The 114,843-nt window shown below is 72.2% G+C and carries 99 protein-coding genes and 1 tRNA gene (2 of these 100 only partly in view); 49 read left to right on the forward strand and 51 right to left on the reverse strand.

Annotation, left to right across the window (positions count from 1 at the left end; translation table 11 throughout):
- The 7 genes from EMA17_RS04640 to EMA17_RS04670 all read right to left on the reverse strand — a co-directional run.
- Positions 1-839: the 5' portion of an AMP-binding protein gene (locus EMA17_RS04640; protein ID WP_126635620.1), read on the reverse strand. The gene continues 709 nt to the left of window position 1, outside the view; only the first 839 of its 1,548 coding nucleotides appear in the window; it begins with the start codon at positions 837-839; its stop codon lies off the left edge, out of view.
- Between the two features lie 212 nt (positions 840-1,051).
- On the reverse strand, positions 1,052-2,311 hold the full coding sequence (locus EMA17_RS04645; protein WP_246126508.1) for an alpha/beta hydrolase: 1,260 nt from the start codon (positions 2,309-2,311) through the stop codon (positions 1,052-1,054).
- Positions 2,312-2,518: 207 nt separating this feature from the next.
- Positions 2,519-3,721: an acyl-CoA dehydrogenase family protein gene (locus EMA17_RS04650; protein WP_126635622.1), complete on the reverse strand. Its 1,203-nt coding sequence runs from the start codon at positions 3,719-3,721 to the stop codon at positions 2,519-2,521.
- 3 nt (positions 3,722-3,724) lie between these two features.
- A complete protein-coding gene (locus tag EMA17_RS04655; protein WP_126635623.1) occupies positions 3,725-5,503 on the reverse strand; it encodes an acyclic terpene utilization AtuA family protein in 1,779 nt (592 codons plus the stop codon).
- Positions 5,500-7,548 carry an acetyl/propionyl/methylcrotonyl-CoA carboxylase subunit alpha gene (locus tag EMA17_RS04660; protein ID WP_126635624.1) on the reverse strand — a complete coding sequence of 683 codons (2,049 nt, stop codon included), beginning with the start codon at positions 7,546-7,548 and terminating at the stop codon, positions 5,500-5,502. Before EMA17_RS04660 ends, EMA17_RS04655 begins: the two co-directional genes overlap by 4 nt.
- A gap of 82 nt (positions 7,549-7,630) precedes the next feature.
- Positions 7,631-9,229, reverse strand: a complete 1,599-nt coding sequence (locus EMA17_RS04665) for an acyl-CoA carboxylase subunit beta (protein ID WP_126635625.1) — start codon at positions 9,227-9,229, stop codon at positions 7,631-7,633.
- 176 nt (positions 9,230-9,405) lie between these two features.
- Positions 9,406-10,212 carry a DUF8832 domain-containing protein gene (locus EMA17_RS04670; protein ID WP_126635626.1) on the reverse strand — a complete coding sequence of 269 codons (807 nt, stop codon included), beginning with the start codon at positions 10,210-10,212 and terminating at the stop codon, positions 9,406-9,408.
- Positions 10,213-10,466: 254 nt separating this feature from the next.
- Between EMA17_RS04670 and EMA17_RS04675 the strand changes: the two genes are divergently transcribed.
- Both EMA17_RS04675 and EMA17_RS04680 read left to right on the forward strand, forming a co-directional pair.
- The gene (locus EMA17_RS04675) at positions 10,467-11,159 is read left to right on the forward strand and encodes a nucleotidyltransferase domain-containing protein (protein WP_160161319.1); all 693 of its coding nucleotides are present in this window, start codon (positions 10,467-10,469) and stop codon (positions 11,157-11,159) included.
- A 374-nt stretch (positions 11,160-11,533) separates the two neighbouring features.
- Positions 11,534-12,493: a DUF1152 domain-containing protein gene (locus EMA17_RS04680; protein WP_126635628.1), complete on the forward strand. Its 960-nt coding sequence runs from the start codon at positions 11,534-11,536 to the stop codon at positions 12,491-12,493.
- A 13-nt stretch (positions 12,494-12,506) separates the two neighbouring features.
- Here the strand turns inward: EMA17_RS04680 and EMA17_RS04685 are convergent, their stop codons facing one another.
- The 4 genes from EMA17_RS04685 to EMA17_RS04700 all read right to left on the reverse strand — a co-directional run bounded on the left by EMA17_RS04685 (position 12,507) and on the right by EMA17_RS04700 (position 18,423).
- Complete coding sequence (locus tag EMA17_RS04685) at positions 12,507-13,550, reverse strand: DUF6745 domain-containing protein (RefSeq protein ID WP_443093108.1); 1,044 nt, start codon at positions 13,548-13,550, stop codon at positions 12,507-12,509.
- A 541-nt stretch (positions 13,551-14,091) separates the two neighbouring features.
- Positions 14,092-14,760 (reverse strand): response regulator, encoded by a 669-nt coding sequence (locus EMA17_RS04690; RefSeq protein ID WP_126635629.1) that lies wholly within the window; start codon positions 14,758-14,760, stop codon positions 14,092-14,094.
- A 40-nt stretch (positions 14,761-14,800) separates the two neighbouring features.
- Positions 14,801-16,042 carry a sensor histidine kinase gene (locus EMA17_RS04695; protein WP_246126510.1) on the reverse strand — a complete coding sequence of 414 codons (1,242 nt, stop codon included), beginning with the start codon at positions 16,040-16,042 and terminating at the stop codon, positions 14,801-14,803.
- A 212-nt stretch (positions 16,043-16,254) separates the two neighbouring features.
- Entirely contained in the window at positions 16,255-18,423 is a 2,169-nt protein-coding gene (locus EMA17_RS04700; protein WP_174861305.1) for a putative bifunctional diguanylate cyclase/phosphodiesterase, read from the reverse strand.
- A 437-nt stretch (positions 18,424-18,860) separates the two neighbouring features.
- Between EMA17_RS04700 and EMA17_RS04705 the strand changes: the two genes are divergently transcribed.
- Entirely contained in the window at positions 18,861-19,817 is a 957-nt protein-coding gene (locus EMA17_RS04705) for an ADP-ribosylglycohydrolase family protein (protein ID WP_503826232.1), read from the forward strand.
- A 110-nt stretch (positions 19,818-19,927) separates the two neighbouring features.
- Here the strand turns inward: EMA17_RS04705 and EMA17_RS04710 are convergent.
- Together EMA17_RS04710 and EMA17_RS04715 are read right to left on the reverse strand one after the other, a co-directional pair.
- Positions 19,928-20,003: transfer RNA gene (locus EMA17_RS04710), tRNA-Thr, on the reverse strand.
- Between the two features lie 119 nt (positions 20,004-20,122).
- Positions 20,123-20,920, reverse strand: coding sequence for an STM4013/SEN3800 family hydrolase (locus EMA17_RS04715; protein WP_170222118.1), 798 nt, complete (start codon positions 20,918-20,920; stop codon positions 20,123-20,125).
- Positions 20,921-21,209: 289 nt separating this feature from the next.
- Between EMA17_RS04715 and EMA17_RS04720 the strand changes: the two genes are divergently transcribed.
- The 6 genes from EMA17_RS04720 (at position 21,210) to EMA17_RS04745 (ending at position 27,799) form a co-directional block, all read left to right on the forward strand.
- Positions 21,210-22,136: an NUDIX hydrolase gene (locus EMA17_RS04720; RefSeq protein ID WP_126635631.1), complete on the forward strand. Its 927-nt coding sequence runs from the start codon at positions 21,210-21,212 to the stop codon at positions 22,134-22,136.
- A complete protein-coding gene (locus EMA17_RS04725; protein WP_126635632.1) occupies positions 22,133-23,287 on the forward strand; it encodes a lipopolysaccharide kinase InaA family protein in 1,155 nt (384 codons plus the stop codon). Before EMA17_RS04720 ends, EMA17_RS04725 begins: the two co-directional genes overlap by 4 nt.
- 121 nt (positions 23,288-23,408) lie before the next feature.
- Positions 23,409-24,404 (forward strand): hypothetical protein, encoded by a 996-nt coding sequence (locus EMA17_RS04730; protein WP_126635633.1) that lies wholly within the window; start codon positions 23,409-23,411, stop codon positions 24,402-24,404.
- Positions 24,401-25,687: an adenylosuccinate synthetase gene (locus tag EMA17_RS04735; protein ID WP_126635634.1), complete on the forward strand. Its 1,287-nt coding sequence runs from the start codon at positions 24,401-24,403 to the stop codon at positions 25,685-25,687. The genes EMA17_RS04730 and EMA17_RS04735 overlap by 4 nt, the downstream gene beginning before the upstream one ends.
- A 241-nt stretch (positions 25,688-25,928) precedes the next feature.
- Positions 25,929-26,723, forward strand: a complete 795-nt coding sequence (locus tag EMA17_RS04740; protein ID WP_170222110.1) for an electron transfer flavoprotein subunit beta/FixA family protein — start codon at positions 25,929-25,931, stop codon at positions 26,721-26,723.
- A gap of 116 nt (positions 26,724-26,839) precedes the next feature.
- The gene (locus tag EMA17_RS04745; RefSeq protein WP_126635636.1) at positions 26,840-27,799 is read left to right on the forward strand and encodes an electron transfer flavoprotein subunit alpha/FixB family protein; all 960 of its coding nucleotides are present in this window, start codon (positions 26,840-26,842) and stop codon (positions 27,797-27,799) included.
- An 83-nt stretch (positions 27,800-27,882) separates the two neighbouring features.
- On the opposite strand, the gene EMA17_RS04750 is transcribed toward EMA17_RS04745, so the two are convergent.
- From EMA17_RS04750 to EMA17_RS04760, 3 genes are all read right to left on the reverse strand, one after another.
- On the reverse strand, positions 27,883-28,128 hold the full coding sequence (locus EMA17_RS04750; protein WP_126635637.1) for a type II toxin-antitoxin system VapB family antitoxin: 246 nt from the start codon (positions 28,126-28,128) through the stop codon (positions 27,883-27,885).
- Between the two features lie 301 nt (positions 28,129-28,429).
- Entirely contained in the window at positions 28,430-29,602 is a 1,173-nt protein-coding gene (locus tag EMA17_RS04755; protein WP_126635638.1) for a helix-turn-helix transcriptional regulator, read from the reverse strand.
- A gap of 78 nt (positions 29,603-29,680) precedes the next feature.
- Positions 29,681-30,604, reverse strand: a complete 924-nt coding sequence (locus EMA17_RS04760) for an EamA family transporter (RefSeq protein ID WP_126635639.1) — start codon at positions 30,602-30,604, stop codon at positions 29,681-29,683.
- A 74-nt stretch (positions 30,605-30,678) separates the two neighbouring features.
- On the opposite strand from EMA17_RS04760, the gene EMA17_RS04765 reads away from it, so the two are divergent.
- Positions 30,679-31,590, forward strand: a complete 912-nt coding sequence (locus tag EMA17_RS04765) for a LysR family transcriptional regulator (protein ID WP_126635640.1) — start codon at positions 30,679-30,681, stop codon at positions 31,588-31,590.
- A 13-nt stretch (positions 31,591-31,603) separates the two neighbouring features.
- Here the strand turns inward: EMA17_RS04765 and EMA17_RS04770 are convergent, their stop codons facing one another.
- Positions 31,604-32,557: a hypothetical protein gene (locus EMA17_RS04770; protein ID WP_126635641.1), complete on the reverse strand. Its 954-nt coding sequence runs from the start codon at positions 32,555-32,557 to the stop codon at positions 31,604-31,606.
- Between the two features lie 322 nt (positions 32,558-32,879).
- On the opposite strand from EMA17_RS04770, the gene EMA17_RS04775 reads away from it, so the two are divergent.
- The 3 genes from EMA17_RS04775 (at position 32,880) to EMA17_RS04790 (ending at position 35,913) form a co-directional block, all read left to right on the forward strand.
- A complete protein-coding gene (locus EMA17_RS04775; RefSeq protein ID WP_126635642.1) occupies positions 32,880-34,682 on the forward strand; it encodes a choice-of-anchor A family protein in 1,803 nt (600 codons plus the stop codon).
- 416 nt (positions 34,683-35,098) lie between these two features.
- Complete coding sequence (locus EMA17_RS04785; protein ID WP_126635644.1) at positions 35,099-35,560, forward strand: prevent-host-death family protein; 462 nt, start codon at positions 35,099-35,101, stop codon at positions 35,558-35,560.
- Entirely contained in the window at positions 35,557-35,913 is a 357-nt protein-coding gene (locus tag EMA17_RS04790) for a hypothetical protein (protein ID WP_126635645.1), read from the forward strand. The genes EMA17_RS04785 and EMA17_RS04790 overlap by 4 nt, the downstream gene beginning before the upstream one ends.
- Before the next feature lie 63 nt (positions 35,914-35,976).
- On the opposite strand, the gene EMA17_RS04795 is transcribed toward EMA17_RS04790, so the two are convergent.
- Complete coding sequence (locus tag EMA17_RS04795; RefSeq protein WP_126635646.1) at positions 35,977-37,191, reverse strand: amidohydrolase family protein; 1,215 nt, start codon at positions 37,189-37,191, stop codon at positions 35,977-35,979.
- A 169-nt stretch (positions 37,192-37,360) separates the two neighbouring features.
- On the opposite strand from EMA17_RS04795, the gene EMA17_RS04800 reads away from it, so the two are divergent.
- Positions 37,361-38,269 carry a LysR family transcriptional regulator gene (locus EMA17_RS04800; protein WP_160161320.1) on the forward strand — a complete coding sequence of 303 codons (909 nt, stop codon included), beginning with the start codon at positions 37,361-37,363 and terminating at the stop codon, positions 38,267-38,269.
- 103 nt (positions 38,270-38,372) lie between these two features.
- Here the strand turns inward: EMA17_RS04800 and EMA17_RS04805 are convergent, their stop codons facing one another.
- Genes EMA17_RS04805 through EMA17_RS04820 form a run of 4 tightly spaced genes read right to left on the reverse strand, consistent with a single transcriptional unit; the run spans position 38,373 to position 41,493 of the window.
- Positions 38,373-39,134 carry an AIM24 family protein gene (locus EMA17_RS04805; protein ID WP_126635648.1) on the reverse strand — a complete coding sequence of 254 codons (762 nt, stop codon included), beginning with the start codon at positions 39,132-39,134 and terminating at the stop codon, positions 38,373-38,375.
- Positions 39,131-39,778, reverse strand: a complete 648-nt coding sequence (locus EMA17_RS04810) for an AIM24 family protein (RefSeq protein WP_126635649.1) — start codon at positions 39,776-39,778, stop codon at positions 39,131-39,133. The genes EMA17_RS04805 and EMA17_RS04810 overlap by 4 nt, the downstream gene beginning before the upstream one ends.
- Positions 39,775-40,398, reverse strand: a complete 624-nt coding sequence (locus EMA17_RS04815; RefSeq protein WP_126636092.1) for an AIM24 family protein — start codon at positions 40,396-40,398, stop codon at positions 39,775-39,777. The genes EMA17_RS04810 and EMA17_RS04815 overlap by 4 nt, the downstream gene beginning before the upstream one ends.
- Positions 40,399-40,434: 36 nt before the next feature.
- The gene (locus tag EMA17_RS04820; RefSeq protein WP_126635650.1) at positions 40,435-41,493 is read right to left on the reverse strand and encodes a slipin family protein; all 1,059 of its coding nucleotides are present in this window, start codon (positions 41,491-41,493) and stop codon (positions 40,435-40,437) included.
- Between the two features lie 288 nt (positions 41,494-41,781).
- On the opposite strand from EMA17_RS04820, the gene EMA17_RS04825 reads away from it, so the two are divergent.
- Genes EMA17_RS04825 through EMA17_RS04835 form a run of 3 tightly spaced genes read left to right on the forward strand, consistent with a single transcriptional unit; the run spans position 41,782 to position 44,698 of the window.
- Positions 41,782-42,642 (forward strand): AAA family ATPase, encoded by an 861-nt coding sequence (locus EMA17_RS04825; protein WP_218042695.1) that lies wholly within the window; start codon positions 41,782-41,784, stop codon positions 42,640-42,642.
- 6 nt (positions 42,643-42,648) lie between these two features.
- The gene (locus EMA17_RS04830; RefSeq protein WP_126635652.1) at positions 42,649-44,031 is read left to right on the forward strand and encodes a vWA domain-containing protein; all 1,383 of its coding nucleotides are present in this window, start codon (positions 42,649-42,651) and stop codon (positions 44,029-44,031) included.
- A gap of 4 nt (positions 44,032-44,035) precedes the next feature.
- Positions 44,036-44,698, forward strand: a complete 663-nt coding sequence (locus EMA17_RS04835) for a class I SAM-dependent methyltransferase (RefSeq protein ID WP_126635653.1) — start codon at positions 44,036-44,038, stop codon at positions 44,696-44,698.
- Here EMA17_RS04835 and EMA17_RS04840 read toward each other — a convergent pair whose 3' ends face one another.
- Complete coding sequence (locus EMA17_RS04840) at positions 44,699-45,166, reverse strand: YbaK/EbsC family protein (protein WP_126635654.1); 468 nt, start codon at positions 45,164-45,166, stop codon at positions 44,699-44,701.
- 98 nt (positions 45,167-45,264) lie between these two features.
- On the opposite strand from EMA17_RS04840, the gene EMA17_RS04845 reads away from it, so the two are divergent.
- The 4 genes from EMA17_RS04845 (at position 45,265) to EMA17_RS04860 (ending at position 50,412) form a co-directional block, all read left to right on the forward strand.
- Positions 45,265-45,819, forward strand: coding sequence for an NADPH-dependent FMN reductase (locus EMA17_RS04845; protein ID WP_126635655.1), 555 nt, complete (start codon positions 45,265-45,267; stop codon positions 45,817-45,819).
- A gap of 136 nt (positions 45,820-45,955) precedes the next feature.
- On the forward strand, positions 45,956-48,118 hold the full coding sequence (locus EMA17_RS04850) for an endonuclease/exonuclease/phosphatase family protein (RefSeq protein WP_126635656.1): 2,163 nt from the start codon (positions 45,956-45,958) through the stop codon (positions 48,116-48,118).
- Between the two features lie 122 nt (positions 48,119-48,240).
- Entirely contained in the window at positions 48,241-49,668 is a 1,428-nt protein-coding gene (locus tag EMA17_RS04855; protein ID WP_126635657.1) for an MFS transporter, read from the forward strand.
- A gap of 9 nt (positions 49,669-49,677) precedes the next feature.
- Positions 49,678-50,412 (forward strand): SMI1/KNR4 family protein, encoded by a 735-nt coding sequence (locus EMA17_RS04860; RefSeq protein ID WP_174861306.1) that lies wholly within the window; start codon positions 49,678-49,680, stop codon positions 50,410-50,412.
- Between the two features lie 57 nt (positions 50,413-50,469).
- Here the strand turns inward: EMA17_RS04860 and EMA17_RS04865 are convergent, their stop codons facing one another.
- Positions 50,470-52,332: an LVIVD repeat-containing protein gene (locus tag EMA17_RS04865; protein ID WP_246126455.1), complete on the reverse strand. Its 1,863-nt coding sequence runs from the start codon at positions 52,330-52,332 to the stop codon at positions 50,470-50,472.
- A 410-nt stretch (positions 52,333-52,742) separates the two neighbouring features.
- Between EMA17_RS04865 and EMA17_RS04870 the strand changes: the two genes are divergently transcribed.
- The 4 genes from EMA17_RS04870 (at position 52,743) to EMA17_RS04885 (ending at position 57,503) form a co-directional block, all read left to right on the forward strand.
- Positions 52,743-53,690 (forward strand): LysR substrate-binding domain-containing protein, encoded by a 948-nt coding sequence (locus EMA17_RS04870; protein ID WP_126635658.1) that lies wholly within the window; start codon positions 52,743-52,745, stop codon positions 53,688-53,690.
- A 100-nt stretch (positions 53,691-53,790) separates the two neighbouring features.
- The gene (locus EMA17_RS04875; protein ID WP_126635659.1) at positions 53,791-54,681 is read left to right on the forward strand and encodes a hypothetical protein; all 891 of its coding nucleotides are present in this window, start codon (positions 53,791-53,793) and stop codon (positions 54,679-54,681) included.
- Positions 54,682-54,885: 204 nt separating this feature from the next.
- Entirely contained in the window at positions 54,886-55,953 is a 1,068-nt protein-coding gene (locus tag EMA17_RS04880) for a fatty acid desaturase family protein (protein WP_126635660.1), read from the forward strand.
- The gene (locus EMA17_RS04885) at positions 55,953-57,503 is read left to right on the forward strand and encodes an MFS transporter (protein WP_126635661.1); all 1,551 of its coding nucleotides are present in this window, start codon (positions 55,953-55,955) and stop codon (positions 57,501-57,503) included. Before EMA17_RS04880 ends, EMA17_RS04885 begins: the two co-directional genes overlap by 1 nt.
- Here the strand turns inward: EMA17_RS04885 and EMA17_RS04890 are convergent.
- A complete protein-coding gene (locus EMA17_RS04890; protein ID WP_126635662.1) occupies positions 57,475-59,028 on the reverse strand; it encodes an ABC transporter substrate-binding protein in 1,554 nt (517 codons plus the stop codon). The two genes, EMA17_RS04885 and EMA17_RS04890, sit on opposite strands and share 29 nt — an antisense overlap.
- Positions 59,029-59,276: 248 nt before the next feature.
- Here EMA17_RS04890 and EMA17_RS04895 point away from each other — a divergent pair, with 248 nt between their 5' ends.
- Complete coding sequence (locus tag EMA17_RS04895) at positions 59,277-60,416, forward strand: baeRF3 domain-containing protein (protein WP_126635663.1); 1,140 nt, start codon at positions 59,277-59,279, stop codon at positions 60,414-60,416.
- A 79-nt stretch (positions 60,417-60,495) separates the two neighbouring features.
- Here the strand turns inward: EMA17_RS04895 and EMA17_RS04900 are convergent, their stop codons facing one another.
- Positions 60,496-61,137 (reverse strand): hypothetical protein, encoded by a 642-nt coding sequence (locus EMA17_RS04900; protein ID WP_078978026.1) that lies wholly within the window; start codon positions 61,135-61,137, stop codon positions 60,496-60,498.
- A 118-nt stretch (positions 61,138-61,255) separates the two neighbouring features.
- On the opposite strand from EMA17_RS04900, the gene EMA17_RS04905 reads away from it, so the two are divergent.
- On the forward strand, positions 61,256-61,441 hold the full coding sequence (locus EMA17_RS04905) for a DUF5703 family protein (RefSeq protein ID WP_126635664.1): 186 nt from the start codon (positions 61,256-61,258) through the stop codon (positions 61,439-61,441).
- 152 nt (positions 61,442-61,593) lie between these two features.
- Here EMA17_RS04905 and EMA17_RS04910 read toward each other — a convergent pair whose 3' ends face one another.
- The 3 genes from EMA17_RS04910 to EMA17_RS04920 all read right to left on the reverse strand — a co-directional run bounded on the left by EMA17_RS04910 (position 61,594) and on the right by EMA17_RS04920 (position 64,274).
- Positions 61,594-62,232: a chaplin gene (locus EMA17_RS04910; RefSeq protein ID WP_126635665.1), complete on the reverse strand. Its 639-nt coding sequence runs from the start codon at positions 62,230-62,232 to the stop codon at positions 61,594-61,596.
- Positions 62,233-62,494: 262 nt separating this feature from the next.
- Complete coding sequence (locus EMA17_RS04915) at positions 62,495-62,734, reverse strand: chaplin (protein ID WP_126635666.1); 240 nt, start codon at positions 62,732-62,734, stop codon at positions 62,495-62,497.
- Positions 62,735-62,945: 211 nt separating this feature from the next.
- Complete coding sequence (locus tag EMA17_RS04920) at positions 62,946-64,274, reverse strand: M20/M25/M40 family metallo-hydrolase (protein WP_126635667.1); 1,329 nt, start codon at positions 64,272-64,274, stop codon at positions 62,946-62,948.
- A gap of 295 nt (positions 64,275-64,569) precedes the next feature.
- Between EMA17_RS04920 and EMA17_RS04925 the strand changes: the two genes are divergently transcribed.
- Positions 64,570-65,451: a TIGR04222 domain-containing membrane protein gene (locus tag EMA17_RS04925; protein WP_126635668.1), complete on the forward strand. Its 882-nt coding sequence runs from the start codon at positions 64,570-64,572 to the stop codon at positions 65,449-65,451.
- 417 nt (positions 65,452-65,868) lie between these two features.
- Positions 65,869-67,125 carry an SAM-dependent methyltransferase gene (locus EMA17_RS04930; protein WP_246126457.1) on the forward strand — a complete coding sequence of 419 codons (1,257 nt, stop codon included), beginning with the start codon at positions 65,869-65,871 and terminating at the stop codon, positions 67,123-67,125.
- Between the two features lie 349 nt (positions 67,126-67,474).
- Here the strand turns inward: EMA17_RS04930 and mshC are convergent, their stop codons facing one another.
- From mshC to EMA17_RS04950, 4 genes are all read right to left on the reverse strand, one after another.
- Complete coding sequence (mshC, locus tag EMA17_RS04935) at positions 67,475-68,701, reverse strand: cysteine--1-D-myo-inosityl 2-amino-2-deoxy-alpha-D-glucopyranoside ligase (protein WP_126635670.1); 1,227 nt, start codon at positions 68,699-68,701, stop codon at positions 67,475-67,477.
- A gap of 148 nt (positions 68,702-68,849) precedes the next feature.
- On the reverse strand, positions 68,850-69,674 hold the full coding sequence (locus EMA17_RS04940) for an SCO1664 family protein (RefSeq protein WP_126635671.1): 825 nt from the start codon (positions 69,672-69,674) through the stop codon (positions 68,850-68,852).
- Positions 69,671-70,240 carry a DUF3090 domain-containing protein gene (locus EMA17_RS04945; RefSeq protein WP_078978035.1) on the reverse strand — a complete coding sequence of 190 codons (570 nt, stop codon included), beginning with the start codon at positions 70,238-70,240 and terminating at the stop codon, positions 69,671-69,673. Before EMA17_RS04945 ends, EMA17_RS04940 begins: the two co-directional genes overlap by 4 nt.
- A gap of 93 nt (positions 70,241-70,333) precedes the next feature.
- Complete coding sequence (locus EMA17_RS04950; protein ID WP_126635672.1) at positions 70,334-71,059, reverse strand: histidine phosphatase family protein; 726 nt, start codon at positions 71,057-71,059, stop codon at positions 70,334-70,336.
- A gap of 148 nt (positions 71,060-71,207) precedes the next feature.
- On the opposite strand from EMA17_RS04950, the gene corA reads away from it, so the two are divergent.
- Together corA and EMA17_RS04960 are read left to right on the forward strand one after the other, a co-directional pair.
- Positions 71,208-72,182 carry a magnesium/cobalt transporter CorA gene (gene corA / locus EMA17_RS04955; protein ID WP_126635673.1) on the forward strand — a complete coding sequence of 325 codons (975 nt, stop codon included), beginning with the start codon at positions 71,208-71,210 and terminating at the stop codon, positions 72,180-72,182.
- A gap of 221 nt (positions 72,183-72,403) precedes the next feature.
- Complete coding sequence (locus EMA17_RS04960; protein WP_246126458.1) at positions 72,404-73,027, forward strand: hypothetical protein; 624 nt, start codon at positions 72,404-72,406, stop codon at positions 73,025-73,027.
- 114 nt (positions 73,028-73,141) lie between these two features.
- On the opposite strand, the gene EMA17_RS04965 is transcribed toward EMA17_RS04960, so the two are convergent.
- A complete protein-coding gene (locus EMA17_RS04965; RefSeq protein WP_126635675.1) occupies positions 73,142-74,191 on the reverse strand; it encodes an LLM class F420-dependent oxidoreductase in 1,050 nt (349 codons plus the stop codon).
- A gap of 209 nt (positions 74,192-74,400) precedes the next feature.
- Between EMA17_RS04965 and EMA17_RS04970 the strand changes: the two genes are divergently transcribed.
- From EMA17_RS04970 to EMA17_RS04980, 3 genes are all read left to right on the forward strand, one after another.
- A complete protein-coding gene (locus EMA17_RS04970; RefSeq protein WP_126635676.1) occupies positions 74,401-75,381 on the forward strand; it encodes an aldo/keto reductase in 981 nt (326 codons plus the stop codon).
- Between the two features lie 1,456 nt (positions 75,382-76,837).
- On the forward strand, positions 76,838-77,653 hold the full coding sequence (locus tag EMA17_RS04975) for a hypothetical protein (protein WP_126635677.1): 816 nt from the start codon (positions 76,838-76,840) through the stop codon (positions 77,651-77,653).
- Between the two features lie 473 nt (positions 77,654-78,126).
- Entirely contained in the window at positions 78,127-79,845 is a 1,719-nt protein-coding gene (locus EMA17_RS04980) for a helix-hairpin-helix domain-containing protein (protein WP_218042665.1), read from the forward strand.
- 42 nt (positions 79,846-79,887) lie between these two features.
- Here the strand turns inward: EMA17_RS04980 and EMA17_RS04985 are convergent, their stop codons facing one another.
- From EMA17_RS04985 to EMA17_RS04995, 3 genes are all read right to left on the reverse strand, one after another.
- Positions 79,888-80,985, reverse strand: a complete 1,098-nt coding sequence (locus EMA17_RS04985; RefSeq protein ID WP_126635679.1) for an ABC transporter ATP-binding protein — start codon at positions 80,983-80,985, stop codon at positions 79,888-79,890.
- Positions 80,986-81,175: 190 nt separating this feature from the next.
- Positions 81,176-81,994, reverse strand: coding sequence for an MOSC domain-containing protein (locus EMA17_RS04990; protein WP_126635680.1), 819 nt, complete (start codon positions 81,992-81,994; stop codon positions 81,176-81,178).
- A gap of 142 nt (positions 81,995-82,136) precedes the next feature.
- Entirely contained in the window at positions 82,137-82,658 is a 522-nt protein-coding gene (locus EMA17_RS04995) for a DUF6643 family protein (RefSeq protein WP_174861307.1), read from the reverse strand.
- A 2,464-nt stretch (positions 82,659-85,122) separates the two neighbouring features.
- Between EMA17_RS04995 and EMA17_RS05000 the strand changes: the two genes are divergently transcribed.
- The 3 genes from EMA17_RS05000 (at position 85,123) to EMA17_RS05010 (ending at position 87,482) form a co-directional block, all read left to right on the forward strand.
- On the forward strand, positions 85,123-85,305 hold the full coding sequence (locus EMA17_RS05000; RefSeq protein ID WP_126635681.1) for a hypothetical protein: 183 nt from the start codon (positions 85,123-85,125) through the stop codon (positions 85,303-85,305).
- A gap of 170 nt (positions 85,306-85,475) precedes the next feature.
- Positions 85,476-86,510 carry an ADP-ribosylglycohydrolase family protein gene (locus tag EMA17_RS05005; RefSeq protein ID WP_126635682.1) on the forward strand — a complete coding sequence of 345 codons (1,035 nt, stop codon included), beginning with the start codon at positions 85,476-85,478 and terminating at the stop codon, positions 86,508-86,510.
- A gap of 129 nt (positions 86,511-86,639) precedes the next feature.
- Positions 86,640-87,482 carry a MerR family transcriptional regulator gene (locus EMA17_RS05010; RefSeq protein WP_126635683.1) on the forward strand — a complete coding sequence of 281 codons (843 nt, stop codon included), beginning with the start codon at positions 86,640-86,642 and terminating at the stop codon, positions 87,480-87,482.
- A 588-nt stretch (positions 87,483-88,070) separates the two neighbouring features.
- Here EMA17_RS05010 and EMA17_RS05015 read toward each other — a convergent pair.
- Positions 88,071-88,463 carry a cupin domain-containing protein gene (locus EMA17_RS05015; protein WP_126635684.1) on the reverse strand — a complete coding sequence of 131 codons (393 nt, stop codon included), beginning with the start codon at positions 88,461-88,463 and terminating at the stop codon, positions 88,071-88,073.
- 209 nt (positions 88,464-88,672) lie between these two features.
- Here EMA17_RS05015 and EMA17_RS05020 point away from each other — a divergent pair, with 209 nt between their 5' ends.
- The 5 genes from EMA17_RS05020 (at position 88,673) to EMA17_RS05040 (ending at position 94,632) form a co-directional block, all read left to right on the forward strand.
- Positions 88,673-89,086, forward strand: coding sequence for a MarR family winged helix-turn-helix transcriptional regulator (locus tag EMA17_RS05020; RefSeq protein ID WP_371862959.1), 414 nt, complete (start codon positions 88,673-88,675; stop codon positions 89,084-89,086).
- Positions 89,087-89,862: 776 nt separating this feature from the next.
- On the forward strand, positions 89,863-90,111 hold the full coding sequence (locus EMA17_RS53230) for an ATP-binding protein (RefSeq protein ID WP_218042666.1): 249 nt from the start codon (positions 89,863-89,865) through the stop codon (positions 90,109-90,111).
- Positions 90,112-90,462: 351 nt separating this feature from the next.
- Positions 90,463-92,628 carry an MMPL family transporter gene (locus EMA17_RS05030; RefSeq protein WP_126635686.1) on the forward strand — a complete coding sequence of 722 codons (2,166 nt, stop codon included), beginning with the start codon at positions 90,463-90,465 and terminating at the stop codon, positions 92,626-92,628.
- A complete protein-coding gene (locus tag EMA17_RS05035; RefSeq protein ID WP_246126459.1) occupies positions 92,625-93,800 on the forward strand; it encodes a sensor histidine kinase in 1,176 nt (391 codons plus the stop codon). Before EMA17_RS05030 ends, EMA17_RS05035 begins: the two co-directional genes overlap by 4 nt.
- A 136-nt stretch (positions 93,801-93,936) precedes the next feature.
- Positions 93,937-94,632, forward strand: coding sequence for a response regulator transcription factor (locus tag EMA17_RS05040; protein WP_126635688.1), 696 nt, complete (start codon positions 93,937-93,939; stop codon positions 94,630-94,632).
- A gap of 103 nt (positions 94,633-94,735) precedes the next feature.
- On the opposite strand, the gene EMA17_RS05045 is transcribed toward EMA17_RS05040, so the two are convergent.
- Positions 94,736-95,734 carry a transporter substrate-binding domain-containing protein gene (locus tag EMA17_RS05045; protein WP_126635689.1) on the reverse strand — a complete coding sequence of 333 codons (999 nt, stop codon included), beginning with the start codon at positions 95,732-95,734 and terminating at the stop codon, positions 94,736-94,738.
- 523 nt (positions 95,735-96,257) lie between these two features.
- Complete coding sequence (locus EMA17_RS05050; protein ID WP_126635690.1) at positions 96,258-97,484, reverse strand: trans-sulfuration enzyme family protein; 1,227 nt, start codon at positions 97,482-97,484, stop codon at positions 96,258-96,260.
- 60 nt (positions 97,485-97,544) lie between these two features.
- Between EMA17_RS05050 and EMA17_RS05055 the strand changes: the two genes are divergently transcribed.
- Entirely contained in the window at positions 97,545-98,051 is a 507-nt protein-coding gene (locus EMA17_RS05055; RefSeq protein ID WP_126635691.1) for an Lrp/AsnC family transcriptional regulator, read from the forward strand.
- Between the two features lie 15 nt (positions 98,052-98,066).
- Here the strand turns inward: EMA17_RS05055 and EMA17_RS05060 are convergent, their stop codons facing one another.
- Together EMA17_RS05060 and EMA17_RS05065 are read right to left on the reverse strand one after the other, a co-directional pair.
- Positions 98,067-99,251, reverse strand: coding sequence for a low temperature requirement protein A (locus EMA17_RS05060; protein ID WP_126636094.1), 1,185 nt, complete (start codon positions 99,249-99,251; stop codon positions 98,067-98,069).
- A gap of 202 nt (positions 99,252-99,453) precedes the next feature.
- Positions 99,454-100,662, reverse strand: a complete 1,209-nt coding sequence (locus EMA17_RS05065; RefSeq protein WP_246126460.1) for a lactate 2-monooxygenase — start codon at positions 100,660-100,662, stop codon at positions 99,454-99,456.
- A 213-nt stretch (positions 100,663-100,875) separates the two neighbouring features.
- Between EMA17_RS05065 and EMA17_RS05070 the strand changes: the two genes are divergently transcribed.
- Entirely contained in the window at positions 100,876-102,156 is a 1,281-nt protein-coding gene (locus EMA17_RS05070) for an alpha/beta fold hydrolase (protein ID WP_174861308.1), read from the forward strand.
- A 93-nt stretch (positions 102,157-102,249) separates the two neighbouring features.
- Here the strand turns inward: EMA17_RS05070 and EMA17_RS05075 are convergent, their stop codons facing one another.
- The 7 genes from EMA17_RS05075 to EMA17_RS05105 all read right to left on the reverse strand — a co-directional run bounded on the left by EMA17_RS05075 (position 102,250) and on the right by EMA17_RS05105 (position 108,980).
- Positions 102,250-102,933 (reverse strand): GntR family transcriptional regulator, encoded by a 684-nt coding sequence (locus tag EMA17_RS05075; protein ID WP_126635693.1) that lies wholly within the window; start codon positions 102,931-102,933, stop codon positions 102,250-102,252.
- Positions 102,934-103,083: 150 nt separating this feature from the next.
- Positions 103,084-104,085: a proline racemase family protein gene (locus tag EMA17_RS05080; protein ID WP_126635694.1), complete on the reverse strand. Its 1,002-nt coding sequence runs from the start codon at positions 104,083-104,085 to the stop codon at positions 103,084-103,086.
- Positions 104,085-105,026: a dihydrodipicolinate synthase family protein gene (locus tag EMA17_RS05085; RefSeq protein WP_126635695.1), complete on the reverse strand. Its 942-nt coding sequence runs from the start codon at positions 105,024-105,026 to the stop codon at positions 104,085-104,087. The genes EMA17_RS05080 and EMA17_RS05085 overlap by 1 nt, the downstream gene beginning before the upstream one ends.
- The gene (locus EMA17_RS05090; RefSeq protein WP_126635696.1) at positions 105,023-106,384 is read right to left on the reverse strand and encodes an FAD/NAD(P)-dependent oxidoreductase; all 1,362 of its coding nucleotides are present in this window, start codon (positions 106,382-106,384) and stop codon (positions 105,023-105,025) included. The genes EMA17_RS05085 and EMA17_RS05090 overlap by 4 nt, the downstream gene beginning before the upstream one ends.
- Entirely contained in the window at positions 106,381-106,668 is a 288-nt protein-coding gene (locus tag EMA17_RS05095; protein ID WP_126635697.1) for a (2Fe-2S)-binding protein, read from the reverse strand. Before EMA17_RS05095 ends, EMA17_RS05090 begins: the two co-directional genes overlap by 4 nt.
- Positions 106,665-107,813: an NAD(P)/FAD-dependent oxidoreductase gene (locus EMA17_RS05100; RefSeq protein WP_126635698.1), complete on the reverse strand. Its 1,149-nt coding sequence runs from the start codon at positions 107,811-107,813 to the stop codon at positions 106,665-106,667. Before EMA17_RS05100 ends, EMA17_RS05095 begins: the two co-directional genes overlap by 4 nt.
- Positions 107,814-107,951: 138 nt before the next feature.
- The gene (locus EMA17_RS05105; protein WP_126635699.1) at positions 107,952-108,980 is read right to left on the reverse strand and encodes a glycerophosphodiester phosphodiesterase; all 1,029 of its coding nucleotides are present in this window, start codon (positions 108,978-108,980) and stop codon (positions 107,952-107,954) included.
- A 139-nt stretch (positions 108,981-109,119) separates the two neighbouring features.
- Here EMA17_RS05105 and EMA17_RS51625 point away from each other — a divergent pair, with 139 nt between their 5' ends.
- Positions 109,120-109,290, forward strand: a complete 171-nt coding sequence (locus EMA17_RS51625) for a hypothetical protein (RefSeq protein WP_160161322.1) — start codon at positions 109,120-109,122, stop codon at positions 109,288-109,290.
- A gap of 182 nt (positions 109,291-109,472) precedes the next feature.
- Here the strand turns inward: EMA17_RS51625 and EMA17_RS05110 are convergent, their stop codons facing one another.
- Positions 109,473-110,252 carry an SDR family NAD(P)-dependent oxidoreductase gene (locus tag EMA17_RS05110; RefSeq protein ID WP_126635700.1) on the reverse strand — a complete coding sequence of 260 codons (780 nt, stop codon included), beginning with the start codon at positions 110,250-110,252 and terminating at the stop codon, positions 109,473-109,475.
- A gap of 137 nt (positions 110,253-110,389) precedes the next feature.
- On the opposite strand from EMA17_RS05110, the gene EMA17_RS05115 reads away from it, so the two are divergent.
- On the forward strand, positions 110,390-111,595 hold the full coding sequence (locus tag EMA17_RS05115; RefSeq protein ID WP_126635701.1) for a TetR/AcrR family transcriptional regulator: 1,206 nt from the start codon (positions 110,390-110,392) through the stop codon (positions 111,593-111,595).
- A gap of 16 nt (positions 111,596-111,611) precedes the next feature.
- On the opposite strand, the gene EMA17_RS05120 is transcribed toward EMA17_RS05115, so the two are convergent.
- Positions 111,612-112,415 carry an IclR family transcriptional regulator gene (locus EMA17_RS05120; protein WP_126635702.1) on the reverse strand — a complete coding sequence of 268 codons (804 nt, stop codon included), beginning with the start codon at positions 112,413-112,415 and terminating at the stop codon, positions 111,612-111,614.
- Between the two features lie 145 nt (positions 112,416-112,560).
- Here EMA17_RS05120 and aceB point away from each other — a divergent pair, with 145 nt between their 5' ends.
- The 3 genes from aceB to EMA17_RS05135 all read left to right on the forward strand — a co-directional run.
- Complete coding sequence (aceB, locus tag EMA17_RS05125; protein ID WP_126635703.1) at positions 112,561-114,180, forward strand: malate synthase A; 1,620 nt, start codon at positions 112,561-112,563, stop codon at positions 114,178-114,180.
- 139 nt (positions 114,181-114,319) lie between these two features.
- Entirely contained in the window at positions 114,320-114,709 is a 390-nt protein-coding gene (locus EMA17_RS05130) for an allophanate hydrolase-related protein (protein WP_126635704.1), read from the forward strand.
- 97 nt (positions 114,710-114,806) lie between these two features.
- Positions 114,807-114,843: the start of an SseB family protein gene (locus tag EMA17_RS05135; RefSeq protein ID WP_126635705.1), read on the forward strand. It continues 317 nt past the right edge of the window; the window shows 37 of its 354 coding nt (coding positions 1-37); its start codon is at positions 114,807-114,809; the stop codon falls past the right edge of the window.

Raw genomic sequence — 114,843 nt, forward strand, 5'->3', positions numbered from 1 at the left:
GACGACAGATCGTGGCGATCGCGCACCTCGGCGGGCAGTTTGAGCATGCGCACGAACATGGTCGGCACCCACTGACTGTGCGTCACCCGGTATCGCTCGATCGCCGCGAGCGCGGCCTCGGCGTCGAAGCGCTCCAGCACCACCACGGTGTGACCGCCCCGCAGGAACTGCATGCAGTAGCGCAGCGGGGCCGCGTGGTACAGCGGAGCCGGGCACAGGTAGACGTCGCCGCCGGCGCCCGAGGTGTTCATCCCGTACAGCGCGCCGAGCAACCGATAGAGCGTCACGGCCGGTCCGCTGCCCAGCGGATGGTCCTCGCGGCGGGGCAGCACGCCCTTGGGTCGGCCGGTGGTGCCGGAGGAGTAGAGCATGTCGGCGCCCTCGAGTTCGACGGCGATCGGCGTGCTCGGGTACGGCCGCACCGCCTCCTCGTACGCCTCGAACCCGGCTCTCGCGCCGTCGAGCATCAGTCGGCGCTCGACCCGGGGCGCCCGTTCCCCGACGGCGCCCGCGAGTTCGCCGACGGCGGCCGAGGAGACGAAGACGCGGGCGCCGCAATTGTTGACCACGTAGGCGAGTTCGTCCGGGTGCAGGCGCACGCTCACCGGCGTGTAGATCAGTCCGGAGCGCTGTGCGGCCCAGGTGATCGCGAGGTAGAGGGGATGGTTCTCCAGGGCGATGGCCAGGTGGTCCCCGGGGCGCAGCCCGGCGTCGTACATCAGGTGGGCGAAACGATTGGATTCGGCGTCCAACTCGGCGTAGGTGACGACCCGGCCGGAGCCGGCCAGGATCACGGCGGGACGGTCGGGGTGCGCGGCGGCGATGACACCGGGATGCATGGGCGATCCTCGTCTCGGTGCGGCGGTCCACCGCCCGGGCGGGCGACGGGCTGCTGAGCTTCCGTTCGGATGGCGCCGCAGAAGTCTCGCACCGTACGCAGCCGCGTTGAAGGACCGGCGGCGACCGCGTGTTCACTCGGCGCGTTCGCCGCCGAGCCGTGCGCCCGGTCGCCGGCGTCGCCCGCTCTGGCGCGGCGGTCGCCCGCCCGCGCTCAGTGCAGCGGGCGTCCGCCCGTGAAGGCCGGCCCGCGTGCCTCGCCCTGCTGCGCGCCCGCCGCGAGTTCGCGCCCCAGCCACTCGAAGGCCGCCGGCAGCCCCCTGGCCCAGGTGCCGAAGTTGTGCCCGCCGGACGACTCGATCTGTACCTTCACCGTGTCCGTGGGCCGGAACTTGCGGGCGAACTCCCGCGCCTCGCGCACCGTCTTGCCCTCGCCCTTGGCCGCGAACAGATACATCCGCACCGGCGCGCGTCGAGCGTTCTCGATCGTGTACTGCGGGCTGTTCGCCCGGCGCAGCGCGTCGTCGCCCCGGTACAGATCGCCCGTGGTGATGTCGGTGATCGCCTTGAAGTAGCCGGACAGGCTGGCCGCCGCGGCGTAGCGGTCCGGGTGGCGCAGGGCCAGGTTCGCCGAGCAGAAGCCGCCGGTGGAGTAGCCGAGCAGCCCCCAGCCCGCCGGCGCGGGCGCGGTGCGGAAGTTGGCCGCTATCGCGTCGGGCACGTCCTGGCCGAGGTAGGTGTCGGCGCGGGCGCCGCCGGGGGCGTCCACACACTCGCTGTCCCGGCCCTCGATCGGGTTCTGCGCCGCGATCACCACGATCGCCGGCGGCATCCGCCCCGACTCCATCAGGCCGGCGAGCATCTGGTGCACCTTCATCCGCCGCAGCCAGGTGTCCGGGGTGCCGGGGAAGCCCGAGGTCAGTTGGATCACCGGGAAGCGGGTCCGGGCGTTCTCCGGGGTGAAGTAGGCGGCCGGCAGGTAGACGAAGGTGTTCAGTTTGTAGCCGGTGCGCGGGCCCTGGATGCTGGTGTTGACCAGCACGCCGTGCTTGGGGTCGGCGCCGCGCCGCGGGGGGTGCGGGGCGCGCGGCTGGTCGGTCAGCGGGGGTTTCGTGACCATGAACGGCAGGCCCTTGCCGTCGTCGTCGGAGAAGGGCACGGCCGGCTTGGGATCCAGGTGCTTGACCTTCACCGTGGACACCGATACGTCCGGTACGGACGGCCCGTCGGCGATGTGCATCAGGTCCGACAGGGTCGAGTAGAAGTACATCTGCGCGTTGACCGCGGCCAGGATGGTGAAGGTCACCATGAGCTGGGTGAACAGCAGCGTGCAGATCCGGCGGGTGCGCTGCAGCGTCCGGCGGTTCCAGAACCAGACGGTGGCGAAGGCGGTGCCGGCGGTGGCCACCGCCATTCCTATGACGAACCACACGCTCGTGATGTCCACGTCCCAGAAGGGCCGTCCCGCCAGCACTTGATCCAACGCTCCCACTGCCTTCGTCGCCGAGCCCGACCGATGGCGCCGGTCCCGGACGACGCCCCGCACGGTCGCGCCGGGAGCGGTGCAGCCTCTGTCTATTTTGTGCCCGACGGGTTGCCGGCGCGTCGATCCCGAGTCCCGTGCCGAGTCATTCACAAGTCGCACGCAAGTGCGCCGACTCCTCCGGCGGCCGATCGGGGATCAGTACGAACGAGGCAATCCCAGTGTGTGCCGCGCCACATGGTTGAGGATCATCTCCCGACTCACCGGCGCGATCCGCAACGTCCTGGCCATCGCCCACAGCGGGATCAGCCCGTAGTCGCGGCTCATCCCGTTGCCGCCGTGGGTCTGGATCGCCGCGTCGACGGCGTGTATGGCCGCTTCGGCGGCGGCGTACTTGGCCATGTTGGCGGCCTCCCCGGCGGCCTTGACCCGCGCCTCGCCCGCGTCGTGCAGCCGGGCCGCGCGGTAGGTCATCAACGCGGCCAGTTCGACCTCGATGGCGGCCTGGGCGAGCGGGTGGGCGATCGCCTGGTGGGTGCCGATCGGGCGATCCCACACCTCGCGGGTCCGGGCGTAGTCGGCCGCGCGGGCCAGGGCGTACCTCGCGATGCCCACGCCCAGTGCCGCCCCGGTCACCCGCTCGGGGTTGAGGCCGTGGAAGACCTGGCGCAGCCCGTCGCCCTCGGTGCCGATCAACCGGTCGGCGGACAGCGGTACGTCGTCGAGGAAGAGGGTGAACTGGCGCTCCGGGGCCGCCCCTTCGATCGCCAGCGGGGTCGCGGTCAGCCTCGGGTCCGCGGTGTCGACCAGGAACAGCGAGAGCCGGCCGTGTCCGGAGCCGGGATCGGTGCCGGTCCGGGCCACCACGAGCACCGCGTCGGCCTCGTCGACTCCGGAGATGAACTGCTTGGTGCCGCGCAGCGACCAGCCGTCGCCGTCCCGGCGGGCCGTGGTGGCCAGCCGATGGGTGTTGGAACCGGCCTCCGGCTCGGTGATCGCGAACACGATCTTGCGGGTGCCGGCGGCCAGGCCCGGCAACCACGCGGCCTTTTGCCCGGCGGTGCCGAAGCGGGTCAGCACCTCGCCGGCGATCGCCCCGGACACCAGGAGCAGCAGCAGCGGGCAGCCGTGCGCGGCGACCTCCTCGCAGACGATGGTCAGCTCGACCAGGCCGCCACCGCCGCCGCCGTACTCCTCGGGCAGGTTGACGCCGATATAGCCGTGCCGGCCCAGTTCCCGCCACAGCTCGGTGGTGGGGCGGCGCTCGCGGCTGTGCTCGGCGAAGTAGCCGGGGCCGAATCCGTCGGTGATGGCGCCCACGGCGGCGCGCAGGGCCCGGTGTTCGTCGCTTTCGTCGATGCTCGGGTCGGAGCCTCGGTCGCGGGTTTCGTGGAAGCGCATGGATCACCCGTCCAGCAGCGTCGTGGGGATGTCGGTGTGGCGGGACCGCACGTACTCGCCCAGGCCCTTGGCCTGCGGATCGGGGCGGGTCGAGGAGCCGACGCCCTCGCCGAGCAGGCCGGTGATCACGAAGTTCACCGCGCGCAGGTTGTCGAACACGTGGCGTTCGATCGGCAGGTCGGCCGCCTCCGGCAGCAGTTCGCGCAGCCGATCGACGGTCAGGTGTACGCGAAGCCAGCGATACGAGGCGTCGTCGCGGGTCCACAGGCCGAGGTTGGCGTCGCCGCCCTTGTCGCCGGAGCGGGCGCCGCAGACCAGGCCGAGGGGGGCTCGGCGGGTGGGGGCCGGCGGGCGGGCGGGCCGGCCGGGCGGGTCGGGGCGTGGGGGAGGGCCGGGGTCGCGGACGTCCTTCGGCGGCGCGGCGGTGGGTTCCGGTGGCGGGATGGGGCGGGCGGTGCCGTCGGGAAGCACCACGGTGTGCGCGACCTCGCCCGCCGGGATCCACGCGGCGCGGAAGACGGCGTAGGCGGTCTCGGCCGTGGGCGGGGTGGTGGTGTGGAAGCCGGGGTAGCCGGCCAGGGCGAGTTCGACGACCGCGCCGGAGAAGGCCCGGCCGACCCTGGTCGGGTCCGGGTCCTTGACGGTGATCCGCAGGTGCGCGCCGGCCTGCTCGTTGGTCGGCGCGTCGGGGCGGTCGTAGCGGAGCAGCCGCACGTCCACCTCGGCGAAGCGGTCCCGGCCGCCGAGCGCGTCGAACACCATGCGCTCGGCGTGCGCGGCCTTGGCCTCGATGTCCAGGCCGGTGAGGACCATCGTCATGGTGTTGCGGTAGCCGCCGAGTTCGTTGACCCCGACCTTGAGAGTGGGCGGCGGGGGCAGGCCCCGGACGCCCTGGATCCGGACCCGGTCGGGGCCGGCGGGACCGATCCGGATGGTGTCGAAGCGGGCCACCGCGTCGGGGTTGGCGTAGGCGGGGCCGCCGATCTCGTACAGGAGTTGGGCGGTGACCGTGCCGATCGAGACGGTGCCGCCGGTGCCGCGATGTTTGGTGATCACCGACGAGCCGTCGGCGGCCACCTCGGCGATCGGGAAGCCGGGGCGACGGGTGTCCAGGGCGAAGTCGGCGGTGCGGCCGGGGCGTTGCCGTCGCGGGGGCTCGTCGAGGAAGGGGTAGTTGCCGCCGGTGGCCTGCGGGCCGCACTCGATCACGTGGCCCGCGACGATCGCGCCGGCGATGCGGTCGTGGTCGGTGCGCCGCCAACCGTGCCACCACGCGGCGGGGCCGACCACCAGGGACGCGTCGGTCACGCGCGGGCAGACCACGATGTCGGCGCCCTCGGCCAGCGCCTCGGCGATGCCCCAGCCGCCGAGGTAGGCGTTGGCCGTCACGGCGCGCGGGCCGGCGTCGATCCGGTCCAGTACGTCGTCGCCGGTGATGTACGCGATTCTCGGGGCCAGGCCCAGGCGTTGCGCGCTCACGCGCAGCCGCTCGGCCAGGCCGGCGGGGTTGAGGCCGCCCGCGTTGGAGACCACCCGGATGCCCCGGTCCAGACAGGTGCCCATGACCTGTTCCAGCTGGGTCACGAAGGTGCGCGCGTAGCCGGCGCTCGGGTCCTTGGCCCGGGCCTTCCACAGGATGGACATGGTCAGTTCGGCCAGGTAGTCGCCGGTGAGCACGTCGATCGGGCCGCCCTCGACCATCTCGTGCGCGGCGGAGAGGCGATCGCCGTAGAAGCCGGAGCAGTTGGCGATCCGGATCGGGCGGCTGTCGGTCCGGCTCATCCGACCGCCTCCTCCGGCGTCCCGGCGGGCGGAACGGCGGGCGGGTCGGCCGGCTTCGTGGCGAGTCCCGCCTCCTCCTGGGGGTCGGCGGCGCGTACGACGGCCAACACCGCGCCGGCGTCCACCGCTTCGCCCGTGCCGACCGGCAGGTGGGATACCACGCCCGGGTACGGTGCGGTCACCTCGTGCTCCATCTTCATCGCCTCCACGGCCAGGACGAATTGCCCGGCCGCCACCCGTTGGCCCTCGGCGACCGCGATTCGCACCACCGTGCCCGGCATCGGCGCGAGCAGCGACCCCGCCGGTTCGGTCTCGGCCGCCACGGGCTCCGGCAGGCGCGGGAGTTCGGTCAGCACGCTCGCGCCGAGCGGGCTGTCCAGGTAGACCTTCTCGCCGACCCGGTGTACGTGGACGGTTCGGCGGATGCCGTCCGCGGTCAGCTCGACCCGATCGGCGTGCGCGGCGTGGATCACCAGGCCCGGCAGGGGTTTTCCGTCGATCGCGACGTGGTCCGGGAGGCGGTAGGAGACGGTGGTCCGGGTATCCGGATCGGAGGTGTAGGTCACCTGCTGGTCGGCGTCGCGGACATTGCGCCAGCCGCTCGGGATCGTGGCCAACACGCCCGCCCGGGACCGGCGTTCGGCCTGTCCGGCGAGCGCCGCGGCGGCGGCGTGCACGGGCGTCGCCGAGGGGTCGGCGGCGCACAGGTCGGCGGCGGCATGCCGATCCAGGAAGCCGGTGTCTGCGGCGCCCGCGGTGAACTCGGCCGAGCGCAGCACGCCGACGAGCAGGTCGCGGTTGGTGCGTACGCCGTGCACCCGGGCCCGGGCCAGCGCGCGGGCGAGCTTGCGGCACGCCTCCTCGCGGGTCGGCGCGTACGCGATCACCTTGGCCAGGAGCGCGTCGTAGTGCACGCCGATCCGACTGCCCGTCACCACCCCGGCGTCCACCCGGATTCCGTCCCGTTCGGACTCGGCGAGTTCGAAGCGGTGCAGGGTGCCGACCGAGGGGGCGTAGTCCCGGACCGGGTCCTCCGCGTACAGCCGGGCCTCGATCGCGTGCCCGGTGCGGTGTGCCTCCGCGGGCAGCGCATGGCCCTGGGCCACCAGGAGTTGCAGCCGGACCAGATCGAGGCCGGTGGTCAGTTCGGTGACCGGGTGCTCGACCTGGAGCCTGGTGTTCACCTCCAGGAGATGGAAGGCGCCGGCGCGGTCGAGGACGAACTCGACGGTGCCCGCCCCGATATAGCCGATCGCGCGACCGGCGGTGACCGCCGCCGCGCACAACTCGGCGCGCAACCCGGGGTCGATACCCGGCGCGGGACTCTCCTCGATCAGCTTCTGGTGTCGGCGCTGGATCGAGCAGTCCCGCTCGAACAGGGCGATCACCCGGCCGTGCGTGTCGCCGAAGATCTGTACCTCGATGTGCCGCGGATTCTCGACCAGTCGCTCCAGGAACACGGTGTCGTCGCCGAACGCGGCGGCGGCCTCGCGGCGGGCGGCGGCGACGGCGGCGGGCAGTTCGCCGGGGTCGCGAACCACGCGCATGCCCCGACCGCCGCCGCCGAACGCGGCCTTGACGAGGAGCGGGAAGCCGATGCGGGCGGCCGTTTCGACCATGGATCCGGGCGTCACGACGCCGCCCGGGAGGACCGGGACGCCGGCCCGGCCGAGGAGGTCCTTCGCGGCGAGCTTGTCGCCCATCGCGGCGATGGTGTCCGGGGTCGGGCCGACGAAGAGCAGCCCCGCCTCGGCCGTTCGGCGGGCGAAGTCGGCGTTCTCGGAGAGGAATCCGTAGCCGGGGTGGATCGTGTCGGCGCCGGTGGTCCGGGCCGCCTCGATCAGCAGGTCGCCGCGCAGGTAGGTGTCCGCGGCGGCCGAGCCCGGCAGCCGGACCGCCTCGTCCGCCGCCGCGACGTGCGGGGAGTCGACGTCGGGATCGGCGTACACGGCCACGGTGTCGATCCCCATGGCGTGGGCGGTGCGGGCGATCCGGACGGCGATCTCGCCGCGGTTGGCGATCAACAGCCTGCGGATGAGCGGCATACGATCCCCTCGGTGTGCGGGTGGCCGGTGGGGGTGGTCGCGGGGGCGGTCGCGCGGGTGTGGGCCTCGGCCGGGGTCGGGCCTACATGCGGAAGACCCCGTAGCCGGTGGTACCCGCGACCGGGGCCGAATGCGCGGCGGACAGGGCGATTCCGAGCACGGTGCGGGTGTCGCGGGGGTCGATCACCCCGTCGTCGTAGAGCCGCGCGGTGACGAAGAAGGCGTGCGACTCGCGCTCGATCTGCGCCTCGATCGCGGCGCGCCGCAGTTCGTCCACGTCCTCGTCGAAGGCGATCCCGCGAGCGGCGGCGGCCTGGCGGCCGACGATGGACAGCACGCCCGCCAGTTGCGCCGCGCCCATCACCGCGAGTCTCGCGGTCGGCCACGCGAACAGCAGGCGGGGATCGAAGGCCCGCCCGGACATCCCGTAGTTGCCCGCGCCGAAGGACGCGCCGATGTTGAGGGTCAGGTGCGGGACGGTGGAGTTGGTCACCGCGTTGATCATCTTGGCGCCGTCCTTGACGATGCCGCCCTGTTCGTACGCGGTGCCGACCATGTAGCCGGTGGTGTTCTGCAGGAACAGCAGCGGGGTGTGCGAGCGGTTGGCGAGTTGGATGAACTCGGCGGCCTTCCTGGACTCCTCGCCGAACAGCACCCCGCGCGCGTTGGCCAGCACCCCGACCGGGAAGCCGTGCACCGAGGCCCAGCCGGTGACCAGGCCGGCGCCGTGCTCGCACTTGTATTCGTCGAACCGCGACCCGTCCACCACCCGGGCCAGCACCTCGCGCGGATCGAACGGGACCCGCAGGTTCGCGGGGACCAGGCCGAGCACCTCGTCGATGTCGTACAGCGGCTCGTCGGGTGGTCGGCTCGGACCCGGGCCGTGCTTGCGCCAGTTCAGGTCGGCCACGATGCGCCGCCCGATCCGCAGGCAGTCGTACTCGTCGACGGCGTGGTGGTCGGCGAGTCCGGACACCCGCGCGTGCATCGCGGCGCCGCCCAACTCCTCGTCGTCCGCCTCCTCGCCGGTGGCCATGCGGACCAGCGGCGGGCCGCCGAGGAAGACCTTGGCCTGGCCCGCCACCAGCACCGTGTGGTCGCACAGGCCCGGGATGTACGCGCCGCCGGCGGTCGAGTTGCCGAACACGAGGGCGATGGTGGGGATCCCGAGCGCGGACAGCTCCGTCAGGTCGTGGAAGACCCGGCCGCCGGGCACGAACAGCTCCGCCTGGGTGGGCAGATCGGCACCCCCGGATTCGACCAGGTTGATCACCGGGAGTCGGTTGCGGCGGGCGATCCCCAGGGCGCGGAGGTTCTTGCGCAACGAGTATGGATTGACCGAACCGCCGCGTACCGTCGGGTCGTTGGCGATCAGGACACACTCCACGCCGGAGACCGGACCGATGCCGGTGACCATGCCGGCGCCCACGGTGAAGTCGGTGCCCCACGCGGCCAGGGAGGACAGTTCCAGGAAGGGCGCGTCCCGGTCGAGCAGCAGCTCGACGCGTTGACGGGCGGTCAGGCGCCCGCGGGCCCGATGGCGTTCCAGGTAGCGTTCGCCGCCGCCCGCCCGGGCGAGGTCCAACTGCTCGTGCAGCGCCGCGAGGGCGCTCAGTTGTGCGGTGCGGTTGGCCCGATAGGTGTCGGACCGGGGATCGAGACGGGAACGCAGAACGGGCACGACCTCGACTCCTCGCCTGTCGACGCGAAGGCAGCTTCCGGATGTTAACGGCCGGTCACTTGGCTATGGAAGGCCCGGGCGGAGCGAGGCGGTCACGGCCCCGGTGCGTTCCTCGGTCGGGTCGGCGCACGACGACGCCGACGCGACCCCGGGCGGGGCCGCGTCGGCGGATGGGATCAACCGTGGTGCCCGTGGTGCCCCGCGTGCGGGTCGGCGGCCCGCTCCGGCGCGTGGGCGTGCGGCGCGGGCTTGCCCGCCTCGACGGTGAACTCCGCGGTGCGGACCACGCCGCCGTGTCGGAAGTCGAGGAAGAACCGGTACGTGCCGACGCTGGGCAGTTCGGTGTGGAACGCGATCTCCGGACCGGCCGGGGTGACCCCGTCGCCGGGCGCGCCGCCGGGGTGCACGTGCAGGTAGGCGAGGTCGCCGTCGCGCAGCACGACCAGGTGGCCGAACGCGGCCAGGTACGGCTCCAGGTCGGTGACGGGCACGCCGTCCCGGGCCACCGAGAGGGTGATGTGCGCGCCCTGTCCGGCCGCGGGTTCGCCGGCGAGGGTGACCGTGTAGCCGTCGACCTCGGCGGTCGCGGCGGGGGCGGGCAACGGCACGGGCCGGAAGTCGCCCGCGACGTGGATGTCGACGCCGAGGGTGAGCGGGCTGCCGGTGGCGGCCGGGGCGAAGTCGGTGAAGACCCGGTAGGTGCCGGCCTCGTCGAGGGCCAGGTCCTGGGTCCAGACGCCGTCCTCGCCGAGGACGGGGTGTACGTGCCGGAAGCCGCTCAGGTCGCGGCGCACCACGATCAGGTGCAGGTCCTTGTCGTGCTGCGGGACGTACTCGCGCACCGGGGCGCCGTCGGGGCCGTCGATCCGGAACGCGAGGGTGCCGGCGGGCGCGGCGACGGGGACCAGGGTGTAGCCGTCGCGGGAGACCTGAAGACCCTCGGGGGTGGCGGGGGCGGCTGCGTGGTGGGCGTGGACGGTCATGACGGGCTCCCTGGGCGATGTGCGTGACGCGGTCGAGGTATTTCGAGCTGTTCCGAGGTTTTCGGGGTGTCTGCCGGTGGTCGGTGACGCCGGCCACGAAGATGAAGTTATACCCCTGGGGGGTATCTGGCAAGTGCATGACGGTGGATGCCGACGAGTCGTCGGGGCGGAAAACGGGATTCGCATCGGGTGCGCGGTGTCGGATACTGCGGGCTCGGGCTCGGGGACGGTCACGGGGAAACGAGGGCGGCGGGATGCGTACGTTGTTGATGGGGGTGGTCGGGTCGACCGCCTACGGGTTGGCCACCGAGACCTCCGACGAGGACCTGCTCGGCGTCTTCCTCGCGGATTCGCGGGAGGTGCTGGGCCTGGACGGCGCGGCGGCGGCCGGCCGCTCGCGGGTGACCACGAAGCCCGATGTGACGATGCACGAACTGGGCAAGTACTGCTCGCTCGCGCTCAAGTGCAACCCGACGGTGACCGAGTTGTTGTGGCTTCCGGAGTATCGGGTCGAGACCGAGGCGGGTCGCCGACTCCGGGCCCTGCGTGCGAAGTTCCTGTCCACGGAGTACGTCCGGTCGGCCTACGGCGGTTATGCGATCCAGCAGGCCAAACGCCTGCTCGGTCGGCACGAGGCGGGCAAGGAGGGCTTCTCCGCCGACACCGCCCGACGTACCGCCAAACACGGCCGACACTGTCTGCGCCTGCTGATCCAGGCCCAACGCCTGCTCGCCACCGGTGAATTGATCCTGGATGTGAGCGCGCGGCGCGAGGAACTGTTCGCCGCAGGCCGCCTGGCCGTCGAGGACCCGGCCGCGTTCGCCGCGCGCTTCGAACACGAGAAGGCCGTTCTCGACGCCGTGACCTCGGTGCTCCCCGACCACCCGGACCGGGCGGCGGTCGACACGCTGGTCGTGGAGCTGCGGATGGCCGCCCTCACTCCCTGACCGAGGTCGAATACGCTCCGTGTGGGTAGGTATCGGCACGGACCGGAACCTTCGAAGGGAGGCGCGATCATGGCGCAGGAAAACGATCCTCCGCGAAAGAGCAGGCCGCCCCGGAAGGATTGGAAGAACTCCTTCGAACACTGGGACGCCACGCCGCACGACTGGCACGCGGAGGGTCCGGACCTGTTCCAGTGCGGGGAGTGCGGCTTTCGCTCCTCCGTCGTCCCGGTGCGACCGACGCGATAGCGGCCGGCGCGGCGGCGGCGAGCGTCTACCCCGGGCGCGTCCGCGTGCGCTCGGGTGCGCCTCGGGACCCTTGCGCCACGGCTCAAATGTGTTGACCTTCGCGGTGATCACCTTGGTACGGTCCGGCCGTGTTCACACTCGCCGAACCTCCGCTCTTCGCCCGTCTTCGGGATGCCCGCTCCGTGCTGATCGCCGGGGCGGGTGGTGGATTCGACGTGTTCGCCGGGCTGCCGCTCGGCGTCGCGTTGACGGACCTGGGCAAGCGGGTGCACTTCGCCAATCTGTCGTTCGTGACGGTGGATCACCTGCCGTCCTCGGTACGCGTGTCGCCGGGCCTGGCGGCGGTGCGGTCGGACACCCCGGGAAACGACGACTACTTCCCGGAGCGGGCGCTGGCGATGTGGCTGTCGCGCAACGGCTTCCCGGACACGGTGTACGCGTTCGCGAAGACCGGGGCGAAGCCGCTGCGGGCGCTGTACCGGCGCCTGGTGCGCGACCTGGACATCGACGCGATCGTGCTGGTCGACGGCGGGACCGACATCCTGATGCGCGGCGACGAGGCGTCCCTCGGTACGCCGGAGGAGGACATGGCCAGTCTGGCCGCGGTGGCCGGGGTGGACGTACCGGTCCGGCTGGTGGCCTCGCTCGGCTTCGGGATCGACGCCTATCACGGGATCTGTCACGCGCAGGTGTTGGAGAACCTGGCCGCGCTCAGCCGGTCGGGCCACTATCTCGGCGCGCTGTCCATCCCCCGCGAATCGCGGGAGGGCACGCTGTTCCTGGACGCGGTGGCCTACGCGAATCGGGTCACCCCGCGCCGTCCGAGCATCGTGCAGGGTTCGGTGGGCGCGGCGCTGACCGGTCGGTTCGGCGACGCGCACTTCACCGAACGCACGGGGAACAGCGAACTGTTCATCAATCCGCTGATGAGCGTGTACTTCACCGTCGACCTGGTCGGTCTGGCCGAACGGTCGCTCTACCTCGACCGGCTGGAGAGCACCCGCAACATCTGGGAGGTCTCGTCGCGAATAGCGGAGTTCCGCGACGAGTTGCCGTCGACCCGGCCCAGGCAGGCCATCCCGCACTGAGGCCGATCGGCCGTCAGGTCTCGCGCAGCGGGCGGTAGTCGTCCGGGCCCAGGCCGAACGTCCAGGCCACGCCCTCGCGGGCGGTCTCGGTGTCCGGCGGCACCCGCAACCAGTAGGTGCGGACGCTGCCGTCGGGCTCGGGAGTGGAGTTGAGCACCTCGACCATCACGATCGGCTCGTCGCCGTCGAGGTCGATCTCCCACAACACGCCGGTCTCGTCCCGGTCGAGCGGCTGGGCGCCCACCTCGCGCAGGTAGCGGTCGTAGCCGTGGATCTCCAGCATCACCCGGCGCAGTTCGGCGTTGGGCTCGTTGCGGATGGCCCGTGCGGTCAGCCAGCTGCCGCCGGGACCGAGGCCGCCGACGAAGTCGGCCGGTACGGGCATCCCGCGCCACGCGTGCAGCGCGAAGCCGTCGGCGTAGGCGAGCGCGGGGCCGGCGCCGTCGTGCAGGCGGGAGTGGTCGTCGCGGCGCATGACGGTGGGCCGTTCGCTGACGAGGGCGACCCGCTCGTAGGGCCACCACCAGCCGACGTGGCGGGCCACCTCGCCCAGTTCGGCCACGACGGGGAAGTCGAACTCGGGGAAGCATCGGCGCAGTCCGTCGAACACCGCCAGCCAGGCCCCGTCGAACTGGCCGCCGAGCGCGCTGTACGTGGTCGCGCGGACCTTGTCGGCGACGTCCCATCGGCCCGGGACGGAGGCGGCGCGCACGGTGGGGGTGCGTACGGAGGGGTCCGTCGCGCCGACGCCGGCGTGCACGGCCTCGCGGATCCGCTCGGTCAGCTCGCGGGTGGGCTCCCACAACCGCGACGTGCCCTCGTTCCAGGCGAGTTGCCAACCGGCCGCGCCGAGCGCCGCGCCGGCCTCGGCCTTGGCGGCCTGCCACGGCCCGCTCCACAGCCGCTCCTGTACGGGCCGACCGGGACGGCCGGGCACCTTCACCGACAACCGCGTGGCGGCCAGGTCGGCCGGCCTGCAGGTACCGGCGGCCACCGCCGCCGCGACCGCCGCCGCCAGTGGCGAGTCGTACCAGACCACCCGCTCGGGCTCCGCCATCCCGGCAGCCCGATACACCGCCCGGATCGCCCGCTCGGCCGCCCCCCGATCCGCCGGGCCGGTGGCGGAGACCACCTCGCCCCAGTGGTCGGCGGCCTCCCGCAACACCACCCGATCCGCGTCCCGGAGCACTCGGGCCGGCCCGCCGACGCCGCCCGGACGCGAGCGCACCACGACCGTCGCGCGACCGGGCTCGGGGCGCATCCCGGGAGCGGGCCTCGGGAGCTCGGCGAGTCGGGCGGGGCCGGCCGTGTCGTCGTGCGGGGCCTTCGTGTCGCGGGCCGTGCGCGCCTCGTGGGCCCGGAGCGCGGACCAGGCCGCGGCGGCCGGATTGGCGGGCGGCGCGGGGCGCGGCACCGGCGGTGCGGCGGGCGGCTTGCGGGGCAGCGCGATGCCGGGCAGTCGGCGGGGCGGCGGGGCCATCGTGTCTCCCGTGGCTTGCGGTTCGCGTCGAGACGCTAACCGACCCGACCGACACCGCCCCGTGCCCGACCGGCGCGAGTCGTGCCCGACGGACACCCCGGCGCGCCCGCGTCGCGGCTCAGTACCCCGTCGGGCGGATCAGGCCGCACTCGTAGGCGTACACCGCCGCCTGGGTGCGATCGCGCAGGGACAGCTTGACGAGGATCCGGCCCACATGGGTCTTCACCGTTTGTTCCGCCACCACCAGGCCGGCGGCGATCTCGGCGTTGGACAGGCCCTGGGCGATCAGGGACAGCACTTCGGTCTCACGTTCGGTCAGGTCGCCGATCCGGCCCTTGGCGGGCATCCTCGGGGTGCCGGCCAGGCGGGCGTACTCGGCGATCAGGCGCTTGGTGAGGTTGGGCGCCAGCAGGGCGTCGCCGGCGGCCACCACCCTTACCGCGTGGGCCAGTTCCTCGGCCGAGGCGTCCTTGAGGAGAAAGCCCGACGCGCCGGCGCGCAGCGCCTCGTACACGTACTCGTCCAGGTCGAAGGTGGTCAGTACGAGCACCTTCGCCGCGGCGTCGGCGTGCCCGGTGATGCGGCGGGTGGCCTCGATGCCGCCCAGGCGCGGCATCCGGATGTCCATCAGCACCACGTCGGGGACCAGTTCGTCGACCATCGCGACCGCGTCGAGGCCGTCCACCGCCTGGCCGACCACCTCGATGTCGGGCTCGGCGTTCAACAGCACGGTGAACCCCTGCCGGACCATCACCTGGTCGTCGGCGATCAACACCCGGACGGTCACGAACCATTCCCCCTCACGAACCGTGCCTTCGCACACGCCTTCACGAACCGCTCCCCAGCGGCAGCCGCGCCACCACCTCGTAACCGCCGCCGGGAATCGGCCCGTCGGCGAACTCGCCCCCCAGCATGGCCACCCGCTCCCGCATGCCGAGCAACCCGTGCCCGCCACCCGCCGCACCCGCCGCGGCCGCGACGTCGGTGGCCGGCGGCGCGGTATTGGCCACCCGCAGCGCCAACCCGGTGGCCTGATACCCCACCTCGACCCGGATCGCCGCGCCCGGCGCGTGCCGCAGCACGTTGCTGAGTGCCTCCTGCACGATCCGGAACGCGGACAACTCGACCCCCGGCGACAACGGCCGGCGCTCGCCGGTGATCCGGGTGTCCACGTCGACTCCGGCGCCGCGTACGTTCTCGACCAACTCGGGCAATCGCTCCAGGGTCGGCTGCGGCGTGTGCCGCATGCCGATCGACAGGTCGTCCTCGGAGCGCAACACCCCCAGCACTCGACGCAGTTCGGCGAGCGCGTCCACCGCGTTCGTGCGGATGCCGGCCAGATTCTCCCGCAGCGCGTCGGACGGGTCGTCCACCAGGTGCGGCGCGACCTGCGCCTGGATCGAGATCACCGACATGTGATGAGCCACCACGTCGTGCAACTCGCGGGCGATCCGGGTGCGTTCCTCCAGCAGGGTGCGCCTGGACCGTTCCTCGGCGGTGAGTTCGGCCTGCGCCACCAACTGGTTCCGGGCCACCCCGCGCCCGCGCAGCGCCGCGCCGACCAGCACCGTGACGGAGAAGATCAGCGTGGCCTGGTAAAGATCGGGGTTGTGCACCGGCGCCGCGGCGACCGTGCACACCGCGCCCACCAGGACGCTGATCGCCAGCGCCTCGGCGGCGATCCTCGGGCGCATCCGCAGGGCCAGCACGAACAACGCGGCGGCGTGCAGCGCGAGGCCGGTCCCGGTCCACGGGTACATCTGCGGCGAGCGCGGCTTCGCGAGCACCGCGATCAGGACCATCGTCACGGTCACCGCCCACCAGGCCGGCAGCGGCCGCCGCACCGCGTACACCACGGCCAGCGGCGGGATCGACCCCAGCACCACCCCGGGCCCCTGACCCAGGCCGTATTGCCAGATGGCCTGGTTGATGCCGAGGATGCCGGTCGGGAACACCGCGAAGGCGACCAGCAGCACCATCGCCGGTTGCCAGTCGCGCCACCCGGGAGGCAGCGGGTCGGGCCGCGCCCTCCACAGGTCGTCACGGAGGGTGCGGGGCACCGCGCGCAGTGCCGGTCCGATTCGGCCCCCGCGCCCCTTTCGCACCTGATCGACTCCAGACACACCGTACCTCCGCCGTCCGGGCGAGCCGATGTGCGACCGCGCCCCGGCGTCGAAACTACGCACCACCCGTGCCCGCCGGCGTCCCGCCGTGGAGCCGTCCCGTCGAGTGGCTCCGAGGTACTACGGGTATGACGGCCGGGACCCGGCCGTCATACCCCTCAACCGGGCTCCTTGACGCCCGCCAGCATCCCCTCGATGCGGTCCGGCGGCCCGGGGCGGGAGAAGTACCACCCCTGCCCCGCGTCGCACCCGATCGCCCGCAACCGCTCCGCCTGGACCGCCGTCTCGATGCCCTCGGCCGTCACGGTGAGTCCGATCGCGTGCGCCAACTCGACCAGCGAGGCCACGATCCGCCCGTCCACCGGGTCCGAGTCGCCGGGCTGGCGCAGGCCCTCGACGAACGAGCCCGCGATCTTGAGTTCGCACACCGGCAGTCGGCGCAGATAGGCCAGGTTCGAGTAGCCGGTGCCGAAGTCGTCGATCGCGATCCGGATGCCCATCGCGGCGAGTTCGCGCAGCCGTTCCAGCGGACCACCGTCGGTGGACATGATCTGACTCTCGGTCAGCTCGAATTGCAGCCGGCCCGGATCCAGGCCGGTCTCGGCCAGCACCCGCTCCACCTGCCGTACCAGGCCCGGTTCGCGGCACTGGCGTTCGGCCAGGTTGACGCTGATGAACGGCGCGCTGTCCGGCTCCAGGTCCTGCCAGCGGCGCGCCTCGCGGCAGGCCTGTTCCAGCACGTGCATGCCCAGCGGCACGATCAGGCCGGTCTCCTCGGCCAGGCCGATGAAGCGGTCCGGTCCGACCAGGCCGTTGCGCGGATGGCGCCAGCGCACCAGCGCCTCGACGCCGAGCACGCCGCCGTCGGCGAGGGACACCAGCGGCTGGTAGTCGACGTAGAACTCGCCGTGATGCAACGCGGCGGGCATCTCCGCGGACAGCGTGTAGCGGGCCACCTCGCGGTCGTTGCGGTCGGTGTCGAACACCGTCCACCGGCCGCGGCCGTCGGACTTGGCCCAGTACAGCGTTATGTCGGCCGCCCGCAGCGTGTCCGCCGGGCTGGTGCCGGCCACCGGCCGCTCGACGATGCCGATGCTCGCGGTGACCGTCAGATCGTGGCCCCGGATCCGGAACGGCTCGCGCAGCGCGGCGAATACGCCGTCGGCGAGCGCCACCACCTGGCCGGTCCCGGTGGAGTGCTCGACCAGGATGACGAACTCGTCGCCGCCCATCCGCGCCATCAGATGCCCGGCCTGGCCCGCGTATCGACTCAGCCGCCGGGCGACCGCGACCAGCAACTGGTCGCCGACGTCGTGCCCGAGGCTGTCGTTGACCACCTTGAACCCGTCCAGGTCCAGATAGCACAGGCCGACCCGATCGCCCGGGCCCGGATGCTCGAAGGCCGCGGTCAGTCGTTCGACGAACAGCGCGCGGTTGGGCAGCCCCGTGAGTTGGTCGTGCATCGCCTGGTGGCGCAGCCGGGTGTGCAGGCGGTGGCGGTCGGTGACGTCCTCCAGCATGCAGACCTGGTACTCGGGGTTGCCCTTGGAGTCACGGACCAGGGAGAGCGACAGGTGCGTCCACAACGTCTCGCCGTCGGCGTTCTCGAACTGCTTCTCCAGCGCGAAGTGATCGCGCTCACCGGTGACCAACTCGTCGTAGAGCTTCCACATGTGGTCGGTGTCGCCGGCGTGCATGAACTCGCGGACCTGCCGCTTGCACATCTCCTCGACGCTGGCCGCGAACATGGTCGTCATCGCCTGGTTGACGTCGATCACGTTGCCGTCGACGTCGCCGATCCCGATGCCGATCGCGGCCTGGTCGAAGACCGCCCGAAAGCGCGCCTCGCTCGTGTGCAGCGCGTGTTCGGCGTTGTCCCGCGCGACCAGGACGGCGGCGTGGATGGCCTCCTGCTCGTCCAGCGTGCGCCGCCGCAGCGCCTCCGCGTAGCCCGCCGCGAGCGCCCCGGTGAGCGCGGAGACCCGCTCCAGCCAGACGTCGGGATCGTGGCCCTGGGCGGCGGCCTTGGCGCGCAGCACGGGCCACCAGGGGCCGACCAGGCCCAGTGTGCGCTCCAGCGTCCCGCTGCCGGTGAAGTGTTGCCCGACCAGCGACGCGCCGACCTCGCGCGCGATCGCGGGGTCGAACGGATCGGAACGCAGCGCGTGGGCGAGGCGCTCGGCCTGCCCGCGCAGGTACTCCTCGATCTCGGCTCCGCTCAACGGGACGAAGCTGGTGCCCTCGATGGTGCGGGCCCAGTCGCGGGCGAAGCGGCTCAGCGACCCCTCGGCCTCGTCGAAGCGCGCGTCGTCCGTTCCGCCGCTCACCCTGTGCTCCCCATGGTGGTCCAGCGCCGGTCGGCTCCCCGGCACGCCTGGAGCCACACGCCCGGCGCCCACGATGGTCGATCCACCGCCCCACCTTTCCTCCTCGGGGGCGATCCGCCACCGCGCAATGTCGGTGCGGTCGCCTCTCGGACGAGCCGGCCACAATCCCCAGCGGCCGTGTGAACGAGCCACATCACCCGTTATCACCCGTTCGGACGAGCCGGATGATACGTCCGGCACGTCCCGACGATCGCGTGATCATCGTTGACGGTATCCGCCGCGGCGCGGAAACGTCTTGCAGTTGGACACGGCGCGAGGAGCATCACTCCGGAGAGGGACAGGTGGTGCGCGCGGGTCCGTACCGAATTGTGGCGTACGCCCTCGTACTCCGGCGCACGCAGGGCGCCCGACGCGATGACTGACGGACCATCAGGTTGTTGCCCCCGGGTAACGGTACGCTCTACCGGCTCGCGTCGGCGAGTCGGGGCGCGGCCGCGACCGGCGTTCGGCGACCCGTCCGGAGAGAGGATGTGGTCCCGATGATGGTCGAGTTGGCGGTGGGCGACGCGTATGGCGCCGGGTTCGAGTACGCGGAGCGTTCGTTCGTCACGCGAGGCAACACACTCGCCGGTTATGTGCAGCATCCCCGTCATCGTGACGTGCTGCCGGGTCGATATACGGACGACACGCAGATGAGTATCGCGGTCGCCGAGTGGTTGCTCGGCGACGATCGCGGAATCCCGACCCTGGCGGAGCTGTTCGTGCGGGCGTACAAGCGGGATCCGCGCGCCGGATACGCGCGGGGGTTCCGGGGCGTACTCGAGGAAGTCGCCGACGGCACAGGGCTCCTGGAGGTGCTGCGGCCGGAGAGCGACAAGAGCGGCGCGGCGATGCGGGCGGGCGTGATCGGCCTGCTGCCGGACCGGGACGAGGTGCGGCGCACGGCGGCGCTCCAGGCCCGGATCACCCATCGCACGCCCGGCGGGATGACCTCGGCCGCGGCGGCGGCACTGGCGGTGCACTACTGCCGGTACGGGCTCGGCCCGATCGCCGGGCTGCCGGGTTGGTTGGCGGCGAACCTGCCCGCGTCCACCGGTCCGACGGTGTGGACCGAGCCGTGGCGCGGCAAGGTCGGCTCGGCCGGGATGGACAGCACCCGCGCGGCGGTCACCGCGCTCGCGGCGCACACCGGCACGGCCGCGCTCCTGCGCGCGTGCGTCGCGTACACCGGCGACGTGGACACGGTGGCCACCATCGCGCTCGCGGCGGCGAGTTGCTCGGCGGAGTACGCCCAGGACCTGCCGGGCGAACTGCTGACCGGCCTGGAGGACGGCCCGTACGGCCGGGATTATCTCGCGGGCCTGGACGCGCGGTTGACGGCGCGGTTCGGCTGAGCCGGGCGCGGGGCGAAAGTCCGGCGAAAGAGCGCCTCGGCCGCGTTCCGAGGGGTGGGGCGGCCGAAAACACGAGAGGCCCCCGGCGAACCGGGGGCCTCTCGTCTGCCTGGAGCCCCAATACGGAATCGAACCGTAGACCTTCTCCTTACCATGGAGACGCTCTACCGACTGAGCTATTGGGGCCTGCGCGGCGAAAACTTACCGGATCTGCGTTCGGTCTGCCAACTTGATCCGTTCGGGTCGCCGGCCCGGCCCGGGAGCGGTGCCGCGCCCGGGTTCGCGCCCGGCCCCCGAAGCGGTGCTCACCACTCGCCGGGGCTCATCGTGAAGTGCGCGTAGGGCACCGTCCAGACCACCTCGCCGGCGGCCTGCGCGGCCTCGTCGTAAGCCGTGCCGTGGTCGCTGGTGACGATCGCGAAGCACGGCCGGCGGCAGCTCATCGCGCGAAACAGCCGGCCGATGTGCCGGTCCACGTATTCGAGCGCGGCCGCGTGCGTGTCGCGGGTGTCGCCGTCGGCGGCGGTGGCGCCGGGGGTGTGGAACCAGTTCGGGTGGTGCACGGCGGCGACGTCGACGAGCAGGAACAACCGGCGCTCCGGGTCCAGGCCGCCGACCACCAGCTCGGCCCGGGCGACCTGGGCCTCGAAGGAGATCGGTGAGGTGACGCCGAGTTCGGGGTCCCAGTGGCTCTCGGCGAACATCCCGGGCAGCACCGAGTCGAGCGCGCCCTGCTTGTCGAAGCAGCCGACCCCGCCGATGCACGCGGTGTGGTAGCCGGCCTTGGTCAGCGCGCTGGGCAGGTCCGGGGTGTCGAACAGCCAGGTGTGCGCGCCGGTCGTCTCGGTGTCGCCGAGGCGGGAGGCGAACAGGCGCGGGTGCGGGCCGGGTCCGTCCGGGGTGGGCAGGTAGCCCGCGAGGAACGCGGTGTGCGCGGCGAAGGCGAGGCGCGCGGGGGTCTGCCGGCGCTGCCAGCCGCCCTCGGGCAGGACCCGAGCGAGGTTGGGCAGCCGGCCGGCCGCCGCGAGCTCGACGGCCACGTCGTACCGCAGCGCGTCGAGCGTGACGAGCAGTAGGTCCTGCTCACCCACGACGGCGTTCATGTCGGGATCGGTCATATCGGACATGCCACCTGCTCCGCTTCTGCTCGGGTGTTCGGGAGCCGCCGCCGGTGGCCCGCACGCGGGCGGCGAATGGATCGCCCATGCCTACCAGAGGGAGGGGACTCTTCGAGGGATAACCCCCTCGCCGGTTCGGATCCGGCCGTGTATGTTGTTCTCAGGTTAAGAAGATCTCAATCGGAGAACAACTGTCGAGTCGGTGTCGGGAACGTGAACCGACGGGGCTGCGTCCGACGTGCATCGCAATGAGCGCATGGGAGGGAATCGCGATATGGCCGACACCGCCACCACCGAACGCGACTGGCTCGCGTCCTACGACCCCAGGGCCTTCGAGCCGATCGCGGTGACCGTCGACATCGTCGCGCTGACGATTCGTCAACTCGGCCCGCAGGCCGGGGCGACGGTCGATCCGGAGGGCGACGCGGGGGGCGACGCGCAGGCGGGGGCGGAGCCGGGGGCCGGGCCGGAGGCCGGCGGGGGAGCCGGTGAGGGAGCCGAGAGCGCCGCCAAGGCGCTGCACGTGCTCCTGGTCCGGCGCGGCGAGATGCCGTTCGCGGGCCGCCTCGCGCTGCCCGGCGGCTTCGTCCGCCCGGTGATCGCCCCGGACGGCACCCGGCACGAGGAGGACCTCGCCGAGGCCGCCGAGCGCGAACTCGCCGAGGAGACCGGGCTCGCCGCCGGCACCCGACTCGACCGGCTCCACCTCGAACAGCTGGGCACCTACGGCACGCCCGGGCGCGACCCGAGGATGCGGATCGTCTCGGTCGCCCACCTCGCCTTCGCCCCGGACCTGCCCGACCCGACCGCCGGCGGCGACGCCGCCCACGCGCAGTGGGTGCCCGTCGCCGACGTCGACCCGGCCGAACTGGCCTTCGATCACGCGCGCATCCTCGCCGACGGCCTGGAACGCGCCCGCGCCAAGCTCGAATACTCGCCGCTGGCCACCGCGTTCGCGGGCGAGGAGTTCACCGTCACCGAACTGCGCGAGGTCTACCAGGCGGTGTGGGGCCGGCCGATGCACGCCGGCAACTTCCACCGCAAGGTGCTCTCGGTACCCGGCTTCGTCCGGGACACCGGCGCCACCACCGCCCGCGGCGGCGCGCGCGGCGGGCGCCGCGCCCGGCTGTACCGCGCGGGCCCCGCACGTCTGCTGCACCCGGCGCTGCTGCGCCCGTCCCCGGAGGAGGACTCCCGATGACCAGGACGCCCGGCACCACCTCGACCGGCCCCACCACCTTCGACGACGCGCTCGATCTGCTGACCGGCGCGCCGGACCCGCAGGGCGTCTTCGGGCCCTACGACGGCACACCCGAGGCATGTCTGCGGGCGGGCAACCGCACCTATCGGCTGCTCGCGCGCCTGCTCCACCCGGACACCGCGCCGGCCGACCGCCGTGCCGAGGCCGCCGCCGCGTTCACCCGGCTCGGCGAGTCGTGGAACCGCTATCAACAGGACATCACCGGGGTGACCGGCCGTCAGGTGGTGATCACCACCAAGCGCCGGGTCTACTCGGTCGGCGGCGAGCGGGCGAGCGGCGACATCGCCACGCTGTACAAGGTCAACTACCGGGCCGAGGACGACGGCGAGGCGCGGGCGCTGCTCAAGCTGCCGCGCTCGGTCACCGACAACGACCTGATGGAGCGCGAGGCCACCGCCCTGGAGCGGATCGCGCGCGAGGGCGACCCGGAATACGCGAACTACGTACCCCGGCTGATCGAGACGTTCCGGCATCGTGACGCCGCGTCCGGTACCGAGCGGCGCGCCAACGTGATCGAACGGGTGCGCGGCTTCCGGTCGTTGGCCGAGGTGCGCGAGGCGTACCCGGACGGTCTGGACGCGCGCGACGTGGCCTGGATGTGGCGCCGGCTGCTGGTCGCGATCGGGTACGCGCACCGCGCGGGTGTGGTCCACGGCGCGATCACCCCCGACCACGTGCTGATCCACCCGCGCGAGCACGGCCTGGTCCTGGTCGACTGGTGCTACTCGGTGCTGCTCGACGGTTCGGCCGACCCGGCCCGACCGGAGGCGATCCTGCGGGCGAAGGCGGTCGAGCACGTGCCCGCGATGATCGACCGGCACGCCGACCTGTACCCGCCGGAGATCCCGGCCAAGCAGCTGCCGGAGACGGCGGCCGACGTCTACATGGCGACCCGCTGCGTCACCGGCCTGCTCGCGCCGGACGCGCCCAAGCCGCTGTCGCGCTTCGCCCGGGGCTGCTCCCTGCCCGCCCCGGCACGCCGTCCGCACGACGCGTGGAAGCTGCTCGGCGAGCTGGACGAACTGCTCGGCAAGCTCTACGGCCCGCGCCGCTTCCGGCCGTTCGCGATGCCCACGCGTCGCGAGTCGTAGGCCTGATCCGACGGGAGCCGGCGGCGGTCTCCGCCGGCTCCCGTCGCACCTTCGGCCGGCCCGCTGGGCCGGCCGAACATCCACGCACGGATTCCAGCGTCCCGATCGGGGAGTGAGCACCATGGGTAGTGGCAATTGGTCCACCAACGTCTACGACGCGGCCCAGAGTTACAACCGGGCCAGCGGCCGCAGCGCGTTCCACTACGACCACGTCACCAAGAACAGCACGCCGCACAGCGCCTGGAAGGCGCACGTCGACCTGGATCCGGCGCTCGCGGGCATCCGGGAGAGCCGGGACAGCGACGAACACCCCTTGTCCCTGGCCGTCTCGGTGCTGTTCGACGTGACGGGCTCGATGCTTCGGGTCCCGCAGACCCTGCAGACCAAGCTGCCCGAGTTGTTCGGACTGCTGCTGCGCAAGGGCTATGTGCAGGACCCGCAGATAATGTTCGGCGCGATCGGCGACGCGACCAGCGACCGAGTCCCGTTGCAGGTCGGCCAGTTCGAGTCGGACAACCGGATGGACGACCAGCTCGGCAACATTCTGCTCGAAGGGGGCGGCGGCGGGCAGAAGCGCGAATCCTACGAGCTGGCCCTGTACTTCATGGCCCGGCACACCTCGATCGACTGTCACGAGAAGCGCGGGAAGCGCGGCTACCTGTTCGTGATCGGCGACGAGATGCCCTACCGCAAGGTGCGCCGGTCCGAGGTGCTGGAGTTCATCGGCGACGACATCGGCGAGGACATCCCGATCGAGCGGATCCTGGCCGAACTGCGGCGCAAGTTCGAGGTGTACTACATCCTCCCGGCCGGGTCGTCCTACGTCGGCGACAAGGAGGTCCTGGGCGAGTGGAAGGGCCTGCTCGGGCAGCACGTGATCGAACTCGACGACCCCGACGGGGTCTGCGAGACGATCGCGCTGACCATCGGCCTCGCGGAGGACGCGATCGACCTGGACGAGGGCCTGGAGCACCTGCGCGACGTGGGTGCCGACGCGCAGGTGGCCAACGTGTCCAAGGCGCTGGCCTCGTACGCCCGTTCCGGCGGCGGGGTGGCCGTCTCGGGCTCGCTGCCGGGCCTGGGCGAGGGTGACGGCGCGGGCACCACGCGCCTGTGACACCTCGTCATGTCGCGGTCGTCGACCTGGGGTTCGGCGACGCGGGCAAGGGCACCGCGGTGGACCGGCTGTGCGCGCGGGCGCGCGCGCAGGGGCGGCCGGTCCACGCGGTGATCCGGTTCAACGGGGGTGCGCAGGCCGCGCACAACGTGGTCACCGACGATGGGCGGCACCACACGTTCGCCCAGTTCGGCTCGGGCACGTTCACCCCGGGCACGCGCACCCACCTGTCCCGGTTCGTGCTGGTGGACCCGCTCGCGCTGGCCGCCGAGGCCGAACACCTGCGCGCGCTCGGGGTGGCGGATCCGCTCGGGCTGCTCACGGTGGACCGGGACGCGCTGCTGACCACGCCGTACCACGCGGCGGCCAATCGCGCCCGGGAGTCGGCGCGCGGGGCGGGACGGCACGGGTCGTGCGGGATGGGGGTCGGCGAGACGGCGGCCTTCGCGCTCGCCCATCCGGAGCTGGCGCCGCGGGTGGGGGACTGCGCCGCGCCGCGACGGTTGCGCCGGCGGTTGGGCGCGGTGCGGGAGGTGCTGAGCGCCGAATTCGGGACACCGCTGGGACCCGACGTCGAGGCGTGCGTGGCGGCGTTCACCGGCTTCGGGCGGGCGGTGCGCGCGGTGGACGGGGGGTATACCGGCGAGCTGCTGCGGGCCGGGCCGGTGGTGTTCGAGGGGGCGCAGGGCGTACTGCTGGACGAGTGGCACGGGTTCCACCCGTACACGACGTGGTCGACCACGACGTTCGCGGGCGCGGAGGCGTTGGCCGCCGAGGCGGGGGAGGGGGTGTACCGGCTCGGCGTGCTGCGCACCTACACCACCCGGCACGGGCCCGGGCCGCTGCCGAGCGAGGACGCGGGGCTGACGGCCGCGCTGCCGGATCCGCACAACGGGACCGGGCGGTGGCAGGGGACGTTCCGGGTGGGCCACTTCGACGCGGTCGCGCATCGGTACGCGGTCGCGGTGTGCGGGGGTGTGGACGGGCTCGCGCTCACCCACGCGGACGTGCCCGGGCGGGTGCCGGGCCTGGGTGTGGCGCGCGCGTACGCGGGGCCCGAACCGTGGGCGAGCCCGGTTCCGGACCTGGCCCACGCGGAGCGGCTGACCGCTTTGATGGCGGCCGCGCGGCCGGTGGTGGAGCCGGCGCCGGCGGCCGGCGATTGGCCGGATTTCGCCGCCGCCGAGCTGGGTGCCCCGGTGACCTTGCTCTCGTTCGGTCCGCGCACCGGTGACAAGCGCGAGCGGGCGGTACTAGGCTCGTATTACTCTCCGGTAACATAGTGGTTTCGGGTCGATGGTCGGAGTCTTTTCCAAGACCGCGTACTCTCGGAACCAGAAGTTGACGGACCGTCAGAACTGAATGTGCCCTGTGTCACGCGTGCGCCTGCGCGCGGGCGTGGCATCGTGGCGCGAGATCGATGGATCTTGGGGCCGGAACCGTGGGCCCGTCGTGGACCCCGACGGCGGGCATGACACCCTCGGACCGGCACCTGGGTGACCGGACGACCACAGGAGAACTGTTGTGAAAATCGTTGTCTGCGTGAAGTACGTACCCGACGCGACCGGGGACCGGGGCTTCAACGACGATGGCACCACCGATCGCGAGTCGGTCGACTCCCTGCTGTCGGAGCTGGACGAATACGCGATCGAGCAGGCTCTCAAGATCGTGGAGTCCGGCGTCGAGGCCGAGATCACGTACCTGACGGTCGGTCCGGACGATGCCAAGGACGCGCTGCGCAAGGCGCTGGCGATGGGCGGCGACAACGCCATCCACGTCAACGACGACGACATCGCGGGCACCGACGCGCTGGGCACCTCGCTGATCCTGGCCAAGGCCATCGAGGACGCGGGCTTCGACCTGGTCGTGTGCGGCATGGCCTCCACCGACGCGTCGATGGGCGTCGTGCCGGCCATGCTCGCCGAGCGCCTGGGTGTTCCGCAGGTCACCTACCTGGACGAGATCACCGTCGAGGGTGTGGGCAAGGGCGGCGGTGTGGTCAAGGGCCGCCGCGAGGGTGACGTCGCCACCGAGCTGATCGAGGCCTCGCTGCCCGCCGTCGTGTCGGTCACCGACCGCACCGGCGAGGCGCGTTACCCCTCGTTCAAGGGCATCATGGCGGCCAAGAAGAAGACGGTCGTCTCGAAGGACCTGGACGACCTGGGCATCGAGTCGGACGAGGTCGGCCTGTCCGCCGCCTGGTCGATCGTGGACACCGCGACCAAGCGCCCGCCGCGCGCCAAGGGCGAGGTCGTCGAGGACGAGGGCGAGGGCGGCGTGCAGTTGGCCGCGTTCCTCGCCGCCAAGAAGTTCATCTGAATCGGTCGGCAGAACCGGACTGTTTCGACACCTTTGACCGGCCGCCCCCCGGGGCGACCGAGCATCGCAACCCGGCCGGAGAGATCCGGGCTGTACCGGAGTAGGAGAGAACAACCATGGCCGAGATCCTCGTTCTCGTCGACCACGCCGACGGCGCGGTCCGCAAGCCGACCCTGGAGCTGCTGACCCTGGCCCGCCGCCTCGGCGAGCCGGCCGCGGTCTTCCTGGGCAAGGGCGCCGAGGGCGCCACCGAGACGCTGGGCAGGTACGGCGCGCAGAAGGTCTACGTCGTGGACGCGCCCGAGGTGGACGAGTACCTCGTCGCCCCGGCCGTCGACGCGCTCGCGCAGATCGCCGGGGGCGGTGAGCCGGGCGCGATCCTGGTCGCGTCCTCGAACGACGGCCGCGAGATCGCCGCGCGCGTCGCGGTGCGCCTGGAGTCGGGCCTGATCACCGACGCCGTCGACGTCGAGGCGGGCCCCGAGGGCCCGGTCACCGAGCAGTCGGTGTTCGCCGCGACCTACCAGGTCAAGGCGCACGTCACCAAGGGCACGCCGATCATCACGGTCAAGCCGAACGCGGCCACCCCCGAGGAGGCCCCGGCCACCCCGGCGGTGGAGGCCGTGACGGTGGACTTCACCACCGCGGCGACCGGCACCAAAGTCGTCTCGCGCGCCCCGCGCGAGAAGTCCGACCGCCCCGAACTGACCGAGGCCGACATCGTCGTCTCGGGTGGTCGCGGCGTGAACGGCGCGGAGAACTTCCACGTGATCGAGTCGGTCGCGGACGCGCTCGGCGCGGCCGTGGGCGCCTCCCGCGCGGCGGTCGACGCCGGCTGGTACCCGCACAGCCACCAGGTCGGCCAGACCGGCACCCAGGTCTCGCCGCAGCTCTACGTCGCGGTCGGCATCTCCGGCGCGATCCAGCACCGCGCGGGCATGCAGACCTCCAAGACGATCGTCGCGATCAACAAGGACGAGGACGCCCCGATCTTCGACCTGGTCGACTACGGCGTGGTCGGCGACCTGTTCAAGGTGATGCCGCAACTCGAGGCGGAAATCAACAAGCGCAAGTAGCCGCACCCGCCACCGGCGAGCCGCGCGCGACGACCCCGCACCGGAATACCGGTCGCGGGGTCGTTCCACATCCGGGCGGGCACCTACAAGCCCGACACCCACACCGGCGGGGCCGGTCGGCGGTGGTTTCGTTTGTCCGCGAGCGCGTCGAGATCGAAGGCGCCGTCCTCGGCCGCCGCCCGCAACCGGGTGAGCGCGAGTATCCGGCGGCGACGTTCCGAAACTTCGCCGAGAGCGGTGTCGCCGGGCTCGTTCGTGCCATCGGTGCCCGGGGGCCGGGTCATGGCGGCGAGCGGATCGTCGTCGGGGTCGGTGGCGGTCCGAGCCATCGAATGCACCTCCATCGAGACGGGCACGTGGTTCGGGTATACCGCCGGTGCGTCATCGATGCGGCGTGGTCGGGCCTTTTCGGCAGGACGACGCGGTGGTCCGAAACCGGCGGTTCGTCCGGGACGCGTCGGGCGGCCCGGACGAACTCGGGGGCGTCCGCCGGGAAACGATCCGGGCGAGAGGGCGGCCGCGGCCATCGGTCGCCGTCCTCGTCGGCCCGGGTCGGATTCCCCCGATCCCGGCGGAGCCGGTTGCACGCCGGTCGTCGTCCCCCCTGCGGCGTGCCCTGCGACTACGACGTTAGGCCGACGGGCGCAGGGGTGATACCCCACGGGTGTGGGGTACGTGCGGGTCGGTCAGTCGGCCGTCCAGGGTGAGCGGGCCCAGGCCCAGGCGCGGCAGGTAGTGGCGGGAGAAGAGCGCGGCGGGCAACTCGCGGCGGCTGCGCACCCCGACCTTGTCGAAGATCTTCTCCAGGTGGTCGTTCAGCGTGTTCCGGGTGATGTGCAATTCGGCCAACACCTCCTCGCTGGAGTGGCCGTGCATGACGAGCCGGGCGATGCGCTGCTGCTGTTCGCTGAGTCCGTAGGCGGCCAGCACCAGCGGCACCAGCAGGCCGGGTTCGGCCGGCCCGATCGACACCATGGTCACCGGCTGCGGCTCGGTGAGCGAGTGCCAGGCGTGCAACTCCACCCAGCGCCCGTCCCGGGTGCGGATCCGGGAGCGGGCGGTGGTGCCCGGCCGTCCGGCGCGAGCCGCCGCGGCCACCGCGTGCACCGCGTAGGGGCAGGACGTGGGCCGATCCGCCGGACCGGCACCCTCGATCCGGGCCATCAGGCGCTCGGCGCTGGGACTGCACGCGATCACCCGCCGGGCGCCGTCGAGGACGAGCACGCCCGGCCCGTCCGTGATCGACGCCTCGTCGACGCCGCCGACCACCAGTGCGCGCCGGACCGCGCGGGTGGTGGGCGCCGCGAACGCGCGGGCGGCGGCCAGGTCGCGGGCGTCGAACGGGGCGCTGTCGGCGGCCCGGCACAGCACCAGCATCCCCCAGGTGCGCCCGCGTTCGCGTAGCAGGACGCGCAACTCGTCGGCCAGGTCCAGGGGTCGCAGGATGTCCCGGTAGTAGCTGCTGGTGTCGAGCGCGCCGGCGGTGGACGCCCGGAGCGAACTCACCGGCGTCGCCCGCCGGGTGAGTGCGCGCAGGTTGTCCACGTCGTCCTGTTCCACGTGTTCGATCTCGAACAGGCGGGGCATGACGTGCTCCGGGAACCCGGCCCGGTGCACCCCGCCGGTGTCCAGCAGAGTCGACGGATCCAGCAACACCGCGCACCAGACGTCGGCAGGGACCACCTTCAACAACCGTGCCGCCGCGGCGTCGACGACGTCGACCGCGCCGCTCCCGGTCTCCACGACCTCCTGCAGGGCCCGGTCCAACCCACCGAACCGGTGCCTCGGCCCGCCAAGATTCACGCCTCAACGCTACCGATCGCGGGCCGGGCGCGGGGTGCTCTCGGCCGCCCGGGATCGACGGCTTCGGGACCGGGCGGCTCAGGGCCGGGCGGCCGGGATCGGGTCGGGGTGGACGGCGTCGGCCGCGGGTGTCGGGGCCGGCGTCCCGGCCCCGCGGGGCAGGCTTGCCAGGCCGATGCCGGCCAGGACGATCGCGGCGCCCAGGGCCTCGATCCAGGTCGGGCGTTCGCCGAGGACGGCCCAGGCGGCGAGGATGCCCACGATCGGGACGAGGAGGCCGTACGGGGCGACCGCCGAGGCCGAGCGGCGGCCGAGCAGGGCGAACCACAGGCCGTAGCCGAGCCAGGACGACAACACGACGGTGAAGGCCAGGCCGCCGACGCCGGTCCAGGAGGCCGAGGTCAGCGCGTCCAGGTCCCGGCTCGGACCCTCGACGGTCAGGGACAGCGCCAGCAGCGGCAGCGGGGCGGCCAGCGCCGACCACACGACCAGGCCGAGCCCGCCGGGGATGCCGGCCTTGCGGGTCAGTACGTTGCCGAAGCCCCACGACGCGGCGGCGCCCACCACCAGCAGGAACGGCCACAACGACGCGCCCTGGCCACGACCGAACGCGATCACGCCCATGCCGACCGCGGCCACGCCCAGCGCGAGCAGTCGGGTGCGCCCGGGGATCTCGCGCAACATCACCACCGCGCACAACACGGTGAACATCGCCTGGCACTGGATCACCACCGAGGACAACCCGGCCGGCATGCCCGCGTGCATCGCGCTGAACAGGAACGCGAACTGACCCATGTTGACCGTGAGTCCGACCCCGATGATCAGCTTCCAACTCGTCCGCGGCCGCTTGACGAACAACACCGCGGGAAACGCGACGAGGCCGAAGCGCAGCGCGGCCAGCAGGAACGGGGGGAAGTCGTCGAGACTCGCGTCGATCGCGACGAAGTTCACTCCCCAGATCACCGTGACGAGCACGGCCCACAGGGAATCGGTACGGGTCATGCCGAGAAGTGTGTGCTCGGGCCATCAAAGGAGTCCAGCTACATTTTCCGGATCTCAATCGGTAGTTTTGCTACATGGAGATCAAGCGGCTGAACATCCTGCGCGCGCTCGACCAGCACGGCACGGTGATCGCCGCCGCCCAGGCGCTGCACCTGACCCCGTCCGCGGTGTCGCAACAACTGGCCGTACTGGCCCGGGAGGCCGACGCCGTACTCCTGGAGAAGCACGGGCGCGGCGTCCGGCTCACCCCGGCCGCGCATGTGCTGCTCGGCCACGCCGACGCCATCGCGACCCGGCTGGAACAGGCCCGCGCCGACCTCGCGGCGCAGCGCGACGGCCGCATCGGGCGGGCCCGGATCTCCGGCTTCCCGTCCGGCATCGCGGGCCTGATCGCGCCCGCGCTGGCCCGGCTCAAGCACACCCACCCGGGGTGGCGGTTCGAGGTGGTCCAGTACGAGACCGAGCAGGCGCTGCCGCTGCTGCCCGCCCGCGAGCTGGATCTGGCGGTGGTGATGACACATCCGGACCTGCCCGCGCCGGACCATCCGCGGATCGAGCTGCACCCGCTGCTCGACGAGCCGTTCGAGATCGCGCTGCCGGCCGATCACCCGCTGGCGGGGCGCGCCGAGGTGACGCCGGGCGCCGACCTCGTGGACGCCGATTGGATCATCACCGCGCCCGGGACGGCCTGCCACGACCTGCTCCTGACCGCCTGCCACCAGGCGGGCTTCCAGCCGCGCCTGGTCCACACCTCGACCGACTTCGGCGCGCAGCTCGCCCTGGTGGCGGCCGGCCTGGGCGTGACGATCATCCCGCGCCTGGCCCAACCCGAACTCCCCCGGGGCGTGGTGCTTCGCCCCATCACCGCCCCGGCGCCCCGGCGCCGGCTGATGGCCGCCGTCCGCCGGGGCCAGGGCCCGACCCCGCTCCTGGACGCCCTGCGCACGGTGGGCGCGGAACTCGCGGAGCGGGGCGCCCCGGGCTGACCCGCGAGGGCGGTCAGGTTCGGGACGCGACGTCGGATGGGGTGCCTTCGGGGCTCTTGTCCGGTGTGGCGGAAGGTTCCTGCGCATCGTGCTTGCCGAAGTAGGCGACGGCCACCGCGCCGGACACGGCGAGGACGAAGCCGAGGACCGCGAGCCACGCGAGGCCGGCGCGGGAGGTGTCGCCGAGCCACAACACGCCGACCGCTCCGGGGACCACCGTCTCGCCGACCACCAGGGCCGCCGTGGCGCCGTTCACCGAGCCGATCTGCAGCGCGATCGTGTGCAGGTACATCCCGCCGATACCGCCGATCAGGACCGCGTACAGGGCCGGGTCGGCGGCCAGCTTGCCGAGGTCGAACGGGTCGACGCCGTCCAGGATGCGAACGCCGATGCCCAGGCCGCCGAAGCCGAGACCGGAGAGCAGGCCCGCGACGATCGCGCCGTTGGCGCCGAGGAAGCGGACCAGTACGGTTCCGCCGACGATCACCACGAAGGTGACGATCAGCACCCACCAGTGCGTGGCGCGGGGACTGTGCCCGTCGCCCTCGGGCCCGGCCGCGATGCCGAGCAGGACCAGCGCGCCGCAGACCACCCCGATCGAGGTCCAGTCGGCCCGATGCAGCTTGATGCCGAGCAGCTTGATCCCCAGTACGGCGGTGATCACCAGGTTCGCGCTGATGATCGTCTGGGACAGGAACAGCGGCAGCAGCCGCGCCGCCAGCGCGCCGAGGGCGAAGCCGACGAAGTCGAGCAGGGTGCCGACGATGAACTCCCACGTGACCGCGGCCTTGGCGGTCGAGGACAGGCTCGGGCCGCCGTACCCGGTCACCTGCGCGGTACCGCCGCCCCGGGCGGCCTGCTTGGCCGCCTCCTCGCGCGCGGATCGCCGCGACCCGACCGCTTGCAGCACCGACCCCACTCCGTAACACGCGGAGGCCGCGACAGCGGTGCCCAGTCCGACGATCACAGAAGACTCCCTCTCACCAGAACTCGTGCCTCATCCGAGGACGACCGACGGCGCACGGCCGCGAACACCCTGCCGGTTCACGCGTGCCCGCCCGGGCCCGACCGTACCGGCACGACTTCCCGCCCCGCCTCGCCCCGGCAACGATCACATCGCGCGGGCGGTTTCCGATTCGGCGGCGTGGTTCGTATCCCATACCTGCGACGTACGCGGGCCGTACGCATCTCGGCTGACGGTCGGGCGCGCGAATCCCCGACAGAGGCATTCGGGGGAACCTTCCGCGCGCCTTGTCCGCATTTGTCGTTTTATATCCCATGTTTCAGAAATGCACAGGAAACCGAACGCCCGGATCCGCGCGACGGGCCTCGCGCTATCCGGAGTCGTCACCCTCGGCGGTGTGATCCTCGTCTGCGTCTTCGCCGTGATGGGCTTCGCCAAGCCGCTGCCCGGCGGCCTCGGCCCCTGTATCCCGGGCGACTGTCCGGCTACGGAGGTGGAGCCCAACAACGATCCGATCCGGGGCCGGGACAACGGCATCAACATGTTCGTCGGCGGCAACTGGACCGTGAGCGGGTCCGCGGCCGAGGCCGAGGGCAAGCTGGTCGCCCTCGGCAACTTCGACATGAACAAGACCTCCGGCTCCAGCATCTACAACGTGGGCATCGTCGGGGTCGGCTCCCGCGTTCCCCCCGACAACGGCACGGACTTCCTCACCGTCGGCGGCAACCTGACCGTGGCGGCGGGGCAGACCCTGATCGCCGAGGAGGGTGGGGTCAGCGGTGTCGTCCGCTACGCCGGCACGTTCAGCGGCGGCACCGTGACGCCGACCGCGGTCAAGGACGGATCCGCCGCGGCTCCCTACACCGCGCTGCGACCGCAGCTGACCGACTCGTCGAGTTGTTACGCCTTCCCGGACGGCCGGCTCCGGCAGGCCACCGGCACGGCGGTCAACGTCGGCTTCGAGACGCTGTTCACCGGCGACGGCACGTCCGCGCTCCAGGTGTTCAACGTCGACTTCGACATGGTGAGCGCGACCGGCGGGGACCAGGGCATGACCTTCCTCGGCATCCCGAGCGGCGCCACGGTCCTGGTCAACCTGACCGGGACGAGCCGGACGATCAGCAGCTTCATCGGCAACACGGCCATCCCGGCCGGGCTGCGCGAGCGGCTGCTGTGGAACTTCCCGGAAGCCACGACGGTGACCATCAAGGGCAGCGCCCAGTTCCAGGGCAGCATGCTGATCGGCAACCAGGCGAGCACCACGACGGTGTCCGTGCCGGGGATGAACGGCCGGTTCTTCACGGCCGGGTCGCTGATCCACCAAGCGACGTCCGGGTCGGAGTTCCACCGGTACCCGTTCAACGGTGACCTGCCGGACTGCGGCGGCACGTCGCCGTCGCCGTCGACCTCGCCATCCGCGTCTCCTTCGGCGTCCCCGTCGACGTCGCCGTCGGCTTCGCCGTCCGCGTCGCCCTCGGCGTCCCCGTCGGCTTCGCCGTCCGCGTCTCCTTCGGCCTCCCCCTCGGCCTCCCCGTCGGCTTCGCCGTCCGCGTCGCCCTCGGCGTCCCCGTCGGCTTCGCCGTCCGCGTCGCCCTCGGCCTCCCCGTCGACGTCCCCGTCGGCTTCGCCCTCGGCCTCGCCGTCCGCGTCGCCCTCGATGTCGCCGTCGGCCTCCCCGTCCGCCTCGCCTTCGGTGAGTCCGTCGGCCTCCCCGTCGGCGTCGCCCTCGGCGTCCCCCTCGGTCAGCCCGTCGGTGAGCCCGTCGACGTCGCCGTCCGCGTCGCCTTCGGCCTCGCCGTCGGTGTCCCCGTCGGTCTCGCCCTCGGCGTCTCCGTCCGGTTCGTCCTCGGCCTCGCCCTCCGCGAGCCACTCGGCCGTGCCCTCCGGTGCGCACACCAAGCCGCACGGCGGTGGCCACGGTGGCCACGGCGGCCACGGCGACGGCGGTAACGGAGGCAACGGCGGCGGTCACGGCGGTGGGATCGGTGGATCCAACGGATCCGACCAACTCGCCCACAGCGGTATGCCGGGCAACGTGGCCATCCTCCTCGCCGGCAGCGCGTTCGCCATCGGCCTCGGACTGGCCCTGATGTTCCTCTACCGCGCGCGCGGACGTAACCGCGCGTAGTCCCCATCCGACCCGAATGGCCCACGAACTCCCCGGAGTTCGTGGGCCATTCCTACATCTGCCGAACGGCCCGTCGGCCGGCTCGGCCAGGCGCCCGCGGGGCCACGTGTTGGCCGAGTACCACGTCGGGACGGGGGAACCGGAACAGCGCGACCACCGTGCCGTGCCACGACGCGAGGTCGGTCGCCGACGCCGGGGGTGACCATCCACGTGGCGCCGAGCCGCTTGGCCACCACATCGGCGGTGCGGTGCTTCCGGAAGGCGAGTTCGGGGTGGCGGTGCAGGTCCCGGTACAACTCCACGAGGCCGGGCAGCCGACCGTTCGGGCCGGTCGTCGGGTCCGCCATGGGGCAACTCCCTTCGAGACCCGCGCGCCGAATTGACTTCGGAATATGTTCCGAAGTAACGTTGCCGGTATGTCCACCCCGACTGTGTCGTTCTCCGACTTGTCAAAGAACTCCAAGCGTGTTGCCGACACCGTCGAACAGGTTCAGCGCCTCCACGTCACGCGCCGGGATGGTGAGGACCTGTATCTCACCACCGAGCGGCACGACCGTGAGCGCGAGGAGACCGCCGACGTCACCGCGCGACTGTTCGCCGCCCTGATGGGCAGCGATGAAGGCGCGCGAGCCATTTTTCTGGCGCTGCCCTCGGTGTTCCCCTGGACGCGGCACCTCTCGGCCCAGGAGGTGCGAGAGTTCGCGGTCGACCTCGTGGACGCGACCCGCGACATCGTGGAGTTGGACATACATGCCAACCTTCATCGCGTGATCGTCGAGTGGCGGGCCACCGCCCGGATCCTCGCCGACCCGACCCTGGCCGAAGCCCTCACGCGACCCCTGCCGGGCGAGAACCACGGCGAGGTCATCGCCCCATGAGTCCGAAGCGCGGGGACGACGTCCCCCGCCCCCCCATCGGCACCGAATGGCGACTGCGGTTCGCCACCAGCGAGGCCGCAAAGGGCTGGAGCGACCTGTGTGCGGAAGCGCCGGGGAACACCCGTCGCTGCTTCGAAGCCCTGCGCGCCGCACCGCAGTCCACCGCCGAGCCGGATCGGCAACATCGCCTGCACGGGCGGCTGGGTGTCCGGACTCTGGGCGGCGACGCGTTTCCGCAATGGGAGTACGAGGTGACGGCAGGTGGGCGAGTGCGTTACCTCGTCGACGAGCCCCGGCGGACTGTGCATCTCGTGTATGCGAGTACTCGGCATCCGAAGGACACCGATACCTGAGTGACCGACTTCCGGCCGCCGGCCGCGTCCCGGGGGAGCGGGGGCGGCCGGCGGGGGGTGGGGTTACCTGGTGATGCCGAAGCGTTCGAGGCCGAAGGCCTTGATGGCGTTGGTGCGGAAGAGTTTGTCGCATTCGGCCTGGGTGAGGCCGGCCTTGGTGGCGATGTCGAGGGCGACCTTGTGGGTGTTGGGGAAGGTCGAGTCGGCGTGCGGGTAGTCGACCTCGAAGCAGATCTGGTCGATGCCGATCACGTCGCGGTTTCGCAGGCCGATCTCGTCGTCGAAGATGCAGCCGTAGATCCGGTCCTTGATGTACGAGCTGGGCTTTTGGGTGAGCGAGGAGCCGAACGCGTTGTCGTCGCGCTCCTCCCACAGCTTGTCCGCGCGCTCCATGACGTAGGGCATCCAGCCGACCTGGCCCTCGGCGTAGGCGATCTTCATCTTCGGGAAGCGGTCGAAGACGCCGGAGAAGATGTAGTCGACCATCGAGCCCATGGCGTTTTGGAACGTCAGCACCGAGGAGACGATGAACGGCGCGTCGGGGGAGGTGGAGGGCATCTTCGAGGACGAGCCGATGTGCATGCACACGATCGTGTCCGTCTCCTCGCAGGCGCGGAAGAACGGGTCCCAGAACCGGTCCTTGGAGTGCACCGACGGCAGACCGAGCGGGACCGGGTTCTCCGAGAAGGCGACCGCGAAGGAGCCCTTGGCGGCGCAGCGGCGGACCTCGGCCGCGGCCAGGTTCGCGTCCCACAGCGGGATGATCGTCATCGGCAGCAGGCGGCCCTTGCCGTCGCCCGCGCACCACTCGTCGATCATCCAGTCGTTGTACGCCTGCACGCACAGCAGCGCGAGCTCCTTGTCCTCGCGCTCGTAGAACGCCTGGCCGCAAAAGCGCGGCAGGATGTTCGGGAAGCACAGCGAGGCGTCGACGTGGTTGGCGTCCATGTCCTTGAGGCGCTCGGACTGGATCCACGCGCCCGGCCGGATGTCGTCGAAGGTGACCGGCGTCACGTCGAGCGTGTCGAAGCCGACCGCGGCGGAGAGCTTGGGGAACGGGTAGACCAGGTCGTCGTACAGCCACCAGTCGCACCACTCGCCGTCCTCGACGCCGCGCTCGTACGAGAAGACGCCGCCGATGAAGTTGAACTTCGCCTTGTCGCGCACGACGCGCGGGCCGCGGTCCTTGTACTTGGCGGGCAGGCGCGAGGTCCACAGGTCCGGCGGCTCCACCACGTGGTCGTCCACGGAGATGATGCGCGGGATCTCGAGCGTCATGACCTGCTCCTTAGTGCGACTTCGGTGCGATTGCGATGTGGCTCGGGTGTGACCGTGGCGCGATCGTGGTGCGATGCGGCCCCGTGCTCCCCAGGAAACATGCTGACGGGGCGTCAGCCAAGCCCCTGTTGTTGCTAACGTTATGCCGACACGGCATAGGTGGGATTCCATGGAACTGCGCGACCTGAGATGTTTCCTGGCGGTCGCCGAGGAGCGGCACTTCGGCCGGGCCGCGGCCCGGTTGTACCTGTCCCAACCGATGGTGAGCAAGGCCGTACGCCGGCTGGAGCAGCAACTCGGCACCCGGCTCGTGGACCGCTCGTCGCTGCCGGTGGCGCTCACCCCGCTCGGCGAGGTGTTCCGCGGTCGGCTCGACGAGTCGTTGCGGGTGCTCGACGACGCGTGCGCGGAGGTACGGCGGCGGGCCACCTGGGACGCCGGGCAGGTGCGTGTGGGATATACCTCCGGCCTCGGCCCCTCGCTCGTGTCGGCCGCGATCTCCGCGCTGCACATCCGGCATCCGGCGCTGCGCGTGCAGTGGACCAGCGAGCCGACCGCGCGCCAGGTGGCCGACGTGCGCGAGGGTGTGCTCGACGCGGGCCTGGGCTGGCTGCCGGACCTGGGCTCCGGCTTCGAGTCGGCCCGGGTCGGCACATTCGCCTTCGTCGCGCTGTTCCCGCAGGAGCACCCCTTCGCCGAACGGCGCTCGGTGGACCTGACCGAGTTGGTCGGCTGTGGCGAGCCGATCGTGGTGTGGCCGCGCCAACCGCATCCGCGGCTGTACGCGCGCGTCTCGGAGGCGCTGCGGCGCTCGGGCGCGACCGACATCGTCGAGGCGTACGGCAGTGTGGACGACGTGATCGCGCGCGTCGTGGACCGCCAGGGGATCGGCCTGTCGCCGCGCGGCTGGGCCCGGCAGCGGCCGGTGCGCGGGGTGGTCCAGGTCCCGCTGACGGGGGCGCCGGACGTCGCGGTGACCGCCTTCTGGCGCGCCGACACCGACCACGAGGGCGTCGACGTGCTGGTGGAACTGCTGCGCGAGGTGGCGGCGGACAGCGACCTGGCCGACCAGCTGTAGGGCACCCGCACCGGCCGAGAGGCAAAGGTATTGGCGAGACCCTCCACCGTCCCCAGTGAAGGGCCTCGCCGAGTCAACGGTCCGGACCCGCCGTCGGTTCCCGCTACTGCAACAACCGGCCCAACCGCCCCGGCAGATTCGGCAGCCCCGGGATGTTCTGCGCCCCGGGCGGCTGGTTCTGCTGCGCGGTCTGCGCCGGGATCAGGTTCGGGTCGATGGAGATCTCCGAGGACTGCATCAGCACCGTGCCGGTCCCGACGAAGTCGTACTGGTGCTCCTCGCCCGACGCGCCGCCGAGCCCGGTCAGCCGCCGGGCCATGCCGAGCGCCCCGCGCATGTACTTGGTGTCGAAGTGGTGGCACGGCGTCGGACAGTCGGCCCAGCCCAGCAGCGCCTCCGGGTCCACCCGGATCGGTGGTTCGACGAAGTGCACCGCGCCGTTGGACGCGGCGACGAACTTGCCGGTCCCGATCAGCGTGACGAACCCGGGCACGATCGACTGCTTGAGGTCCAGACCGGGCTGGAACGCGAGCAGGTTGGCCGCCCGGATGGTCAGGTTGCCCACTTCCAGGTCGTACGAGTTGACGTCGAACCCGCGATCGGCGAGCAGCAGTTGTCCCTTGCCCTGCGCGACGATCCAGTCCTGGATGTACAGCGGCGAGTTGAAGTTGGCGGTGACCAGCCGGTCCAGCGCGCCCACGCCCAGCGCCTCGAACTTGATCCGCCCGTAGTAGGCGATCATCTTGCCCTTCTGCACGAACCACTCGCCGTCGAGCGCCACGCAGAAGGAGTAGGGGTTGACGTTGTCGTCCTGCGGCAGCGAGCGCGCGTCGTACACGGTCGCGCCGGAACCAAGGCCGCTCACAACTTCTCCTCGCTCGCCTGGACGTAGACCGTGCCGGTGCCGGACAGTTCCAACTGGAACGCCTCGCCCGAGCCGCGCCCGATCACGTCGCGCCAGCCGACGTTGGCGCCGATCCGGTTGTCGAGTTGCCCCCGGTGCGCGATGTACGCCTGCGGGTCGACGTGGATCGACCGGCCCGGCTGGACCGGCAGCTCGATCACCCCGCCGTGCGCGAGCACCGCGCACCAGCCGCGCCCGGTCAGCGTGGTGGTGAACAGGCCCTGGCCGGTCACCTGGCCGCGGATCATCCCGCGCACGCCGCCCTGCGAGCCCATGAACATCGTGCCCTGTTGGAGGCTGTCCTCGAACACCATCAGCCGGTCGGCCTCGATGTGCAGGGTGTCGCCGGTGATCTCGATCAGGTGCACGTGTCGGCCCGCGTAGCCGAACATCACCCGGCCGTCGCCCTCGGCCTTCATCAGCGGTACCGATTCGCCGGCCAGACGCCGACCGATCATCCCGCCGACGCCCTGCGCTCCGGTGCTGGTCGGGGTGAAGGAGACCTCGCCCCGGTAGGCCAACATCGCGCCGCGCAGGCAGTACAGCGTCTGCCCGGGCCGGACGGTGGCCTCGATCATCTTGGAGTTGAGCTGGTCGAACGTCACGTCTGCCCCCCGATGGTCTGCCGCTCGGTGGGCTGTACGTACACCAACCCGTCGCCCTCGAAGCGCAACTGCACGCTCTCGCCGGATCCCTCGCCGATGAACGTGCGCCAGTTCACGTCCTTGACGAACTCCTTGCGGAGCTGCCCGGTGTGCGCCACGTACGCCCCGGGGTCGACGGACAGCGGCTCACCCTGCGACACCCGCAGTACGATCGCCGGCCCGTCGGAGGTCACCGCGACCGTGCCCTGACCCGAGACGGTCGTGGTGAACAGGCCCTGCCCGCTGGTCGCGCCGTGCAGCCCGGTGAACTCGGTACCGGTACGCAGGCTCTGCTCGACCGCGAGCAGGTTGCTCGACTCCACATGCAACGTCTCGCCGGTCAGGTGCACGAGGTTGATCTCGGTGGCCCGGTCCGCGAACCAGCACGTGCCCTCGCCGCTCACCTCCATGAGGGTCATGCCCTCACCGGTGAGCCGGCGGGTCACCATCCCGCGCAGCCCCTCACCCCCACCGGACAGTCGTTTGAACGTCATTCGTCCGTCGTAGGCGATCATCGTCCCGTTCCGGGCCTTGACCGCCTCTCCGCCCAAGCCCACCGCGAGAACTCGCGTGCCCTGCATCACAAAGTTCGCCACGGTCGGGAAGTTAGCAGTGCTTCAGCCCTGGTCGGGGGGTGGAAACCCCTCATCTTGCCGGGGCTTTACCGGCGGCACGATCGGTGGCGCGGTGGGCGGCGGCGGAACCCGGGGCGCGGGCGGCATCGGCGGCACGGCCGGGATCTCCGACGGCACCGGTCGATCCTCGTCCCCCGGGGCCGAGGCCGAGGCCGCGACCGCCGCGGCCCGCTCGTCGGCGGAACCGTCCTCGACCCCGTCCGCGACCCGCGCCGCGGCCTGAGCGACCGCCTTCACCGCGGCTCGCGCCACCGCCGGATCACCCGACTCCGGCCCACCCCCGCCGTTCGGGAAGTTCTCGAAGAAGCGCAACATCTCGACCGGGAACGGCATCACCAGCGTCGAGTTCTTCTCGGCGGCCACCTCGACCACGGTCTGGAGCAGGCGCAACTGCAACGCGGCGGGCGAATTGGACATCTCGTCGGCCGCCGCCGCGAGCTTCTTGGACGCCTGGAACTCGCCGTCGGCGGTGATGATCCGCGACCGCCGCTCGCGCTCCGCCTCGGCCTGGCGCGACATCGAACGCTTCATCGACTCCGGCAGTTGTACGTCCTTGAGCTCGACCCGGTCGATCTCGATGCCCCAGCCCACCGCCGGGCTGTCGATCATCAACGCCAGGCCGCGGTGCAGTTCCTCGCGGTTGGAGAGCAGGTCGTCCAGATCGCTCTTGCCGATGATCGAGCGCAGCGAGGTCGAGGCCACCTGCTCGATGGCGAACACGTGGTTCTGCACCTCGACGATGGCCCGCGCGGGGTCGTGCACCCGGAAGTAGACGACCGCGTCCACCCGCACCGTCACGTTGTCCCGGGTGATGCCCTCCTGCGCCGGGATGGGCATCGTGACGATCTGGATGTTGACCTTCCGCATCCGGTCGAAGAACGGGACGATCACGTGGAATCCGGGCTGACGGACCCGCTGCCTGACCCGGCCGAGCCGGAACACCACCCCGCGTTCGTACTGCTGCACCACCCGCGCGCCCTTGGCCACCACGATCAGCATGGCGATCGCGAATCCGATGACGACTCCCACCGCTGTGTCCATGTCTCGATGCTAGGAACCCGGCGTCCGAAAGGGACCGGGGAACTCCCTACGTACGCGCGGAAAGGCGTCAAGAATCGGTCATGTGACGATGCGTCGGCCAACCCGCCGAAGGGTCGGCGCGCCGACGTCCGCCGACGCCCGCCCGGGACCCGGCCCGCCGCCGCCCCGGCTCCGCTCGTATCGTGCCGACCCGGCCCTCTTGTAGCTTGAGGGCGCAGCCGACGGCAGACCCGGCCGGCGCGACGACCGGCCGCGATCGCCCCGCGAGGAGAGTGCACCACGATGACGATGTTCGCCTCGCCCGAGGACGCCCGCACCCGGCTCGGCGCGGTCGACTACCTGACCGACCCCGGCATCGCCACCGCCGTCTTCCTGGCCGACGCGCTGGGCAAACCGCTGCTGATCGAGGGACCGGCGGGGGTGGGCAAGACCGAGTTGGCCAAGGCGGTCGCGGCGGCCACGTCCTCGGCGCTGATCCGACTCCAGTGCTACGAGGGCCTGGACGAGTCCCGGGCCCTGTACGAGTGGGACTACCGCAAACAACTCCTGCGCATCCAGGCCGGGGTGGACGGCTGGGACGAGGCGCGCGCCGGCATCTTCGCCGAGGAGTTCCTGCTCGCCCGCCCGCTGCTCACCGCGATCCGCCGGGACGAGCCCACCGTGCTGCTGATCGACGAGACCGACAAGGCCGACGTCGAGGTCGAGGGGCTGCTCCTGGAGGTGCTGTCCGACTTCCAGGTCACCATCCCCGAACTGGGCACCATCACCGCCTCGCGGCGCCCGTTCGTGGTGCTCACCTCCAACGCCACGCGCGAGCTGAGCGAGGCGCTGAAGCGCCGCTGCCTCTACCTCTACATCGACTACCCGACGCCGGAGCGCGAGCGCGACATCGTGCTCACCCGGGTGCCCGGGATCCGCGCGCACCTGGCCGAACAGGTGGTGCGCACCGTCGCGTCGCTGCGCGCACTCGAACTCAAGAAGGCGCCGTCGATCGCGGAGAGCCTGGACTGGGCCCACACGCTGCTCGCCCTCGAGGCCGACGACCTGGACGAGGAGACCATCGCGCGCACCCTCGGGGTCGTGCTCAAGCACGTCGCCGACCACACGCGGGCCGCGAAGGAACTCGGCCTGCCCGGCCTCGGCGGCTGACCGCCGATGTCGCTCCTGGATCGACACACCGGATTCGTCCGGGCACTGCGGCACGGCGGGCTGCCGGTGTCGCTCGCCGAAGGGCTCGACGCCGCACGCGCGTTGACCGTGCTCGACCTCGCCGACCGCGAGACGCTGCGGGCCGCCTACGCCGCCGCGCTGGTCAAACGGCACACCCATCGGCCGGTCTTCGACACCCTCTTCGAGCTGTGGTTCCCGCTCGGGGTGAGCCCGGAGGAGGCACCGGAACCGCCCGAGGAGACGCCGGCCGAAAGCGCCCCCGCTCCGGACGCCGCCGACGCCGAGGCCTTCCGCGACCGGCTGCGCGAACTCCTGCTCACCGACGACGAGATCGCGCTGCGCGCGCTGGCCCGCGAGGCGGTCGGCCGGTTCGCCGGCTTCGAGGGCGCGTCGGGATCCTCGTGGTCCGCACAGCTGGTCGGCCGGGCGCTCGACCCGAAGACGCTGATGGCCGGCCTGCTGCGCGCGGTGCTGGGTGGGCGACTGCCCGGCGGGGTCGCCGAACGCAACGCCCGGCGGATGATCCAGGCCCGGGTGGACCGGCTGAACGCCCACATCCTGGCCGACGTACGCCGCCGACTCGCCGAGGAACGCGGCATCGAACGGGTCGCCGAGACGGCGGTGCGGCCCGCCGTGGAGAACCTGGACATCCTGCGCGCGAGCCGGGCCGACCTGGTGGCGCTGCGCCGCGAGGTGCAGCCCCTCGCGCAGCGCCTGGCCACCCGGCTGACCATCCGGCAACGCGCGGGCCGCAGCGGCCGATTGGACTTCCGTCGGACGGTGCGCGCGTCGTTGTCCACCGGCGGCGTGCCGCTGACCACCCGACACCGGCCGCGCCGACCGCACAAGCCCGAGCTGGTGGTGCTGTGCGATGCCAGCGAATCGGTCGCCTCGTTCGCCCACTTCACCCTGCTGCTCGCCTACGCGCTGCGTGAACAGTTCGCCCGGGTACGGGTGTTCGCGTTCATCGACACGCTGGACGAGGTGACCCGGTTCTTCGAACGGCCCGGCGGCGACGTGGGCGAGGCGATGCGCCGGCTGACCGCCGAGGCGAACCTGGTGCGGCTGAGCGGACACAGCGACTACGGGCACGCCTTCAAGGTCTTCGTCGAGCACTACGGCGACGTGATCGGCCCCAAGACCTCCCTCCTGATCCTGGGCGACGCCCGCAACAACTACCAGGACCCGGCCCTGGCCGCGCTGGAGACGATGGTCGCCCCGGCCCGACACGCCTGGTGGCTCAACCCGGAGCCGGAGCGGGACTGGGACACCGGAGACTCGATCGCCGGCGTGTACGGCCGCCACATCCCACTGATCGAGTGCCGCAACCTGACCCAACTGGGGCGATTCGTAGGGGAGTTGGCCTGATCACATGGACGCGCACCGGATCGCCGTGGAGTTTTGGGACGAGGCCTACGCGAAGGGGATGTACGCCGACGCCGAACCCGACGCGTTCGTGGCGCGGATCCTGGAGGTGGCGGCACCGGGCGTCTCGGGTGTGGAGATCGGGTGTGGCAACGGGCGGAACCTGATTCCGCTGCGGCGCGGTGGGCCGGACCTGCTCGGGGTCGATCCGTCCCGGATCGCGCTGGAGCGACTGGCCCTGCGGGAACCGGGGACGCCGGTGCTGCACGGCACCCAGGACGACCTGCCCCCGGGGCGGCGATACGACATCGTGGTCGGCATCCAGGTGCACCAGCACGGCACCCGCGCCGCCGCCCGGGACATGCTGCGCGGTTCGCTGGAACGGGTGTCCCCCGGCGGCCTGTTCGCGCTGCGCACCGCCTCCGCCGCGACGGAGGCGGTCGAGGCGCACGAGGTCCTGGACGAACACGCCGACGGGGGTCGGACCTTCCGCTACCTGGAGGGTTTCAAGGCGGGGCTCGTCGTGCACTATTACGGCCGGGCCGAACTGGAGGAGCTGTTGGCCGACTTCGAGCCGGTCCTGGCCCTGCGCGCCGAATACGGCCCGCGACTCGACCCGCCGGCGGGCCGCTGGGCCCACTGGGAGACGATCGTGCGCCGGCCCCGCTGATCACGCCTCGACGTCCGCCGCCCGCCCGCCCGTCATCCGCAGCAGTTCCGCGTACGTCGTCGGATACATGTGGTTGTGGTCACCCGCACCGGCCCAGACCACCTCGTGCTTGTCCAGCCACGTGTCGATCAGCGTGCGGATCGGGTTCGGGTGACCCACCGGGGCCACCCCGCCGACCTCCTGGCCGGTCGCGGCGAGCACGAACTCCGGGTCGGCGCGCCGCACCTTGCGAACGCCCAGCAGTCGGGCCACCACGCGGGTGTCGACCCGATGCGCCCCGCTGGTGACCACCAGAAGCGGTTGGTCGTCGGCGGAAAAGATCAGGCTGTTGGCGATCGCGCCCACCTCGCAGCCCAGTACCTCCGCGGCGGCCGCCGCGGTCGGCACCGTCTCGGCGAAGGTGTGGATCCCACCCGTGGCACCGAGCGCGCGCAGCGCCTCGGCGACGTTCTCGACCGGCGTGTTCATGGGGCGAGGTTAACGCCGGCGCGCCGCGACCACGGCACCGATGCCGCCGACCGGCGGCATCGGGCGGCGAAGTCCGCGCGGTGCTACCTTGACCGGCCATGACAGCGAATCGTCGGGTGCTCGTGATCAGTGGGTCGCTTCGTGCGGAGTCCACCAACTCCGCGGTGGTGCGGACCGCTTCCGTCGTCGCGCCGGAGGGGGTCGACGCCGTCGTCTTCGCCGGCCTCGCCGAGTTGCCGCACTTCAACCCCGACGACGACCACGAGCCGTTGCCGCCGGCCGTCCTCGCGCTGCGCGCCGCGATCGAGGGCGCCGACGCGGTGCTGTTCTCCACCCCCGAGTACGCCGGCGCGCTGCCCGGCTCGTTCAAGAACCTGCTCGACTGGACCGTCGGCGGTGTCGAGACCAGCGACAAGCCGGTCGGCTGGATCAACGCCTCGACCAACCCCGGCGGCGCGGCCAACGCGCACGAGTCGCTGCGCACGGTGCTCGGGTACACCGGGGCCGACGTGGTCGACGCGGCCTGCGTACGTCTGGGCGTGGCCCGTACCGGCATCGACCCCGACGGCCTGATCGCCGACCCCGAGGTGCGCGAGGGCATCGCCGCCGTGCTGACCGAACTGGCCGAGGCGGCCCGGCTCACCCGGGCCTGAGCGCGCCCGGGCAACCGACCGTCGCGTCACCGACCCCGCCCGCACGCGCCGTCGATCGATCGTCGAGAGTCCCCTCCCGAGCGTGATTCGCCGCTCTATGCTGACCCCGCCATCGAGACGGGGGTTGCGCGTGCCGATGATCGTGATCGCTCTGGGAATCGTCTTCACGGTCGACATCCTGCGGGTGTGGCTACCGTCGCTGATCACCGTGTACGGAGACGCCGGGTCGACCCCCGCGGCCCAATCGGGCCTGTTCGCCGTCGCCTGGTTCGCGGCCGCCTTCGCGGTGGTGCCGCTGTGTCGCCGGGTCGGCGGTCGGCCGGTCGCGGTCGTGGCCGGCGTCGCCATGGTGATGTCGCGGCTGTGGGTGCAGTTCACCGACGGCGGCGACCGGCAGCTCTACCTCACCTGCCTGGCCCTGGTCGCCGCGCTGTGCTGGCTGGTCGCGGTCGCGCACACCGGATGGGACGCCGGCGTCGGGGTGCCGGCCGGTCTCGCCGCGGCGGTGGCGCTGCACGCCGGGCTCGGCACGCTCGACCCGATGTGGCTGGAGGTCTGGCGCGGCTGGGCCGTACTGGGCGTCCTCGCCGTGTTGTTCGTGGCCGGCCAGGTGTGGATCCAGGCGCCCACCACGCCCGTGCCCGCGCCGGTGTTGTGGGCCGTGTTCGGTCCCGTGTTGTTCCTGACCGGTGTGGTGTTCGGCAACGTCGGCGTCGGGCACGCGGCGGCCGGCGAACCCCGTTGGGGCGTACCGGTCCTGGTCGCCGCCTGGGCGCTCGCGGTGCCCGTGTCGCGGCTGCGCGGCGTCTGGGTGCTGCCCGTCGGCCTGGCGGCGGTCGTGGCGGGCGTGATCGGCGCGGGCTACCTGGAGACGAGCGCGCACGACGGGATCGTCGGCCTGGCCCCGACCGGCGCGGCGGCGTGGCAGGCGGTGGGCGTGCTGGGCCTGGGCCTGGTCCTGGGCGACGCCGCCGGTCGAATACGCGCCGAGGTGCGGTGGGCGCCGGCCTGGGGCATGCTCGGCTTCCTCGCGTCGACCTTCCTCCACTACGCCCGCTACGACATCGAGATCGGCGTCCTGGCCCGCGGCCGGGTGCTGCTCCTGGGCGTGGTGGCGATCGCGGTCGTCGCGGGTACGGCGGCGATCCGCGACCTGCGCGCGCCCGCGCCGGCCGAGCCCGAGACCCCGCCCGCACCGGCCCGCGCCCAAACCCGAGGCCAAGCCCATGCCCCCGCCCGAACCCATGGGCGTACCGTCGCACACACCGCCGGATCGGGCGGCCCCCGATCCGACGTCCCGCTCGGCGCCCGCACCCGCGCCGGCCGCCCGCCGCGGCGCCCCGGCCGCAAACCCGGCACCCGCCCCGGCGGCAGGCCCACCGCCGGCCGCGCCACCGGCCGCCCGGGCGCACCCACCCCGCCCGGCACCACCACCCGCAAACCGGACCGCGCCGCACCCCCGCCCTCCCCGGCCGAGCGGGCCGAACGCCCGCACCTCCCGCTCGCCCTCGCCACCGTGTTTCCGGTGCTGCTCGCGCTGGCCGCCTTCGGCCTGCGCCCGGGCCCGGGGACGGCACCGGTGCCGGACGCGGCGGCCGGGACGCTGCGGGTCGTCACCTACAACATCCGGATGGGCTACGGCCTCGACGGTCGGTTCGACCCGGACCGCACGGCGGCCACGATCCGGGCCCTGCGCCCGGACGTACTGCTGCTCAACGAGGTGGACCGGGCCTGGTTCCTCAACGGCGGCCACGACGTGCTGACCCTGCTCGCCCGGCGGCTCGACCTGCCCTACCGCTTCGCGCCGGCGGCCGACCCGCAGTGGGGCGACGCGGTGCTCACCCGCAAGCCGATCCGACACCTGGAGTCGATCGAGCTCCCCGCCGGCGGCGCGCCCACCGGTGCCCAGGCGCTGGGCGTGGTGGTCGAGGCGGCGCCCGGCAAGCGGCTCGGGTTCGTGGCCACCCACCTCCAGGACGCGGACGACGAGGTGCCGCAGCGGCAGGCGGACCGCGCCGCCGCGTTCGCGACCGGCCTGGCCGAGCGCGAGGCGGTGCCGGTGACCGTGCTCGGCGACCTGAACGCCGGCCCGGACAGCCCGCAGGTGCGGGCATTCACCGCGCGCGGGTTGGTGGACGGCCTGGCCCGCGTACGGCCGGTGCGCACCTATCCCGCGGACCGGCCCCGGCGCGAGATCGACCAGGTGCTCGTCGACCCGAGGCTGCGGGTGCTCGCCGTGGACGCGCCCCCGTCGAAGGCGTCCGATCACCTGCCCGTCGCGGTGACGCTGGGCTACTGACCCTCCCGGCCGGCCGGGGTCACCCGGGCGGCGGCCTTGGCTCCGGGGGATGTGGGCATCGTCCCCCGGATGGTCGCCGACGGGGTGGCCGTGCCGGAGCGGCCGAGAAGGGGCGTGGGAGCGTGACGCACGATGCGCCCGACCCGCATCGGTGGCAGGCGCTCGGGGTCTGTCTGATCGCGGGGTTCATCACCCTCCTCGACGTGTCGATCGTCAACGTCGCGTTGCCGTCGATCCGGGCGGGCCTGGGCGCGTCGGAGAGCGAGGTGCAGTGGGTGCTGTCCGGCTACGCGCTGACCTTCGGCCTCGTCCTGGTGCCGGCCGGCCGGATCGGCGACGCGCGCGGGCGCCGGATGATGTTCATGACCGGCCTGGCCCTGTTCACCGCCGCCAGCGCGCTGTGCGGCGCCGCGCAGACGTCGTTGTGGCTGGTGCTGGCCCGACTGCTCCAGGGCGTCGCGGGCGGCATCCTCACCCCGCAGGTGTCCGCGCTCATCCAGCAGATGTTCGCCGGCCACGAACGCGGGCGCGCGTTCGGCATGTTCGGCACGGTGATCGGCATCTCCACGGCGGTCGGCCCGCTTCTGGGCGGCCTGATCATCAAGGCGGCCGGCGCGGAGGAGGGCTGGCGCTGGGTGTTCTACGTCAACCTCCCGATCGGCGTGCTGGCCCTCGTGCTGGCCCGGCGGCTGCTGCCGGGACCGGACCACGAGAACCGGGCCTGCCTGCGCGACCTGGACCCGGTCGGGGTGCTCCTGCTCGGCTCCGGCGTGTTGCTGTTGCTGCTGCCGCTGGTCGAGGAGCGCCAGTGGCAGGGCTCGACCAAGTGGCTCCTGATCCCGATCGCGGCGGTGTTGCTGGCGGTGTTCGTGCGCTGGGAGATCCACCAGACCCGGGTCGGCCGCAATCCGGTGGTCGACCTGGCCCTGTTCCGGGTCCGGTCGTACACGCTCGGGTTGTTGGTGATGCTGTTCTACTTCGCCGGATTCACCTCGATCTTCTTCGTCTTCACCCTCTTCCTCCAGTCCGGCCTCGGGTACAGCGCGCTGCTCGCGGGACTCGCGATCACCCCGTTCGCGGTCGGTTCCGCGGTCGGCGCCTGGCTCGGCGGGCACCTGGTGAACCGGTACGGGCTCGCGCTGGTGACCGGCGGGCTGCTGATGGTCGCGGTCGGTCTGGGCGGGGCGATCGTGGGGGTGTACGAGGTGCCCGGGCGCGACGTCGGCTGGATCCTGGCGGCGCCGCTGGCGTTCGCGGGGCTGGGCAGCGGGCTGGTGATCTCGCCCAACCAGACGCTGACCCTGGCCCGGGTGCCGCCGGCGCAGGGCGGCAGCGCGGGCGGGGTGTTGCAGACCGGGCAGCGGATCGGTTCGGCGATGGGCATCGCGGCGGTCGGGTCGATCTTCTTCTCCCGGCTGGCCGCCGACCAGGGCCGGGACTGGGCCGGGCCGCTGCGCCACGGCCTGGTGGTGTCGGTGGCGTTCGTGCTCGCCGCGTTCGTCGTCGCGGTGGTGGATCTGCACCGGGGACGGGTGCCCGGGACCCGGTAGCGTCCGGCCGTGACCTTCGACATCCACGCGGCACTGCCCGCCGCGCTCGCCGATCGGGCCGGGGCCTGGGAGTTCGTTCGCGCCTTCGCCGCGGACCGCGCCCGGGCGATCGGGCCCGCCGACGGGTACACCCCGGCGGAACTGGACGCGAGCGCGGCGCGATTGGGCGTCCCGCTGCCGGCCGCGCTCCGCGAGCTGTACGAACTCCTGGGCCGGCGGGCGGACCTGACGAGCAATCACGACGTGCTGCTGCCGCCCGACAAGCTCTACCTGGAGGACGGCCTGCTGGTCTTCCGCGAGGAGAACCAGGGTGTGGCGTGGTGGGGCGTGCGGCCGGACGGCGACGACCCCGAGGTGCTGGTGAGTTTCGGTACGGCCGAGCCGGTCGAGGAGCCGTGGAGCGCGTGGCTGCGCCGGTTCTCGCTCGCGGCCGTCGAGATCGTGCTGTCCGAGACGCTGCTGTTCGACGACGACCTGGTCGAGGCGGTCGAGCTCGACGCGGGCGACCTCGACCTGCTTCCCGAGGCGATGCGGGAGTTGGCCTTTCCCGGCTACCCCGAGGGCGAGTCGGCCGGGAACCGGATCCGCTGGTTCGCCGGTCACGACCTGCTCGGCCGTCACGACGGCGCGATGATCGTCTTCCGCGCCCGGACCGAGGACGACCTGGAGGCCTTCTTCGACACGGTCTGCGGCCCGGACGAGGATGACGACGACGAGGACGAGCCGGACGACCGCACCGGTTGAGCCGGTCCGGCCGCCCGGCGTCCCCGGGCGCGGACGCCGAGCGGCCGAACCCGCGGCTCAGAACCCGCTGTTGCGGAACGGCTCCTTCGGCCGGCCCAGGTTCGGCTTGCCCAGCACGTCCTTCGCGGACAGCGCGTAGATGCCGTGATTGGTCAGCACCCACACCACGTTGCGGTCCCACTCGACGTAGACGCCGTGCGTCTGGTTGCCCATCGCCCACTCCGGGAACGTGCCGTCCTCGGTCGGCCAGTCCCGGGTCCCGGTGCCGAACGCCTTGGGCACGAAGTACGCCTCGATCTCCGGCCGGGCGGGGTTCTTCACGTCGAAGACCTGGGCGCCCGCGTTGTAGAAGCCGTACACGAGCGTGCCGTCGTCGTGCCGGCCGGGGTTGGTGTAGTAGCCGGTGCGCTTGGGCCCGAAGCTGCCCCGGCGCTGGCAATAGTCGGTGATCCCGGCCGACTTCGGCGGGGTCGGCCGCGGCAGTTGCCCGACGATCCGGGGGTTGGCCGGGTCCCGCGCGTCGATCTGGTAGATCGGCTTGTACGGCTCGTAGCAGTCCTCGGTCAGCGGATAGCCGGAGACGTAGATCATCCCGGTGCGCCGGAACTGCGACACGTCGATGTTGTCGCCCTCGGTGCCCGCCACCGACGGCGGCAGGTCCAGGTGCCCCACCTGGCGCATCCGGGCCGGGTCGGAGATGTCCAGGACGGTCATGCCCAGGCCGCCCTGCACGGCGAAGCCGTACCGACCGCCGTGCTCCACCGGTGTGGGCACGAACAGCGACATCCGCGCGCCCAGCCAGCTGGTCCGGTTCCCGCAGCGCGGATTGCGCGCGTACGCCTCGTCCTCGCCGGTGACCTGCCCGGGCAGGTGCCAGGTGTCCAGCAGCCTCGGCGCGCTCGGGTCGGACATGTCGTAGGACTGGTAGCCGGCCGAGTGCAGGTTGGTCGGGTACTCGGTGTTGGCGTACGTGTCGTTCGGCGCGACCGCGATGAACATGTACCGGCCGCCGTCCCAGTACGGCACGTCCAGCGAACCGGAGCCCTGCTGCGGCCGGTTCGGGTCGCTGTGCAGCGGGTCCGGCTGGGTCGAGTCGGTGCTGACGGTCGAGATCAGCTGCCAGTCGGCCTTGCGGGGACCGTTGAGGCGATACACCTTGAAGCCCTTGAGTCCGGGCTTGGCGCGCAACTTCGCGACACCCTCGGGGTTGCCGTACTTGTCCTTGCCCGGCTCGTCGCCGAGTTCGGTGATCTGGCGCTTGTCCTCGAAGGACTGCACCATCACGTAGGCGCGCAGCCGGTCGTTCCACTGGATCGTGGACGCGCCCCAGTAGTCCCCGGCCGCCCAGGTCCCGTTGGCCTTCAGCTCGTCACCGCCGACGTCCTCCCTGGACATCTTCTCCACCACCGTGACGTGCTTGACGTCGGTGATGTCGTAGACGCGGCCCTCGGAGCGGTCGTACTGGAACATGTAGCGGCGGCCGTCGAAGTCGACGATGTTCTGCCAGGTGTGGAAGAAGTCGGGGGTGAAGTCGTAGCCCTCGTAGGCGGCTTCGACGGTCATGTTCTTCACGTACTGCCTGCCGTCGTACTCGGCGCGGCGGCCCGGGAAGGGGTGCGGGTTCTCCTCGTCGAGCGGGGTCGACGCCGGGGCCAGGAACGAACCGTCGAGCTGCATGCCGTACGCGTTCGGATCGGCCGCCCGCGGGCGGCGCTCCTGGCAGACGAGCGGGATGTTCGGATCGGTCCCGGCGGTGCCCGCGGCGGTCGCGGCGCGGGTCGGGGAGTCGGCGGCGGGGGCGGCGGCGCGTGGGGCGCCCGCGGAGGTGCAGGCGATGAGCGCCACCAGGGCGGCCACCGCCGGCACGATCGGTCTGCCGTATCTGCCGGTGCCGTTGCGGAGGAGGGGAGTGCGGCGCATCTGACGAACCTTCCGACCGGGACGATGACGGGGAAGTACACGACCGGCGGCGACGGCGCCGGGCGGGGACGCGGCACACGCCTTCGTGGGGCACGACACGAACGGAATCCCCGATCGCACCGTCGGCCCGTGACCTCCTCGCCGGCGACCGGTCCATCCGGCGAGGGGCACATTCGGCGAGTGGTCCGACCCGGCGGCTCCGGAAGCTCCGATGCCGCCGCGCGTCGATCCGCCCGGGGCCGCTCGCGCGCTCGTGCGGCCACGGCGACCGCTCGTCAAGAAGCCGTCGCCACGTGCATGATGGCTGCGCCGGTGCATGTCCATCCAATGCCGATCCGGCGCCATGGCATCACCAAACAGGTATGCGTCCTGTCGGGGGGACGCAGCACCGGACCGGTACGGGAGCCCGCGTGGACCTGCTCGACGGACGGCTGAAGTTTCGCCACCTGACCCTGATCACGGCGATCGCCGAGCACGGGGGAGTCAGCCGCGCGGCCGAGGCGTTGCACCTGACCCAGCCCGCCGCCACCCGCACGCTGCGCGAGCTGGAGACGATGGTCGGCGTGCCGCTGTTCGAGCGCGGCCCGCACGGGATGAGCGCGACCCTGTACGGCACCGCCCTGGTCGCCCACGCGCGGGCGATCCTGGCCGAGGTGCGGCGGGCCGGCGACCACCTCGCGAGCCTGCGCGAGGGGCAGACCGGCACGGTCACCGTCGGCACCCTCCTCGCCGGGACCAGCGTGCTGCTGCCGCGTGCGGTGTCCGCGCTCAAGCGGGAGCGGCCCGGGATCACCGTGATCGTCCGCGAGGCCACCCACGACGTGCTGCACCCGCAGCTGCTCGCCGGCGAGATCGACGTCGTGGTGGGCCGGTTGGGCCCGGCCGCGGACGCCGGGCGGGTCCGGCGGACCGCGCTGTACCGCGAGCCGATCCGGCTGGTGGTCCGCCGCGGCCACCCGCTCCTGGACAGCGCGCGCGAGCTGGCCGACACGATCGCGCACCCGTGGATCCTGCCGCTCGAACAGACGGCGCTGCGCAGCGAGTTGGCCCAGCTGTTCCTGCGCAACGGGCTGGCGCTGCCGGCCGACCGGGTGGAGTGCACCTCGATCCTGACCGTGCGAGCGCTGCTGCTCGGCACCGACATGATCGCCGCGCTGCCCGAACTCGTGGTCATCGGCGACGACCGCCTCGCGGTGTTGCCGGTGCCGCTGGAGTCGGTGCGCCGCACGGTGGGCACCACCCTCCTCGCGGACCGGCCGCCGACCCCCGCCGTGGGCGCCTTCCTCGCCTGCATCGGCGAGGAGGCGACGGCGTTGCGGGCCGCGCTCGGCGAGCAGGCGGCGCTCGATCCGGACTGACGCGCCCGCCCCGTACCACCGCACGCCCTGTTCAAGCGGTTTCGCGCGGGAGCACCATGCCACCTCGACGACCGCGCGGGACCGCGCCCAGGGGGCCATCGTGCCGAACGATCCGCTCAGCCTCACCTCGCCGCCACGGCTGCTGCTCGTGCTCAACGGCCCCCGGGGGGTCGGCAAGCGTACGGTGGCCGCCGCCGTCGCCCGGCACCTGCGCGGCGCCACGGTGTTCGACCCCGACGCGGTGGGGGTTCCCGAGCCGGTGGGCGTCCCCCACACGGCGGGCGCTTCGGGCACGCCGGCGGCCCTCGGCCCCGACCACGAGCGCCGCGACGGCGCCGCCCGCTCGGAGGCTCCCGGACACCGGCCGCGATCCGCCGCCGGGACGAACACCCCGACGCCGTGGGCCGACCACCGGGCGTCCGGGACGAACCACCACGTCCCCGGCCCGGGCGCCCCCGAGCACCGCATGCCCGCCCACTGGCGGAACCTGGTCGCGGACGCCGCCGAGGCGCTGCACACACGCCGGCCCGGGCCGATCCTGATGCCCGCCACCCTCCTCGACCGCACGCACTGCGAGCACCTGCTGGACCTGCTGGTGGCCCGCGGCTTCGACGTCCGACACGTCACGCTGCACCTGGACCACCGCGACCGCCGGGCCCGGATCGGCGACGACGACGCGACGGCGTCCGGTCGCGCCGCCCGCCGCGCGCGACTCGGCCGTACGCGGCGCTACGAGCGGGCCAGGCCCTGGCTGCACGCGGCGACGCTGGTCGTGGATACCACCGCCGCCTCGCCGGACACGATCGCGATCGGCCTCGCCGAGGCGGCGCTGAACGGATCGTTGCCGGTACACCGACCCGGTGCGGATCGGCCCGACTCCGCCCCGACCCGGATCGACCGGACCGCGCCCGCGGGGGTGTACCGGGCCGGCGTCCGCAACACCCCGGTCCGCGTCGGCCGTACCCCGAACGGTCGGCGCCGCAGCAGATAGCCCCGCCGCGCAGGGGCGGGGGCCCGCCATACCCGATCACACCCCGGCTGTCCATGGGGTCCGGCCCCCGGGAGGGGGAGGGCGAGATGCCCCCGCATCCGGGGGCCGACCGGCTCGTTCCCCGCGCGGGTGATCAATAACGTCGAGATACGCCCGGTCGGCGTGCTCGACCGATCATCCGCCACCTGAATTCGGGGACGTTCCATGACCTTGACCGCACCGATCCTGGATACCCCGGAGGCCGCCGCCCCGCGCCGGGGCAGCGATTTCGCGCCGCTGCTCGCCGACCTCAAGGCGGCCGGCCTGCTGGAGCGGCGCACCGCCTGGTACGCCCGCTCGATCGGCCTGAACCTGCTGCTCCTGCTCGGCTCCTGGGCCGCGGTCGTATGGGTCGGCGACTCGTGGTGGCAACTCGCCCTCGCGATACCGGTCGCGCTGTTCACCACCCGCGCGTCCTTCGTCGGCCACGACGCGGGCCACCAGCAGATCGCCCGCGGCGCCCGGACCCACCGCGTGCTCTCCCTGCTGCACGGCAACCTGCTGATGGGGATGAGCTGCGGCTGGTGGAACGCGAAGCACAACAAGCACCACGCCAACCCGAACCACCGGGAGAAGGACCCGGACGTCGCGGTCGGCGTGCTGGTCTGGGACGCCGACCAGACGGGCGGCCGCACCGGGCTGATGGGCTGGCTGACCCGCAACCAGGCGCGGCTGTTCTTCCCGCTGCTCCTGCTCGAAGGGCTCAACCTCAAGGTCAACGGCCTGATGGCACTCAAGGACCGCACCCCGCGCGAGCGCCGGGTCGAGGGTTCGGTGCTGGCCGTGCACTACGCCCTGTACATATCGGTGCTCGCGATCGCGATGTCGCCGGTCAAGGCGCTGGTCTTCGTACTGCTCACACACGCGCTGCTCGGTCTGCACCTGGGCATGGCGTTCGCGCCCAACCACAAGGGCATGCCGATGCCCGAGCCGGGCGTCAAGTGGGACCACCTGCGCCGCCAGGTGCTCACCTCGCGCAACGTCACCGGCGGCCCGGTCACCGACTGGCTGCTCGGCGGGCTGAACTACCAGATCGAGCACCACCTGGTGCCGAACATGCCGCGCGTGAACCTGCGCCGCGCGCAGCCGATCGTGCGCGCGCACTGCGCCCGACTCGGGGTGCCCTACCTGGAGACGAGCGCGATCACCTCGTACCGGCAGGCGCTCGGCCACATGCACCGGGTGGGCGCGCCGCTGCGCAAGGAGCGGGCAAAGGTGTCCGCAAACGATTGATGTGTCGTACATCTATCCCTAGGGTGGGGCCGACCTTCCGCCCTCTCCCACCCGGAGCGTTCGTGACCGGCCCCGCCTCGACCCCGCACGACGCGCGACGACGCTTCCTCGTACCGGTCCTCGGCTCCTGCGGCATCGTCGCCGCCCTGATGCAGACCGTCGTCGTCCCGCTCCTGCCGGACCTGCCCGCGCTGACCGGCAGTTCGGCCTCGACGGTGAGCTGGACCCTGACCGCCACGCTGCTCAGCGGCGCGGTCTGCACCCCGCTGCTCGGCCGGGCGGGGGACATGTTCGGCAAGAAGCGCATGCTGGTGCTCGCCATGGTCGTGTTGTCGATCGGCTCGCTGATGTGCGCGCTCACCTCGGACATCGGCGTGCTGATCGTCGGCCGCACCCTCCAGGGCATGGCCACGGCGGTGGTCCCGCTGGGAATCAGCATCCTGCGCGACGAACTGCCACCGGCCAAGGTCGGCGGCGGCATCGCGATGATGAGCTCGACGCTCGGCATCGGCGCCGCCGTCGGCCTCCCGCTGGCCGGCCTGGTGGTCGACCACGCCGACTGGCACGTGATGTTCTGGGGCGCCACCGCGCTGGCCCTGATGGTGCTGACCCTGGTCGTGCTCGTGGTCCGCGAGTCGCCGGTCCGCACCCCCGGCCGCTTCGACGTGATCGGCTCGCTCGGCCTGGCCGCGTTCCTGGTCTGCCTGCTGCTCGCGGTCTCCAAGGGCGCCGCCTGGGGCTGGGGCAGCGCCCGTACGGCCGGCCTGACCGGCGCCGCCGCGGTGATCCTGCTCGGCTGGTGCCGGCACCAGTGGCGGGCGCGCACCCCGCTCGTGGACCTGCGGGTGACCACCCGCCCGGCGGTGCTGCTGCCCAACATCGCCGCGCTGTTCATCGGCTTCTCGTTCTACGCGAACAGCCTGTCCACGGCCCAGCTGGTCCAGACCCCCGAGGCGAGCGGCTACGGCCTCGGCCTCTCGGTCGCCGCCGGCGGCCTGTGCCTGCTCCCCGGCGGGGTGATGATGGTCGTACTCTCCCCCGTCTCCACCCGGCTGACCGCCACCCGGGGACCACGCTTCTGCCTCGGCCTCGGCGCCATCCTGCTCGGCCTGGGCTACGTGGTGCGCATCTTCACCAGCCACGACCTGTGGACCGTCATCGCCGGCGCCACGGTCGTCGCCTCCGGCACCGCCATGTGCTACTCGGCGCTGCCGATGCTGGTCATCCGGGCCGTGCCCGCCGCGCAGACCGCCGCCGCCAACGGGATCAACGCACTGATGCGCACCATCGGCCAGGCGGTGTGCAGCGCGGTGGTGGCGGCCGTGCTCACCTCGTACACGATCTCCGCCGCCGGACGCGAACTGCCCGCGCTGCACGCCTACATGGTGGTGTTCGTGATCGCCGGCGCGGTGGCCGGCTGCGCGCTGATCGCCTGCCTGTGCATCCCCGACCCCGTCGGCCCCACGGCCGTACCGATCCCCGCCCCGGCCACCCCCGCCGCCGAGTCGCGTGCGCTCGCGCCTAGGCCGGACCCAACCGGTCGAACATGATCAACCCGTCCTCGAACACGGTCAGGTCGACCACCTTGGCGTTCTTCGCCCGGATCGCCGCGGTGAACGCCTGCTCGTAGGCGAACACCGGCACATCCTCGGCCAGCGCCCGCTGCACCTCGGCGTAGGCGGCCCGCCGGACCTCCGGATCGGTGGTGGCCCGGGCCCGCTCCAGCGCCCCGTCCACCGCCGGATTCTTCCACTGCATGTGGTTGTCCTGCCCCCCGGAGTGCAGGAAGTTGAACAACACCGGTTCCGGGTCGTCGAAGGACAACACGAACTCGCCCGCCTCGAACTGCCGCTGGATCTGCACCTTCTGGAGGTACTGGGTGCCCTCCAGGAACTCGGTCCTCATGGTGATGTTCTTCATCGTGGCGATCTGGGCCAGCCAGTATTCGGCGGTCACGTGCGAGCCCGGGCTGTTGTACGTGCTGTAGGTGAAGTTCAGCGGCTTGCCCTCGGCGGCGAGCGCGTCCAGCAGGCGCTGCGCCTCGACCCGGTTGTTCGCCGGCAGCGGCGCGTCGGACGCGACGAAGTCCGAACCCGGGCGCAGGAACGTGCTCAGCGGCTTGCCGGCGTCGTCGGTGACCACCTTCGCCCGCGCGGCCGGATCCATGATCAACGCGAACGCGCGCCGCGCCCGGGGATCGTCGAAGGGCGGCCGGGCCGTGTTGAACAGCGTCATGAAACCGCCGCTCTTGCCCTCGGTGACCACCGGCAGCCCGGCCTTGCGCGCGTCGCCCATCAACTTGGCCTGCGCCGTGGTCAACACCTGGGCCTGATCGGCGCCCAGCATCGCCAGGCGCTGCGACTGGTCGACCACGGGCTTGAGGACCAGTTGCCTCAACGGCGGTCGGGAGCCCACCTGCCAGTACTTCGGGTTGCGCTCGAACACCATCTGCTGGTCGCGCACCCAGCTCTCCAGCCGGTACGGCCCGGCCCCCACCGGCTTGGCGCCGAACCCCTTCGGATCGGCCCTGATCGCCGTCGGCGAGCCGATGAACGCCAGGTTGTGCGCGATCACCTTGTCGAAGTGCGCGTTCGGGGCCGGCAGCGTGACCCTGACGGTCCGGCTGTCGGCCACGGATATGCCGATCCCGGCGACCACCCGCGCCTGGAGCGACTTGTTCGCCGGATCCGCGTGCCGCTCCCAGTTGAACCTCACCGCCTCCGCGTCCAGCGGGGTGCCGTCGGAGAACCTCAGGTCCGGCCGCAACCGCAACGTCCAGACCCGGCCGCCCTCCGACGCGGTCGCGCTCTCGGCCAGCTGCGGCTGGGCCCGGCCGGTCTTCGGATCGATCCACAACAACACGTCGAAGACCGCGGCGGCCTGGGTGCCGCCGGTGATCTGGGACAGGCTCGCCACGATCGGGTCGAGACTGCGCGCCTCCTGCGTGACCAGCACGGTCATCGCGTCGCGGGACGAACCGCCGGAGGCGGAGTCGTCACCGCACGCGGTGGTGGTCAGGGTCAACCCGAGCAGCGCGGCCACGAGGGCCGGCCGCCGGGGGAGCACGGATCGCACGTGGTCGCTCCTCGCACGGGCCCACCCCGATCCGGGCGGACCACGGTCTCCGGGCAGGCCGGATTCCCATGGACGGTGAGCGCTCAACCTAAAGTCACTCCTGACTCACGGTCAACAAGCGTTTCCGGCTCGGTGACCGCCCGGAGCTGCGGGCCGGTCGGGTGATTCGTGCGAATTTCCCGCCGAAGCGGGCATAGGACGGTGTGTTTGCCGATGCCGTGAGGCCTGAACGCACGCCAGGAGACCGCATGACCACCGCCGCCCTGACGCCGGACCTGCTCGCCGAGCTGCGCCGTCCCCGCGCGTACCCGCTGGTGTCCCTGACGCTGCCCACGCACCGGCACCGCCCGGAGAACCAGCAGGACCACATCCGGCTGCGGAACGTGCTCACCGAGGCGGAGAAACGGCTGGCGGCGGACCCGGAGGTGACCCGGGAGGTGCGGATCAAGACGGCCGACCGGCTCCGGGCCGCGGCGGCCGAGCTGGATCCGGAGAGCTTCCTCGACGGTCTGGTGCTCTACGCGTCGGCGGACGAGCACTACGCCTTCAGGGTCGAGGCGCCGGTGAGCGAGCGGATCGTCTTCGCGACCACCTACCTCACCCGCAACCTGGTCTCCGCCGCGGAACGCCTCACCCCGTACTGGGCGCTGGTGCTCAGCGAGCAGGAGGCGCGGTTGTGGCGCGGCCGGGGCGAGCACGTGTACGAGTCGCGTGTCGACGGGTTCCCGGTCACCACACCCGCGCCCGAGCCGGACGGCCAACTCCGGCGCGAGGGCGGCGGCATGGGGGTGAGCGAGGAATTCCGCCGGCTGCTGAACGAGGCCGACGAACACCTGGCCCACGCGCTCACCGGGCCCCGGCGCGACGGCAAGGTCGTCCTGGTCGGCCTGCGACCGCAGGTCAAGGCGTTCCGCGAGGGCAGCCGCAACGCCGGGCACCTGGCCGAGAGCGATCTGGAGGTCGGCGGCCTGGTCGAGGCCACGGCCGCGCAGCTCGCCGAGATCCTGGCCCCGGCGCGGGCCGCGCTGGCCGAGGAGGCGACCGCCGCCGCGCTGCGGGCGCTCGACGACGCGCGCAGCGCCAAACGATACGCGGGTGGCGTCCAGGAGGTGTGGACGCCGGTCCGGGCCGGGCGCGGCGCGCTGCTCGTGGTCGAGGAGGGCCTGCGGGTCACCGGCCGCCTGGTCATCGTCGAGGCCACCGGGGAGATCGCGCTCCAGGTGCTCACCGGCCCGCACGCGGAGGACGCGGTACTGGCCGGGCGGGCCGAGGACGACATCGTCGACACCGTGGTGGAGGCGGCGCTCGAGGGCGACGGCAAGGTGGTCTTCGTCCCCGACGGCACGCTCGCGGACGAGGGCGGCATCGCCCTGGCGATGCGCTACTGAGGCGCCGTGGTCACCGAGCGGGCACCACGCGCACCCGGGTGACACGTGACCGGAGCGGCGGGTGTCGATCGGCGGCCGATCAGTGCAGATCGCGTTCCAGGGCTTCCAGGTCGTCCTCGTACGCGGTGCTCGTCTCGAACCGGTAGATGATGCTGCGCGGATCCGCGTCCTCGAAGGGGGCGTCGAGCCATTCGCCCGGTTCGGTCGGCTCGATCGCGGACACCCACAGGGTCGAGTCACCCGGTTCCAGGCCCAGTTCGTCGGCGCGCTGGGCGATCTCGTCCGGATCGTAGACGTCGAAGAGCACCGCGACCGCGCTGGACGCGCTGTCGGCGCCGGTATCGCGCGGCGAGACGGCCGGTTCGTTCTCGCCGGCCTCCGCGTCGGCCCGGCGGGCGTGGTCGACGAGGGTGATCAGGTCCTTGATCACGTAGTCGCGGCGGATCAGCACGGTCACCGCCTCGGGGTTGGTCGGCCCCTCGTATTCGGCTTCCTCGCCGCTGCTCGGCACCTCGAACGGGGTGACCTCGTCATAGGCGTCGTACAACAACTCGTCGTAGGCCTCCGCGGCGGCCGCGAGCGCGTCGTACGCGGCGAAGACGGCCGGGTCGCTCTCGCCCTGGCGGGCTTCGACGGCGGCCAGATGGTCGTCGATCGCCGATTTGAGAACGTCCGCGGCGGCACGGACCTGCTCTGGCGTGGGCTGCGCAACACCGGTCATGGGGTGACGTTATCCGCAAGAGCCCCACGCGCGCACAATGGTTCACTGATGGCGGAGTCGTTGGCCTATCAAAAGGCCGGTCACCGCGCCGGCGGCGCGGGCGCCGGGGAATGGAAACATGGCGGACTACGAGTTTCGGCGATTGGACATTCCGCGCGGTACGTCCCGCAGCGACGCGTGTCGGATCCTGACCGAGCAGGCGGAGTACGGGTACTGGGAGCTGGACCGGTTGCTCCTGCGCGGCGACGGCAGCCGTCGGGTCGTGCTCCGGCGCCGGATCATCCGACAGGTGCGCACCATGTGACGGATGCGCGGCATGCGGCGGAGACGCGGCGTGCGGCGGAGACGAAGGGCGGACTGCCCGCCCCTGTCGTCCCAGGGGCGAGCGGTCCATCCGGGCGTGCGTCGGGGCGTGTCGTGCGCCCCGTGCGTGCGGGTCGGTTCCGTGGGTCCGGATCAGTCCCGGGCGGGCCGCGCGCGACGGTACAGGACGAAGCCGCCGAGCAGCAGCGCGGCGCCGATCGGGGCCGCGATCAGCGCGTCGGAACCGGTCTGGGCGAGGGATCCGCCGGTCGAGCCGCCGGTGGTCCCGCCGGTCGTGCCGCCCGTGGTGCCACCGGTGGTCCCACCGGTCGTACCGCCCGTGGTGCCGCCGGTGTTGCCGCCCGTCGACCCGCCCGTGTTGTGGCCGGTCGAGCCGCCGCTGGTGCCGCCGGTGGTGGGCGGGTGCGTCGGGGGCTTCGTGGTCGGCGGCTTGGTGGTGGGGGGCTTGGTGCTCGGCGGGGACGTGGTCGGCGGCTTGCCGGTCGGCGGGTGCGTCGGGGGCTTCGTGGTCGGCGGCTTGGTGGTCGACGCGTTGGCGCAGTGGTTGCCGAAGGCCGGGTTCAGCGCACCGACGACGCTCACGGTGTTGCCGCAGATGTTGACCGGCACGTGGATCGGCACCTGGATGTTGTTGCCGGACGCCACGCCGGGCGAGCCGACGGCTGCTCCGTCGGCCCCACTGCCGGCGTTGGCCACGCCGACGGCCGCGGACGCGAGCGCGCCCGCGGTGGCGACGACGACCAACAGCCCCTTCTTGGCAAGCTGGTGCATGTAGGTACCCCTGTGTCTCTCTCGCGAGGGGCGGGGGATGTTGACCCCGCACGGTCGTCCAACGAGAGTCGACACCGGAGGTCACCGGGGTGACGGCGATTCGCTCGTATGGCTGAGTTTCGACGGGCGCTCGGCCGAACGAAAACGACCGTCGACGTGCCGGGGCCGTCGGGCTCGGGCGGGGCCGGCCGCACAGCGGGACGGCCCCGGGACCGTGGTGGTCCCGGGGCCGTCCACACGCCGTCGAGGGCGTGGGCCTGGATCAGGCGTTGATGCAGGTGTTGCCGAACGTGGGGTTCAGGATGCCGATGATGTCGATGCTGTTGCCGCACAGGTTGATCGGCACGTGGATCGGCACCTGGATGTTGTTGCCCGACAGCACACCGGGGGAGCCGACGGCCGCGCCGTCCGCGTCGGCGTTGGCCATGGCACCACTGGCACCGGCGAGCACGAGACCACTGCCGGCCGCGACGATGAACGCGGCCTTGCCCATCTTCTTCATGATTCTTCCGTCCTCCTTGTAGACACCACGACACGCATGCGCGCCGCACAAGAAGAAACGACCGGACCGAGCGCAGGCTACGCGCTCCACGGGGTATTCACTCGTTCGGGCTCGATCGCCGCGAAACCCCAGGCCAAAGGCGCCGGCGGGCGCGCGGCACGGCGTCGGGACTTCTCCCGGGCCGGGTCGCGCGCCCCCGATCGGCGATGTCTCACGCGTTGTCGAGCAGGTGATCCAGCACCCGGACGCCGAACTTCAGCCCGTCCACCGGAACCCGCTCGTCCACACCGTGGAACATGCCCGCGAAGTCGAGGTCGGCCGGCAGCTTGAGCGGCGCGAACCCGAAGCAGCGGATGCCCAGATCGGCGAAGGACTTCGCGTCGGTACCGCCCGACAGGCAGTACGGCACGGCGCGCGCGGCCGGGTCGTGCGCCCGCAGCGCGGCCGACATGGCCTCGACCAGGGCACCGTCGAAGCCGGTCTCCAGGGCCTGGTCGGTGTGGATCGTCTCGCGGCGCACGCGCGGGCCCAGGACCGCGTCCAACTCGGCGTGGAACTCGTCCTCGAAGCCCGGCAGGAACCGGCCGTCCAGGTGGGCGGTGGCCTGCCCGGGGATCACGTTGACCTTGTACCCGGCGTTCAGCATCGTCGGCTGCGCGGTGTTGCGGATGGTCGCGCCGATGATGCTCGCGATCGGGCCGAGCCGCTCGATGGTGGACTCGATGTCGTCCGGGTCGAGTTCGATGCCCAGCGCGTCGGAGATCTCGTCCAGGAACGCGCGCACGGTCTTGGTGATCCGGATCGGGAACTTGTGCCGCCCCACCCGGGCGACGGCCTCGGCCAGTTCGGTGATCGCGTTGTCCTTGGCGACCATCGAGCCGTGGCCGGCGGTGCCGTCCACGATCAGCCGCATCCAGTCCATGCCCTTTTGGGCGGTCTCGACCAGATAGAGCCGCAGGTCCTCGTTGACCGTGAAGGAGAAGCCGCCGACCTCGCCGATCGCCTCGGTGACGCCCTCGAACAGGTCGGCGTGGTTGTTCACCAGGTGCCGGGCGCCGAACAGCCCGCCGGCCTCCTCGTCGGCCACGAAGGCGAGTACGACGTCGCGCGAGGGCAGCCGGCCGGACCGTACCCGGTCGCGCAGCACCGCGAGCACCATCGCGTCCATGTCCTTCATGTCGACCGCGCCCCGACCCCACACGCAGCCGTCGGCGATCTCGCCCGAGAAGGGGTCGTGGGTCCAGTCGGCGGCGTTCGCCGGGACCACGTCGGTGTGGCCGTGGATCAGCAGCCCCGGCCGGGATCGGTCGGTGCCCTCGATCCGGACCACCGTGCTGGCCCGGCCGCGCTCGGATTCGTAGATCTTCGGCTCCAGGCCGACCTCGGCCAGCTTTTCGGCGACGTACTCCGCGGCGGCCCGTTCACCCGGCCCCGATCCGTCGCCGTAGTTGCTCGTGTCGATGCGAATCAGGTCGCGACACAGGTCGACGACCTCGTCTTCCGCGCGGGTGGTGGGCTGGGGACGGACAGCCTCCGTCATGACGGCTCCTCGGGGAAGGCGGAACGGCACGTGTGTACGGGTGTACCACCATCCTGCACCCGCGAGCGGATCCGACCGAGCCCGGGCACCGTTCTGACGATCAGTCAGTTGAGTGGAGGCCGGGCGCGGGGGCGGCGCGGGGCCGCCGTGCGAGCGCGTGGCCGACCGCGCGGCGACGGTGCCCGGAACGTAGGGAGATGCCTCTGACCGGGGGTATCGGGCCGCTGCTACCTTCCGGATCAGGGTGAACAAGCCGCACACACCCGCGAGTCGGACAATCGGGAGGGGACGTCACATGAACGGCACGGCGTGGGGTCTGACAGGTCCCGAATTTCTCCGCCTCTACGGCGGGATCGCCCTCGGACTCGTGGTTCTGGCGATCGTGTTGCGGATCGTGCTCGCCTGGGCGATCCGCGGTCAGGTGCGGAGCGGGCCGCTGGGCGCGTACGACGCGGCCTACCTGGCGGGCGGCCCGATGCGGGTCGCCGACACCGCCCTGGCGTCGCTGATCACCGAGGGCTACGTACACGTCCAGCGGGTCGGCCGGGTCACCGCCGCGACCGGATCGCGTCCGCCGGAGGCGGTGGCCGCGGCGATGCTGGACATCGTCCGCACCACGCGCGGCACCCGGATCGCCCTGCTCCGAGGCTGGTCGCGCAGTTCCATGCGGGAGGAGATCGAGCGCAGTCTGGTCGACCGCGGACTGCTGCACTCGCCGCTCGCGCGCCGGATCGCCAAGACGCCGGCCAAGCTGCTGTTCGTACTCGGACTGGTGGGCATCGCCCGCTTCGTCAACGGCCTGGCACACAGCCGGCCGATCGGCTTCCTGATCCCGATGGTCATCTTCACCTTCGTCTTCGCGGGGTTGACCGGGGCGGGCCTCCGGGCCACGGCGGCGGGCCGCCGGGCGCTGCGCGACCTGACCGCACAGTTGCGGGCCGACCGTCGCTCCGGCGCCCTGGTCGGCGCGGGCGCGCTGTCCGGCCTGTTCGTGGTGGCCTGCCTGGGCCTGGCCGCACACCCCGACCCGGACGCCCGGCTCGCGCTGGTCGCGTACGGCGGCACGAGCAGCGGCAGCAGTGGCGGCGGCGGGGGCGACGGTGGCGGAAGCGGTTGCGGGGGCGGGAGCAGTTGCGGTGGAGGCGGCGGCTGTGGGGGCGGCGGCTGCGGGGGCTGAGCCCCGGAGTGCCCTGAACCGGTGGGCCGTTGGCGCCCCGAGCCCCGAGCAGTCCCGAGCCCCGAGCCCCGAGCCCCGTGATCCGCCCGCTCGACGATCGAAGAAGACGGCTCCGCATCCTCGACTCCGGGATGCGGAGCCGCCGCACGTCGGGCCGCCTCCGCGCGCCGCGCACAACGCTTCGCCGCCGCCGTCCGGGACGGGCGCTCCCCGCCCACGGCTGTCGTCGTGCGTTCCGGGAAGAGTGGGACTCGAATGGGAGTTCTACGAGTCGTCGTTCCTCCCGAGGCGGGCAGCCGTCGATCGGGTCGGCCCCCACCGGACGGAGGCGCGGCGCGGACGGTCACGTCGCACCAACGGGGTGCGCGGCCGCGCGGCGTACCCGTGGTGCGGGCACGGGACCGGAAGGAGTCTGCGTTGAGTGTGATCGAGGTTGCCCCGACCCGAGTCGATCCGGTGCGCTGGCCCGATGTGGCGGAGGTACCGCGTCGACCGATGCGCGCCGCCGCGGCCCGCTTCCTGTTCGAACGAGCGGTGGCCCGGCTGCCGTTGCGGGTGTGGATCGACGGCGCGCTGCGCGGCGACGGGGGCGCGAAGGCGCCGGTGATGCGGATCGTGCGGCCGGACGCGTTCTTCCGTCGGGTGGGCGCGGGTGGGCTGATCGGCTTCGGCGAGGCGTATCAGGCGGGCGACTGGGAGGCGGACGACCTGACCGCCGTGCTCACCGTGTTCGCGTCCCGGGTGAGCACGCTGATTCCCCCGGCGCTCCAGCGACTTCGCCCCCTGGCGATACCGCGCATGCCGCGCGCGCAGCGCAATACCGTGGCCGGTGCCAAGCGCAACATCCACCGGCACTACGACCTGTCGAACGACCTGTTCGCCACCTTCCTGGACGAGACGATGGTCTACTCGTCGGCGGTCTTCGAGCAGGGCCCGGACGGCGGACCACGAGCCGACGAGCACGGGTTGCCCGAGGCCCAGCGGCGCAAGATCGACCGGCTGCTCGACCTGGCGGACGTCGGCCCCGGCACCCGGCTGCTGGAAATCGGCACCGGATGGGGCGAGTTGGCACTGCGCGCGGCCGAGCGCGGGGCGGACGTACACACCATCACCATCTCGGCCGAACAGCGCGACCTGGCGGTGGCGCGGATCGCGAAGGCGGGCCTGGCCGATCGGGTCCGGGTCGAGCTGCGCGACTACCGCCACGTGAGCGGCAGTTACGACGCGATCGTCAGCGTGGAGATGATCGAGGCGGTGGGGGAGGAGTACTGGCCCACCTACTTCGGGATGCTGGACCGACTGCTCGCACCCGGCGGTCGGGTCGCGCTGCAGTCGATCACGATGCCGCACGACCGGATGCTGGCCGGCCGGGACACGTACACGTGGATCCACAAGTACATCTTCCCCGGCGGTCTGATCCCCTCCGACGACGCGGTGCGCAAGGCCGCCGCCGCGACCCGGTTGCGGGTCGCGGACAGCAGGTCGTACGGCCTGCACTACGCCGAGACTTTGCGACTGTGGCGGGAGCGGTTCGACCGGCGGGCCGACGAGGTCGAGGCGTTGGGCTTCGACCACGTGTTCCGGCGCATGTGGGACCTGTATCTGTCCTGGTCGGAGGCGGGCTTCCGGTCCGGCTACCTGGACGTGCGGCAGTACCTGTTGATGGAGGCGTGAGCACGACCGAGGGGGGATCCGAGGGAGATCCGCTTCGGGGGGACCGGTTCGGGGGCATTGTCGGGGAATCGGGTCGGCGACTCCCTCGAAGTTTCCGTCGAAGATGAGGGCTTCCCCTGAAGTGCCGAGGGATTCCCGCGTGATCTGCTTGGGACGCGGGCGAGGGGTCCGCTCCGTTCGGCCGTCGCGGGGGTGTGGCCGGGCGGAGCGGGCACCGGTCCCGGGCCGGCGCCGGACAGGCGCCGGTGAACGACGAAGGCCCCGAACGGCGAGTGCCGTTCGGGGCCTTCGTGGTCGGCCCGGCCGGTGGGTGTTGTCGTCGGGCGCCGGCCGCCGTCGTCGGTCGCGGTTACAGGGCCACGCCGAGGATCGCGTCCAGCGCCCGCGAGGCCACGCCCGGGGCGGACATGTCCTCGCCGCCGTCGGCGAGTTGCCGCGCCGCCCAGGCGTCCATCGCGGCCAGCGCGCCCGGGGCGTCCAGGTCGTCGGCCATGCGTTCGCGGATCGCGGCGAGCAGTTCGGTGGTGTCCGGCCCGTCGGGACGGCCGACCGCCGCGCGCCACGTGGCCAGCCGCGCCTCGGCCTCGGCGAGGACCGTGTCGGTCCACTCCCAGTCGCTGCGGTAGTGATGGGCCAGCAGGGCCAGGCGGATCGCCATCGGGTCCACGCCCTCGCGGCGCAGCTTGGAGACGAACACCAGGTTGCCGCGCGACTTGGACATCTTCTCGCCGTCCAGCGCGACCATGCCCGCGTGCACGTACGCCTTCGCGTACGGCGCCTCGCCGGTGACCACGTGCGCGTGCGAGGCGCCCATCTCGTGATGGGGGAAGACCAGGTCGCTGCCGCCGCCCTGGACGTCGAAGCCCATGCCCAGGTACTTCAGCGCGATCGCCACACACTCGATGTGCCAACCGGGTCGCCCCGCGCCGAAGGACGCGTCCCAGGACGGCTCGCCGGGCCGCGCCGCACGCCAGAGCAGCGGGTCGAGCGGGTCCTTCTTGCCGATCCGCTCGGGGTCGCCGCCGCGCTCCCCGAAGATCTCCAGCATCCGGGCGGCGGTGTATCCGGACACGCCGCCGAAGTGCTCGTCCGACACGATCGAGAAGTAGATGTCGCCGTCGACCGAGTAGGCCGCCTCCTTGGCGAGCAGGTCCTCGATCAGCGGCACGATGAGCGGGATCGCCTCGACCACGCCGATGTAGTTCGCCGGCGGGAGCACCCGCAGCGACGCCATGTCCTCGCGGAACAGCGCGGTCTCGCGCTCCGCCAATTCGACCCAGTCGACGCCGTCGCGCACGGCCCGCTCCAGGAGGGGGTCGTCCACGTCGGTGACGTTCTGCACGTAGTCCACGGTGTGGCCGGCATCCCGCCAGACCCGCTGGAGCAGGTCGAAGGCGACATACGTGGCCGCGTGGCCCATGTGGGTCGCGTCGTACGGCGTGATGCCGCACACGTACAACCGCGCGACCGGTCCCGGGGTGACCGTCACCAGCTCGTGCACGGAACTGTCGTGCACGCGCAGGGACGCACCCTGACCAGGGAGAACGGGGAGCTCGGGTGCAGGCCAGGCATACATACGTATGAGCCTAACGTCCGCGGGGGGTGAAGATCTTCCAGGGTTGGCAGACGAATATCCGCGTCTTTACCGGCGCGCGGCGTGCGGGGCGCGTCGGCCGGTGCCGTCGACCGGGAACGCCCGGTCGACCCATGAATTTCATGTCGAGTCAGATCGGCGGCCACGGAATCACGTGCCGGCGGCCGTCCGGCTTCGGCAGCCGGCCCTCGGCGAGCAGAACTCTCACCCGTTCGCGGGTGGCCTCGACCTCGTCCGGCGTAATCAGCTTGCCCAGACGCACACCCAGCGCACCGTGCAACTCCTCGGCCAGCGAGGTCAGCGCGGCGCGCGCGGAGGCGGGCAGCGGTTCGCCGGCCCAACCCCACAGGAGGGTGCGGAGTTTGTCCTCGACGTGGAAGCAGATGCCGTGATCGATTCCGTACACGTGGCCGGCCGGACCGGGCAGGAGGTGGCCGCCCTTGCGGTCGGCGTTGTTGATCACCGCGTCGAACACGGCGATCCGCTGCAGGACGTCGCCGGCGGCGTGCACGAGCAGGGCGGGCTGCTCCTTGCCCTGTTCGTCGGGGACGACCACGTGTGCGATCGGCTTCCAGGCCGGTCCGGGGTCGACCGCCGGCAGGATCGCGACCGGCTCGGGCTCGTCGTCGGCCCGCTTGTGGTCGATCCACAACTGGCACATGCCCGCGCCGTACGGGCCCTCCCGGAACACCGTGGTCGGCACGATGTTCCAGCCCAGCGCCTCGGACACCTCGTACGCCGCCACCTCGCGCCCCGCGAGCGTGCCGTCGGGGAAGTCCCACAGCGGACGCTCGCCCGCGACCGGCTTCCACACGCACGGCAGGGAGACGCCGTCGAGCGTCGCGACGCAGTACAGCGTGGCGTTGGAGGCGTCCTCCAGGCGCGCCCGCACCGTCAGCTCACCCCGGCGCAACAGCTCCGGGACGGCGGCGGCGTCGAGGACCGTGTCGGTCAACGCCGGTATCCGTTGGCGCGCGGGCAGATGTGGCCCTCGGCGTCCATCGGCAGCCCGCAGAAGGGACACGCCGGTCGCCCGGCCGCGACCACGAGCAGCGCACGCTTCGCGAACGCCCGGGCCTGTCCGCCGGTGAGCCGCACACGGAGCAGCGGCGGGCCGTCCTCGTCGTCGTCATCGCCGAGCAGGGTGTCCTCGGGGGAGTCGTCGTCCGGGACCTGGGCCTGTGCCTCGACCACGAGTCGTTCGTCGTCGGCGTCCCACGCCAGGGCCATCGTGCCGACCCGGAACTCCTCCAGGATCGGCGGCAACAGCGGCCCGGAGTCCTCCAGTTCGGCGGGCGTCACGGCCGGTACGGCGGTCTCGCCCCCGGTGCGGCGCACCAGCTCGTCGAGGAGTTCGTCGACACGTTCGGCCAGGACGGACACCTGGGTCTTCTCCAGCGCGACGCTCGTCACGCGGCCGGCGGCGGAGGCCTGGAGGAAGAAGGTTCGCTGGCCGGGCTCACCCACGGTGCCGGCGACGAAACGGTCCGGGGGGTCGTACAGGAAGACCTGGCGGGGCACGATCTGCTCCGTGTTTCTGTCGAGAGCGGGACGGGGTGGTCGGTCGGGTCGGTCGGCGAGGGCGCGCGGGGGGAGTGCGCCCTCCGAAGAACCCTACGGCGCGCCGGCTCCGCCGCCCACCACCGCGTCGCCGGACGCCGGCCCGTGCCGTCCGTCGGGCGGCGGCAGCAGGCCGGCCACCGAGCCGCCGGTGTCGTTGAGGCGGCCGACGGACGGCCGGTGGGCACCGTACGTGATCACCGTGAGCGAGCACGGATCCACCTGGATCCGCTGGAACAGGTCCAGGTGCATCCCGAGCGCGTCCGCGACCAGCGCCTTGATCACGTCGCCGTGCGAGCAGACCAGGTACATCGCGTCGGGTCCGTGCTCGGCGGCGATGCGCTCGTTCCAGTCGCGGACCGCGTCCACCGCGCGGGCCTGGGTGGTCCGCAGCGCCTCGCCGCCCGGGCCGGGGAAGGTGACCGCGCTCGGATGCGTCTGCACGGTCTTCCACAGCGGATCCTCGGCGAGCTTCTTCAGCTCCTGCCCGGTCCAGTCGCCGTAGCGGCACTCGCCGACCCGCTCGTCGACCTGCGCGCCCGCGTCGAGCGCGAACTTGGTCCCGAGCCGGGCCGTCAGCACCGCCTCCGAGGTCTGTCGGCAGCGCTCCAGCGGGCTGGTCACCACCGCCGCGAGCGGCACCTCGGCGATCCGCGCCGCCAGCGCGGCGGCCTGTTCCTCGCCCCGATCGTCCAGGAACACCCCCGGCGTCCAACCGGCGAGGACTCCGGAGGAGTTGGCCGTGGTCCGTCCGTGCCGAACAAAGAGCACCGTCGTCATGGGGTCAAGCCTATGTCGGGGTGGTGTGGGCGCCGTGCGCGAGGCGTGCGCAAGGGGTGGGTGGGGTGTGGGAGGGGCGTGGGAGGGGGCGGCGGGGGCGGAGCGTCGAGCCGAGTCGGCCGGCCGGGCGAGCCGGCAAACTGGCCCGGTGATCGTCGACTGCGCCATCTACACGAACGGCCGCCGAACCGAAGGGCCCAGCGACTTCTCCGACGCGCTGGACGAGGCTCGGCGGGTCGGTGACTCGTTCCTGTGGATCGGGCTGCACGAGCCGACGCCGACCGAGTTCGACCTGGTGACGAGCGAGTTCGGGCTGCACCCGCTGGCGGTCGAGGACGCGTTGCACGCGCACCAGCGGCCCAAGCTGGAGACCTACGACGACTCGATCTTCCTGGTCCTGAAGACGCTCCACTACTACGACGAGACCTCGTCCGTGGAGACCGGCGAGCTGATGATGTTCATCGGCGACTCGTTCGTGGTCACCGTCCGGCACGGTCCGGGCGCGGAGCTGAAGTCGGTGCGCCGCCGGGTGGAGAAGCAGCCCAAGCTGCTCAGGCACGGCCCCGGTGCGGTGATGTACGCGGTCGCCGACGCGGTCGTGGACGCCTATCTCGCGATCGCCGGCGAGTTGGAGACCGACCTGGAGGAGCTGGAGGCGCGGGTCTTCTCGGCGAGCCGGGAGAACGACGCCGAGCGGATCTACCTGCTCAAGCGCGAGGTCCTGGAGTGCCGGCGCGCCGCGCTGCCGCTGATCGAGCCGATACGCCGGCTGGCCACGTCCGAGGTCGCCTTCGTCCCCGCCGACACCCGGCCGTTCTTCCGGGACGTGGCCGACCACGTGACCAGGGTCACCGAGCAGATCGAGTCGTTCGACCGGTTGTTGTCGGACGTGCTGGGCGCGCACCTCGCGCAGGTGGGCGTGCGACAGAACGAGGACATGCGCAAGATCTCCGCGTGGGCGGCGATCTTCGCGGTGCCGACGATGATCGCGGGCGTGTACGGGATGAACTTCGACCACATGCCGGAGTTGAAGTCGGCGTGGGGGTATCCGGGGGCGGTGGTGCTGATGGTGCTGTCGTGCGTGGGGCTGTATCGCATGTTCCGGCGGAGCGGGTGGTTGTAGCGGGGCGGGTGGCGCGGGCGCGTCCGGGACTCCGGCCCCGGCGGCGTGTCCTTTGTCGGGTGCGGTCGTTGAACTCGATACCGGCCGTGGCGGGGATGCACTGGACTCCCCCGCCGCGGCCTGATCTCGCTCCGTGAGCGATCAAGCGGTGGACGCCGGCACCGCCCACGCCGGACTCTCGTAGGCTTCTGCTTGTACAGACGCGGCGGAAGCAGGTGGGGATGTTCGGCAAGTCGGGCAGGCAGCGCACATCGGGGCCGCGCCCGGCCCAGGTTCCGGGGGCCGGAGCCGCCGGGGCCGACTGGTCCGCGCACACGCAGTTGGAGGACGCGGTGCGGTCCTACCTGCTGCACCCGGACGTGGCGATGGAGGCCCTGGGCTCGGTGCTGGGCCGCCGTCCGGTGCGCGGATTCACCCTCGAACGGGTCGTGGACATCAACGCGAACGGCACCTCGGTCTGGCAGGAGGCGGCGGTCTGCGACGACCGGCGCCTGGTGTTGTGGCACAGCGAGGACATGACCGACCCGTCCGCGCCCGGCGGCACGGTGCTGGATTCGTCCGTGCAGGTGATTCCGCTCGGCTCGGTGTCGCACGTCGGGATACGCACCCTGGTGGGCACCGACAACGACGGGCGGCGGCAACTGCGCGGCGCGTTCGTGTTCCTGGCCACGCCGACGCTGCAGGAGGTGGCGACGGTGCGCGGGGAGGACGGCGCCTCGACGGGGCGCTTCCGGCAGGAGGCGTACCGGTTCAGCAAGTCGTTGGAGGACGGCGGGCCGGGACAGATTCGCCGCCTCCTGGAGTTCGCCGAGGTGGTCGCGGCCCGGGTGCCGGGGCCGCGCTGACGGTGTCGGCGGGCCCGGGTGTCGGGCCGCGCCGGGATGTCGGGGGTAGGGGGCTTCGGGCGCGGCGTGGGCGGTCGTGCGGCGGGCCCGAGGCGCGTCGGGCCCGCCGTCGGGTCAGGAGCCGGTGCCGGAGAGGTCCAGCGCCTCGGCGGCCAGGCGCAGCGCCGCCACCCGTTCGTCGAGGGTGTTGCCGTTCGGCGCGATGGTCAGGGTGGTCACGCCGGTGTCGGCGTAGGCCTGCATCCGCTCCGCGATCCGCTCCCGGCCGCCGAGCAGGCTGGTCTTGTCGATGAAGTCGTACGGGACGGCCGCGCCCGCGCCGGCGTAGTCCTTCGCCAGGAATTTGTCCTGGATCTCCTTGGCCTCGGCCTCGTAGCCCATGCGAACCGCGAGCCGGTTGTAGAAGTTCTGCTCCCGGCTGCCCATCCCGCCGACGTACAACGCGGCGTAGCCGCGCACCTGTTCGGCCGCCTGCCGAGGGTCGTCGCCGACCACGAGCGGGACGGTCGGCACGACGTCGAAGTCGGTCATCGCCAGACCGGCCTTCTCCCGGCCGGCGCGGATGTGTACGAGCGAGTCCTCGGCGTGCTCCGGGGCGTAGAAGATGCCCAGCCAGCCGTCGGCGATCTCGCCGGTCAGCTCCAGGTTCTTCGGGCCCACGGCGGCGATGTAGAGCGGGATGTGCTCGCGCACCGGGTGCACGGTGAGCTTGAGCGGCTTGCCCGGGCCGCCGGGCAGCGGCAGCGTCCAGGTGGCGCCCTCGTGGGCGACCCGCTCGCGGCGCATCGCCTTGCGGATCACCTCGACATACTCGCGGGTGCGGGCGAGCGGCTTGTCGAACTTGACCCCGTACCAGCCCTCGGACACCTGCGGCCCGGACACGCCCAGGCCGAGCCGGAACCGGCCGCCGGAGAGCACGTCCAGCGTCGCGGCGGTCATCGCGGTCATGGTCGGCGTGCGGGCCGGGATCTGGAAGATCGCCGAGCCGACGTCGATCCGGGTGGTCTGCGCCGCGACCCAGGACAGCACGGTGGCCGCGTCCGAGCCGTAGGCCTCCGCGGCCCAGCAGACCGCGTAGCCGAGTCGGTCCGCCTCCTGGGCGACCGCCAGATTGTCGGCGTCGTTGCCGGCGCCGAAGTAGCCGAGGTTGATTCCGAGTCGCATCTCCGCGGACCCCCTGTTCGACGTCTGTCCGACGTCCGTCTCACGCCCGGACGGCGTTCGTCCGGCGTTCGTCCGACTGGTTGGCGGTACCTGTTGCCTCGGCCGACCCTACCGCGTGACCTACCCGTCGGTAACCTGTCTCGCCGGCATACCGCCGAACGGCCCCGCCAACGGCGGCGCGGGGGAGGGAACGGCTAGTCTCCGGTGCCATGGAGCAGCGACATCTCGGCCGCACCGGCCTGCGGGTCTCCCGCATGGGGCTGGGCACCATGACGTGGGGACGAGACACCGACGAGCACGACGCGGCCGACCAGATGAAGGCGTATCTGGACGCCGGTGGGAACCTCGTGGACACCGCCGACGTATACGCGGACGGTGAGGCCGAGTACATGATCGGCCGTCTCCTCGACGGGTACATCCCGCGCTCGGAGGTGGTGATCGCGACCAAGGCCGCGAGCGTGCCGTACAGCGAGCGCCGCTTCGACGGTTCGCGCGGCCACCTGCTCCAGGCGCTCGACCACTCGCTGGCCCGCCTCGGCACCGACCACGTCGACCTGTGGCAGTTGCACGCGTACGACCCGTCGACGCCGCTGGAGGAGACCCTGCACGCGCTCGACCTGGCGGTCACCAGCGGGCGGGCCAGGTATGTCGGGGTGTCCAACTTCTCCGGCTGGCAGCTGGCGAAGGCGGCCACGTGGCAGTCGGCGGCCCCCGGCCGCGTGGTCGTGGCCAGCACCCAGGTGGAGTATTCGCTGCTGCAACGCGGCATCGAACGCGAGGTCCTGCCCGCGGCCCTCGATCTGGGCGTCGGCCTGCTCCCGTGGTCGCCGCTGGGGCGCGGGGTGCTGACGGGGAAGTATCGCCACGCCATGCCCGCCGACTCCCGGGGCGCCTCCGCGCACATGGGCCCCTTCGTCGCCCCGTACCTGGACGACCACTCCCGCCGCATCGTCGACGCCCTGGCCACCGCCGCCGACGGCCTCGGCGCGGCCCCGATCGAGGTGGCCCTGGCCTGGGTCCGCGACCGCCCGGGCGTGGTGTCGCCGATCGTGGGCGCGCGCAACGCCGGGCAGCTCCGGGCGTCGTTGGCGGCCGAGTCCATGACCCTTCCCACCGAGATCCGCAACGCGCTGGAGGACGTCTCCCAGCCGATGACGGGCTACCCGGACGACTCGTGGAGCCAGGCTTAGGCGGGCGGGCCGGGCGTCGGTGACCCGATCGGGGCGCGGACGGCGAAGGGGCTCACACCGGGTTCGGGGCACCCGGCCCGGCCGGAACGATCCGTCGGCCCGCGGCACCTGGAACTCCAGGGTCGCGGTGAAGCCCGGCTCCTCGTACTCGCGCACCACGCGGCCGTGTTCGCCGGTCCGGCAGCGGCGAACACGGCCGCGATGTCGAGGTTGCCGTGCCTCGTATCGGTGACCGGGAGGTACGGGTGGAGCTCCGGCTCGTCGGCCGGTGGCGCGAACTCCGGGGCCTCGTCGGTCGGTACGGAGCCGCCGGTGGTGCGGTTCGGCGGGTTGCGGGTTGCGGGTTCCGGCAGATCCGTGTCCGGCCGGCCCGGGTGTGGCGCATTGCCTGCTCGGGGATCGGCGGGGGCTCCCACTTCAGGGTTGCGGGCGGGTCGGGGCGGCCGGTCGGGAGCAGCCGGGTGGTGTGTTCGCAGAGCATCGATGGGAAGTCCGGTACGTGGTCGAGGCCGCCTTGGGTGGTCTTGATGTCGATCCTGGTGTCCTTCCCGCCCTCCGGTGCACTGCCGGGCGGTGGGCACGGTATTGCCGCAGGGCCGACGGGCGAGGTGGTGGCCGGAGGTGTGGCCGCTCGGGTGTCGGTCGGTCCTGGTTGGTTGGGTGTGCGGAGGGTGTGGCTCGCGGGCTCTCGGGCTCGTGGGCTCTCGGGGCGAGGTCGGTGATCGGGTGTTCCGGGGCGTGCGGGTCGGTGGGTTTCGCTGAATCGGGTGGGTCGAGGGGCGCGGCTTCGGTGCGGCGGAAGGCGTCGGAGGGCTGGGTGCGGCAGTTTGGGACCATCGATTCCGGCGAGGGTCGGTGACACCGGCGCGGCCGGTTGTATGTCGGGGTGTTCGAGCGGACGAGTGTGGGTCGGGTGTGGCTGACGTGAGTGTGGGCGGTGCGGGCGGCGTGAACGGCGGCGGTGCGGGAGCCGATCCGGAGGATGTGACCGAGTGTCGGGCCGGGGCCGGCCCGGGGGCCGCGGCGACCCGGGCCGGCTCCGAGCACGCGCCGTCGGATCCGGCGCCCGAACCGTCGGACGCTCGGGACGGCCGGCCGAAGGCCGACCCGGTGGCCCTCCTGCGCGACCAACTCGCGAGGTTGGCTCGCGGCGAGGCCCCAGAGGTCGTCGGCGGCGTGGCGCATATCGAGACCGCCGACCCGAACCACGCCGAACGTGCCCGCCGCCGCACCACGGTGGCCGCGGAAGCCGCCGAGGCCGCCGCGATTGCCGCCGCCGAAGCGGAGGCCGCCGCCGAGGCCGCGGCCGAGGCCGAGAAGGCCCGCGCCGAGGAGGCTTCCGCCGACTCGACCACTACAGAGGATCCGCCGCCCGCCCCCTCGTCGACGGCCGAGGGGGCCCATCGGGAGCCCGAGACGGGCGGCGATGCGGCGCCTCGTCGGGAGCCTGAGGCTGGTGAAGGGGCAGCGCTTCGTCGGGAGCCGGAAGCCGGTGAAGAGGCAGCGCCTCAACGAGACCCGGAAGCCGGTGAAGGGGCAGGGTCGCGCCGTGAGCCTGACGTGGGCGGCGGCGCGTCGCCTCGTCGGGAGGCCGGGAAAGGGGCTGCGCCTCGTCGGGAGCCGGAAGCCGGTGAAGGGACAGGCGTACGCCGAGAGCCTGAGGCCGGTGAAGAGGCAGCGCCTCAACGAGGCCTGGAAGCCGGTGAAGGGGCAGCGTCGCGCCGTGAGCCTGAGGCGGGCGCCGATGCGTCGCTCCGTCGGGAGCCTGAGGCTGGTGAAGGGGCAGCGCTTCGTCGGGAGCCGGAAGCCGGTGAAGGGGCAGGGTCGCGCCGTGAACCTGAGGTGGGCGGCGATGCGTCGCTTCGTCGGGATTCCGAGGTCGGTGAAGAGGCAGCGCCTCAACGAGGCCCGGAAGCCGGTGAAGGGGCAGGGTCGCGTCGAGAGCCTGAGGTGGGCGGCGATGCGTCGCTTCGTCGGGAGCCTGAGGCTGGTGAAGGGGCAGCGCCTCGTCGAGAGTCGGAAGCCGGTGGAGAGGCACGGGCGCGCCGTGAGCCTGAGGCCGGGGAAGGGGCAGCGTCTCGTCGGGAGCCGGAAGTCGGGGACGGGGCGGCGTCCCGGCGGGGGGAGGCCGGGGGCGGTGGAGAAGCGTCGGTCCTTCGGGGTGCCCGGCGCGTTCCTCGGCGCGTTCGTGACCTGGACCTTCCGCCGGATCCGGACAGTGAGGGCGTCGCGGTCGAATCCGAGGTGCCGGCTCCCGGCGACGTGGCGATGATCGAGCCGGTTGACGAGGGTGCGGCGCTCGCTCCTCGGTCGGCGGAGCCGGTCGGCAGCGGTGATGTGCCGTTCTCGGCCGGTGAGGGCGCGGTTCGACCGCCGACCGCCGCCGACGCGATGGCCGCGACGCCGAAGCCCGTCGGCGAGGGCGCGGCGGATTCCGACGGCGAGTCGAATCGGGACTCCGCGGGTGCCGCTCGCACCGCTCGGGATCGGGCAGTGGCGGCGACGGCACCTCATCCACAACCACACGCCGCGAGCGATGCCGTCGTTGCGTCGGACGGCGACAGCGACGGGTCGGACCTGGCCGGGGGCCGTGGCGGCCTCGCTCCCGGCGGGGACGGCGGTGGGTCCCGGCGGGTGGGCGTCGCCGCGGGCGGTGGCCACGAGCGTGGGGCTTGGGGGCGGCCCGGTGTCGAGGGTGCCGCCGACCCGGGGACGGCGGAGGTGGAGCGGCGGCCGTTCGGTGTCGTGGTCGCCGATGTTGCTCGGCTGCTGCGGGCCGCCGGGGCTCCCGAGGCGATGGCTCCCCAGGTGGTCGCCGCGCTGGGGGGCGAGGCGGCGGAGTTGTTGGTGGGCGATCCGTGGGCCTTGCTCGGGGTGGCGGGGATCGCGCCGCAGCAGGCCGACCTGTTCGCGCGTGGGGCGCTTGGCGCCGGGTGGGCCGCCGACGATCCTCGGCGGGTGCGGGCGATTGTGCTCTGGCTGCTTCGACGGGCCGCTCGCCAGGGGGATACGGCGATCGAGGCCGACGCCGTTCGGGCGGCGCTCGGGCACTTCGAGGTGGGTGAGCCCGATACCGCGTTGCGCGCCATATTGGCCGAGGGCCGGGTGATGGCCTTCGCCGCGGTGCCGCCCGCCTCCGCCGAGGCGGGCGGCGAGGAGGATGGCGACTTCGACGAAACGGACGACGACGGCGGCGACTTCGAGGCCGACTTCGAAGAGCCCGACGAACTCGCCGCCGCCGGTGGTGTGCTGCTGGCCCTGGACGACTACGCCCTCGCGGAGGAGGCCATCGCGGAAGCGGTCGTCCGGTTGATGTCGACGGTCGAACCCCGGCCGGAGTTCGGCGACGGCAAGTTGGACCGGGTGCTGGCATCGACCGGCGTGGTGCTCTACGCCGCGGGTCCCGGCGAGGAACCGCCCGCCGCGATTTCGGCCGTGGTGGCGAAGGTTCGTGCGGCCGGACTTCGGGTGGCCGTGGTCGCCCCGACCACCGACGGTCGGGATCGCCTCGGCGCCGGCGCGGTCGGCCTGCGCGAACTGGCCGCGATGGAACGTGGCCCGGACGGCACCCTCGAACTCGACCTCCTCGTCGTCACGGACGCGACCCTGCTCGACGTCACGGCCGCGGCGGCGATCTTCGAGGCGGTCCCCGACGGCGCCAGGCTCCTGCTGGCCGGCGACCCGGCCGGCCTCGAATCGACCGGTCCGGGACGGGTGTTCACCGACCTGGCGGCCACCGGGGCGATCCGCGCGCTGGTCGCGCCGAACGTCCCGGACGGACCCCTCGAAGCGCTCGCCGACGGCATCCGGGACGGCAAACTGCCACCGATCCGGGATCCCGAGCGCCGCGTCGTGCTGATCCCCGCCCGCACCGGCGAGGAAGCCGCCCATCGCTGCGCCCAGTTGGTCGCCGACTCGATTCCGAGGGCGATCGGGATCGCGGCGCGGGACGTGCTGGTCGTCGCTCCCCTGGCCACGGGGCCCGCCGGTGCGAACGCGCTCAACGCCGCCCTGAAGGCGCGGCTCAACCCGGGTTCCGGCGGCGGAGGTTCGTCGACTCCGGGCGGCATCGACGTCGGCGACCGGGTGATCCGGGCCATAGCCGACCCGAGTTGCGGAGTGGTCCAGGGGACGGTTCGCGAACTCCTGCCCGACGGCCGGGCGGTCGTGGTTTTCGGGACGGCCGCGCCGGAGGCGGTGCAGCCGACGGAACTTCGCCACGGCTGGGCCTTGACGGCCCGTCAATCCCTGGGCGTGCGGCGGGCGGCCGCGGTGGTCGTACTGCCCGCCGAAGGCTCCGACGCCTACACCAGGGCCCTCGTGTACACGCTCGTCACCCGAGGCGAGCGCCACGTCTCGATCGTGCACGCGGCCGGTCCCGCCCTCGCCGCGGCGGTGTCCGCCGACCCGACCCGGCAGCGAACCACCCACCTGCGACAGGCGTTCGCGGAGGCGGCCGGCTGAGGGCACCTCGGTGCCCGGGCTCGCCGAGCCCGGGCACCGAGGTCAGTCGCCGAGGCGTTCGCCGGTGGACTTCGAGAACATGTGGATCTCGTCGACGCGCGGGGTCACCCGCAGCGTCTCGCCCTTGTGCGGAACACGGTCGCCGGGCACCCGGACGACCAGGGGCGCGGGCGAGCCGTCGACCCGGGCGGTGCCGTACACGTAGGCGTCGGAGCCCAGTTCCTCGACCACGTCCACCGTGACGGACAGGCCGCCGGCGTCGGCATCGGAGGTGACCTCGAGGTGCTCCGGGCGGATGCCGACCGTGACCCGCTCGGCCTTCTCGGCGCGGGTCGTTTCCAGCGCCTCTCGGGTGAGCGGGATCGGGACGTCGCCGAAGCGCAGGCCGTCCTCGGTCGGTTCGGTGTCGATCAGGTTCATCGACGGCGAGCCGATGAAGCCGGCCACGAACACGTTGTTCGGGTGCTCGTACATCCGACGCGGGGTGTCGACCTGTTGGAGGATGCCGTCGCGGAGTACCGCGACGCGGTCGCCCATGGTCATCGCCTCGACCTGGTCGTGCGTCACGTAGACCGTGGTGGTCCCCAACCGCCTTTGCAGGCCCGCGATTTGGATGCGGGTCTGGACGCGGAGTTTGGCGTCGAGGTTGGACAGCGGCTCGTCCATGAGGAATACGCGCGGTTCGCGGACGATCGCGCGGCCCATCGCGACGCGTTGACGCTGGCCGCCGGAGAGCGCCTTCGGCTTACGGTCGAGGTATTCGGTGAGGTCGAGGATCCTCGCGGCCTCGGTGACGCGTCGGGCGATCTCGTCCTTCGGCCGATGTGCGATCTTGAGCGCGAAGGCCATGTTCTCGGCCACCGACATGTGCGGGTAGAGCGCGTAATTCTGGAACACCATCGCGATGTCGCGGTCCTTGGGTTCGAGATTGGTGACATCGCGGTCGCCGATGCGAATCGTGCCCGAGTTCACGTCCTCCAGGCCCGCGAGCATGCGCAGGGCCGTGCTCTTCCCGGAGCCGGACGGGCCGACCAGGACGAGGAATTCGCCATCGCCGATCTCGAGCGAGAGCTGGTCGACGGCGGGCCTGTCGCCCTTGGTGTACCGGCGGGTGGCCCGGTCGAACGTGACGGTAGCCATGGAGTCGCGCCCCTCACCCGGCAGGAACGTGCCGGACGGTCCTAGGTAGTGGGGGTATCAGCGTGTCGGGGGAGCGGGGGCGTGGGGTCGGGGCGCGCGGACGATGTCACCCACGTGAGTGATGCCGGTGCGCCGGGTGGCACCGCAGCGGTGCGGTGCGGTGTGGTGCGGCGCGCTGCGCGCGGTGCGATCAGTCCGTTTCGAGGACTTCGAAGGTGTCGCCCACGTGGAGGATGCCGGTGGTGTGGGCGGGGAGTTCGGGGACGAGGTTCTGGCCGAAGACCAGCTTCGTACCGAAGCGGCGGTGCTTGCCGAGGGCCCGGAGCGGTTCGGGGCCGCGTTCCCCGGTCCGCTGGTCGGTGGTGGTGATGACGCAGCGCGAACACGGCTTGACCACGCGGAAGACGACGTCGCCGATCCGGATCCGACGCCAGTGGTCCTCGGCCCAGGCCTCGGGCTCGTCGATGACCACGTTGGGGCGGAAACGGTTCATCGGCAGGGGGGATTCGATGAGAGCGTTCAGTGCTTCGAGTGACCCCGTCGTGGTCAGGAGCAGCGGAAATCCGTCCGCGAAGCTCACCCGATCGGATGAGTCCGCGAACTCTTGATCGGGCATCCGTCGGGTCGGGTCGTCCAAGTAGACGAGCCGCACATCGATGCCCAGCAGCTTCCCGAACCACGTATGCGCGTCGTCCGGGCCCACGGCGGCCTCGACCTCGTCGTTCCAGACCGTCACCGGCACGAGCCGGACCTCGGCGGGCGGCTCGACCCGGAGTTCGTCCATCGAGGGCGCGTGGACGACCAAGCGCCCGCCGTGCTCTCGACGTACCGTCACGGTCGCGAGCAGGGGCTGCTTGCGCTGGCTGAGAAACCGTCCGGTCGTGTCCACCAACATCCAACGCCGGTCCCCGGCAAGGCCCCACGGCTCGACCACGGCCTCGGAGAGGTCGATACCACGGGTGGACTTGATCGGGTACATGTGCAGGGAGGCGAGGTGGCGGTGGTGCATGGCTTCACTGTTTCACGCCGGCCCGCGAGGGCCGACGGCGGATCGGCGTGGCGCCTCGGCTCGGGGACGGCCACGCGGGACGTACGGGTATGACGACTCTCGGAACTCGACCCGGCTCGGCGGCGCGCTCGGCGGCGTGCGCTCAGTAACGGGGCGGGAATTGGCCCGGCTCGCCCATGTTCGGCACACGCGGCGCGGGAACCTGCGGCGGCTGGACGTACTGCGCGGCGTACTGCCCGGCACCCGGCTGCGACGCCTGGTGCACGGTCGGCTGCGGAGCCTGCGGCGCGGCCGGGGCCATCGACGCGTAGCCCGACATGGGCGCGTTGTTGTACTGACCGCCCCCGTACTGCGGAGCGCCGCCGTACTGCGCGGGCACCGGCAGCGGCGCGGGCAGCGCGGGCATCGGCGCGGGCGCGTTGTAGCCGTAGCCCGGGGTCGACGAGCCGTAGGCGGGCGCGGGCGACGAGTACGAGGAGGGCAGCGCCGGGAGGGCGGGGAGCGCCGGTCGTTCGCCGAAGAGCGGGTGCATGGCGAAGTCCGGGAGGGGCACGTTGAAGGGGCCGATCTCCGGCCGGCCCCGTTCGGCCACCAGCCGGTCGTAGATCGGGGTCTCCGAATACGGCGAGTAGATGCCGCCGTCATAGGCGCGAGCCGAGGTCATGGCCGATAAGGTACGCGATTCGCGGCGCTTGCGAACCCCCTGGGTCATGACGAATTTCAGCGGGTTGCGTCTGAACTTCGTCAAGGCTTGCCAATAGCCCGTGCCGGGGTGCTTCCGCCGCCTGCGCAGGCGATGTGATAGGGCGTCACATTTAGGTCGATTCCGCAACCCTCGACACCCGCCGTTCACCAAGCCGACAGGCGGGGAGAGGGCGAGGCGACGGGGGCGCCCGCGGCGAAGGAGCCCGATCTCGACGGGAGGCATTCGGCGCAGCCTGCGGAGGCCGATTACGGGGCGCGGCCGCCAGAGCCGGCGGGTCGGTTTCGAGGGCAGGGATCGAGCCTGGCCCGGGGCCGTCGGCCGCGATGCGCGGATGCCTGATCCGGCGGGGCCACATTGCGATGGCAGGCGTTCGGACCCGCTTGGGGACGCCGGCTGCGATGCGAGGCCGCCGGACCTGGCGGGCCGATCTCGATGGCAGGCACTTGGACTCGCCTGGGGCGCCGGCCGGGACGCGCCGCCGCGTGACCTGGCGGGGCTGATCTCGACGGGACGTCGCGTCCTCGCTTGGGGGCGTCGGCTGCGATTCGCGGTTGCCGGACATGGCGGGGCTCACCCTGCGATGGCAGGTATTCGGACTCGCGTGGGGGTGCCGGTTGGGGTGCGCCGCCGCGTGACCCGGGGGCTGATCTCGATGGGAGGCATTCGGCGCAGCCTGCGGAGGCCGATTACGGGGCGCGGCTGCCAGAGCCGGCGGGGCCCGGTCTGGATGGCAGGGATCGGGCCTCGCCTGGGACGTCGGCCGCGATGCGAGGTTCCCGGACCTGGCGGGCTGATCTCGATGGGAGGCATTTGGACTTGCCTGGGGGCGCGTCGGTCGGGATGTGTCGCCGCGTGATCTGGCGGGCCCCGGTTTGGACGGCAGGGGTCGGGCCTTGCCGGGGGGTGCCGGCCGCGATGCGAGGTGGCCCGATCCGGTGGGGCCACCCTCGGCGGTAGGCATTGACTTGCCTGGGGTGCAGGCTGCGATGTGAGGTTGCCGGGCCTGGCGGGGTTGATCTCGATGGGATGCATTTGGACTTGCTTGGGATGTCGGCCGGGGCACGGTCACCTGACCCGGTGGGGCCGATTTCGACAGCAGGTCTCGTCTTGGTCTGGGGATGTCGGCTGTGGTGCGCCGCTGCGGTGACCCGGGGAGCCGATCTCGACGGCGGGCCTTGCCGGTGCCCTCGCCTGGGGGCGCTGGTCGGGGCGCCGCCGCCTGACCTGGTGGGCTCCTACCTCGACGGCAGGATGCGGGCCTCGCCGCTGGACTCCCGTCGCGCCGCTGTTCGACCGGCAGGTCTTCGGGCCGGCTGTGGGCTCGGCCTCGCTTCCGGATGCCCGCTGTGATGTACCGCTGCCCGACCCGGCAAGCTCTCGGGTCGACCGCAGGCAACGGGCCTCGCCTGCGGATTCCCGCCGCGTTGTGCCGCCACCCGGTCCTCAAGTCGACCGTACGCCTCGGGACTTGCTTCCGGGCGTCCGTTGCGATCTGCCGCTGCTGCCCGACCCGGCGGGTCCTCGGGTCGACTGCGGGGCGGACGTCGGCTGCGATGTGGCGTTGCCCGTTCCCCGGGCCGACCGCAGGTATCGGGCCCGCCTCGGACGCCCGTCGTGCCGCCGCCCGGTCCGGCGGGGGCCGGCCTCGACGGCGGGGCTCGGGTTCTCGCCTGCGGATACGGACTGCGATGCGCTGCTGCGGCGGACCCGGCGGGCTTCGACCTCGATCGCGGGGTTCGGGCCTTGCTCGCAGTTACCCGCTGCGGCCTGACCGGCAAGCCCTCGGGACAACCCCAGGGCCGGAGCCCCGCCCTTGGATGCCGGCCGGGATGCACCGCTGCCCGATTCGGCGGACCCACTCCCGGGTTGACCGCCGGGCCCGACCTTGCTCCCGGACGCCCGCCGCTGCCCGGCCTGGCGGCCCCACGCCGACCGCGCGGCTCGGGCCTCGCCCCGGATGCCCGTCGCGCCGCTGCCTCGACCCGACGGACCCTCAAGCCGACTGCAGGCCTCGGGCCTCGCTTCGGGACGTCCGCCCCAGCGCTGCCTGAACCGGCGGCCCCAAGTCCACTGCGACATGGCTTCGCTCGACCTGGAGGGCCCGAATCCCGACCGCAGGTCTCCACCCGGGTGCCCGCCGCGCCGCGCCCAGCCTGACCGGGCGGGCCGCAAGTCCGACCGTACGCTGTTGGCTTCGCTCAGGACGCCCGTCGTGACGGGCTGTGGCCGGCTGACCTGGTGGCCCCGAACCCGATCGCGGGCTGCCGGCCTCGCCCTTCGCCGCGCCGCCGCTCGGTCCGGGCCGGCCCGGCAAGCGGCTGAAGCCAAGGCTTCCCAATCGGTACGGGCAGCAATAACTTTGGGCGCCAAGATAGTCGAGTGGAGATCTTCCGATTGAAGACGATCTCACCGTGATATTCGGGTGGCGACGATCGAATTTGTCGAAGTTGGCTTTTGGATCGCCCGGGGCGAGGTCGCCTACCGGGAGATGATCACGGCGACGGTCGGAGTAGTGGGCAACGTCAAAATGCGAAATGCGCCTCGGAAGACTGCTTCCGAGGCGATTGACTTCGCGATTGTCAACTTCAAGATGATTGCTGCCTGATTGTGTGCTCTGGAGATTGGTTCGGCCGAGATGAGCCGTGCTGAGACGGTTGGCGGCAAGATGATTTGGCTTGAGATGGGCGATCCGGAGACGGTTGGTCCCGAGAGGCTTGCGGGAGGCATCGTCCTGGGCAAGAGCTTTCGGACCGGGTGTGATTCCCGGGAGAGTCGATGGGGCTCGATGGGTTCTGGGGTGATGGATTGGTGCGAGACGGATTGAGTCGGGAAAAGGGCGCGGGGGTTGATGCGTCGGTTGACGAGTTGCTGCCGCCGGCCGGGGGGATTGATCCGCCGCCGGTTCACGCGGTGTTGTTCGATCGGATCCACGGGGGATGGATCGGGCGATGCCTCGGTGCCCACGAGGCGAGGCGGGGAGCGGGTGCCGGGCTTGCCGAGGATCGCAGTGACGCGGTGGATCGGGCGGTTTTGAGCCTGCGGGTTTTGGAGCTGTACGGGCCGGGGTTCACGAGTGCCCAGGTCGGTGGATTGTGGTTGCGTACCCTGCCGTTCCTACGGCCCTTCGCGGCGGAGCAAGCCGCGTATCTGCGTTTGCTTGATGGGGAGTTGCCCCCGACCACGGCGGGTGATGGGAGCGGGTCGGGTGAGGCGATGATGCGGGCCGACCTGTACGGCTGTGTGGCACCCGGGGATCCTCGGCGCGCGGCTCGGTTGGCTCGGAAGGACGCGGTGGTCTCGCATGTCGGGGAGGGCATGTACGCCGCCATGTGGTGTGCCGCCCTGGCGGCGGCGGCCTGCACGGCTCGGGACGCGGCGCAGGCGGTCGGAGTCTCGTTGCGGCACGTTCCGACGGAGTCGGGGGTGTCGCGGGTGGTTCGTGATGTGTTGGTTGCGTATGCGCGTGGGTGGGCCTGGGATCAGGTGGTGGCCGAGGTACGACGGGGGGCCGGGGGCGATGATCGGCACGCCGCGTTGGGGAGCGCTGGGCTGATCGCGGCCGGGTTGTTGTGGGGTGACGCCGACCCCGCTCGGCAGATCGGGCTGACTGTGCGCGATGGGTGGGATGTTCATGCCACCGCGCCGCTGGTGGGCTCGATCGCGGGCGTGTTGCATGGTGCCGAGGCGGGATGGCCGGCGGAGGCGGCGACTCGGGTCGGGACCGCGCTGCCCGGGGAAGGCGTTTGTCCCTTGGGGGAGTTGGCACGTCGGACTCTGGCGGTGAGCGGTACGGAGTTGCCCCTGATGTGACGGTCGGACCACGGGCGGGGCGGCCCGCCGGCCGCCAGGGCCTGGCTCCGATGGAACCCGGATGGTGTTGCACCTGTCGTAGCGGCATGTGGTGTGGTCGAGGCACCACAGCACGAAAGGCTCTGTCTGATGTACCCCTCCATCACGCCTCCCCGCCGGGTCAAGATCGGTGATGCGGCCGCGTTCGCCGGGACCACCCCACGTGCCATCCGCCACTACCACGAGATCGGCCTGCTGCCGGAGCCGGAACGAGGCGGAGACGGGCGCCGCCGCTACGGCTACGACGACATGATCCGCCTGCTGTGGATCCGCAGGATGGCGGCGGTCGGCATCGGCCTGGACGATATGCGGGCCGCCTTCGACGAAGCCTGGGACATCGAGGAGATCCTGAGCAGGTTGGAGGAAACGTTGGCGGCGCGGGAGGCCGAAATCGAACGTCAGCGTGCGGCCGTCCAGCGCCTGCAGGCGCTGGACAGCCCGCTGGGATTGCTCTCCGAACTGGTCACGGACCGGCTCGCCCATCTGCCCCCGGGCGCGCTGCGTGCCTCCGACCTGGACACCCTGTTGGTCACGGAACGGGTCTTCGGCCCACTGGGCGCCGCCATTCAAGCCGGCGTGTTCATCGTGCTGGCGACCCACCCCGACCTGAGGGCCGAGGACGACCGTCTCGACGCCGCCGAGGCCGCCCTCGACGACGGCGTCGATGTGCACGATCCGCGCGTCGAAGAACTCGCCGTACAACGATGCGCCCAACAAATGGCCCTGGAGCAGGCCGGCGAGGCAGCCGGGCTGGACGCGGACGAGGAGAAGCTCTTCGAGATCTACGACGCCGACCTGGAAGGGAGGGAGGACACAAGGATGAGCCCCATCGAAGCGATCACGAAAATGCCCTACGACTTCTCCCCCGCCCGGATGCGCTGTATGGAACTCACGGCACGACTCCTCGCCGACGCCCACTCCGCGGACCACTGATCGCCCGTGCCTGGGGCCGACGCGATCCGGCCGCGGGTCGTATCCATCCACATGGGACCGGTCGCATCGGGCGTACGTGGGGAGTTCGAGCCGGCCGCCCGACACTGGCCGGGCGCGGTGCGGTGGCTGAGTGCGGGTCCGGGGTGGGCGATTCGTGCCGACCGGGGTGGTTGCGCTGTGGGGGTCGGCCGCAGCCGGTGCCGGGTGCTCGCTGAGATGTCGGCAGGCGGGCGGCTGCCGTTGGGGCCGGCGGTGGGCGAGGCGTGGTGCCTGATGCGGGTGCCGGGTTGCACGAGCCGGTGCGTGGGGGTTGCCCCCGCCAAGGTTTCTGTGTGCTGGGGTGGTTGGCGCGGCGCACGTTGCCTCCGAGGAGGAACGGCCGGGCTGCGGGCCGTGGATTGGGCGGGTGTGCTTCCACCGGGAGGTGGCATCGGAGCGCCCGGGTCGATTTTGGTGGTTTGGCCGGGGCCTAGGTGAGGTGTGGGGTGTCTGGTCGGGCGAGCCTCAGCGTGTGCGTTCGCGTTGCCAAGGACTCTGCGTCGATGGGGAGTTGGCGGGATGTGCCTGGTGGCGGTGGGGCTTGGCGAGCTAGGCGATCCAGGGCGGGGTGATTCGGTTGGAGCGAGAGTTGGGGTCGGAGGTGGGGACGTATGCGTGGGATTGGGCGGGGGAGGTCGCTATCGCGGAGAAGCCGGATTCCGGGTGTGCGTGGAGTTGGCGAGGGGTGTCGGCCGGGAGGATCAGGGTGTCGCCCGTGGTTGCGGTGAATTGGTCGTTGTCGATGGTGACGGTGAGGGCGCCGGCGATGATGGTCCAGATTTGTTCGGTGTCGATGGTGTGGAGGGGGCCGGTGGTTGCCGGGGACATGTCGACGCGCCACAGGGCTGTGTCGGTGCCGCCCTGGGTGGGGGAGGCGTAGGTGGTCATGACGGCGTTGGGGGTCTTGGTGACGCGGGCTTCGGTGTCGCGGATGACAGGCATGTGGTGATCTCCTAGACTCGTGGCAATTCGACAACGTTGTTGTCTTTGCTTGCGAGTCAGATAGTGAACCAGGTTGTCTATCTGTGTCAAGAGAGTCGTCAGGAGACGTGTTCATGGCTGCTTCGGGAGCGGGCGGAGCCGATGCGGACGGAGCGGCTGCGGAGCCGCCCGGCTTCGAGTTGCCCTTGCGGCTGTTGATGGCCTTTCGGGTGTTGATCGACGAGGTGCATGCGGAGTTGGCTCGTCAGGGGCATCCGGACATGCGGCCCATGCATGGCTTCGTGTTTCAGGCGATCGGTCCGCACGGGACCACGGCGGCGGATCTCGGGCGGCTGTTGGGGGTTTCGAAGCAGGCGGCGGGCAAGACGATCGATGGGCTGGAGCAGTTGGGCTATGTCGAGCGGCACACGGATCCGAATGACGCGCGGCGCAAGCTGGTTGGGCTCACCGCGCATGGGGTCGACTCGTTGGTGAAGTCGGCCGCGATCTTCGAGGACGTCAGGGCCAAGTGGGCGGACCGACTCGGCGCGGATCGGTTGCGTGCGCTGGAGGAGGACCTTCGGGTGATGACGCCCGGGGACACGATCCACCTCGACATGCCGGCCTGGTTCGGCGGCGGCTGAGCGGCTGAGCCGACGGCGGCCGAACGGCCTCGGGCCCGCGCCCGCGCCCGCGCTTGGCATCCGCGCTTCCGCGCCCGAGTTCCCGCTCGCGGGCCCCACCCGGGCACACGCCCTCGCCCCGCCCTCGTCCTCGCCCTCGCTTGCCCCGGGACCTCGGCCCCCGCGTCCGTGTTCCCGTCCCGGGCCCGCGCGTCCGTGGCCCCCGGGCTCTTCGACCCGCGCCTCCGCCGAAACTCCGCCCTTGCCTCGTGTCCAGCTCCGGAAGCTCCGCCCTCGCCTCGTGTCTGCTCCGGGGCGTCCGCCCCTGTGCCCGTGTTCTCGCGCCCGTGGCCCCGTCGGCTGCCCCGCGCCTGCTGCGGCATCTCTGCCTCGGCCCGCGCCTGCCCCGGGAATTCCGACCCTGTGCCCAGGATCCCGCCCCGACGCCGTGCGTCCGTGTTCCTCGTGCGCCCCCGCGCTGTCTGTCCCGGGGCGCCCCTGTGGCCACGGAGGAGGGTGGGTTCCGGCTTGGCCTGGCTTCATGACGCGGCAGGTGAGCACGGTGGTGCTGATGTGTGGTCTTCCGGGGGCGGGCAAGAGCACTTACGCGATGGAACCGGTGCGACGCGCGGTTACGTTCGGCTCTCGATCGACGAGGTGGTCTGGCGACGACTCGGGCAGCGTGACGCCGGCCTGGTCCTGGAGGCGGAGGCCTTCGATCGGCCCAAGGAAGAGGTCCGCCGCGAGCAGCGGCGGGAGTTGGTCGAGCTGATATCGCGGCGGGGCGGGACGTGGTCGTGGACTACAGCTTCTGGAGTTACAAGGCGCTGGTCGAAAGTCACGGCTGTCGCTGGGAATTGCTCCATCTCAAGGCCGATCGGACGGTGCTGGAGCGTCGCCTCGCGGTACGGAACGGCGAGGAGGGCGCCAACTCCGTCACCGTGGACGCGAAGCTGTTCAACCGCTACCCGACCAACTTCGAGGAACCGAATGGAGAGGGTGGGCAGGTCGTCACACAATCCCCGGCTCGAGGACCTGGGACCTGATGAAGCCCCCCGAACGATCGGACGGATGTCACCGGACACCCAACCGGCCTGTGCGATCGGAGCACGTGTGCCGATCGCGGAGCCGCCGTTCCGGCCGAGTACGCGGCCGCCCCGCCAGTGGCCGGGCACGGCCCGATCGTCGGCCTCCGACGGATCCCGGGACGAGGCCGAGGCCGTCCGCGTATCGCGTGCGGGCCCCTCGGCGGGCCTGGGCCTTGGCCTGGGCTCGGGGCGGCGCGGGGTGGGTTACTCCCCCGGGATTAGTGGTTGTTCCTTGACGTCGGGTGGAGTAACGCGGAGATCGGTCCTCGGCCGGACGAGTGGTGTGCGCTTGGGCGGAAGCCTTGGGGCATGGAGATTCTGTCGCAGGGAGAGAGCGGTCCCGGGCCCGCTCCGGTCGCGCCCGCCCCGGCCGCGCCCGTACGGCCGGGGCCACGGCGGCGTGGGCGGTTGTGGGGGTTGCCGTGGCTCGTGCTGGGTGGGTGGGTACTGGTGGTGCTGGTGGCGGGGATGTTCGCCGCCAAGCTCGGTGACGTGCAGCGCAACGAGGCCGTGGACTACCTGCCCGCCAACGCCGAGTCCACCCAAGTGGCCCGGATCCAGGGCGGGTTGCCGGGCGGCGATGCCATGGACGTACAGCTCGTCTATCGCCGCGACGGCGGATTGACGCCCGCCGACCGGGAGGCGGCCGCCGCGGGGGTGGCCGACGTGGTGGCTCGGCATCCGCTCGTGGGTGGTTCGGCGCCGGCCGCGCAGGAGTCGGTCGATCACACCACGCTGCGCTACGCGTTGTCCGTCGACCGCCGGGGTGCCGAACCGGACGACATCGTGCCGGACATCCGTACGCTCGTGGAGCGCCATCCCGACGGGCTGAGCGTGCGCGTCGGGGGGCCCGGGGGCATCACGGCGGACATGCAGGAGGTGTTCTCGTCCATCGACGGCACGCTGATGCTCGCGAGCGTGCTCGTGGTGGCCGTGTTGCTCATGCTGACCTACCGCAGCCCCTACCTCTGGATCGTCCCGCTCGTCTGCGCCGGAGTCGCGGTGGCCGTCGCGACCGCGACGGTGTACGGGTTGGTGCGGGCGTTCGGGATCACCGTCACCGGGCAGAGTTCCGGCGTGTTGACGGTGCTCGTGTTCGGGGCGGGCACCGACTACGCGCTGCTCCTGGTGGCCCGCTACCGCGAGGAACTACGGCTGCACGAACGCCCGTTGGAGGCCATGCTCGCCGCGCTGCGCGGCTGTGGGCCCGCCGTGCTGGCCTCGTCGGGGACGGTCGTGGTCGGGCTGCTCTGCCTCACCGCCGCCGATCTGAACAGCAGTCGGGGCATGGGGCCGGTCGGGGCGGTGGGCGTGGTGTGTGCGCTCGCGGTGATGACGACACTGCTGCCGGCGATCCTCGTGTTGCTGGGGCGGCGGGTGTTCTGGCCGTTCGTCCCGGTGTTCGGGACTACGCCGAAGCTGGGGCGCGGGGCCTACGCGCGGATCGGAACGGCGGTGTCCCGGCGGCCGGTCGCCGTGCTGGTCGCGGGAGTCGTGCTGCTCGGGGCCGGGGCGTCGACCGCGTTCGCGCTGCCGGGCGCGCTGCGGCAGAGCGACGGCTTCACCGAGAAGCCCGAGTCGATCGTGGCCCAGGAGACGTTGAGCGCGGCCTTCCCGGAGCAGTCCGGTGCGCCGATCGCGGTGTTGGCGCGGAGTGCGCGGGCCGGGGACGTGCTGGCGGCCGTGGGCTCGACCGAGGGGGTCGAGCATGCGCGGCAGGGGCGGACGGCCGGCGGGTGGACGGAGATCCTGGCCTTCGCGAAGGATCGACCCGAGTCGGCCGGGGAACATGCCACGATCGAACGCCTGCGTGCCGTGCCGGACGCCCGGGTCGGCGGCCCCACCGCGCAGCAGATGGACACCGCGCACACCACGGCCAGGGACCGCCGCGTCGTCGTGCCGCTCGTGTTGCTCGCGGTGCTGCTGGTGCTGATCGTGCTGTTGCGCAGCCTGGTGGCGCCGCTGATCCTGGTCGCCGCGGTCGGGCTGGTCTGGGCGGCGTCGCTCGGACTGGGCGGGCTGGTCTTCGAGCACGGCTTCGGGTACGCGGGCGTGGACGCGCAGACGCCGCTGCTGACCTTCGTGTTCCTGGTCGCGCTCGGCGTGGACTACGGGATCTTCCTGATGCACCGGGTGCGGGAGATGGCGCTGCGCGGGGATTCGGTGCGGATCGCCGCGCCGGCCGCGCTGGAGACCACGGGCGGAGTGATCGCCTCCGCCGGGTTCGTGCTCGCGGCGACCTTCTCGGTCCTCGCGCTGCTGCCGCTGGTCTCCCTCGTGGAACTCGGATTCGTGGTCGCGGTCGGGGTGTTGATCGATACGTTCCTGGTCCGGACGTTCCTGGTCACCGCGGCGAGCGTGGCGCTGGATCGGTGGATCTGGTGGCCCGGCCCGCTGTCCCGACGGCCCGCCCGGGACACGACGGGGACCCGGCCGGCGCAACCGCCCGTGTCGTCCCGGAAGATGGCGGTGTGACGACACGAACGAGGTGGGGTGGGGCGTCCGTCGCGGACGCCCTGCTCGCCGTCCTGTTGGCGGCGGGGGCGGTCGGCGCGGCGCGGGTGTGGTCGGCGCAGCGGGCGTTGGACCCGGTCGGCGTGGCGCTGTTGGTCGGTGCCACGATTCCGCTCGCCTGGCGTCGGGTCCGGCCGGGGACGGTGCTGGTGCTGACGTTCGCGCTCACCGTGCCGTACCACGACCGGGAATACCTGCACGAGAGCGCCGCGGTGCCGGCGTTGGTGGCGTTGGGGACATACGCGGCGTACGTGCGGCGCGGGGTGGCCGTCGCGGTCGGTGTGGCGGCGCTGACCGTGGCCGGCGTGGCGATGTCCCTGGGCGGTACCGACGGGCCGAACTGGCGTGATCGTTGCGGGATGGCGGGCTGGGTGGTGGCGGCGGTGGTCGCGGGCCAGGCGTGGCGCAGCCATCACGACTACGTGAGCGCGATCATCGATCGGGCCGAGCGTGCCGAACGCACCAGGGACGAGGTGGCCCGACGGCGGGTCGCCGAGGAACGCCTGCGGATCGCGCGGGACCTGCACGATCTGCTGGCGCACAGCATCACGCTGATCGGCGTCCAGGCGGGGGTGGCCGCGCACCTCGCCGCGCAGGAGCCGCCGGCCGACCGTACGGTCATGGTGGGCGCGTTGGACACGATCGCGCAGACCTGCCGGGACGCCCGCCACGAACTACGGGCCACGCTCGCGGTGTTGCGGGACGCCGAGGAGGTCGCGTCGTACGAGGCGGTGCCGGGCCTGGCCGGTCTGGACGGCCTGGTCCCGCTGGCGGGCGCGGCCCGCTCCGCCGGTATCGACGTCACTCTGACCGGACACGAAGGCCCGACGCCCGCGCCCGAGGTGGGCGTCGCCGTGTACCGGATCGTGCAGGAGGCCCTGACGAACGTGGTCAAGCACTCGCAGGCGCACACGGTCCGGGTGGAACTGATCGCGGACGACGCCGAGTTGCGGGTGAGCGTGGTCGACGACGGGCACGCGAACACGGTCGGGGAGGGCGCCGGCTTCGGCATTCTCGGCATGACCGAACGGGCCCGCAGCGTGGGCGGCACGTTGGTCGCGGGCCCCGCTCCCGAAGGCGGGTTCGCGGTCTCGGCGGTGTTGCCGATGGCGCGGTCGGAAGGCGCGGAGTGAACACGCGGGGTGAAGGTGCGGAGTGAAGGCGCGGGGTGGAGGCGACGCCGTCGGGTCGACCACCCGACCGCGCCGGTCGTAGCGGCCGTGCCGACCGTCCCGACCGTCGGGTTTCGGATGAGCGGGGGAGTGTGTGATGGGCGATACCTTGCGGGTGTTGCTGGCCGACGATCAGCACCTGGTGCGGTCGGCGTTCGCGATGTTGGTGGCCTCGGCGGCCGACATGGAGGTGGTCGGTGAGGCCGCCGACGGGCGGGCCGCGCTCGAACTCGCCCGGGAGTGCCGGCCGGACGTCGTGGTGATGGACATCCGGATGCCGATCCTGGACGGCATCGAGGCGACGCGGCTGATCGCGGCGGATCCCGGGTTGTCCCGGGTCCGGGTGCTGGTGTTGACGACCTACGAGGACGACGAGAACGTGCTGGCCGCGTTGCGGGCGGGGGCCGGCGGGTTCCTGGTCAAGGACACGCGCCCGGCCGAACTCCTCGCCGCCATTCGCACGATCGGGGCCGGCGAGGCGCTGCTGTCGCCCGGGCCGACCGCACGGCTGATCTCGCGCGTGTTGCGGATGCCGGCGGCGGCGGCCACGGGTACGCCGGGCTCGACTCGGGTGGCCGACCTGTCGGCGCGCGAACGCGAGGTGTTGACGCTGGTCGGACGGGGCCTGACGAACGCGGAGATCGGCACGCTGCTCGGGCTCAGCCCGCTGACCGCCAAGACGCACGTGAGCCGCATCATGGCCCGGCTCGGCGCCCGGGATCGGCCGCAACTGGTGGTCATCGCCTACGAGTCGGGCTTGATCGTGCCCGGGGACGACCTGTCGCCGACGTAGCGTTCGGCCACGGTGTAGCGCGACCGCGACCGCGACCCACGACCCACGGCCGCGCCCTCCACCCCGACCGTGCCGGGACGGACGACCCGGGTCGCGCGCCCGCTCAGTCCCGGTACTCCGCCTCCGGCGCCGTCATGCCCTCCGACTCCGGGATGTAGCGGGCCAGGTAGGTGTCGAACAACCGGCGCCAGGTGCCGTCGCGCCGGATGCGTTCGAGGGACGCGTTGACGAAGCGGACCAAGTCCGGTTTGCCCTTGCCGATTTCGAGACCGTACGGCTCCCTGGTCAACTTGGGGCCGACCACGCGGATGAAGCGGTCCTGGGCCTGGAGGCCGGCCATGACGGTGTCGTCGCCGATCGCCGCGTCGGCTTGGCCCTGTTGGATGCGGACGAGGCAGTCCGTCCAGTTGTCGCCGGTGACGTCGATCAGGCCCCGCGTGGCGTGTACCGCGTCGGCGGCCGTGGTGCCGCCGACCGTGCACACCCGGGTCCCGGTCGGCAGGCCGGTGAGGCCCTTCGTGTGGTCGGCGGCCGCGGCGGGGGTGTCGTCGACGACCAGTAGCCGCTGGCCCGACTCGTAGTAGACCGAGCTGAAGTCGACCACGGCCCGCCGTCGGCAGTTGACGGTGACCGACTTCGCCACCATGTCCACCGTGCCGTTCGCGACCGACTGCTCGCGGATGTTGTTCGGCACCACCCGAAAGCGCAGCCGGCTGGGGTCGTCGCTGCCGAACAGGTCCGCGGTGATCTGCCGCACGAGGTCGATGTCGAAGCCCTTGAGCCGATTGTGATCGGTCACGTCGGCGTAGCCGAACGGAAAGGCGCTCTGGTCGATCCCGACGATCAGGTAGCCCCGCTCCAGGACGCGGGCGAGCGAGCCGTCGGTGCGGTAGTCGCTCGCGCGCGGCGGGCCGGCGGCGGGTCGCAGGCTCTCGGTGGGATTCCCGCAGGCGGCGGGTGGTTCGGTGGCGAATCCGGGTGCGGTCGCGCCGGCGCCGGCGTCGGGGCGTCCGGTGGGGGAGGTGGTGGGTGTGCCGGACGTCGTGGAGCCGGCGGACGTGCAGGACACCAGTGTCGCGAGCGCGATCAGGACGACCGCCACCGACAGCGCGGATGTCGGCCGAAGCGTGGTTCTCCGGCCCCGCCGAAGCCGGATCCCACGGATGCGTCGGTGTTGCGGGTGTCGGGCTGTCGCCGCGCGCGGAGCCCTCCCGTCGGGACGCCGAAGTCCCGTGAACGGTCGGGCCCGAAGCGGGCGACGAACCGTGTGGTGCGGTCGGACCGCGTGCCTGTACATGACGCGTCACCTCCCCTGGCGGTGCGCGCGACACCGCTCGACGCAGCCGTTTCGGCCCTGATCGAGACGCTACCCGGACGAACTCGCGGGCTACCGGGGGTAATCCCCCGACTTGTCGAGACCGTACGCGGGTCTCCTCGACCGCCTCGCCGAACTCGGCGGCACCGTCCTGCGGCCGTACCGGGTGACCTCCCTCGATCAGGACGCCGACGGCGTGACCGCGACCTTCGAGAGCGGCGAACGTGTCCGCGCCGGCCGGGTGGTCGGCGCCGACGGCACGCACGGCACGGTGCGCGACCGGGGCCGGGATCGGCTTCCCGGGCGCCGGCTACGCCGAGTCGTTCGTCCGGTCCAGTGCCGCCGACAGGTCCGCCCACAGGTCCGCCTCGTGTTCCAGGCCGATCGACAGGCGGAGCAGGCGCGGGCCGATGTCGCCTTCGGCGCGGGCCGCGTCGTCGATGACCCGGTGGGTCAGCGAAGCCGGGTGCTGGATCAGGGTGTCGACGCCGCCGAGGCTCACGGCGGGGGTGATCAGGCGGAGCGCGCCGACCAGCCGCATCGGGTCTCCGGTCGGTTCGAAGGCGACCAGGGCGCCGCCGATGCTCGGGTAGTGCACGCGCGCCACCGCCGGGTGCGCGGCCAGTCGGGCGGCCAGCGCGGCGGCCGTCGCGGAGGCCCTGGCGACCCGGATCGGCAGGGTCGCGAGACCGCGCAGCAGCAGATAGCCCGCCAGGGGATGCAGCAACGCCCCGGTCGCGAACCGGATTTGCCGCAGCGACTTGGCCCAGTCCGCATCGCAGGCCACCACACCGCCGAGCACGTCGCCGTGTCCGCCGAGGAACTTGGTGGCACTGTGCAGGACCAGACGGGCACCCGAGGTGGCCGGCCGCTGCAGGACCGGCGTGGCGAACGTGTTGTCCACCAGAAGCGGTATCTCGCCCGCCTGCGCGGCGAGTTCGGCCGGATCGAGTTCGGCCAGCGTCGGATTGGCCGGTGTCTCGACCATCACCAGGCCGGTGTCGGGCCGCAACGCCCGGGCCACGCCGTCCGGTTCGACCCAGGTGACCTCGTTGCCGAGCAGGCCGCCGGAGAGCAGGTGGTCGGTGGTGCCGTACAGAGGCCGGACCGCGACCACGTGCCGTCGGCCCCGGGCGGCGGCGGCGAGCAGGCACGCGGTGACCGCCGCCATGCCGGTCGCGAACGCCACCGCGTCGGCGCAGCCCTCCAGTTCGGCGAGCGCCTGCTCGAAGCGGCGCACGGTCGGATTGGTCAGCCGACCGTAGATCGCCGAGCCGTCGGGCAACTCGCCCTCCGCGTAGGCGTCCAGCGCGAGCGCCGCCGCCGGCAGGTCCGGCAGCGGATAGGTGGTCGACAGGTCGATCGGCACGGCGTGTACGCCGAGGGCCGCCAGGTCGTCGCGGCCGGCGTGTACCGCGCGGGTCTCGAACGTGTGCCGCGCGACGGGTCCGGCGGGGGTCGCACCGGCGGGGGTGGCGCCGGCGGGCGCGGTGTCGGTGCGGCCGGCGGCGGCGGGGGAGTCCGGTCGAAGGTCCATGGACGTCATCCTGGGGCGACCTCCGGAGAATCTGCCCGGGCGCCGAATTATCATCGCCGGATGCACCAATCCATCGCCCTCGATCCGACCGACCTCGGCATTCTCCGGGCTCTTCAGAACGATGCCCGGATCAGCAACAAGGCGCTCGCGGCCGAGGTCGGCATAGCGCCCTCGACCTGCCTGGACCGGGTGTCCCGGATGCGCGCCGCCGGGGTGGTGAAGGGCGCGACGGTGGAGGTGGACGCGGCGGCGCTCGGGCGACCGTTGCAGGCGATGCTCGCGGTGCGGGTCCGGCCCCATCACCGCGCGGTGCTCAACCCGTTCGTCGGGCATGTGCTGAAGCTGCCGGAGACCCGCGCGCTGTACCACCTCGCGGGTCCCGACGACTTCCTCGTACACGTCGCGGTCGCCGACGCGACCGGGCTGCAACGGCTGGTGGTGGACGGATTCACGGCGCGCACCGAGGTGACCCAGGTGCACACGATGCTGATCTTCCAGCAGTGGTCCGGCGGTCCGCTCCTCCCGCCCGAACCGTCGGTTCCCGCACGGCGCCTGACGGCGGGATAGCCGGACACCCAGGACTCAGTCGGCGTCGGACCCCGGCTCCCCGCGCGGGTCGACGTCGCCGGCGCCCTCGCCGAGGCGGGCGGACGACACCACCCCCGCGGCGACGGTCAGCGCCGCCACCGCTCCGGCCGCCGGCACCGCCGCCTCGCCCAGGAACGTGCAGGCCAGGACCAGTACCGCAGCGGTCGGCAGCAGCACCTGCTGTGCGGCGCCGCGCTTGTGGTGGCGGGCGTGCAGCGCCCACGTGGCGACCAGGAACAGCCCCGCGGGGATCGTGACGCTCGCCGCCGCGGCGACGTCGGAGATGTGCGCCTCGCCGACGGCCTGCTCGACGGCGACCTCGATGCCCGCCCCGATCGCGGCGGCGGAGCCGAAGATCACGTAGTGGCCGTATCCCCACAGGAACGCCCGCCGACCGGATTCGAGGTATTCGTGGATCGGCGCCGCGAAGTAGATCCAATAGGCCGCGAACACGATCAGCAGCCCGCCGGCGGCGATCGGCAACAACTCGTCCAGCGCGGCCCGGTCGTCCAGCGCGGTCTGGATCGCGACGGTCGCGGCGGACACGCTCTCGCCGAGCATGATGATGGTGAACAGGCCGTAGCGCTCGGCGATGTGATGCGGATGCCACGCGGTGGAGTGCCGGCGTTCGGCGATCGCCGGCACCGCCATCTCGGCGATCACCAGCGGCGGGAAGCCCCAGTTCCAGGCGGCGTCCGGGAGCAGCAGCAGCACCACCCAGCCGATCTGGACCAGCACCACGCCGGCCGCGTAGCGCAGCGCGGTGCGCCGGGCCGCCGGGTCGGTCTCGTCGTGGGCCGCGCGCAGCCACTGGAAGGTCAGCGCGAGGCGCATGATCAGATAGCCGACGATGGCGACCGTGTAGTCGCTGTTCTCGAACGCGCGCGGGACGCCGGCGGCCAGGACCAGGACACCGGTGATCTGGACGAGTGTGGCGACGCGGTACAGCGGGTCGTCGCAGTCGTACGCGGAGGCGAACCAGGTGAAGTTGACCCACGCCCACCAGATCGCGAAGAACACGAGCAGGTAGCCCGCGATCCCGTGCCCGGGCCGGCCCTCCGCGAGCGAGTGCACCAGGCGGCCGCCGGCTTGCGCGACGGCGACCACGAAGGTCAGGTCGAAGAACAACTCCAACGGCGTGGACGCGCGGTGCGGCTCCGTGGAACTGCGCGAGGTCATCCGACGCAGGATCGCGGCGGGGCGCGCGGGGTGGGTCACGGGGTGGGTCCTCTCGATCCGGGCGTGATCATGCGCGGAGGCTATCCGAGAGGGGCGGGCGAAACGGGGTAATCGGCAGGTAACGGTGCCGTCGGCGAAATGTCGGGGCGCGACCGGGCCGGCCCCGTCCCCGGCGCCGGACGGGTGGGAATCGGCCGGCCGGTCAGGTCAGGATCGAAGGGTTCAGGTCTTGGGGGCGGGTGTGGCCGGACAGGGCCATGGACAGGTCGAACTCGGCCAGCAGGCAGCGGAGTACGTGGGTGACGCCGGATTCGCCGCCCAGAGCCAGGCCGTAGATGTACGGGCGGCCCAGGAGGACCGCGCGGGCGCCCAGGGCCAGGGCCTTGAGTATGTCGGTGCCGGTGCGTACGCCGCTGTCGAAGAGCACCGTCGAGTCCTCGCCCACCGCGGCCGCGACCTCGGGGAGGGCGTGCAATGCCGGGATCGCACCGTCCAGTTGGCGACCCCCGTGGTTGCTGACCACGACGCCGTCCAGGCCCGCGTCGCGGGCTCGGCGGGCGTCGTCGGGGTGGAGGACACCCTTGAGGACGATCGGGCCGATCCAGTTGTCCCTGAGGAAGGCCAGGTCGGACCAGGTCTTGGTCGGGTCGGAGAATATTCCGGCCCAGTGCGCGATCGCGGCCGTCGGGTCCTCGGCGATCGGGCGGCTCAGGCCGGCCAGGAAGGCCGGGTCGCTCAGGTAGTTGGCCAGGCCGATGTGCCGCAGGAAGGGCAGGTACGCCCGGTCCAGGTCGGTCGGCCGCCAGCCCAGGTACCAGGTGTCCAGGGTGACCACGAGCACGGTGTAGCCGGCCGCCCGCGCCCGGGCGAGCAGGCTGATCGTCACGTCGTCGTCGCGCGGCCAGTAGAGCTGGAACCACCGGGCGCCCGAACCGGACGCGGCGGCGACCTCCTCCAGGGAGTACGAGGAGGCGGTGCTCAACACCATCGGCAGCCCGAGCCCGGCCGCCGCCCGCGCGGTCGCCAACTCGCCCTCGGGGTGCACGATCGACTGCACGCCGACCGGCCCGAGCAGCACCGGCGCGGGCGAGTCGGTGCCCAATACCGAGCAGGACGGATCCCGGGTGCCCACGTCCCGCAACATGCGCGGGACGATCCGGCGCCGCTCGAACGCCTCGCGGTTGGCCCGCATCGTCGCGCCTTCGCCCGCGCCGCCCAGCACGTAGCCGCGCGGCCCCGGCTCGAGCCGTTCGCGCGCCGCCTCCTCCAGGGCGCTCGCACCCGTGGGGTACGCGGGCGGTTCCCCGGTCAGCAATCCGTCGAGATAGATCGAGTCCTGAAACGCGGCGAAGGACGCGGCGGCCCGCGGCTCACCGGCCCGCGGACCATCGACCCGCGGACCATCCGACACCGGGCCATCCGACACCGGGCCATCGACCATGACTGACACCCTTTCGCCGCACGGGATCCCGCGAATCGACCCCGGACCGACCGACGGGACGAAGTTTCCCGTCCGCGGAACCCTGCCGCACCAATCTTCCCGATGTGGCGGGACGGCAAGCACCTTCCTCCGGTGGAATGTCACAGCACACCCGAACGCCACGCGCCCAGGGGAGGAATCCGCATGACCCGCACGACCCGCATCACCCGGATCCCGGGGATGGCCCTCACCGATCACACCTTCGTCGTCCCGCTCGACCACGCGCGTCCCGACGGGCCGACCATCGAGGTCTTCGCCCGCGAGGTGGTCGACCCCACCGCCGCGGGCCGCAACCGGCCGTGGTTGTGCTTCTTCCAGGGCGGACCGGGACAACGGGCACAGCGGCCTCCCCGCGCCAACGGCTGGCTGGCGCGTGCGCTGAGGACCCACCGGGTGTTGCTGCTCGACCAACGCGGTACCGGACGCAGCACACCCGTCACGCCGAGCCTGGCGGCGCGCACCCCGCCCGAGGAACTCGCCGCCCTGCTACGGCACATGCGCGCGGACTCGATCGTCGCCGACGCCGAGCTGATCCGCCGCCGACTGTGCGGCGACGAGCCGTGGGAGACGCTCGGCCAGAGCTACGGCGGCTTCGTCACCCTCGCGTATCTCTCCCGAGCCCCCGAGGCGCTGAAGTCCTGTTACATCACCGGGGGGTTGATCGGCCTGGACGTCACCGCCGAGGACGTCTACCACCGCACCTACCCGAGGGTGCGGACCAAGAACGCCGAGTACTACGCCCGCTATCCGGACGACGTCGAGGCGGTCCGCCGGCTCGCCGACCACCTGACCGCGCACGACGTCCGGCTGCCCGACGGCGACCGACTGACCGTGCGCCGACTGCAGTTCCTCGGCTCGGTGTTCGGCATGGGCGACGGCTTCGAGCGGGTGCACTGGATGCTGGACGAGGCGTGGGACGGCGACCGGGTCTCGGACACGTTCCGTGCCGCCGCGATGCAGGCCACCGCGCTGACCGACCAACCGCTGTGGGCCGTGCTCCAGGAGCCGATCTACGGACAGGGCAAGGTCGCCACCGGGTGGGCCGCCGAGAAGGTGCGCGCGGAACTGCCGGAGTTCGCGGAGAGCGCCGATCCACTGCTGTTCACCGGGGAGATGATGTACCCCTGGATGTTCGAGGAGGTGGCGGCGCTGCGCCCGTTCCGCGAGGCCGCCCACCTGTTGGCCGAGCAGTACGACTGGCCCGTCCTGTACGACGTCGAGCGGCTGCGCGCGAACACGGTCCCGGTGGCCGCGGCGATCTTCTTCGACGACATGTACGTGGACGCCGACCTGTCCCTGGAGACCGCGCGCGAGGTGGGCGCCCTGCGCGCGTGGGTCACCAACGAGTGGGAGCACGACGGCTCGCACGCCTCCGGCGGCGCGGTGCTCGGCCGCCTGATGGACATGGTCGCCGGCAGGGTCTGACGGCGCCGGCGAAGTCCGACCACGCCGGCCCGGGGGACGTGGTCCGGGGGCCGGAGCGGGCGACGCGACGTCGACCCCGATCCCGCCCCCGGCTCAGCCCTCCCGCTCCGGCCCCGCCCACAGATTGCGGACGTGGCCGATGTGCCGGGCCATCACCTGCTCGGCCGCGGCCGGGTCGCCGCTGTCGAGCGCGTCGAGGAGTTCGAGGTGCTCGGCGGCGGACGCGGCGAGTCGGCCGCCGCGCGCGAGCCGGGACAGCCCGTACAGGCGCGAGCGCTTGCGCAGGTCGCCGACCACCCGGACCAGGTGTTCGTTGCCCGCCAGCGCGAGCAGCGACAGATGGAAGCGGCGGTCCGCCTCCACGTACCTGATCAGGTCGCCCGCCTCGGCCGCCGCGACGATCTCCTCGGCGACCGGGCGCAGCGCGGCGGTCTGGTCCGGGGTGACCACGCCCGCGAGGCGGGCCACCACCGGAACCTCGATCAGCGCGCGCACCTCGGTGAACTCGTCCAACTCGCGGTCGGACAGCTCGGTGACGCGAAATCCCTTGTTGCGTACGGCCTCGACCAGTCCCTCGTTGGCCAGGTCGAGCATCGCCTCGCGCACGGGTGTCGGCGACACGCCGAACTGGGCGGCCAACGCGGGCGCGGAATAGACCACGCCCGGCCGCATCTCACCCGCGATCAACGCCGCGCGCAACTCTCGTGCCACCCGATCCCGCAGGATCGGTCGATCGTCGAAGGACGGCAGCGCGAGCGCTCCGTGTCCCGTGTCCATGGTGCCTCCTCCCGCCATGTTACTGACGGTCAGTCACCGCTGGGGCGGGATCGCGACTCCGGGTGTGGAAGATCACCGAGGGTGAGCAGGAAACCGAGGGTGGGCAACAGACCCGAGAGCGGGCGACACACCGGCCGCACACCCGGCCGCTCAGAGCCGGAACCCCGCCGGGAACGGGTCCTCCGGGTCGAGCAGATACTGCGCGGTCGCGGTGATCCACGCCCGTCCGGTGATCTCCGGCACCACCGCCGGCCGCCCACCGACCTCCGCCTCGGCCACGATCCGGCCGCGGAAGCGGGTCCCGATGAACGACTCGTTGACCAGTGTCCGACCCACCGTCAATTCGCCCCGCGCCGCCAACTGCGCGATCCGCGCGCTGGTTCCGGTGCCGCACGGCGAACGGTCGAACCAACCGGGGTGGATCGCCATCGCGTTGCGCGACAACGCCGCGTCCGAACCCGGGGCGAGGAACTGCACGTGGTGGCAGCCGGCGAACTCCGGCTGCTCCGGATGCACCGGCCTGGCCTGCTCGTTGATCGCCGCCATGATGGCCAGGCCGGTCTCCAGGATGCGGGTGCCCTCGGCCCGGTCGAACGGCAGGCCGACCTTCTCGATCGGCAGGATCGCGTAGAAGTTGCCGCCGTACGCCATGTCGTAGGTGACCGCGCCGAGCCCGGGCACGTCCACCGTCGCGTCCAACTCGTGCGCGTACGCCGGCACATTGCGCAAGGTCACCGACCGGGCCGCGCCGTCGCGGACCTCGACCCGGGCGATCACGAGCCCGGCCGGGGTGTCCAGGCGGACCGTGGTGACCGGTTCGACCACCTCGACCATGCCGGTCTCGACCAGGACGGTGGCCACCCCGATGGTGCCGTGTCCGCACATCGGCAGACAGCCCGAAACCTCGATGAACAACACGCCGTAGTCGGCGTCCGGCCGGGTCGGCGGTTGCAGGATCGCCCCGCTCATCGCCGCGTGCCCGCGCGGTTCGTACATCAACAGCGTGCGGATGTGGTCCAGTTCGGCCATGAAGTGGCTGCGCCGCTCGGCCATCGTGGCGCCGGGGATCACCCCGATGCCGCCGGTGATCACCCGGGTGGGCATGCCCTCCGTGTGCGAGTCGACGGCGTGGTAGACGTGTCGGGAACGCATCAGTTCAATCCCTCCGCGAGCGCCTTCTCGGTGGATTCCCGGACGAAGGCTTCCTGTTCGGGCAACAGCGGCAGCCGCGGCGCGCGGCACGGACCGCCGCGCAGGCCCGCCAGATCCATCGACAACTTGATCGACTGCACGAACTCGGTGCGCGCGTCCAGCCGCAGCAGCGGGTGCAGGAGGCGATACAGCGGCAACGCCGCGCGTGGGTCGCCCTGCACGGCCGCGCGGTACAACTCCACGCTCGCGCGCGGGAAGACGTTGGCGTAGCCCGCGATCCAGCCCACCGCGCCGGCCAGCCCGAACTCCAGGGCGACGTCGTCGCTGCCGATCAACACGTCGAGCCCCGGGGCCAGTTCGGCCACCTCGTAGGCCCGGCGCACGTCCCCGGTGAACTCCTTGACGCCGACCACCAGACCCTCCTCGTACAGGTCCGCGAGCAGCCGGGGGGTCAGGTCGACCTTCGTGTCGAACGGGTTGTTGTAGGCCACGATCGGCAGCCCGGCCCGGGCCACCGTGCGGTAGTGGTCGACCACCGTCCGGGTGTCCGCACGATAGGAGTTCGGCGGAAGCAGCATCACCGCACGGGCGCCCGCCTCGGCGGCCTGCTCGGTCCAGCGCAGCGATTCGGCCGCGCCGTACGCCGCCACGCCCGGAAGCACCCGGTCACCGCCCACCGCGTCGACCGCGACCCGCACCACGCGGGCGCGTTCCTCCGGGGTGAGCGATTGGTACTCGCCCAACGAGCCGTTCGGACAGACCCCGTCGCAGCCCGAGTCCACGAGCCACCGCACGTGTTCGGCGTACGCGTCGAAGTCCACCGACAGGTCCTCGCGCAGCGGCAGCGCGGTGGCCACCACGACGCCGTGCCACGGCTTGCGGTCGGCGCCGTCCTGCGGGGTGGAGCGCTCCGGGGCGGGAAGGTGCGGGCTTGTGCTCATGAGGCTCCTTGGGCGAGATCTCCGAGACGGATGGGGACAGCGATCGGACGGGTGGGTGCGGGCGCGGCGATCGGCCGGCCCAACACGTCGGAGAGCACGCACGCGGTGGCCTCGGCGCACATGCGGCCCTGACACCAGCCCATGCCCGCGCGGGTGAGCAGCTTGATCGAGCGTACGTCGTCCGCGCCGTGCCGCGCCGCGTCCGCGATCCGGCCGCGCGGCACCTCCTCGCAGCGGCAGATCAGGGTGTCCTCGTCGGACCAGGACGGCCAGGCCGAGCGGATCGGGTAGAGCGCGCGCAGCCCGACGGCGAAGCGGGTGAGCCGGGCCCGCCGGCGCGGCAGTGCCTTCGGTGGTGTTCGGCCCGCGATCGCGTATGCGGCCAACTCGCCCTCGACCTCGGACAGTTGGGCGCCACCGATGCCGGTGCTCTCGCCGGCGGCGTACAGCCCGGGCAGGTCGGTGGCCTGGCGGGTGTCGACCGCGACGAAGCCGTCGGGGGTGCTCGCGCAGCCGAGTTGGCCGGCGAGTTCGAGGTGTGGGGTGAAGCCGTAGCCGACCGCGAGGGTGTCGCAGGCCAGTTCGCGCTCCGTCCCGGGCCGCACCCACCAGTCGGCGTCGAGCCGGGCCACGGTGACCGAACCCAGCGCGCCCCCGTCGGCGTGCGCGGCGATCACGGCCCGGCCGGTGTAGTACGGGATGCGCCGCCGGGCCAACGCGGCGGCATATCCGGCGGCCTCGACCACCCGCGCGGGGCTGTGCGGCGCGAGAGCGACGGCCCGCGGCGTGGGGCGCGAGGCCTCGACCACCGCCAACACCCGCACACCCGCGTCGGCGAGCCCGACGGCGACCGGCAACAGGAACGGACCGGTACCGGCCACCACCGCCCGCCGCCCGGGCGCCACGCCGTTGCCCTTGAGCAGGGCCTGCGCGCCACCGGCGGTGAACACCCCGGGGAGATCCCAGCCGGGGAAGGGCAGTTGCCGGTCGTAGGCGCCGGTGGCCAGGAGCAGCCGCCGGCCGCGCACGGTCACCGCGACGCCGTCGCGTTCGCCCGCCACGGCGTGCGCGGTGAAGTGGTCGTCGCCGCGTTCGACCGCCCAGACCCGGTGTTCGGCCAGGTGCTCGACGGTGTGCAGGCGCGCGAGCGGTGCCCAGGCGGGCGGCCGGTCCACGCGGTGCCGGTGATACTGGCCGCCCGCGCGGGCGTTCGCGTCCAGGACGGCGACGCGCAGGCCGAATCCGGCGGCGGTGACGGCGGCGGCGAGACCGGCCAGCCCGGCGCCGACGACGACGAGGTCGTGGAGGGTGTCGCGGCCCGAATCGTGGCCGATCCCGCGGCCCGTCTCGTCGCTCATGTGGTGGTCACCTCGTCGTCGGGGCGGGCGGTCACCAGGCACGCGCGCAGGGACGGCGTGCCGTCCACGGTGACCAGGCAGTCGAAGCACACCCCGATGCCGCAGAACAGGCCGCGCGGCTTGCCCGCGAACCGGGTGGTGCGCCAGGACCGGATCCCGGCGGCGAGCATGGCGGCGCCGACGGTCTGGCCGGGCTCGACCGGGATGCGGCGGCCGTCCACGGTCAGGTGAAAGCCGGCGTCGCCGGATCGGTCGAGGGGGGCGGGGTCGGTCTCGTCGGTCACGCGGCTACCTCCGCGAAGCGGGTCGGGGCGAACGGGGCGAGGTCGACGTCGGGGCGCTCCCCGGTCAGCGTTCGGGCGATCAGCAGGCCCGTGGCGGGCGCCAGGCCCACGCCGGCGCCCTCGTGGCCGCACGCGTGCAGCAGGCCGGGCGCGCGCGGATCCGGGCCCACGACCGGCAGATGGTCCGGACAGTACGGCCGAAAGCCCCGATAGGCGCGCAGCACCGAGGCGCCGGCCAGGACCGGGAACAACTCGATCGCCTGTGCGGCCAGTCGGCGCAACACGGGCACCGAAAACGAGGGATCGAAGCCCACCCGCTCGCGACTGGCGCCGATCAGGACGGTCCCGGACGGGGTGCCCTCCACCACCGCCGACGAGGCCAGGTCCGCCTCGTCGCTCGCGACGTCCCCGGCATAGGCCGCGGCGTACACCTTGTGCCGCACGATCGGCGGTAGCGGCTCGGTGACCAGTACGAAGCCCCGGCGCGGCAGGATCGGCAGGGCGATCCCGGCGAGCGCGGCCACCTCGCCGGACCAGGTGCCGGCCGCGTTGACCACCGCGCCGGCGGCCAGGTCGCCGTGCGAGGTCCGCACGCCGACCACCCGCTCGTCGGGCCCGCGCAGGAAGCCGGTGACGCTCACCCCGGTGTGCAGCCGGACGCCGTCGGCGCGCAACATCGAGGCGGCGGCCAGGGCCGGCTGCACCTGGGCGTCCTGCGGATAGTGGGTGCCGGCCACGACGGCGCGGGACAGGTGCGGCTCGTAGTCGGGCAGGCGCGCGGCGTCGACCGTGTGCGCGGTGACCTCGCAGGCGCGCTGGGCCGCCGCGGTCGCCGCCATCGCGGCGGCCTCGGCCTCGGTCCGGGCGACGATCAGGCCGCCCTTGGGCTCGTACTCGAAGTCGTCGCGGCGTTCCGCGAGTTCGGCCCACAGGCGGAGCGAGAGCAGGGCCAGCGCGAGTTCCGGGCCGGGCCCCTTGTCCGAGACGAGGAGGTTTCCCTCGCCCGCGCCGGTGGTCCCGCCCGCGACCGGACCCCGGTCGAGCACGGTGACCGACAGGCCCGCGCGCGCGGCGAAGTGGGCGCACGCGGCACCCACCACGCCCGCGCCGATGACGACGACATCACTGGGACGGAGTTGGCTCACGTCAGTAAAATGTCACATTGCCCTCACGAGGTAAAGGGTTTGTCGACGCGGTTCCGTGGACAGGACGGCCCGCGACCGATCCGAAAGCGGGGTTCCGGGTCGGTCGCGGGCCGTTCACGGGCCGTTCGTCGGCTCGGCTCAGTGGCGGGCGCCGTTCCCCCGGGTGTGCTGCCGGTTCCACGCGACCAGGTCGGCGCTGCGGTTGGTGATGATCCCGTCCACTCCCGCCTCGTTCAGCTTCGACCAGTCGTGCGGATTGTCGGGGGTCCACGCGAACACCGCGACACCTGCCTCGTGCATCCGGCGGACCAGGTCGGGGTGCGTGGTGATCAGGTAGTAGGAGGGGTTGTACGAGGTCAGCCGCAACTCCCGGGCCACCGCCACCGGATCCGCCTCGGGCTCGTCGCCGAGCAGGCCGAGCGGCAGGTCGGGGGCGAGATCGCGGGTGATCCGCAACGACTCCCGATCGAAGCTCTGTACGAACACCCGGTCCGACATGCCGCTGTGCCGCACCTCGTCGACGATGCGGGCGATCTCCTCCCGGGTCTGCGGGTTCTTGATCTCCAGGAGCAGTCGCCCGCCCCGGGAGCGCAGATCCGCGAGTTGCCCGCGCAGGGTCATCACCCTCGTGCCGGAGAACTCCGGCCGAAACCACTTCCCGGCATCCAGCCCGGCCAGCTGGGCCGAGGTCAGATCGCGAATCCGCCCGTGGCCGTCGGTGGTTCGATCCACCGTCTCGTCGTGCATGATGTGCGGCACGCCGTCCCGGCTCGGCTGCACGTCGTTCTCGATCCAGTCCGCACCCGAACGGCGGGCCGCCTCGTCGGAGGGCAGCGTGTTCTCCGGGGCCAGCGTCGGCGCGCCGCGGTGCGCGAACACGGTCACCCGGGCGCCGGGGGCGCGCATGTACCGGCGACCGTCGATCGCGGAGCCGCCGCGCAGCGGTTCGGCGGTGTCCGAGGACGGGCGCATCGCGGCCGGCGGGGGCGGCTCGAGGGTCGTCGACATGTCGCCGGCGAACGCCGGCTTGCCGCTCTGGTGCGTCCAGGCGGGCTCGACGCACTGGACGGTGCCGAAGGCGATGCCGACTATGGCGAGCGCGACGCCGATCCGCCGCATGGGGTATCCCCTGCGACGGTGCCGGCGCTCGGGTGGATCGAGGAGCATTCAGGCATCGTAGAAGGTAAATCGAGCTGTCATTCGAAGTGCCACGATGACCGCGTGTGATGCTCGACATGCGTACCGTCATGAACGGTGTGAGAGTGGTCGATGACCGCCCAACGGCTCTCTCCAGGAGGAAACGGTCATGGCCAAGCAGAAGCAGAAACCGCATCTGAAGAACAAGAACCCGTTGCTCGCCGACACCGAGCGCGTGGAGTCCCCGGTGCAGCCGACCGAGGCGATCGACACGCTCGAAGCCCCCAAGGCCGCAGCCCGGCGCGGCAAGAGCGACCGACCCAAGGGCCGTCGTCGCTGACCGTCCGGCCGCTCCGGGACACCGATCCCGGGGCGTCGGCCCGAAGACTTCGCGGATACCCGGGGGAGGGGCGTGACGGACACACCGCCCCGCCCGGACGCACCCGAGGACCCCGTCGACCACCCGTCGGCGGGGTCTTCGGCGTGCCATCGGGGTGCGCGCGGCGCGATTTCGGACGGGTGCTAACCGCGTGTGGGTCCGTACACCCGACCGGTCCGGGTGGACACGTTGCCGAACAGGGCGCGCGGGGTGAGCCGGGCCAGGCCGACCACCGCCTTGTAGCGCAGGTCCGGCACGCTGACCGACTTGCCCACCGCCAGGTCGCGGATCGCCGCGGCGACCACCCGATCGGCGTCCAGCCACATCCAGTTGGGGATGTTGGACGTGCCCATCCCGGCCCGCAGGTGGAACTCGGTCCGCACGAAGCCCGGGCACAGCGCCATCAACCGCACACCGCTGCCCGCGAGTTCCCTGGCCGTGCCCTCGGTGAAGCTGACCACCCACGCCTTGCTCGCGCCGTACGTGCCGCGCGGCAGGAAGGCGGCGACGGAGGCCACGTTCACCACCCAGCCGCGCCCGCGCTCGCGCATCGCCTCGCACGCGGCGGCGGTCAGCCGCAACACCGCCTCGCAGTGCACCTTGAGCATGCGCAACTCCTCTGCGGTGGAGATGGCGAGGAAGCCGCCCCTGCTGCCGAACCCGGCGTTGTTGACCAGTACGTCCACCGGTGCCTCGCGGTCGGCCAGGCGGGCCTCGACGGCGGCGATCCCCTCGTCGAGCGACAGGTCGGCGGCCAGCACCTGCACCGACACGCCGTGCTCCTCCCGCAGTTCGCGGGCGCATTCGGTCAACCGTTCCCGGTCGCGCGCGACCAGGACGAGGTCGTGCCCCTCGTGGGCGAGTCGCCGGGCGAACGCGGCGCCGAGCCCTGCGGTGGCACCGGTGATCAGTGAGGTCGTCATAGCGACCCAGCCTAGTAACCGCGGGCGGTCGGCCCGGTCCACCGCATCGGGGCGCGGTCCGTTCGGCGCATGGCCGCCGCGGGCGGCGGCCGGCTGGAACAATGGCGCGCGGGGCGGATTCCGGAGGGAAGTACGCGATGGCGGCTGCGGTGCGCAAGGGCGGCGGACTCGTGCCGCCCGCCCGGGGGACCCGACCGCGCAATCGACGCGAGCTGATCCTGGCCGCGGCGGCCGACCTGTTCTACCGCCGGGGATACGCCGACGTGGCGATGAGCGACATCGCCGAGGCGGTGGGCATGGGCCCCTCCGCCCTGTACCGGCACTTCCGCAGCAAACAGCACCTGCTCCTGCAGGTCGTGCTCGACGGGATCGCGCCGGTGCGCGACGCGCTGGCCCGCAGCGCCGTGGACGATCCGGACACCGTGCTGCGCGCGGTGGTCGCGGCCACGCTGGACCACCGCGAAGCGGGCGTGTTGTGGCAGCGCGAGGGCCGATTGTTGCCGCCGGAGGAACGCGCCGAGGTACACCGCGAGGTGCGCGCGGTCACCGCCGTGGTCACCGCGCTGATCCGCAAGGCCCGCCCGCAACTGTCCGCCGGGCAGGGCGAGGTGCTGGCCCGGAGCGGCCTCGGGGTGCTGCTCAGTCCGTCCTTCCACCGGATCGACCTGCCCCGTCCGGAGTACGTCCGGCTCCTGGTGGACCTCTGTCGGGCGGCGGTCACCGCGCATCCGGCCGCGCTGGGACCGATCGCCGAGGCCCCGGCGCCGGCCGGGGTCGGGCTGCGTTCGCGGCGCGAGGCGCTGCTCGGCGCCGCGGTGCGGATGTTCGCCGAGCAGGGCTACGCCGGGGTGGCCATCGAGGACATCGGCGCCGCCGCCGGGATCGCCGGCCCCAGCGTGTACAACCACTTCGAGAGCAAGGCCGACCTGCTGTGCGCCGCGGTGACCCGGGGCGTGGAGTGGCTCCTGATGGACATGACGCGCGCGCTCGCGGGCGCCGACGACGCCGAGGCGGCGCTGCGCGTACTGCTGCGGTCGTATGTGCGCTTCTCCGTCGACCGCAGCGACCTGGTGCAGCTGCTGGTCGCGGAGGTGTCGCACCTGCCGACCCAGGCGCGGCATCGGGCCCGGCAGGCGAGGGTGGACTACCTCATGGAGTGGACACGGCTCCTGTGCGCGGTCCGGCCGCAGTACGGCGCCGCCGAGGCGCGGATCCGGGTGCACGCGGCGCTGAGCGCGATCAACGACGTGGCCCGGGTCCGGCATCTGCGCGACACCGACGGCGTGGCGTCGACCCTGGTGGTGGTGGCCGGCGCCGTGCTCGGTCTGACGCCGCCGGCCTGACCCCTCGGCGGGTGGTTCAGTCGGCGGCCGGGGGTTCCGGGAGCGGGTCGGCACCGCCCAGGCGTCGGCCCAGGCGGACGGCGATCTCCTGCATCCGGTCGGTCATCCAGCCCTCCTCCATCGCCCGGATGCGCGCCTCGGGGCCGGAGATGGACAGCGCGGTCGCGGTCGGCGCGTCGGGCACCACCACCGCGACGCAGCGCACGCCGAGTTCCTGCTCCTGGTCGTCGATCGCGTAGCCCCGGGCCCGGATCGTCGGGAACTGGGCCAGCAACTCGGCGGGATCGGTGACCGTGTGCTCGGTGTGCGAGGCCAGTGGGCGTCCGCCGAGCACCCGTGCGGCGTCGGCCTCGGGTAGTTGGGCGAGCAGCACCTTGCCCACCGCGGTGCAGTGCGGTTGCACCCGGCGGCCGACCTCGGTGAACATCCGCATCGAGTGCCGGCTGGGCACCTGGCCGACGTAGACCACCTCGCCCGCCTCCAGGACCGCGAGGTTGGCGGTCTCGCCGGTGGCCTCCATCAGCTCGGCCAGGTACGGCCGGGCCCAACTGCCGAGCAGGCGGCCCGCGGTCTCGCCCAACCGGATCAGCCGCGGGCCCAGGGTGTAGCGGCGCGACGCGTCCTGGCGCAGATAACCCAGCGACACGAGGGTGCGTACCAGGCGGTGGATCGTGGGCATGGGCAACCCCGAACGCGCGGCGAGTTCGCTGAGCGTCAGTACCCCGCCGGCGTCGGCGAGCAGTTCGAGGAGGTCGAACGCGCGTTCCAGGGACTGGACGCCGCCGCCCGTGCCGTTGCTGCCTGCGTTGACTGCGGCCACCGACGATCCTCCACACGACTCGGTTCGATACGACGCCCGGCCGACGGGATTCGTCGAGACTGAGTTCAACAGGTTGTTGAACTTCCGTTTTCCGGAAACTAATGTCCACTCTACAAAAGAACGTCGACGGCGAAGGAGAGCCACCATGAGTGCACCGACCATCGTGGTCAAGCACGGCGGCGCGACCGGCGGCTCCGTGCCGCGGGCGGACGAGGTGCTCGGCCCCGAGGCGCTGCGCTTCGTGGCCGCGCTGCAGCGCCGGTTCGGCGGTCGCCGTCTCGAACTGCTCGACCGGCGACAGGCCCGGCGCGCGGAGATCGCCCGCACCGGCCGGCTCGACTTCCTCCCGGAGACCGCCGACGTGCGCGCCGCCGACTGGCGGGTCGCCGAGGCGCCGCCCGCGCTGCGCGATCGCCGGGTCGAGATCACCGGACCGGCCGACCGCAAGATGACGATCAACGCGCTCAACTCCGGGGCCCGGATCTGGCTCGCCGACTTCGAGGACGCCTCCGCGCCCACCTGGCACAACGTGGTGGCACACCAGCTCAATCTGATCGACGCCTACGACCGGCGGATCGACTTCTCCACCGCCGAGGGCAAGAGCTACCGGCTGCGCCCGGACGACGAACTGGCCACCGTGGTGATGCGCCCGCGCGGGTGGCACCTGGACGAGCGGCACGTCCTGGTCGACGGCGCGCCGGCGTCCGGCGCGCTGGTCGACTTCGGGCTGTACTTCTTCCACAACGCGGCCCGGCTGCTCGACCGGGGCCTGGGTCCGTACTTCTACCTGCCCAAGATCGAGAGTCACCTCGAAGCCCGGTTGTGGAACGACGTGTTCCTGCACGCGCAGGACCTGCTCGACATCCCGCGCGGCACGATCCGGGCCACCGTGCTGATCGAGACGGTCACCGCCGCGTTCGAGATGGACGAGATCCTGTACGAACTGCGCGAACACGCCTCGGGGTTGAACGCCGGCCGGTGGGACTACCTGTTCAGCATCGTGAAGAACTTCCGGGACGCGGGCGACGCGTTCGTGCTCCCGGACCGCAACGCGGTCACCATGACCGCGCCGTTCATGCGCGCGTACACCGAACTGCTCGTGCGCACCTGCCACCGGCGCGGCGCGCACGCCATCGGCGGGATGGCGGCGGTGATCCCCTCCCGCCGGGACGCGACCGCCAACGCGGCGGCGCTGGCGAAGGTGCGCGACGACAAGGACCGTGAGGCCGAAGACGGCTTCGACGGGTCGTGGGTGGCCCACCCGGACCTGGTCCCGGTCTGCCGCGAGGCGTTCGACGCGGTGCTCGGCGATCGGCCGAACCAGCTCGGACGTACCCGCGACGAGGTCGAGGTGACGGCGGATCAACTGCTCGACGTGGCCTCCACCCAGGGCTCGCCGACCGGGGCCGGGCTGCACGGCGCGGTCGGCGTGGGCCTGCGCTATCTGGAGGCGTGGCTGCGCGGATACGGTGCGGTCGCCGTGTTCGGCCTGATGGAGGACGTCGCCACCGCGGAGATCTCCCGCTCCCAGGTGTGGCAGTGGATCAACAACGGCGTGGTGCTCTCGGACACCGGCGAGAAGGTGACCGCGGACCTGGTGCGACGCCTGGTCGTCGAGGAACTGGGGTCGCTGCGCGAGGACTTGGGCGACCGGAATTTCGACGCGGGCCGCTGGGCGGACGCGCGCGACCTGTTCCTGCGAGTCGCCCTCGCCGAGGAGTTCGTCGACTTCCTCACCCTGCCGGGATGCGAACTCATCGACTGAGTAGGGCCGTTCGCGCATCCCCCACGGACGCGGAGCGGTCGGGTCCATCCCGGTGGTCGTGGGGCGCGTCCGATCGGACGGGCCCGGCCGTTTCGCACTCTCCCCCACACCCCTGCCGATCTCGAACAGGAGACAGCCGATGGCACGCATGTTCCTCAATGGTCAGGCGATGGAGGGTGGCCCGTTCCACCACCACCTGGCGGGCGCGCCGCTGGTCGCCCGGACCCGCACCGCTCCCGGATACCGCTTCTTCTCGATCGGCGACCGCTGCCCGGGACTGCTGCCCGACCCGGCGAGCCGGGCGCGGATCGCGGGCGAGGTGTACGAGGTTCCCGACGAGGTGTTGCGGGACAACCTGCTGCCGACCGAACCGCCGGAGCTGGAGTTCGGGATCATCGAGTTGGAGGACGGCTCGGCCTGCTTCTCGATGATCCTGCGCCGGGGCGAGTCGGAGTCCGGCCGGCACAAGGAGATCACCGAGTTCGGCGGGTGGCGGGCGTACCTGCGCACGCTCGGGCGCGAGGCGTAGCCGCGGGCGTGGGGTGTCCCGCCGGTCCGGGCGCGGGCGAAACGCGCGGGCGCGACGCGCGGGCGAAACGCCTCGGCGGCGCCCATATGATCACGGTATGACTGCCGAGAACGCCGCCCTGACCGCCGTCCTGG

The organism is Embleya hyalina (assembly GCF_003967355.1).
GTDB classification, from domain to species: domain Bacteria; phylum Actinomycetota; class Actinomycetes; order Streptomycetales; family Streptomycetaceae; genus Embleya; species Embleya hyalina.

What these genes read in the sequence shown, in the direction of transcription:
- EMA17_RS04660 (WP_126635624.1), bottom strand. Translation starts at nt 7,548, where the DNA reads ATGCCGCTCATCCGCAGGCTGTTGATCGCCAACCGCGGCGAGATCGCC.
- EMA17_RS04765 (WP_126635640.1), top strand. Translation starts at nt 30,679, where the DNA reads ATGGAGATCAAGCGGCTGAACATCCTGCGCGCGCTCGACCAGCACGGC.
- EMA17_RS05070 (WP_174861308.1), top strand. Translation starts at nt 100,876, where the DNA reads ATGACCCGCACGACCCGCATCACCCGGATCCCGGGGATGGCCCTCACC.
- EMA17_RS04750 (WP_126635637.1), bottom strand. Translation starts at nt 28,128, where the DNA reads ATGGCTCGGACCGCCACCGACCCCGACGACGATCCGCTCGCCGCCATG.
- EMA17_RS04725 (WP_126635632.1), top strand. Translation starts at nt 22,133, where the DNA reads ATGACCAGGACGCCCGGCACCACCTCGACCGGCCCCACCACCTTCGAC.
- EMA17_RS05050 (WP_126635690.1), bottom strand. Translation starts at nt 97,484, where the DNA reads ATGGACCTTCGACCGGACTCCCCCGCCGCCGCCGGCCGCACCGACACC.
- EMA17_RS05090 (WP_126635696.1), bottom strand. Translation starts at nt 106,384, where the DNA reads ATGAGCGACGAGACGGGCCGCGGGATCGGCCACGATTCGGGCCGCGAC.
- EMA17_RS04675 (WP_160161319.1), top strand. Translation starts at nt 10,467, where the DNA reads ATGCGTACGTTGTTGATGGGGGTGGTCGGGTCGACCGCCTACGGGTTG.
- EMA17_RS04830 (WP_126635652.1), top strand. Translation starts at nt 42,649, where the DNA reads ATGTCGCTCCTGGATCGACACACCGGATTCGTCCGGGCACTGCGGCAC.
- EMA17_RS04655 (WP_126635623.1), bottom strand. Translation starts at nt 5,503, where the DNA reads ATGAGCCGGACCGACAGCCGCCCGATCCGGATCGCCAACTGCTCCGGC.
- EMA17_RS04965 (WP_126635675.1), bottom strand. Translation starts at nt 74,191, where the DNA reads ATGCGACTCGGAATCAACCTCGGCTACTTCGGCGCCGGCAACGACGCC.
- EMA17_RS05030 (WP_126635686.1), top strand. Translation starts at nt 90,463, where the DNA reads ATGGAGATTCTGTCGCAGGGAGAGAGCGGTCCCGGGCCCGCTCCGGTC.
- EMA17_RS05110 (WP_126635700.1), bottom strand. Translation starts at nt 110,252, where the DNA reads ATGACGACCTCACTGATCACCGGTGCCACCGCAGGGCTCGGCGCCGCG.
- EMA17_RS04910 (WP_126635665.1), bottom strand. Translation starts at nt 62,232, where the DNA reads ATGCACCAGCTTGCCAAGAAGGGGCTGTTGGTCGTCGTCGCCACCGCG.
- EMA17_RS04795 (WP_126635646.1), bottom strand. Translation starts at nt 37,191, where the DNA reads ATGACGCTCGAGATCCCGCGCATCATCTCCGTGGACGACCACGTGGTG.
- EMA17_RS05080 (WP_126635694.1), bottom strand. Translation starts at nt 104,085, where the DNA reads ATGCGTTCCCGACACGTCTACCACGCCGTCGACTCGCACACGGAGGGC.
- EMA17_RS04900 (WP_078978026.1), bottom strand. Translation starts at nt 61,137, where the DNA reads ATGACCGGTGTTGCGCAGCCCACGCCAGAGCAGGTCCGTGCCGCCGCG.
- EMA17_RS04925 (WP_126635668.1), top strand. Translation starts at nt 64,570, where the DNA reads ATGAACGGCACGGCGTGGGGTCTGACAGGTCCCGAATTTCTCCGCCTC.
- EMA17_RS04865 (WP_246126455.1), bottom strand. Translation starts at nt 52,332, where the DNA reads ATGCGCCGCACTCCCCTCCTCCGCAACGGCACCGGCAGATACGGCAGA.
- EMA17_RS04950 (WP_126635672.1), bottom strand. Translation starts at nt 71,059, where the DNA reads ATGACGACGGTGCTCTTTGTTCGGCACGGACGGACCACGGCCAACTCC.
- EMA17_RS05075 (WP_126635693.1), bottom strand. Translation starts at nt 102,933, where the DNA reads ATGGACACGGGACACGGAGCGCTCGCGCTGCCGTCCTTCGACGATCGA.
- EMA17_RS05060 (WP_126636094.1), bottom strand. Translation starts at nt 99,251, where the DNA reads ATGACCTCGCGCAGTTCCACGGAGCCGCACCGCGCGTCCACGCCGTTG.
- EMA17_RS04815 (WP_126636092.1), bottom strand. Translation starts at nt 40,398, where the DNA reads ATGCAGGGCACGCGAGTTCTCGCGGTGGGCTTGGGCGGAGAGGCGGTC.
- EMA17_RS04985 (WP_126635679.1), bottom strand. Translation starts at nt 80,985, where the DNA reads ATGGCTACCGTCACGTTCGACCGGGCCACCCGCCGGTACACCAAGGGC.
- EMA17_RS04800 (WP_160161320.1), top strand. Translation starts at nt 37,361, where the DNA reads ATGGAACTGCGCGACCTGAGATGTTTCCTGGCGGTCGCCGAGGAGCGG.
- aceB (WP_126635703.1), top strand. Translation starts at nt 112,561, where the DNA reads ATGAGTGCACCGACCATCGTGGTCAAGCACGGCGGCGCGACCGGCGGC.
- EMA17_RS04730 (WP_126635633.1), top strand. Translation starts at nt 23,409, where the DNA reads ATGGGTAGTGGCAATTGGTCCACCAACGTCTACGACGCGGCCCAGAGT.
- EMA17_RS04685 (WP_443093108.1), bottom strand. Translation starts at nt 13,550, where the DNA reads ATGGCGGAGCCCGAGCGGGTGGTCTGGTACGACTCGCCACTGGCGGCG.
- mshC (WP_126635670.1), bottom strand. Translation starts at nt 68,701, where the DNA reads ATGTATGCCTGGCCTGCACCCGAGCTCCCCGTTCTCCCTGGTCAGGGT.
- EMA17_RS04840 (WP_126635654.1), bottom strand. Translation starts at nt 45,166, where the DNA reads ATGAACACGCCGGTCGAGAACGTCGCCGAGGCGCTGCGCGCGCTCGGT.
- EMA17_RS04915 (WP_126635666.1), bottom strand. Translation starts at nt 62,734, where the DNA reads ATGAAGAAGATGGGCAAGGCCGCGTTCATCGTCGCGGCCGGCAGTGGT.
- EMA17_RS04970 (WP_126635676.1), top strand. Translation starts at nt 74,401, where the DNA reads ATGGAGCAGCGACATCTCGGCCGCACCGGCCTGCGGGTCTCCCGCATG.
- EMA17_RS04850 (WP_126635656.1), top strand. Translation starts at nt 45,956, where the DNA reads ATGATCGTGATCGCTCTGGGAATCGTCTTCACGGTCGACATCCTGCGG.
- EMA17_RS04895 (WP_126635663.1), top strand. Translation starts at nt 59,277, where the DNA reads ATGACCACCGCCGCCCTGACGCCGGACCTGCTCGCCGAGCTGCGCCGT.
- EMA17_RS05005 (WP_126635682.1), top strand. Translation starts at nt 85,476, where the DNA reads ATGGGGCTCGATGGGTTCTGGGGTGATGGATTGGTGCGAGACGGATTG.
- EMA17_RS05130 (WP_126635704.1), top strand. Translation starts at nt 114,320, where the DNA reads ATGGCACGCATGTTCCTCAATGGTCAGGCGATGGAGGGTGGCCCGTTC.
- EMA17_RS05085 (WP_126635695.1), bottom strand. Translation starts at nt 105,026, where the DNA reads ATGAGCACAAGCCCGCACCTTCCCGCCCCGGAGCGCTCCACCCCGCAG.
- EMA17_RS04880 (WP_126635660.1), top strand. Translation starts at nt 54,886, where the DNA reads ATGACCTTGACCGCACCGATCCTGGATACCCCGGAGGCCGCCGCCCCG.
- EMA17_RS04790 (WP_126635645.1), top strand. Translation starts at nt 35,557, where the DNA reads ATGAGTCCGAAGCGCGGGGACGACGTCCCCCGCCCCCCCATCGGCACC.
- EMA17_RS04825 (WP_218042695.1), top strand. Translation starts at nt 41,782, where the DNA reads ATGTTCGCCTCGCCCGAGGACGCCCGCACCCGGCTCGGCGCGGTCGAC.
- EMA17_RS04715 (WP_170222118.1), bottom strand. Translation starts at nt 20,920, where the DNA reads ATGAACGCCGTCGTGGGTGAGCAGGACCTACTGCTCGTCACGCTCGAC.
- EMA17_RS05115 (WP_126635701.1), top strand. Translation starts at nt 110,390, where the DNA reads ATGGCGGCTGCGGTGCGCAAGGGCGGCGGACTCGTGCCGCCCGCCCGG.
- EMA17_RS04905 (WP_126635664.1), top strand. Translation starts at nt 61,256, where the DNA reads ATGGCGGACTACGAGTTTCGGCGATTGGACATTCCGCGCGGTACGTCC.
- EMA17_RS04775 (WP_126635642.1), top strand. Translation starts at nt 32,880, where the DNA reads ATGCACAGGAAACCGAACGCCCGGATCCGCGCGACGGGCCTCGCGCTA.
- EMA17_RS04650 (WP_126635622.1), bottom strand. Translation starts at nt 3,721, where the DNA reads ATGCGCTTCCACGAAACCCGCGACCGAGGCTCCGACCCGAGCATCGAC.
- EMA17_RS05010 (WP_126635683.1), top strand. Translation starts at nt 86,640, where the DNA reads ATGTACCCCTCCATCACGCCTCCCCGCCGGGTCAAGATCGGTGATGCG.
- EMA17_RS04785 (WP_126635644.1), top strand. Translation starts at nt 35,099, where the DNA reads ATGTCCACCCCGACTGTGTCGTTCTCCGACTTGTCAAAGAACTCCAAG.
- EMA17_RS04745 (WP_126635636.1), top strand. Translation starts at nt 26,840, where the DNA reads ATGGCCGAGATCCTCGTTCTCGTCGACCACGCCGACGGCGCGGTCCGC.
- EMA17_RS04820 (WP_126635650.1), bottom strand. Translation starts at nt 41,493, where the DNA reads ATGGACACAGCGGTGGGAGTCGTCATCGGATTCGCGATCGCCATGCTG.
- EMA17_RS04845 (WP_126635655.1), top strand. Translation starts at nt 45,265, where the DNA reads ATGACAGCGAATCGTCGGGTGCTCGTGATCAGTGGGTCGCTTCGTGCG.
- EMA17_RS04990 (WP_126635680.1), bottom strand. Translation starts at nt 81,994, where the DNA reads ATGCACCACCGCCACCTCGCCTCCCTGCACATGTACCCGATCAAGTCC.
- EMA17_RS04885 (WP_126635661.1), top strand. Translation starts at nt 55,953, where the DNA reads ATGTGTCGTACATCTATCCCTAGGGTGGGGCCGACCTTCCGCCCTCTC.
- EMA17_RS05040 (WP_126635688.1), top strand. Translation starts at nt 93,937, where the DNA reads ATGGGCGATACCTTGCGGGTGTTGCTGGCCGACGATCAGCACCTGGTG.
- EMA17_RS04960 (WP_246126458.1), top strand. Translation starts at nt 72,404, where the DNA reads ATGTTCGGCAAGTCGGGCAGGCAGCGCACATCGGGGCCGCGCCCGGCC.
- EMA17_RS05055 (WP_126635691.1), top strand. Translation starts at nt 97,545, where the DNA reads ATGCACCAATCCATCGCCCTCGATCCGACCGACCTCGGCATTCTCCGG.
- EMA17_RS04835 (WP_126635653.1), top strand. Translation starts at nt 44,036, where the DNA reads ATGGACGCGCACCGGATCGCCGTGGAGTTTTGGGACGAGGCCTACGCG.
- EMA17_RS04920 (WP_126635667.1), bottom strand. Translation starts at nt 64,274, where the DNA reads ATGACGGAGGCTGTCCGTCCCCAGCCCACCACCCGCGCGGAAGACGAG.
- EMA17_RS05105 (WP_126635699.1), bottom strand. Translation starts at nt 108,980, where the DNA reads ATGCTCCTCGATCCACCCGAGCGCCGGCACCGTCGCAGGGGATACCCC.
- EMA17_RS04670 (WP_126635626.1), bottom strand. Translation starts at nt 10,212, where the DNA reads ATGACCGTCCACGCCCACCACGCAGCCGCCCCCGCCACCCCCGAGGGT.
- EMA17_RS05015 (WP_126635684.1), bottom strand. Translation starts at nt 88,463, where the DNA reads ATGCCTGTCATCCGCGACACCGAAGCCCGCGTCACCAAGACCCCCAAC.
- EMA17_RS51625 (WP_160161322.1), top strand. Translation starts at nt 109,120, where the DNA reads ATGGCCAAGCAGAAGCAGAAACCGCATCTGAAGAACAAGAACCCGTTG.
- EMA17_RS04720 (WP_126635631.1), top strand. Translation starts at nt 21,210, where the DNA reads ATGGCCGACACCGCCACCACCGAACGCGACTGGCTCGCGTCCTACGAC.
- EMA17_RS04995 (WP_174861307.1), bottom strand. Translation starts at nt 82,658, where the DNA reads ATGACCTCGGCTCGCGCCTATGACGGCGGCATCTACTCGCCGTATTCG.
- EMA17_RS04760 (WP_126635639.1), bottom strand. Translation starts at nt 30,604, where the DNA reads ATGACCCGTACCGATTCCCTGTGGGCCGTGCTCGTCACGGTGATCTGG.